Origin of the sequence: Chryseobacterium sp. StRB126 (assembly GCF_000829375.1) — a bacterium.
Taxonomy (GTDB): domain Bacteria; phylum Bacteroidota; class Bacteroidia; order Flavobacteriales; family Weeksellaceae; genus Chryseobacterium.
In genome coordinates this window covers 2,477,148-2,592,490 of record NZ_AP014624.1, presented here as the reverse complement: position 1 = coordinate 2,592,490, position 115,343 = coordinate 2,477,148, and the positions used below count along the sequence as shown (strand labels likewise).

Annotated in this window: 120 protein-coding genes and 2 tRNA genes (2 of these 122 cut by a window edge); 67 read left to right on the top strand and 55 right to left on the bottom strand. The window is 34.4% G+C overall.

Annotation, left to right across the window (positions count from 1 at the left end; genetic code table 11):
- The 4 genes from CHSO_RS11735 to CHSO_RS11720 all read left to right on the top strand — a co-directional run.
- Positions 1 to 621: the 3' end of a M16 family metallopeptidase gene (locus CHSO_RS11735; protein ID WP_045496113.1), read on the top strand. Its footprint begins 2,319 nt before the window's first position; only the last 621 of its 2,940 coding nucleotides appear in the window; its start codon lies beyond the left edge, outside the window; the stop codon is at positions 619 to 621.
- Positions 622 to 766: 145 nt separating this feature from the next.
- On the top strand, positions 767 to 1,399 hold the full coding sequence (locus CHSO_RS11730; protein WP_045496107.1) for a peroxiredoxin: 633 nt from the start codon (positions 767 to 769) through the stop codon (positions 1,397 to 1,399).
- A 121-nt stretch (positions 1,400 to 1,520) separates the two neighbouring features.
- Positions 1,521 to 1,829, top strand: coding sequence for a thioredoxin family protein (locus CHSO_RS11725; RefSeq protein WP_002980001.1), 309 nt, complete (start codon positions 1,521 to 1,523; stop codon positions 1,827 to 1,829).
- The gene (locus CHSO_RS11720; RefSeq protein WP_002980002.1) at positions 1,829 to 2,077 is read left to right on the top strand and encodes a DUF6952 family protein; all 249 of its coding nucleotides are present in this window, start codon (positions 1,829 to 1,831) and stop codon (positions 2,075 to 2,077) included. The genes CHSO_RS11725 and CHSO_RS11720 overlap by 1 nt, the downstream gene beginning before the upstream one ends.
- A 668-nt stretch (positions 2,078 to 2,745) precedes the next feature.
- Here the strand turns inward: CHSO_RS11720 and CHSO_RS11715 are convergent.
- The 3 genes from CHSO_RS11715 to CHSO_RS11705 are packed head-to-tail and all read right to left on the bottom strand — an operon-like array spanning position 2,746 to position 4,995.
- A complete protein-coding gene (locus tag CHSO_RS11715) occupies positions 2,746 to 3,435 on the bottom strand; it encodes a Bax inhibitor-1 family protein (RefSeq protein ID WP_045496103.1) in 690 nt (229 codons plus the stop codon).
- Between the two features lie 29 nt (positions 3,436 to 3,464).
- Positions 3,465 to 3,911 carry a hypothetical protein gene (locus tag CHSO_RS11710; protein ID WP_045496101.1) on the bottom strand — a complete coding sequence of 149 codons (447 nt, stop codon included), beginning with the start codon at positions 3,909 to 3,911 and terminating at the stop codon, positions 3,465 to 3,467.
- 49 nt (positions 3,912 to 3,960) lie between these two features.
- Complete coding sequence (locus CHSO_RS11705; RefSeq protein ID WP_045496099.1) at positions 3,961 to 4,995, bottom strand: acyl-CoA reductase; 1,035 nt, start codon at positions 4,993 to 4,995, stop codon at positions 3,961 to 3,963.
- Between the two features lie 59 nt (positions 4,996 to 5,054).
- Here CHSO_RS11705 and CHSO_RS11700 point away from each other — a divergent pair, with 59 nt between their 5' ends.
- From CHSO_RS11700 to CHSO_RS11670, 7 genes are all read left to right on the top strand, one after another.
- Complete coding sequence (locus CHSO_RS11700; protein ID WP_045496097.1) at positions 5,055 to 5,405, top strand: 4Fe-4S binding protein; 351 nt, start codon at positions 5,055 to 5,057, stop codon at positions 5,403 to 5,405.
- A gap of 110 nt (positions 5,406 to 5,515) precedes the next feature.
- A complete protein-coding gene (serC, locus tag CHSO_RS11695) occupies positions 5,516 to 6,580 on the top strand; it encodes a 3-phosphoserine/phosphohydroxythreonine transaminase (protein ID WP_045496095.1) in 1,065 nt (354 codons plus the stop codon).
- A gap of 124 nt (positions 6,581 to 6,704) precedes the next feature.
- Positions 6,705 to 7,670 carry a D-2-hydroxyacid dehydrogenase gene (locus CHSO_RS11690; RefSeq protein WP_045496088.1) on the top strand — a complete coding sequence of 322 codons (966 nt, stop codon included), beginning with the start codon at positions 6,705 to 6,707 and terminating at the stop codon, positions 7,668 to 7,670.
- 2 nt (positions 7,671 to 7,672) lie between these two features.
- A complete protein-coding gene (locus CHSO_RS11685) occupies positions 7,673 to 8,917 on the top strand; it encodes a DUF1015 domain-containing protein (protein ID WP_045496086.1) in 1,245 nt (414 codons plus the stop codon).
- A 55-nt stretch (positions 8,918 to 8,972) separates the two neighbouring features.
- Entirely contained in the window at positions 8,973 to 10,379 is a 1,407-nt protein-coding gene (locus CHSO_RS11680) for a M28 family peptidase (protein WP_052480576.1), read from the top strand.
- 1 nt (position 10,380) lies between these two features.
- Positions 10,381 to 11,742 (top strand): M28 family peptidase, encoded by a 1,362-nt coding sequence (locus CHSO_RS11675; protein ID WP_084220968.1) that lies wholly within the window; start codon positions 10,381 to 10,383, stop codon positions 11,740 to 11,742.
- Between the two features lie 2 nt (positions 11,743 to 11,744).
- Positions 11,745 to 13,103 (top strand): M20/M25/M40 family metallo-hydrolase, encoded by a 1,359-nt coding sequence (locus CHSO_RS11670; protein WP_045496084.1) that lies wholly within the window; start codon positions 11,745 to 11,747, stop codon positions 13,101 to 13,103.
- A gap of 85 nt (positions 13,104 to 13,188) precedes the next feature.
- On the opposite strand, the gene CHSO_RS11665 is transcribed toward CHSO_RS11670, so the two are convergent.
- Positions 13,189 to 13,701, bottom strand: coding sequence for a hypothetical protein (locus CHSO_RS11665; protein WP_045496082.1), 513 nt, complete (start codon positions 13,699 to 13,701; stop codon positions 13,189 to 13,191).
- Between the two features lie 1,081 nt (positions 13,702 to 14,782).
- Between CHSO_RS11665 and CHSO_RS11650 the strand changes: the two genes are divergently transcribed.
- Positions 14,783 to 15,028, top strand: coding sequence for a hypothetical protein (locus CHSO_RS11650; RefSeq protein WP_144428910.1), 246 nt, complete (start codon positions 14,783 to 14,785; stop codon positions 15,026 to 15,028).
- Positions 15,029 to 15,112: 84 nt separating this feature from the next.
- Here the strand turns inward: CHSO_RS11650 and CHSO_RS11645 are convergent, their stop codons facing one another.
- The 4 genes from CHSO_RS11645 to CHSO_RS11630 form a co-directional block, all read right to left on the bottom strand.
- On the bottom strand, positions 15,113 to 15,334 hold the full coding sequence (locus CHSO_RS11645) for a hypothetical protein (RefSeq protein ID WP_045496073.1): 222 nt from the start codon (positions 15,332 to 15,334) through the stop codon (positions 15,113 to 15,115).
- 141 nt (positions 15,335 to 15,475) lie between these two features.
- Positions 15,476 to 16,513, bottom strand: a complete 1,038-nt coding sequence (locus tag CHSO_RS11640) for a peptidylprolyl isomerase (RefSeq protein ID WP_232509207.1) — start codon at positions 16,511 to 16,513, stop codon at positions 15,476 to 15,478.
- A gap of 81 nt (positions 16,514 to 16,594) precedes the next feature.
- Positions 16,595 to 17,107, bottom strand: a complete 513-nt coding sequence (locus tag CHSO_RS11635; RefSeq protein ID WP_045496069.1) for an FKBP-type peptidyl-prolyl cis-trans isomerase — start codon at positions 17,105 to 17,107, stop codon at positions 16,595 to 16,597.
- Positions 17,108 to 17,302: 195 nt separating this feature from the next.
- Positions 17,303 to 18,373: a branched-chain amino acid aminotransferase gene (locus tag CHSO_RS11630; protein ID WP_045496067.1), complete on the bottom strand. Its 1,071-nt coding sequence runs from the start codon at positions 18,371 to 18,373 to the stop codon at positions 17,303 to 17,305.
- Between the two features lie 85 nt (positions 18,374 to 18,458).
- Here CHSO_RS11630 and mnmD point away from each other — a divergent pair, with 85 nt between their 5' ends.
- Entirely contained in the window at positions 18,459 to 19,133 is a 675-nt protein-coding gene (gene mnmD / locus CHSO_RS11625; protein WP_045496065.1) for a tRNA (5-methylaminomethyl-2-thiouridine)(34)-methyltransferase MnmD, read from the top strand.
- Positions 19,134 to 19,233: 100 nt separating this feature from the next.
- On the top strand, positions 19,234 to 19,650 hold the full coding sequence (locus tag CHSO_RS11620; protein ID WP_045496063.1) for an NUDIX domain-containing protein: 417 nt from the start codon (positions 19,234 to 19,236) through the stop codon (positions 19,648 to 19,650).
- A 24-nt stretch (positions 19,651 to 19,674) separates the two neighbouring features.
- On the opposite strand, the gene CHSO_RS11615 is transcribed toward CHSO_RS11620, so the two are convergent.
- On the bottom strand, positions 19,675 to 20,379 hold the full coding sequence (locus CHSO_RS11615; RefSeq protein ID WP_045496056.1) for a DUF4294 domain-containing protein: 705 nt from the start codon (positions 20,377 to 20,379) through the stop codon (positions 19,675 to 19,677).
- Positions 20,380 to 20,430: 51 nt separating this feature from the next.
- Here CHSO_RS11615 and CHSO_RS11610 point away from each other — a divergent pair, with 51 nt between their 5' ends.
- Positions 20,431 to 21,504, top strand: coding sequence for a M28 family peptidase (locus CHSO_RS11610; protein ID WP_045496055.1), 1,074 nt, complete (start codon positions 20,431 to 20,433; stop codon positions 21,502 to 21,504).
- A gap of 106 nt (positions 21,505 to 21,610) precedes the next feature.
- Positions 21,611 to 22,261: a ribulose-phosphate 3-epimerase gene (rpe, locus tag CHSO_RS11605; protein WP_045496054.1), complete on the top strand. Its 651-nt coding sequence runs from the start codon at positions 21,611 to 21,613 to the stop codon at positions 22,259 to 22,261.
- Positions 22,262 to 22,479: 218 nt separating this feature from the next.
- Here the strand turns inward: rpe and CHSO_RS11600 are convergent, their stop codons facing one another.
- From CHSO_RS11600 to CHSO_RS11590, 3 genes are read right to left on the bottom strand one after another with little or no spacing between them, the layout of a single operon-like run.
- On the bottom strand, positions 22,480 to 22,971 hold the full coding sequence (locus CHSO_RS11600; RefSeq protein WP_045496051.1) for a DUF1772 domain-containing protein: 492 nt from the start codon (positions 22,969 to 22,971) through the stop codon (positions 22,480 to 22,482).
- Positions 22,972 to 23,005: 34 nt separating this feature from the next.
- Positions 23,006 to 24,103 carry a DUF692 family multinuclear iron-containing protein gene (locus CHSO_RS11595; RefSeq protein ID WP_045496050.1) on the bottom strand — a complete coding sequence of 366 codons (1,098 nt, stop codon included), beginning with the start codon at positions 24,101 to 24,103 and terminating at the stop codon, positions 23,006 to 23,008.
- A gap of 3 nt (positions 24,104 to 24,106) precedes the next feature.
- Positions 24,107 to 24,331: a hypothetical protein gene (locus CHSO_RS11590; RefSeq protein WP_045496049.1), complete on the bottom strand. Its 225-nt coding sequence runs from the start codon at positions 24,329 to 24,331 to the stop codon at positions 24,107 to 24,109.
- A gap of 153 nt (positions 24,332 to 24,484) precedes the next feature.
- Between CHSO_RS11590 and CHSO_RS11585 the strand changes: the two genes are divergently transcribed.
- Positions 24,485 to 26,332 (top strand): alpha-L-fucosidase, encoded by a 1,848-nt coding sequence (locus CHSO_RS11585; protein WP_045496047.1) that lies wholly within the window; start codon positions 24,485 to 24,487, stop codon positions 26,330 to 26,332.
- A gap of 82 nt (positions 26,333 to 26,414) precedes the next feature.
- On the opposite strand, the gene CHSO_RS11580 is transcribed toward CHSO_RS11585, so the two are convergent.
- The 8 genes from CHSO_RS11580 to CHSO_RS11545 all read right to left on the bottom strand — a co-directional run bounded on the left by CHSO_RS11580 (position 26,415) and on the right by CHSO_RS11545 (position 34,435).
- Positions 26,415 to 26,831 carry a nucleoside-diphosphate kinase gene (locus CHSO_RS11580; RefSeq protein ID WP_034707297.1) on the bottom strand — a complete coding sequence of 139 codons (417 nt, stop codon included), beginning with the start codon at positions 26,829 to 26,831 and terminating at the stop codon, positions 26,415 to 26,417.
- A gap of 626 nt (positions 26,832 to 27,457) precedes the next feature.
- Positions 27,458 to 28,384, bottom strand: a complete 927-nt coding sequence (gene rsgA, locus CHSO_RS11575) for a ribosome small subunit-dependent GTPase A (protein WP_045496043.1) — start codon at positions 28,382 to 28,384, stop codon at positions 27,458 to 27,460.
- Between the two features lie 123 nt (positions 28,385 to 28,507).
- The gene (locus CHSO_RS11570) at positions 28,508 to 29,590 is read right to left on the bottom strand and encodes a chorismate mutase (RefSeq protein ID WP_045496041.1); all 1,083 of its coding nucleotides are present in this window, start codon (positions 29,588 to 29,590) and stop codon (positions 28,508 to 28,510) included.
- Positions 29,591 to 29,985: 395 nt separating this feature from the next.
- Positions 29,986 to 30,567, bottom strand: coding sequence for a hypothetical protein (locus tag CHSO_RS26280; RefSeq protein WP_232509190.1), 582 nt, complete (start codon positions 30,565 to 30,567; stop codon positions 29,986 to 29,988).
- A gap of 10 nt (positions 30,568 to 30,577) precedes the next feature.
- Complete coding sequence (dnaX, locus tag CHSO_RS11560) at positions 30,578 to 31,684, bottom strand: DNA polymerase III subunit gamma/tau (RefSeq protein WP_045496039.1); 1,107 nt, start codon at positions 31,682 to 31,684, stop codon at positions 30,578 to 30,580.
- Between the two features lie 98 nt (positions 31,685 to 31,782).
- Complete coding sequence (locus tag CHSO_RS11555) at positions 31,783 to 32,415, bottom strand: TetR/AcrR family transcriptional regulator (protein WP_045496037.1); 633 nt, start codon at positions 32,413 to 32,415, stop codon at positions 31,783 to 31,785.
- Positions 32,416 to 32,421: 6 nt separating this feature from the next.
- Positions 32,422 to 33,678, bottom strand: coding sequence for an aminotransferase class I/II-fold pyridoxal phosphate-dependent enzyme (locus CHSO_RS11550; protein WP_045496035.1), 1,257 nt, complete (start codon positions 33,676 to 33,678; stop codon positions 32,422 to 32,424).
- A gap of 403 nt (positions 33,679 to 34,081) precedes the next feature.
- Positions 34,082 to 34,435, bottom strand: a complete 354-nt coding sequence (locus CHSO_RS11545; RefSeq protein ID WP_045496033.1) for a helix-turn-helix domain-containing protein — start codon at positions 34,433 to 34,435, stop codon at positions 34,082 to 34,084.
- An 879-nt stretch (positions 34,436 to 35,314) separates the two neighbouring features.
- Between CHSO_RS11545 and CHSO_RS11540 the strand changes: the two genes are divergently transcribed.
- The 6 genes from CHSO_RS11540 (at position 35,315) to CHSO_RS11515 (ending at position 42,040) form a co-directional block, all read left to right on the top strand.
- Complete coding sequence (locus tag CHSO_RS11540) at positions 35,315 to 38,308, top strand: sensor histidine kinase (protein WP_045496032.1); 2,994 nt, start codon at positions 35,315 to 35,317, stop codon at positions 38,306 to 38,308.
- Positions 38,309 to 38,314: 6 nt separating this feature from the next.
- Positions 38,315 to 38,926, top strand: coding sequence for a response regulator transcription factor (locus tag CHSO_RS11535; RefSeq protein WP_045496030.1), 612 nt, complete (start codon positions 38,315 to 38,317; stop codon positions 38,924 to 38,926).
- 267 nt (positions 38,927 to 39,193) lie between these two features.
- The gene (locus CHSO_RS11530; protein ID WP_045496028.1) at positions 39,194 to 40,393 is read left to right on the top strand and encodes an MFS transporter; all 1,200 of its coding nucleotides are present in this window, start codon (positions 39,194 to 39,196) and stop codon (positions 40,391 to 40,393) included.
- A 196-nt stretch (positions 40,394 to 40,589) separates the two neighbouring features.
- Complete coding sequence (locus CHSO_RS11525; protein ID WP_045496026.1) at positions 40,590 to 41,003, top strand: hypothetical protein; 414 nt, start codon at positions 40,590 to 40,592, stop codon at positions 41,001 to 41,003.
- A gap of 247 nt (positions 41,004 to 41,250) precedes the next feature.
- Positions 41,251 to 41,598 (top strand): DoxX family protein, encoded by a 348-nt coding sequence (locus CHSO_RS11520; protein ID WP_045502355.1) that lies wholly within the window; start codon positions 41,251 to 41,253, stop codon positions 41,596 to 41,598.
- 7 nt (positions 41,599 to 41,605) lie between these two features.
- Complete coding sequence (locus CHSO_RS11515) at positions 41,606 to 42,040, top strand: hypothetical protein (RefSeq protein WP_052480575.1); 435 nt, start codon at positions 41,606 to 41,608, stop codon at positions 42,038 to 42,040.
- A 117-nt stretch (positions 42,041 to 42,157) separates the two neighbouring features.
- Here the strand turns inward: CHSO_RS11515 and CHSO_RS11510 are convergent, their stop codons facing one another.
- From CHSO_RS11510 to CHSO_RS11500, 3 genes are all read right to left on the bottom strand, one after another.
- Positions 42,158 to 42,565, bottom strand: a complete 408-nt coding sequence (locus CHSO_RS11510; RefSeq protein ID WP_045496024.1) for a hypothetical protein — start codon at positions 42,563 to 42,565, stop codon at positions 42,158 to 42,160.
- A gap of 769 nt (positions 42,566 to 43,334) precedes the next feature.
- Positions 43,335 to 44,783 (bottom strand): tetratricopeptide repeat protein, encoded by a 1,449-nt coding sequence (locus CHSO_RS11505; RefSeq protein ID WP_045496022.1) that lies wholly within the window; start codon positions 44,781 to 44,783, stop codon positions 43,335 to 43,337.
- 276 nt (positions 44,784 to 45,059) lie between these two features.
- Positions 45,060 to 45,503: a hypothetical protein gene (locus CHSO_RS11500; RefSeq protein WP_045496020.1), complete on the bottom strand. Its 444-nt coding sequence runs from the start codon at positions 45,501 to 45,503 to the stop codon at positions 45,060 to 45,062.
- 160 nt (positions 45,504 to 45,663) lie between these two features.
- On the opposite strand from CHSO_RS11500, the gene CHSO_RS11495 reads away from it, so the two are divergent.
- The 7 genes from CHSO_RS11495 to CHSO_RS11465 all read left to right on the top strand — a co-directional run bounded on the left by CHSO_RS11495 (position 45,664) and on the right by CHSO_RS11465 (position 51,940).
- Positions 45,664 to 46,263: a Crp/Fnr family transcriptional regulator gene (locus CHSO_RS11495; protein WP_045496018.1), complete on the top strand. Its 600-nt coding sequence runs from the start codon at positions 45,664 to 45,666 to the stop codon at positions 46,261 to 46,263.
- Between the two features lie 65 nt (positions 46,264 to 46,328).
- Complete coding sequence (locus CHSO_RS11490) at positions 46,329 to 46,949, top strand: hypothetical protein (protein ID WP_045496016.1); 621 nt, start codon at positions 46,329 to 46,331, stop codon at positions 46,947 to 46,949.
- Between the two features lie 257 nt (positions 46,950 to 47,206).
- A complete protein-coding gene (locus tag CHSO_RS11485) occupies positions 47,207 to 47,611 on the top strand; it encodes a DoxX family protein (RefSeq protein WP_316932472.1) in 405 nt (134 codons plus the stop codon).
- A gap of 338 nt (positions 47,612 to 47,949) precedes the next feature.
- On the top strand, positions 47,950 to 48,858 hold the full coding sequence (locus CHSO_RS11480) for a DUF6268 family outer membrane beta-barrel protein (protein WP_045496012.1): 909 nt from the start codon (positions 47,950 to 47,952) through the stop codon (positions 48,856 to 48,858).
- 35 nt (positions 48,859 to 48,893) lie between these two features.
- The gene (locus CHSO_RS11475) at positions 48,894 to 49,961 is read left to right on the top strand and encodes a sensor histidine kinase (RefSeq protein ID WP_045496010.1); all 1,068 of its coding nucleotides are present in this window, start codon (positions 48,894 to 48,896) and stop codon (positions 49,959 to 49,961) included.
- Positions 49,958 to 50,713, top strand: coding sequence for a LytR/AlgR family response regulator transcription factor (locus tag CHSO_RS11470; protein ID WP_045496008.1), 756 nt, complete (start codon positions 49,958 to 49,960; stop codon positions 50,711 to 50,713). Before CHSO_RS11475 ends, CHSO_RS11470 begins: the two co-directional genes overlap by 4 nt.
- A 318-nt stretch (positions 50,714 to 51,031) precedes the next feature.
- Entirely contained in the window at positions 51,032 to 51,940 is a 909-nt protein-coding gene (locus CHSO_RS11465) for a PhzF family isomerase (protein ID WP_198408397.1), read from the top strand.
- 3 nt (positions 51,941 to 51,943) lie between these two features.
- On the opposite strand, the gene CHSO_RS26275 is transcribed toward CHSO_RS11465, so the two are convergent.
- On the bottom strand, positions 51,944 to 52,189 hold the full coding sequence (locus tag CHSO_RS26275) for an AraC family transcriptional regulator (RefSeq protein ID WP_045496006.1): 246 nt from the start codon (positions 52,187 to 52,189) through the stop codon (positions 51,944 to 51,946).
- Positions 52,190 to 52,427: 238 nt separating this feature from the next.
- On the opposite strand from CHSO_RS26275, the gene CHSO_RS11455 reads away from it, so the two are divergent.
- On the top strand, positions 52,428 to 53,354 hold the full coding sequence (locus tag CHSO_RS11455; RefSeq protein ID WP_045496004.1) for a Dyp-type peroxidase: 927 nt from the start codon (positions 52,428 to 52,430) through the stop codon (positions 53,352 to 53,354).
- Between the two features lie 149 nt (positions 53,355 to 53,503).
- Here the strand turns inward: CHSO_RS11455 and CHSO_RS11450 are convergent, their stop codons facing one another.
- Positions 53,504 to 54,145: a DUF1062 domain-containing protein gene (locus CHSO_RS11450; protein WP_045496003.1), complete on the bottom strand. Its 642-nt coding sequence runs from the start codon at positions 54,143 to 54,145 to the stop codon at positions 53,504 to 53,506.
- 527 nt (positions 54,146 to 54,672) lie between these two features.
- Between CHSO_RS11450 and CHSO_RS11445 the strand changes: the two genes are divergently transcribed.
- Together CHSO_RS11445 and CHSO_RS11440 are read left to right on the top strand one after the other, a co-directional pair.
- Positions 54,673 to 55,368, top strand: a complete 696-nt coding sequence (locus tag CHSO_RS11445) for a hypothetical protein (protein ID WP_045496001.1) — start codon at positions 54,673 to 54,675, stop codon at positions 55,366 to 55,368.
- 132 nt (positions 55,369 to 55,500) lie between these two features.
- The gene (locus CHSO_RS11440) at positions 55,501 to 55,920 is read left to right on the top strand and encodes an EamA family transporter (protein ID WP_045495999.1); all 420 of its coding nucleotides are present in this window, start codon (positions 55,501 to 55,503) and stop codon (positions 55,918 to 55,920) included.
- Between the two features lie 140 nt (positions 55,921 to 56,060).
- On the opposite strand, the gene CHSO_RS11435 is transcribed toward CHSO_RS11440, so the two are convergent.
- The 6 genes from CHSO_RS11435 to CHSO_RS11410 form a co-directional block, all read right to left on the bottom strand.
- On the bottom strand, positions 56,061 to 57,005 hold the full coding sequence (locus CHSO_RS11435) for a helix-turn-helix transcriptional regulator (RefSeq protein ID WP_045495997.1): 945 nt from the start codon (positions 57,003 to 57,005) through the stop codon (positions 56,061 to 56,063).
- A 168-nt stretch (positions 57,006 to 57,173) separates the two neighbouring features.
- The gene (locus CHSO_RS11430; RefSeq protein WP_045495995.1) at positions 57,174 to 57,491 is read right to left on the bottom strand and encodes a hypothetical protein; all 318 of its coding nucleotides are present in this window, start codon (positions 57,489 to 57,491) and stop codon (positions 57,174 to 57,176) included.
- Positions 57,478 to 57,699 carry a hypothetical protein gene (locus CHSO_RS11425; protein WP_045495993.1) on the bottom strand — a complete coding sequence of 74 codons (222 nt, stop codon included), beginning with the start codon at positions 57,697 to 57,699 and terminating at the stop codon, positions 57,478 to 57,480. Before CHSO_RS11425 ends, CHSO_RS11430 begins: the two co-directional genes overlap by 14 nt.
- 81 nt (positions 57,700 to 57,780) lie before the next feature.
- Entirely contained in the window at positions 57,781 to 58,209 is a 429-nt protein-coding gene (locus CHSO_RS11420; RefSeq protein WP_045495991.1) for a hypothetical protein, read from the bottom strand.
- A 237-nt stretch (positions 58,210 to 58,446) separates the two neighbouring features.
- A complete protein-coding gene (locus tag CHSO_RS11415; protein ID WP_045495989.1) occupies positions 58,447 to 59,706 on the bottom strand; it encodes a hypothetical protein in 1,260 nt (419 codons plus the stop codon).
- 399 nt (positions 59,707 to 60,105) lie between these two features.
- Positions 60,106 to 61,176, bottom strand: a complete 1,071-nt coding sequence (locus tag CHSO_RS11410; RefSeq protein ID WP_045495987.1) for a WG repeat-containing protein — start codon at positions 61,174 to 61,176, stop codon at positions 60,106 to 60,108.
- Between the two features lie 131 nt (positions 61,177 to 61,307).
- On the opposite strand from CHSO_RS11410, the gene CHSO_RS11405 reads away from it, so the two are divergent.
- Complete coding sequence (locus CHSO_RS11405; RefSeq protein ID WP_045495983.1) at positions 61,308 to 62,504, top strand: winged helix-turn-helix domain-containing protein; 1,197 nt, start codon at positions 61,308 to 61,310, stop codon at positions 62,502 to 62,504.
- Positions 62,505 to 62,667: 163 nt separating this feature from the next.
- On the opposite strand, the gene CHSO_RS11400 is transcribed toward CHSO_RS11405, so the two are convergent.
- The 6 genes from CHSO_RS11400 to CHSO_RS25360 all read right to left on the bottom strand — a co-directional run bounded on the left by CHSO_RS11400 (position 62,668) and on the right by CHSO_RS25360 (position 69,146).
- Positions 62,668 to 63,000 (bottom strand): transposase, encoded by a 333-nt coding sequence (locus CHSO_RS11400; protein WP_045495981.1) that lies wholly within the window; start codon positions 62,998 to 63,000, stop codon positions 62,668 to 62,670.
- Between the two features lie 42 nt (positions 63,001 to 63,042).
- Entirely contained in the window at positions 63,043 to 63,510 is a 468-nt protein-coding gene (locus tag CHSO_RS11395) for a transposase (protein ID WP_045495979.1), read from the bottom strand.
- Between the two features lie 104 nt (positions 63,511 to 63,614).
- Positions 63,615 to 64,922 carry a hypothetical protein gene (locus CHSO_RS25025; RefSeq protein ID WP_052480574.1) on the bottom strand — a complete coding sequence of 436 codons (1,308 nt, stop codon included), beginning with the start codon at positions 64,920 to 64,922 and terminating at the stop codon, positions 63,615 to 63,617.
- An 85-nt stretch (positions 64,923 to 65,007) separates the two neighbouring features.
- Positions 65,008 to 66,483, bottom strand: coding sequence for a hypothetical protein (locus CHSO_RS11385; RefSeq protein WP_144428909.1), 1,476 nt, complete (start codon positions 66,481 to 66,483; stop codon positions 65,008 to 65,010).
- 148 nt (positions 66,484 to 66,631) lie between these two features.
- A complete protein-coding gene (locus CHSO_RS11380) occupies positions 66,632 to 67,000 on the bottom strand; it encodes a hypothetical protein (protein WP_045495977.1) in 369 nt (122 codons plus the stop codon).
- A 751-nt stretch (positions 67,001 to 67,751) separates the two neighbouring features.
- A complete protein-coding gene (locus CHSO_RS25360) occupies positions 67,752 to 69,146 on the bottom strand; it encodes a tetratricopeptide repeat protein (protein ID WP_171817642.1) in 1,395 nt (464 codons plus the stop codon).
- Positions 69,147 to 69,803: 657 nt separating this feature from the next.
- Between CHSO_RS25360 and CHSO_RS11370 the strand changes: the two genes are divergently transcribed.
- A complete protein-coding gene (locus CHSO_RS11370) occupies positions 69,804 to 70,790 on the top strand; it encodes an MsnO8 family LLM class oxidoreductase (RefSeq protein WP_171817641.1) in 987 nt (328 codons plus the stop codon).
- Between the two features lie 52 nt (positions 70,791 to 70,842).
- Here CHSO_RS11370 and CHSO_RS11365 read toward each other — a convergent pair whose 3' ends face one another.
- Both CHSO_RS11365 and CHSO_RS11360 read right to left on the bottom strand, forming a co-directional pair.
- Positions 70,843 to 71,094, bottom strand: coding sequence for a hypothetical protein (locus CHSO_RS11365; RefSeq protein ID WP_045495975.1), 252 nt, complete (start codon positions 71,092 to 71,094; stop codon positions 70,843 to 70,845).
- Between the two features lie 84 nt (positions 71,095 to 71,178).
- Positions 71,179 to 71,721 (bottom strand): hypothetical protein, encoded by a 543-nt coding sequence (locus CHSO_RS11360; protein ID WP_045495974.1) that lies wholly within the window; start codon positions 71,719 to 71,721, stop codon positions 71,179 to 71,181.
- 274 nt (positions 71,722 to 71,995) lie between these two features.
- Between CHSO_RS11360 and CHSO_RS11355 the strand changes: the two genes are divergently transcribed.
- A complete protein-coding gene (locus CHSO_RS11355) occupies positions 71,996 to 72,940 on the top strand; it encodes an MBL fold metallo-hydrolase (RefSeq protein ID WP_045495972.1) in 945 nt (314 codons plus the stop codon).
- 66 nt (positions 72,941 to 73,006) lie between these two features.
- On the opposite strand, the gene arr is transcribed toward CHSO_RS11355, so the two are convergent.
- Positions 73,007 to 73,417, bottom strand: coding sequence for an NAD(+)--rifampin ADP-ribosyltransferase (gene arr / locus CHSO_RS26620; RefSeq protein WP_410493406.1), 411 nt, complete (start codon positions 73,415 to 73,417; stop codon positions 73,007 to 73,009).
- Positions 73,418 to 73,867: 450 nt separating this feature from the next.
- On the opposite strand from arr, the gene CHSO_RS26615 reads away from it, so the two are divergent.
- Positions 73,868 to 74,071: a suppressor of fused domain protein gene (locus CHSO_RS26615; RefSeq protein ID WP_084221076.1), complete on the top strand. Its 204-nt coding sequence runs from the start codon at positions 73,868 to 73,870 to the stop codon at positions 74,069 to 74,071.
- Between the two features lie 53 nt (positions 74,072 to 74,124).
- Here the strand turns inward: CHSO_RS26615 and CHSO_RS25015 are convergent, their stop codons facing one another.
- Positions 74,125 to 74,448, bottom strand: coding sequence for a hypothetical protein (locus CHSO_RS25015; protein WP_052480572.1), 324 nt, complete (start codon positions 74,446 to 74,448; stop codon positions 74,125 to 74,127).
- Between the two features lie 175 nt (positions 74,449 to 74,623).
- Here CHSO_RS25015 and CHSO_RS11340 point away from each other — a divergent pair, with 175 nt between their 5' ends.
- Positions 74,624 to 75,499, top strand: a complete 876-nt coding sequence (locus tag CHSO_RS11340; RefSeq protein WP_045495970.1) for a helix-turn-helix domain-containing protein — start codon at positions 74,624 to 74,626, stop codon at positions 75,497 to 75,499.
- Between the two features lie 95 nt (positions 75,500 to 75,594).
- Positions 75,595 to 76,815 carry a TCR/Tet family MFS transporter gene (locus tag CHSO_RS11335; RefSeq protein ID WP_045495968.1) on the top strand — a complete coding sequence of 407 codons (1,221 nt, stop codon included), beginning with the start codon at positions 75,595 to 75,597 and terminating at the stop codon, positions 76,813 to 76,815.
- 242 nt (positions 76,816 to 77,057) lie between these two features.
- Here CHSO_RS11335 and CHSO_RS26270 read toward each other — a convergent pair whose 3' ends face one another.
- A complete protein-coding gene (locus CHSO_RS26270; RefSeq protein ID WP_232509189.1) occupies positions 77,058 to 77,219 on the bottom strand; it encodes an alpha/beta hydrolase fold domain-containing protein in 162 nt (53 codons plus the stop codon).
- Positions 77,220 to 77,691: 472 nt separating this feature from the next.
- Here CHSO_RS26270 and CHSO_RS11330 point away from each other — a divergent pair.
- From CHSO_RS11330 to CHSO_RS11320, 4 genes are all read left to right on the top strand, one after another.
- Positions 77,692 to 77,776 (top strand) — tRNA-Ser (locus CHSO_RS11330).
- Positions 77,777 to 78,029: 253 nt separating this feature from the next.
- A complete protein-coding gene (locus tag CHSO_RS26525) occupies positions 78,030 to 78,704 on the top strand; it encodes a phage integrase SAM-like domain and Arm DNA-binding domain-containing protein (protein ID WP_316932469.1) in 675 nt (224 codons plus the stop codon).
- Between the two features lie 49 nt (positions 78,705 to 78,753).
- Positions 78,754 to 79,251 carry a site-specific integrase gene (locus tag CHSO_RS26520; protein WP_316932468.1) on the top strand — a complete coding sequence of 166 codons (498 nt, stop codon included), beginning with the start codon at positions 78,754 to 78,756 and terminating at the stop codon, positions 79,249 to 79,251.
- 495 nt (positions 79,252 to 79,746) lie between these two features.
- Positions 79,747 to 80,268, top strand: a complete 522-nt coding sequence (locus CHSO_RS11320) for an AAA family ATPase (RefSeq protein ID WP_045495967.1) — start codon at positions 79,747 to 79,749, stop codon at positions 80,266 to 80,268.
- Positions 80,269 to 80,896: 628 nt separating this feature from the next.
- Here CHSO_RS11320 and CHSO_RS11315 read toward each other — a convergent pair.
- From CHSO_RS11315 to CHSO_RS26515, 4 genes are all read right to left on the bottom strand, one after another.
- Positions 80,897 to 81,229: a hypothetical protein gene (locus tag CHSO_RS11315; protein WP_232509188.1), complete on the bottom strand. Its 333-nt coding sequence runs from the start codon at positions 81,227 to 81,229 to the stop codon at positions 80,897 to 80,899.
- A 30-nt stretch (positions 81,230 to 81,259) separates the two neighbouring features.
- Complete coding sequence (locus tag CHSO_RS11310) at positions 81,260 to 81,520, bottom strand: helix-turn-helix domain-containing protein (protein WP_045495965.1); 261 nt, start codon at positions 81,518 to 81,520, stop codon at positions 81,260 to 81,262.
- Positions 81,521 to 81,716: 196 nt separating this feature from the next.
- Entirely contained in the window at positions 81,717 to 82,988 is a 1,272-nt protein-coding gene (locus CHSO_RS11305; protein ID WP_316932467.1) for a helicase C-terminal domain-containing protein, read from the bottom strand.
- Entirely contained in the window at positions 82,909 to 83,226 is a 318-nt protein-coding gene (locus tag CHSO_RS26515) for a DUF1905 domain-containing protein (RefSeq protein WP_144428907.1), read from the bottom strand. The genes CHSO_RS11305 and CHSO_RS26515 overlap by 80 nt, the downstream gene beginning before the upstream one ends.
- Before the next feature lie 154 nt (positions 83,227 to 83,380).
- Here CHSO_RS26515 and CHSO_RS11295 point away from each other — a divergent pair, with 154 nt between their 5' ends.
- The 18 genes from CHSO_RS11295 to CHSO_RS25950 all read left to right on the top strand — a co-directional run bounded on the left by CHSO_RS11295 (position 83,381) and on the right by CHSO_RS25950 (position 101,907).
- Entirely contained in the window at positions 83,381 to 83,971 is a 591-nt protein-coding gene (locus CHSO_RS11295; protein ID WP_045495961.1) for a TetR/AcrR family transcriptional regulator, read from the top strand.
- Between the two features lie 80 nt (positions 83,972 to 84,051).
- Positions 84,052 to 85,149, top strand: a complete 1,098-nt coding sequence (locus tag CHSO_RS11290; RefSeq protein WP_045495960.1) for an alkene reductase — start codon at positions 84,052 to 84,054, stop codon at positions 85,147 to 85,149.
- A gap of 28 nt (positions 85,150 to 85,177) precedes the next feature.
- Positions 85,178 to 85,906 (top strand): SDR family oxidoreductase, encoded by a 729-nt coding sequence (locus CHSO_RS11285; RefSeq protein ID WP_045495959.1) that lies wholly within the window; start codon positions 85,178 to 85,180, stop codon positions 85,904 to 85,906.
- A 16-nt stretch (positions 85,907 to 85,922) separates the two neighbouring features.
- Complete coding sequence (locus CHSO_RS11280) at positions 85,923 to 86,690, top strand: SDR family oxidoreductase (RefSeq protein ID WP_045495958.1); 768 nt, start codon at positions 85,923 to 85,925, stop codon at positions 86,688 to 86,690.
- A gap of 4 nt (positions 86,691 to 86,694) precedes the next feature.
- Positions 86,695 to 87,693, top strand: a complete 999-nt coding sequence (locus CHSO_RS11275) for an NADP-dependent oxidoreductase (RefSeq protein ID WP_045495954.1) — start codon at positions 86,695 to 86,697, stop codon at positions 87,691 to 87,693.
- A 648-nt stretch (positions 87,694 to 88,341) separates the two neighbouring features.
- Positions 88,342 to 89,643, top strand: a complete 1,302-nt coding sequence (locus CHSO_RS11270) for a hypothetical protein (RefSeq protein ID WP_232509187.1) — start codon at positions 88,342 to 88,344, stop codon at positions 89,641 to 89,643.
- 253 nt (positions 89,644 to 89,896) lie between these two features.
- Positions 89,897 to 89,981 (top strand) — tRNA-Ser (locus tag CHSO_RS11265).
- Positions 89,982 to 91,080: 1,099 nt separating this feature from the next.
- Complete coding sequence (locus tag CHSO_RS11260; protein WP_144428906.1) at positions 91,081 to 92,592, top strand: tetratricopeptide repeat protein; 1,512 nt, start codon at positions 91,081 to 91,083, stop codon at positions 92,590 to 92,592.
- 1,006 nt (positions 92,593 to 93,598) lie between these two features.
- A complete protein-coding gene (locus CHSO_RS11255) occupies positions 93,599 to 94,324 on the top strand; it encodes a hypothetical protein (RefSeq protein WP_045495950.1) in 726 nt (241 codons plus the stop codon).
- Positions 94,325 to 94,335: 11 nt separating this feature from the next.
- Positions 94,336 to 95,100 (top strand): hypothetical protein, encoded by a 765-nt coding sequence (locus CHSO_RS11250; RefSeq protein ID WP_144428905.1) that lies wholly within the window; start codon positions 94,336 to 94,338, stop codon positions 95,098 to 95,100.
- A gap of 5 nt (positions 95,101 to 95,105) precedes the next feature.
- Complete coding sequence (locus CHSO_RS11245) at positions 95,106 to 95,918, top strand: hypothetical protein (RefSeq protein WP_045495946.1); 813 nt, start codon at positions 95,106 to 95,108, stop codon at positions 95,916 to 95,918.
- Between the two features lie 633 nt (positions 95,919 to 96,551).
- A complete protein-coding gene (locus CHSO_RS11240) occupies positions 96,552 to 97,523 on the top strand; it encodes a hypothetical protein (protein ID WP_045495944.1) in 972 nt (323 codons plus the stop codon).
- 222 nt (positions 97,524 to 97,745) lie between these two features.
- On the top strand, positions 97,746 to 98,105 hold the full coding sequence (locus CHSO_RS11235) for a hypothetical protein (protein ID WP_316932466.1): 360 nt from the start codon (positions 97,746 to 97,748) through the stop codon (positions 98,103 to 98,105).
- A 16-nt stretch (positions 98,106 to 98,121) separates the two neighbouring features.
- Positions 98,122 to 98,496: a transposase gene (locus CHSO_RS11230; protein WP_045495942.1), complete on the top strand. Its 375-nt coding sequence runs from the start codon at positions 98,122 to 98,124 to the stop codon at positions 98,494 to 98,496.
- A 481-nt stretch (positions 98,497 to 98,977) separates the two neighbouring features.
- On the top strand, positions 98,978 to 99,829 hold the full coding sequence (locus CHSO_RS11225; RefSeq protein ID WP_144428904.1) for a hypothetical protein: 852 nt from the start codon (positions 98,978 to 98,980) through the stop codon (positions 99,827 to 99,829).
- A gap of 7 nt (positions 99,830 to 99,836) precedes the next feature.
- A complete protein-coding gene (locus tag CHSO_RS11220; RefSeq protein WP_045495938.1) occupies positions 99,837 to 100,643 on the top strand; it encodes a hypothetical protein in 807 nt (268 codons plus the stop codon).
- A complete protein-coding gene (locus CHSO_RS11215) occupies positions 100,643 to 101,434 on the top strand; it encodes a hypothetical protein (protein WP_171817640.1) in 792 nt (263 codons plus the stop codon). The genes CHSO_RS11220 and CHSO_RS11215 overlap by 1 nt, the downstream gene beginning before the upstream one ends.
- Positions 101,435 to 101,748: 314 nt before the next feature.
- Positions 101,749 to 101,907, top strand: coding sequence for a hypothetical protein (locus tag CHSO_RS25950; protein ID WP_171817639.1), 159 nt, complete (start codon positions 101,749 to 101,751; stop codon positions 101,905 to 101,907).
- A gap of 788 nt (positions 101,908 to 102,695) precedes the next feature.
- Here the strand turns inward: CHSO_RS25950 and CHSO_RS11210 are convergent.
- Together CHSO_RS11210 and CHSO_RS11205 are read right to left on the bottom strand one after the other, a co-directional pair.
- Positions 102,696 to 103,007: a hypothetical protein gene (locus CHSO_RS11210; RefSeq protein WP_045495929.1), complete on the bottom strand. Its 312-nt coding sequence runs from the start codon at positions 103,005 to 103,007 to the stop codon at positions 102,696 to 102,698.
- Between the two features lie 141 nt (positions 103,008 to 103,148).
- Entirely contained in the window at positions 103,149 to 103,925 is a 777-nt protein-coding gene (locus CHSO_RS11205) for a hypothetical protein (RefSeq protein WP_045495927.1), read from the bottom strand.
- Positions 103,926 to 104,295: 370 nt separating this feature from the next.
- On the opposite strand from CHSO_RS11205, the gene CHSO_RS11200 reads away from it, so the two are divergent.
- Entirely contained in the window at positions 104,296 to 104,754 is a 459-nt protein-coding gene (locus tag CHSO_RS11200) for a hypothetical protein (RefSeq protein ID WP_045495923.1), read from the top strand.
- Between the two features lie 88 nt (positions 104,755 to 104,842).
- Here CHSO_RS11200 and CHSO_RS11195 read toward each other — a convergent pair whose 3' ends face one another.
- The 6 genes from CHSO_RS11195 to CHSO_RS11170 form a co-directional block, all read right to left on the bottom strand.
- The gene (locus CHSO_RS11195) at positions 104,843 to 105,142 is read right to left on the bottom strand and encodes a hypothetical protein (protein ID WP_045495918.1); all 300 of its coding nucleotides are present in this window, start codon (positions 105,140 to 105,142) and stop codon (positions 104,843 to 104,845) included.
- 9 nt (positions 105,143 to 105,151) lie between these two features.
- Complete coding sequence (locus CHSO_RS11190; protein WP_045495917.1) at positions 105,152 to 105,646, bottom strand: hypothetical protein; 495 nt, start codon at positions 105,644 to 105,646, stop codon at positions 105,152 to 105,154.
- A gap of 126 nt (positions 105,647 to 105,772) precedes the next feature.
- Positions 105,773 to 106,123: an immunity 51 family protein gene (locus CHSO_RS11185; protein WP_045495915.1), complete on the bottom strand. Its 351-nt coding sequence runs from the start codon at positions 106,121 to 106,123 to the stop codon at positions 105,773 to 105,775.
- Positions 106,124 to 106,644: 521 nt separating this feature from the next.
- A complete protein-coding gene (locus CHSO_RS11180) occupies positions 106,645 to 108,408 on the bottom strand; it encodes a S41 family peptidase (RefSeq protein ID WP_045495912.1) in 1,764 nt (587 codons plus the stop codon).
- Positions 108,409 to 108,484: 76 nt separating this feature from the next.
- A complete protein-coding gene (locus tag CHSO_RS11175; RefSeq protein ID WP_045502311.1) occupies positions 108,485 to 108,988 on the bottom strand; it encodes a DinB family protein in 504 nt (167 codons plus the stop codon).
- 247 nt (positions 108,989 to 109,235) lie between these two features.
- A complete protein-coding gene (locus tag CHSO_RS11170) occupies positions 109,236 to 109,970 on the bottom strand; it encodes a hypothetical protein (protein WP_045495905.1) in 735 nt (244 codons plus the stop codon).
- A 524-nt stretch (positions 109,971 to 110,494) separates the two neighbouring features.
- On the opposite strand from CHSO_RS11170, the gene CHSO_RS11165 reads away from it, so the two are divergent.
- Positions 110,495 to 111,859 (top strand): tetratricopeptide repeat protein, encoded by a 1,365-nt coding sequence (locus CHSO_RS11165; RefSeq protein ID WP_144428903.1) that lies wholly within the window; start codon positions 110,495 to 110,497, stop codon positions 111,857 to 111,859.
- 237 nt (positions 111,860 to 112,096) lie between these two features.
- Here the strand turns inward: CHSO_RS11165 and CHSO_RS11160 are convergent, their stop codons facing one another.
- Entirely contained in the window at positions 112,097 to 112,504 is a 408-nt protein-coding gene (locus CHSO_RS11160) for a hypothetical protein (protein ID WP_052480570.1), read from the bottom strand.
- Between the two features lie 214 nt (positions 112,505 to 112,718).
- Between CHSO_RS11160 and CHSO_RS11155 the strand changes: the two genes are divergently transcribed.
- The 4 genes from CHSO_RS11155 to CHSO_RS11140 form a co-directional block, all read left to right on the top strand.
- Positions 112,719 to 113,054: a nuclear transport factor 2 family protein gene (locus CHSO_RS11155; protein WP_045495904.1), complete on the top strand. Its 336-nt coding sequence runs from the start codon at positions 112,719 to 112,721 to the stop codon at positions 113,052 to 113,054.
- Positions 113,055 to 113,225: 171 nt separating this feature from the next.
- Complete coding sequence (locus tag CHSO_RS11150) at positions 113,226 to 113,966, top strand: GNAT family N-acetyltransferase (protein ID WP_045495903.1); 741 nt, start codon at positions 113,226 to 113,228, stop codon at positions 113,964 to 113,966.
- A 31-nt stretch (positions 113,967 to 113,997) separates the two neighbouring features.
- Positions 113,998 to 114,564 (top strand): Crp/Fnr family transcriptional regulator, encoded by a 567-nt coding sequence (locus CHSO_RS11145; RefSeq protein WP_045495902.1) that lies wholly within the window; start codon positions 113,998 to 114,000, stop codon positions 114,562 to 114,564.
- A 201-nt stretch (positions 114,565 to 114,765) separates the two neighbouring features.
- On the top strand, positions 114,766 to 115,343 hold the 5' portion of the coding sequence (locus tag CHSO_RS11140; protein ID WP_045495901.1) for a DUF418 domain-containing protein. Its footprint extends 502 nt past the window's final position; only the first 578 of its 1,080 coding nucleotides appear in the window; it begins with the start codon at positions 114,766 to 114,768; the stop codon falls past the right edge of the window.

Sequence of the window (115,343 nt, the reverse complement as noted above, 5' to 3'; positions counted from 1 at the left end):
GTCTTATTTGCGCATTATGATATGGTACAGGCTGAAATATTCTGGGCAAGAAACTCAGAACAGTACAGTTCCACTATTACTCCTACCGTAAGTTTATTTAACAATTACTTCGGAGGTGGAATGGGATCTATTGTTTTCCAGACGATCAGAGAATCCAAAGCATTAGCGTATTCTACTTATTCTTATTTTGCTCTTCCAAGCAAGAAAGAAGATAAAAACAGCATTATGGCCTATGTAGGAACTCAGGCGGATAAGTTCAATGAAGCTTCTTCTGCAATGAATGAACTTCTGACTACCCTGCCAAAGTCTGAGCAATTATTTGAAACCGCCAAAAGCGGATTGAAAAAAACAATCGCTTCTGAAAGAATTTCTCAGGATGGTATTATTTTCTCTTACCTGAAAGCCCAAAGACTTGGAAATAATTCAGATATCAGAAAGAATGTCTATGAACAGGCACCAAAACTGTCTTTTACAGACATCAACACTTTCCATGATAAAGAGATGAAAAACAAAAATTACACCTATTGTATTGTGGCATCTCAAGAGAAAGTAAATGACGCCGATATGCAAAAATTAGGAGAGATTAAAAAACTTAATCTGACCGAAATATTTGGATATTAAGATAAGCAAAAGCTCTGGTTTAAGGGCTTTTTATTTCACAACACATCAAAAACAATTATAGATTTTATTTATCGAAAATCATTTGTTCGATAGATAAAACTTCTCTATATTTGCAACAGAAATTTAAATATAAAAACAGAAAATTATGTCTTTAGTAGGAAAAAAATTCCCGAATTTAACAATCGACGCAATGTCTGAAATGGGTGATGATTTAAGAATCAACATCCTTGAAGAAGCTACTAACAACCAACAAAAAGTTCTTTTGTTCTGGTACCCTAAAGATTTCACTTTCGTATGTCCTACTGAGCTTCACGCTTTCCAGGAGGCTTTAGGTGAATTCGAAAAAAGAAACACTAAAGTAATTGGTGCATCTTGTGATACAAACGAAGTACACTTCGCTTGGTTAAACACACCAAAAGATAACGGAGGTATCGAAGGAGTAACTTACCCGATTTTAGCTGATACTCACAGACAATTAGCAAACACTTTAGGAATTGTAGATCAGGATTTCGAATACAATGAAGAAGGAGAAGAAATCTTCACAGGTTCTAACGTAACTTACAGAGCAACTTACCTTATCGACGAAACTGGAAAAATCTTCCACGAAGCGGTAAACGATATGCCTCTAGGTAGAAACGTAAAAGAATTCTTAAGATTAATTGACGCTTACACTCACGTTCAAAAACACGGTGAAGTATGTCCTGCAAACTGGGAAGAAGGTAAAGATGCAATGAAAGCAGACAGAACTTCTACAGCAGAATACTTAGCTAAGAACTAATATAATGTGTTAATTTGAAAATGAGATAATTTGAAAATTAATCTCCGGATGATCTAAAATTATCTCATTTTCTTTTTATCATTAGCACATTTTCAAATTAATAAATTTTCAAATTATTATCATGTACACAGAATTAACCGAAGATACATTACAAAATATAGTAAACGACAACGAAAAAGTAGTTGTTCAGTATGGCGCAACATGGTGCGGAAACTGCAGAATCATGAAGCCAAAATTCAAAAAATTAGCAGCTGAGAACGACTCTATTCCTTTCTTATATGTAGATGCGGAAAAACTTCCTGAAAGCAGAAAATTAGCCAAAGTAGACAACTTACCTACATTCGCTATCTTTAAAAATGGTGAATTGGTAAACCAGGTTCAATCTAACCAGGCTGAAAGTTTAATTAACCTTTTTAACGAATTAGCATAATGAAATTACCAGTAATCAGACAATTCTATCAGAATCAAACCCCTGAGAACCTAGAAAAAACATTAGAAGTTCTTGAAAGCTTCTGCGAATTCAGAGGAACAAGTGAAGAGGATTTAAATGTTGCAGGAGAGCTTATTACCAACATTTGCGGAGCTTTGGAAGTTCACGCTAACGTACAAAACGGAATGAGCGAAAAAGATGCTCTAAACTCTTTTGCCCAAAAAGTTTTAGGATCTATTGATAAGTAGTTTTTATCATTTAATATTCTACAAAAACACGAAAGAAAAGAACTGAGGTTTTCCTCAACACTATACTTCCCTATTCTTTAGCTTATTCTCTACTTTTTAACTGAAACAAAACTTCAGGGACTACCAAGTCTTATTGAAGCGATACTCAGCATTGAATGGTTAAAGAATATCCAATAAAATCCCGGTGAAATATCATCAGGATTTTTTGGGCTCAAAGTTTACATTAAACACTAATTACACTAATATTTTCGCACAAGTACCAACTGTAACAATAGTGTTATCTGTGATTAAAGCACTTTTTACAATCTCATTATCATTCCACTTCATTACTTTCAGAAATCGAAGATTCGACGTAACCAATTAAATTCTACAATAAATTGATATATACAGATCCTTTTAAATGCTAATTTCACCAACGTTCTTTTGCTCTAATAGTACGAAGGCTTTGATATTGAGTTTTAACCTATCCTTGTCAAGGTTTGTAATCTTGACAAGGATAATAGAATTGTACGTTTAACGTAATCAAAACAAAAATTAAGGATATTTTTTTTAATCTGCTCAATCCGCATAATCTGCGAGAGAAATAAAAGCAATCCACATCTCAGAAATAAAAAATCCTGATGAAAAAATCAACAGGACTATTATTTAAAGCTCAATAGATATTCAAATTAACTTCTTCTGCTCATCAGAATATTCAGAATATACCAGAATAAAAGCATAATAGAAGCAAAAAGCTGTAATGCCGCTCCTACATACTGATTGGTAGCATAAGAATCTTTCAGCTTGCTTGTCTGATACAAAATGGTTGCAGAAGCAAGAATTACCATCCCTACAGAGAACCATAGCCCAAGGTTAAAGCCAAAGGCCATTCCGCCAATGATTAATCCAATAGAAATAAATCCTCCGATAATGATGATATTTCTTAAAAAAGAAAAATCTCTCTTGGAAGTAAAAGCCACTGCAGAAATCCCTGCAAACATCGCAACCGTTAAAGTAGCCGCCTGGAAGATGATGTTAGCACCACCTGCAACATTAGTCGCTATATAAAGCAATGGTAGAAAAATAACCGCTTCCAATACAATATAAAACCCTAAACCAAGGTACTGAGTAGATTGACTTTGTGAAAGCGACCATTTAGAAGCTAAAATAGAAGCAAGCCAGAAAACCCCGATAATTAATAACCAGGTAAATCTTCCTTGAAACATCATCGCAATAACTTCTTTAGGAACGACCATCTGTAGAATAGTCTCTACTCCAATAAAGGCAAGAATTGATAATGCAACATGCAAATACGTCTTCTTGTAAAAATTCGCTTTCTCCACGTCTGTAGAATGGGCGACTAAAACATCTGTCATCATAGTTAATATTTTTTTTGATTATTCAAAATTTATTTATCCTTTTTAGCAGGCAACACCCCAAGAAGCTTTCCATCATCATCAAATACAGCACTTATCACTTCTTTTGAAGATGCGTCTCCGGCATATTTGTATTTAATATTGGAATGACTGATACCATCCATTGTTACATAATAGCCTACTTTTAAAATATCCAGCTTTTTATTGACGTCAATACCGTCCTTTACTTTATTAAGAACATCTTCTGTAACAATTTCTTTTACTTTATCAGCAAGAACTTCATTGGCCGCATTATAATCCGAAGACTTCAAAGCGGTGATAAACTTCTGAAAATTGTCATCGTAAAGATTAACCTTATCTTTACTTATGGTAGCCGGCTGTTCTTTCTTTTGATTATTTTCAACCTTCAGCCCTGTGACTTTCTGAGCAAACATCAACTGTGCACCTACAATAGCCAGACCTAAAAATATTTTCTTCATAATTATTTGTTTTATTATTTGGTGAAATAGGTCATGGAAGATACGAAAATCAGACCAGTTCCAAAAATTTCATTGTATCTACATTATCTGCATAGGTATCAAGGCCTGGATTTTGTGCCTCACCAAAGAAAATTGAGTTTAATCCCAACTCTTCTTTAGCTACTATACACTGAATATTTTCTTCATTTTCAGCAATAAAGTTTTTAACATCATCCAATGATTCATATCGGCTAAAATTAATTACAGAAAGGGGACTGAACAGTTTATCATCTTCTTTCAGCATTACAAAATTATTATCCCAGAATTTGTCCTGGTTCAAAAGATAAACCGCTCTGTTATAATCATAATTATTAGCATATTTATTATGATTGATGATATCCTGGAATCCTAAGAAGCTTTCAAACAACCTGTCGATCACAAAATCCTGAGGAATGAAAATTCTCGTTACATTTCTGCATCCCAAACCGAAGTATTGGAAAATATCATTGGCCAACAATTGAAGCTCTGCCTCAGTTTCATCACCTTTTAAAACAGCAACAGAAGTTCTGTTTTTACGGATAATGCTTAAATGATTTTTAAAATAATACTCAAGATACCTTGCCGTATTATTACTTCCGGTAGCTATAACCGCATCAAAATTTGTTAATTTTTCTACAAATTCAAATTGAACCTGATCATTAGAAAACTCTTTCCATTTTTTTAATAAGAACGGAATCAGATATCTATCTTTAGAAGACAACTTCAATAAAGGAATGTGATTGCTTAGCACAACGGAAATTACGTCATGAAAGCCTACCAAAGGAATATTTCCTGCTAAAATCAATCCTACTCTCTTTGAAATTTTAGAGGTTGAATAATTTTGAAGCCAGTTTTTAATATTTTCCTCAGTAAGAAGATCTGCCCATTGTCGTAAAGCAAATTTCTGATTATCAATGGTAAACCATGGATTTTCTATTTCAGACTTCTTTAACAATAATTCAATATTTACATCATCTTCATTGTGATCCTCTGTTTTCTTCGCTAAAAACGCTTTTATATAATCACTTAATTTAATAAGTCCTAAAACTTGATTTTCGGTATTCATAATTACTTTAAAATTGGGGAATATTTTGTAATTTTGTGCAAATTTAAAAAAAATTAGCGATGGCTATTAAAATAACTGATGAATGCATTAATTGTGGGGCTTGTGAACCGGAATGTCCAAACAATGCAATATATGAAGGAGCTGTAGATTGGAAGGCTTCTGATGGAACCTCCCTTCAAGGGACTATTACAATGCCTTCAGGACTTACTGTGGATGCTGATGCAGCCCAGGAGCCTGTAAGTGATGATGTTTATTTCATTGTAACTGATAAATGTACAGAATGTAAAGGATTTCATGAAGAACCTCAATGTGCTGCAGTATGTCCGGTAGACTGCTGCGTACCAGACGAGGATCATGTAGAATCTGAAGAGACTCTGCTTAACAAAAAAGCATTCCTACACGGCGAATAAAAAAATTCCGTCTCATCATGTGTGAGGCGGCTTTTTTTAACCAAAAACCCAACAAACCAAAAAATTAAGCTAAAGGATTTCAATCCTTTACGCAACCAAAAAATAAAAATATGAACAAAAAGCACAACTTCAGCGCAGGGCCATGTATCTTACCACAAGAGGTATTTGAAAAATCAGCACAGGCAATCTTAGACTTTAACGGTATCGGATTATCTCTTCTTGAAATTTCGCACAGAAGTAAAGATTTCGTTGCAGTAATGGACGAAGCACGTGCAATTGTAAAGAGACTGATGAACCTTGGTGATGATTATGAGGTTCTTTATTTAGGAAGCGGAGCAAGCATGCAATTTGCCATGGTACCTTATAACCTTATGAAAGTAGGCGGAAAAGCAGCTTATCTGGATACAGGAACTTGGGCAGCAGGAGCCATTAAAGAAGCTAAAAAATTAGGAACGGTAGATGTAGTGGGTTCTTCAAAAGAAGAAAACTATTCTTTTATTCCTAAAAATTACACAGTAGGTTCGGAATATGATTATTTCCACTGTACTTCTAACAATACTATTTATGGAACTCAGATGAAATCATTCCCCGAAGTGGATACCCTGATGGTATGTGATATGAGTTCTGATATTTTCTCAAGACAACTGGATTTTTCGAAATTCGATTTAATCTATGCCGGAGCTCAGAAAAATATGGGACCTGCGGGCGTTACTCTAGTGGTCATCAAAAAAGAAATCCTTGGAAAAACAGGAAGAGAAAACATGCTGTCTATGCTTGATTATTCTCAGCATATTTCCAAAGAGTCTATGTACAATACCCCACCGGTATTCCCAATCTATGCATCTCTATTAACGCTACAACACCTTGAAAACAATGGAGGAATTGCTGCTGCAGAACAAAGAAACGAAGCTAAAGCCAAGCTTTTATATGATGAAATCGACAGCAACCCATTATTTGAAACGTTCTGTGTGAAAGAAGACCGCTCATTAATGAATGTTTCTTTCAAATTGACAGACGAAAGCAAAAAAGAAGAATTTGATAATGCATGGAAAGCAGCAGGCATCAGTGGGCTAAACGGGCATAGAAGTCTTGGCGGTTACAGAGCCAGCCTATACAATGCCTTACCTATTGAAAGTGTACAGGTATTGGTGGATGTAATGAAATCTATCAAATAATTTAAGCATTAAAAAATTCAAAGATTGAAAGATTTAAAAGCAGTTAATTTAAATTTATTAATTTGCGCCCCAGTTTTAAAATTTTGAAATATTTAAATCTTTCAATCTTTAAATCCAATAACACATGAAAGTTTTAGCAAACGATGGAATCTCAAAAGCAGGAGAACGGGCTTTAAAAGACGCCGGAATTGAAATTCTGGACAATAGAGTGGCTCAGGATCACGTTATTAATTTTATCAACGATAATAAGGTAGACGTTCTCCTTGTAAGAAGTGCAACAAAAGTAAGGCAAGACCTGATTGATGCATGTCCGGGGCTTAAAATCATAGGCCGTGGCGGCATTGGAATGGACAATATTGATGTTGAATATGCAAAAAGTAAGGGGATTAAAATAATCAATACTCCAACAGCATCTTCAAAATCCGTTGCAGAATTGGTTTTCGGACACTTCATTGCATTAGCCAGATTCCTTCATGAATCAAACAGACTGATGCCTTTGGAGGGGGAAACCCATTTCAATGCCATGAAAAAGTCATTCAGCAATGCTTATGAACTTTCAGGAAAAACGTTAGGAGTAATTGGCTTTGGAAGCATTGGCCAGGAAGTCGTGAAAATAGGAATCGCTTTAGGAATGAAGATTCAGGTTCTCACAAGAAGTCCAAAAACAGAAGTTCTTACGCTGAATTTTTTTGATGGGCAGTCGGTGAACTTTGAAATCACTTCCACCAATGATATGGACGCATTCCTTAAAGAATCAGACTTCATCAGCATCAATACTCCGAAAACGAATGAGTATATTATAGACAGTCCACAATTTGAAAAAATGAAAGATGGCGTCTATATTGTAAATACTGCAAGAGGTGGTGTAATGAACGAAGTGACGCTGATTGATTTTATTGATTCAGGAAAAGTAGCAGGAGCAGCATTGGACGTTTTTGAAAGCGAACCCAATCCGGAACTTCCATTACTAATGAATCCGGCTCTATCACTTTCTCCTCATGTAGGCGGAAATACGGTTGATGCGCAAGAGAAAATCGGTATCGAACTTGCAGAACAAATTATTAAGCTACAAAAAGAAACTATAAGATAAATATGCCTGTTTTTAAACCTTTCCGTGGAATAAGACCTCACCGAGATTTTGAGGCTACCTTCCCTACCCATCCACTGGATAATTTTACCCAGGAAGAAATTGCAGAAAAAGCGCAAGTTGAAAATACTTACATCAACATGATAAAACCTTATGTGGTAAGTAAATCTAAGGATGTAGATCGAAATCTGAGAAAGATCCGCTCCACATTTGAAGAACTTCTGGACGAAAAGAAACTCGTTCAGGATAATTCTGCCTATTATCTTTACGAACAAATATATCCTAACAAGCAAATTTTCAGAGGACTTTTAGGGCTTGCCAGTATTGAAGATTTCTGGAACGGAAAAATCAAAAGGCACGAAAGTACCATTCCTCAGAAAAAAGAAAAGCTGGCTCATTACCTTGAAAAAGTAAACCTTCAGGCTGAACCGGTACTGCTTACCTATCCTGCCAACTCAAAAATTGAGTTGCTGATGAACCATGAGGAAAAGAATGTTCCCATCTTCAATCACGTAGATACTATCGGAATCAGACATAAAATATGGAGAATAGACAACCGTTTGAAACTTCAGCAGTTTAAGGAAGTGATTGATCAGATCGATTCATTCTATATTGCAGACGGACACCATAGAATTGGCTCTACCGCATTAAACGCAAAGAAACATAAGGATAAAAACAAAAGACATAATGGTACAGAACAGTACAACTTTGTGTACAGCTTTATCGTTTCCAACCAATCCATAAAGATTCACGATTACAACAGAATTTTACATGATCTGAATGGTCTTTCCAATGAACAATTCTTAAAAGAGCTTGAAAATTATTTCTTAATTCACGAAAAAGGTGAAACACCATACTTCCCTTCTCAGAAATTCCACATTTCAATGTATCTGGATGGTAAGTTCTATTCCCTTCACGTAAAACACGATCTTCGTTCCAAAGAAATGTCTTTAGATAATCTGGATCACCATTTATTAGACAAATACATTTTCAAAGGTATTTTAAAAATAGAAGATCCGGACAGCTCTAATCTGATCTCTTATGTAAAAGGAACCTCCAATATTAACGGAATTAATATTTTGAAAGAAAAGGTAGACAGTGGAGAAGGAAAAGCAGGATTCGGAATTTATCCTGTAAGTTTTAATGATATGATCAAAATTTCAGACTTAAGACTGAGCATGCCTCCAAAATGTACATTCATTGAGCCAAAATTGATTACAGCACTATTAATGTACGATATGAAACCTTAATAAATTCCTATTTTTTTCCTATTTTTATCATCGGAAAAAGAAAGGTAAATAAAAAATGAAAAAAATATTCATTATACTTCCACTCTTTTTGAGTGGATTTTTATTTTCTCAAAAAAAAGTCCAGAAAAAACCTGCCGGTAGAACAGCCATTCCTGTAAAATTAAATTATCACGATGAATTCAAAAAGATCTCCGATGAGATCATGATCAATGGCAGGGCTTATGAAAATCTTGGAGAACTCACAAAAGGTATTGGGCCTCGTTTCAGCGCCACTCCCGGTTATGCTAAAGCAGTAGAATGGGCAGAAAAAAAGTTCAAGGAAATCGGCATTAATATGATCTGGAGACAGGAAGCCAAAGCTCCCGTTTGGATCAGAGGAAGAGAGTCTTTACAGATAAAGACAGAAAATGGAGACTGGAAAAACATCAGAATGCTTTCATTCGGAAACTCTGAAGGAACAGACGGAAAAGACCTGACAGGTGAAATTTTTTTAATTAATTCCACGTCAGAGCTGAATGCAATGTCCATAGGGCAACTAAAAGACAAAATAGTTTTCGTGAATGTTCCTATGGATCCAAAAATCATTAACACCAGTGATTCCTATTTACAGACTGCAAAATCTAAATTAATTTCCGCATCCGTCATTGCAAAAACAGGTGCAAAAGCATTAATCATAAGATCATTAACAACCGCTAATGATGATACTCCGCACGCCAAAATGATCTACTACGAACCGGATGATAAAGTAAAAATCCCGGCCTTATCAATAGGCGTAAGATCAGCAGATGAATTGGAAAAAATGCTGAAAAAGCAAAAAATAGCGGCTAAAATCAACATGACTGCCGAATCAAAAGCCAGCACTACAAACCCCAATATCATTGCTGAAATTCAGGGTAAAAAAGATTCTAAAGTAATTGTTTTAGGCGCTCAGCTTGATTCCTGGGATGTTGGGGAGGGAGCTATTGATGACGGAACCGGAGTTGCCCAGTGTATCGAAGTTTTAAGAACATTAAAAGCGCTTGGCTATGAAAATAATCACACCATCCGCGTAGTTTTGTACGCCAACAGTGAAAACGGAGGACAAGGCCGTGAAATGTATGCAGCTTATGTGAAAAAGAGAGAAGAAAAACACATATTCGCTTTAGGAACAGATGCAGGTGGTTATTCACCGCGAGGATTTTCTCTGGATATGTCACCTCAAAGAAGAAGATTGGTTTCCCCATGGAAAGAATATTTTCTTCCTTATGGTATTTATGATTTCGATCAGACAGACGCTATTCAGGATATCTCCCCTTTAAAAAAGCTGGATATTCCTTTAGCAGAACTTGTGGTAGATACCCAAAGATATTTCGACTACCACCATTCTGAACAGGACACTTTTGATAAAGTGAATAAAAGAGAACTTCTCCTTGGAGCGGTTGCCATAACACAAATGATTTTTATGGTTGATAAAAACTGGTAATATGAAAAAGACAATCACAATCTCATTATTAACTTTAGGAATCGTCTTCATATCAGGACAGACTAAAGAAGACTCTATACAATTCAACAAAATTTCCACAGAAATCCTAAATAACGGAAAAGGATATGATGAACTGCGGGAGCTCACTAAAAATATCGGTCACCGCTTAAGTGGCTCCGAAGCCTATGAAAAATCCGTACAATGGGCAGCACAAAAACTTCGTGATGCCGGAGCAGATAAAGTATGGCTTCAGGAAGTGATGATTCCGGTATGGGTAAGAGGAAAAGAATCCTTACATGTCAAAACATCCAACGGAAACTGGAAAAATATTAAAATGCTTTCTTTAGGTAATTCCGAAGGAACAAAAGGGAAAGATGTCTCAGGAGAGATCATCATGGTTAAATCCCTGGAAGAATATGATAAACTTCCTGCTGAAAAGGTAAAAGATAAGATTGTTTTCTTTAATTATCCTTTTAACCAGGGAAATGTACAGACTTTTATTTCCTATAGAGACGCTGGAGCCTACAGACGTACGGCAGCTTTTTTAACAGCTAAAAAAGGCGGTAAATTTGCTATTATCCGATCTCTTTCCTCAGCATGTGACGACGTTCCTCATACAGGAAATATGCGTTATGAAGAGAATATTGCTAAAATCCCGGCGGCAACAATTGGAAATACAACCGCAGATGAACTGGAAGCTTTATTAAAGAAACAGAAAGTTACTGCCAAACTTAATTCCAACTGTGGAATGAAAGGGGAAAAGCTCTCCCACTCCGTCATTGGAGAAATTACAGGCAAGAAAGACCAAAATGTAATTGTAGTAGGCGGACATCTCGACTCTTGGGATGTAGGTGAAGGCGCTCATGATGACGGTTCCGGAATTGTTCAGAGTATTGAAGTGTTAAGGACATTCAAAAAACTAGGACTCCAAAACAACCATACCATCAGAGCAGTCTGTTTTGCTAATGAAGAAAACGGAACTAAAGGCGGAAAACAATACGGGAAAACAGTAAAGGAGAACAATGAAAAACATCTTTTTGCCATAGAATCCGATGCCGGAGGCTTTTCTCCCCGCGGAATCTCTCTGGAAATGGATGATAACAAAAGAAACCAGATCAAAAGCTGGGTCAACTTATTTCTGCCTTATGGTGTTTATAACTTTGAAGGAAAATATTCAGGCTCGGATATTGCCCCATTGCATGAGATGGGCGTTCCAACAGCAGAACTTGTTCCAGAACCACAGCGCTATTTTGACATTCACCACACTGCAGAAGATACTTTTGAAAAAGTCAACCGAAGAGAGTTACTTCTAGGCTCCACGGTGATGACACAACTTATTTATATGATTGATAAAAATTGGTAACCATGAAAAAGATATTAGGAACCTCATTATTACTTTTTGGGATGGCTGTTTTTGGCCAAACTAAAGAAGATTCAATACAATTCAGCAAGATCTCTCTTGAAGTTTTAAATAACGGAAAAGGATACAGTGATCTGCGTGAACTTACTAAAAATATCGGCCATCGTTTAAGCGGCTCCGAAGCTTATGAAAAATCAGTACAATGGGCGGCACAGAAACTCCGTGATGCCGGAGCAGACAAAGTATGGCTTCAGGATGTGATGATCCCGGTTTGGGTAAGAGGAAAAGAATCTTTACACATCAAAACCTCCAACGGAAACTGGAAAAGCCTTAAAATGCTTTCTCTTGGAAATTCTGAAGGAACAGGTGGGAAAGATGTTTCAGGAGAAATCATCATGGTAAAATCTATGGATGAATACAATAAACTTTCTCCGGAACAGGTGAAGGATAAAATTTTATTCTTCAATTACGCTTTCAAGCAATCATTCATAGAAACTTTTAAAGGATATGGTGATGCATCCAAGTACAGAACAACAGCAGCCTCCTTAACTGCCAAAAAAGGCGGAAAATTTGCGATCATCCGTTCTCTTTCTTCAGCCTTTGATGATGTCCCTCATACAGGAGCTATGCGTTATGAAGAAAATGTTTCTAAAATCCCTGCTGTAGCCATAGGAAGCACCACTGCCGATGAGTTGGAAGCTTTATTAAAAAATCAGAAAATCTCGGCAAAACTTAATTCTAATTGCGGAATGAAAGGAGAAAAGCTCTCCCACTCCGTGATTGGTGAGATTACAGGCAAGAAAGACCAGAGCGTAATTGTAGTAGGCGGACACCTTGATTCTTGGGATGTAGGCGAAGGAGCTCATGATGATGGTGCCGGAATTGTTCAGAGCATTGAAGTTTTGAGAACATTCAAAAAATTAGGAATACAGAATAACCATACCATCAGAGTGGTGTGCTTCGCCAATGAAGAAAATGGTGTAAAAGGCGGTATCCAATATGGTAAGACAGTAAAAGAAACCAATGAAAAGCATCTCTTTGCTATAGAATCAGATGCCGGAGGTTTTGCGCCTAGAGGTATTGCTTTGGATATGGATGATGCTAAAAGGAAACAGATTCAAAGCTGGTCAAAATTATTCCTTCCTTACGGAGTGTATAACTTTGAAGAAAAATTCTCAGGAACAGATCTTTACCCACTTCATGACATGGGAGTCCCAGCTGCCGAGCTGATGCCGGATTCTCAACGCTACTTTGATATTCACCACACAGAAGAAGACACGTTTGAAAAAGTTAACCGAAGAGAGCTTTTATTAGGCTCTGTGGCCATGGCTCATATTATTTATATGATTGATAAAAACTGGTAGTAAAATACCAAATTTGATATAGAAACAACCCATTAAGTCTTATAAGATTTGATGGGTTTTTCTTTTTAACACAAATATTCGGACATTAGATATTTAATCTAAAAGTATGTATCCTGTGCTTAATTTGAGCAAGAAAATAATTCCCAAAATATCTTATGCCACCTGATTCCCAATTGACATCAAACTTATTACTCTCTTTAGTATAATAAGGTTTTGAAATTTTAGAATGATACATAGGTTCATTATCTTTAACCATCTTTAAATAATCAGGCTCTAAATTTGATTTCCTATAATATTGAATTTCTATTATCGTTTCTTTTTTATCTGCTTTGAAAATATACAAATTAACATCATACAAATCCTGATACTCACGGTCTAAAATCTCAATGGCCGAATCCAAAGAAAGTGTAATTTTAGATTTATTTACTTTATTCCGAACCTTCCTTTGTTCAAAAAAATTGGATCTCTCGGACTCATTGAAGTCAGACACTATAAAAACAAAATTAGAGGATATCTTATTCCAATAACTTATTATTGCCAATCGTTGAAGGTTAACAATACAAATCTTAATATTCTCTTTTAAATTTTCTTTATTCACTTTTCTAAAATTAGAACTTTTTACAATAAGAATTTTATAATATTTACAGTTGTTCAGATTCTTACAGAATGGCAAACTACATGCTAAAGTTTAGTGGAGCCATACAACTTCACCTTTGTCATTCCGCAGAATCTAAATAATGCTATTGAAGATGCTGTTGAGATTCTTTCAGAATGACAGAGACTCTGTTTATTTTTACCTCGCAGATTGAGCTGATTTGGCAGATTATATTTTTTTTAAAAAAATCTGCGTAATCTGTGAGATCTGCGGGAGGTTTTCTATGTGGAGATTCTTCCAGAATAACAAATTTTCGTATTCCTTCATTCAAAAATTCAATAGAAACAGGCTTTAGCCCGTTCATACTAAACATTAAATTCCATTGGCTTTAGCCTAAAGTATTCAATTTGTGCCATTTTTTTGTAATGCACCAGAACAACTGCAGAAAATCTGCAAAATTTGAATAATCTGCGAGAGGTTATTTCTAAAAAATATATAAAAATCTCCCTCCATCTTGTAAAAATCTATTATTTTTTTCAATTTTAAGAATTTTACAATGTAAATTAATTTTTCTTTGTTTAAGGAAATAAGCAACACAAACCACTGGGAAACAACAAAATAAAACAACTTAATTTCATCTGTTAATTGTAGAATTATCACTTTGGCATGAAATTAGCATGTCATTTTATGAGAAAAAATTAAAAAAACACTAAGGATGAGAAAAAAGGTTTTCTGTGGATTTTCAGTTTTCCACTGATTCAAAGTTCATATCTCGTATATGAATCCTTTTTTTTCTACGATGCCGTAAAAGATACGGGAACGTGATTGATTAACCCTCCGGTTGATTTTTCACAGCAGATTTATGCCCCGTATCTAACTGGTATCATCAATAAACCCGTGAGTCATTTATTGATTCAAAAATGATTATTTATCCCGGACTTTAGAGCCCGGTATCATAATATTGAATAAACGGCAAAGTTATCATGAACCTTAGCCCAGTAAAGAAGTATGCTTTCTTTATACCATGATAATTATACCTGTTTTATTCTCAGTTAATTAATGTATAACCCTTAAAATGTTAGTAATGATGAGAGCCTTTTTTGAAATGATTTTTAAGAGAAATGAAGATGCTGCAAAAATGCATATCTGGAGCCTGTTATTGGTCCTGAGTTTTGCTGCTTTTTCTGTACTGGTATATAGTTCAAAACCAAGCTTTAATAGCTTAATCGTATATCTTACCGCCTTTGCCGCTTATCTCGGCTTTAGTCTTGTATTCATCAGTTCCCTTGCAGGAACAGGGATGAAGAAAGGATCCGGTAGAAACATATAACTTTTATTTCACTCTTTTACTGAAAAACCGCCCTTTTTATTGAAGGGCGGTTTTTTTATATAGCGTGTTCTATAATTTCACAAGTTATTCTTTAAAGATATCTTTCATCATTTTCTCAAGGAATTGGGTAGTCTCCTCCTCTACCATTTTTTCAGATTTTGCTACTAGCTCTGCATGGAAAGGTTGACAACAGGCTTTAATTCCAAATCCGTCATCCGTTTTTACAAACTCCGGATGTAAGTTATGCTCTTTACAAACTTCGGCCTCTATTTCCTGTTTTATTAAATCGTAATTAAGATCAAACATATTTTCTAATTTTATTTCATTGGTAAGAGATAAAGATAGGAATAATTTATTTTCTTACAACATCCGTATTTTTACGGGACTTTCTACAGGAAACAAAAAAGCCACCCCTTTCAGGATGGCTTTCATATCTTAAAGATTCAATTATTTTACTTTTACAAGCTCAACATCGAAAACTAACCATGAGTTTGGTGGAATAACTCCTCCTGCCCCTCTTTCTCCGTAACCCATTGCTGGCGGGATTAATAAAGTAGCCGTTTCTCCTTCTTTCAATAATAGAATTCCTTCATCCCATCCTTTGATTACTCTTCCCATTCCGATTGGAATATCAATTGGCTCGTTTCTCTTGAATGAAGAATCGAATTCAGTTCCGTCTACTAATTTTCCTGCATAGTGTACAGAAACGTTATCACCTGCTTTTGGAGCTTTACCGTCAGCAGTTTTAGTGATTTTGTAGTAAAGACCTGATTCAGTTTTTTGCATTCCCGCTTTTAAGCTTTCAACCAATTTTTCCTGGTTTGCTTTGAACTCTTCTTCTTTTTTCTTCTTTTCAGCTTCTTCTTTAGCGATGAAAGCTTTATTGTTTTCGGCAATTTTAGCTTTTCCTTCGTTGAAAGTTTTAGCTGCATCGTAGTTTTTGTACTCGTCACCTTTACCGAAAATTGAAACTTTTTCTAAAACGATATCTGTCTTAGGCTTATCCTGAGCTCCTTTTTCAACATTAGCAATAGCATCAATAACATCGTTACCTTTTACAACTTTTCCAAAGATTGTGTGTCTTCCGTCTAACCAAGGTGTAGCTACTTCAGTAATGAAGAACTGAGAACCGTTTGTGTTTGGTCCGGAGTTCGCCATAGAAAGAATACCTTTTCCAGTGTGTTTAAGGTCGTTTCTTTCATCTTCGAATTTATATCCAGGATCTCCCATTCCTGTCCCCTGAGGATCACCTCCTTGGATCATGAAATCTTTGATTACTCTGTGGAAAATAGTTCCGTCATAGTAAGGAACTCCCTTAGCCTTAGCTTTGTTATCGATTTTCCCTTCTGCAAGACCGATAAAGTTGGCTACAGTTACTGGTGCTTTTTTGTCCTCAAACTTTACAATTAAGTTACCTTTTGTAGTTTGAAGATTGGCATAAAGTCCGTCATTAAGACCTTCGTAAGTTTCTTTGTCTACGTTCATTTTTTTATAAATTGGGGTACAACTCATCAGCGAAACACTTGCCGCTGCCAGAATTATATTCTTGTTAAACAATTTCATGTATTATAAAGCTTTTAATTTTATGATTAATGGTATATCGTTGTCTATTTTCTTTTCATCTCCAAAAGTTCCATAAGCCAAAGAAGACGGCACCAAAAGCGTCACTTCCTCTCCATCATGTATAAAACGCAAAGCATTTTCCACCGCTTTCAATTCATCAAAATGTCCAAACTTGGCATCTCTTCTTTCAAAAGGCTGATCATAGATTTTAGTCTGGTCAAAATCATACAATTCATAGGAATAAGAAATCAGTGTATTATCTGCTCTTCTTTCTCTACGATCAAAACCATCTGCCGTAACCCAATAATTAAGCTGCGTAGGATAAAACTTTATGTTTTGTCCATTCATCCAATCCTGAATCTGACCTCTCTCGATGGTATTCAGATTTTTCATTCTGTTTTTAGAAACATCCAAATCTTTCTGGCTTAAAACCCCACCTACAGGCGGGTGTGCCGTCTGGGCATTTCTGTTACAACTCAACAGACTTATAGCTGATATGAAGAATATTTTTTTCATAAACTTTTGCGAAAATACACATTTCGTGAATCAATTACAAAACTTGATGGAGAAATGTATCAATGTATTAATTCGGTAATATAAAAATAATGTCTAAAATAATATTTAAACCCTTACAGCAATTCAATATTCTAGTGGTTTACAATAAAAAAACCGGGAAAAACTCCCGGCTTATTATAATGTATTTAAATACTATTAAGCTGTTTCAAGTACATGATCTACAACCACTCTCCATCCGAATGGATCTTCAGAAAGGTTGGTTTGAAGATCTACTAAATCTTTCTTAAGGATTGCAGCATAGCTTTCTTCGTCTGATAATCTTGGAAGTGTTAATTTCTCTCCTTGATATCCTAAAGCCTGGAACTGAGTCGTTACTACTGCAGTACCTACTCCCCATACTTCTTTAAGTTCTCCATTTTTCAAAGCTTCAATGACTGTTTTTACAGCAATTGGTTCAACTTTTACTTCAATTCCTCTTTTCTTAGCCAACTGAAGGAAGCTGTCTCTTGTCACTCCGTCAAGGATTTTTTCAGATGTTGGTGGTGTATAGATTGTATCATTAATTCTTACAAATACGTTCATAGTACCACTTTCTTCAAAATACTCATGAGTTGCATCATCAGTCCAGATGATTTGCTCATACCCTTCTTCAATAGCTAATTGAGTTGGGTAGAAAGAAGCTGCATAATTACCAGCTGCTTTAGCTGAACCTACTCCTCCGTTTGCTGCTCTTGAATAATGGTCTGAGATTTTTACAGATACAGGCTCTGAATAATAGCTCTTTGCTGGTGTTGCTACAATAGCAAACATATATTTTTCAGAAACTCTTGCTTTTAAAGCTTCTTCTGTTGCGAAAATCAATGGTCTGATATATAAAGACATTCCTTCTCCTTGAGGGATCCAGTCTCTGTCGATATCTACTAATGCTTTTAATCCGTCTAAAAACATTTCTTTAGTTACCTCCGGCATTGCAAGACGCTTTGCAGACTTGTTGATACGTTCAAAATTCTTTTCAGGCCTGAAAAGGAAAACCTGCCCATCTTTGTCTTTATAGGCTTTCATACCTTCAAAACAAGCTTGTCCATAGTTTACTCCCATCATAGCAGGTGTAAATGGTATTGGACCGTAAGGAACTAATTTCACATCCCCCCATTTTCCGTTTTCGTACTCACATATAATCATATGATCTATGAAGGTTCCACCAAATGAAAAATTGTTAGGGTCAAATGTAGAAATTCTGGAGTTTTCAGTTTTTTGAATTATCATTTTTTAAAATTTTTACGATGTTCTACAAATTTAACATAATTTTCTAAATATAAAAATTTTAGAGTAAATTTGACAAAAAAATAGCTTGAAAAGAGAGATTAAGACCACAAACGACGGAAGCAAAACATTGTTTATCAGTAACTTAAACGAAAACTACCATTCTCATCACGGGGCTCTTCAGGAAGCAGAACACGTGTTTATCAAAAATGGACTAAATCTAATTAATAATTGCGAAATTAATATTTTAGAACTAGGTTTTGGAACAGGTTTGAATGTTTTAGTAACAATTAATGAATATTTAAAAACTGACAAAAATCATGTCATCAATTATTTTTCGCTGGAAAAATATCCCATAAATGAATCAGAAGTTAAGGATTTAGCCTACTTTGAACATTTTGATAACCCTGAATTCAAAAATATTTATCAGAAAATTCATCTGGCAGAGTGGGAAAAATCAGTTGAAATCATTAGTGGATTCAACCTTAAAAAGATAGAATGTGACTTTTTTGACTTGAAGAACATTAATCTGCCTGAAATCAACCTTGTCTATTTCGATTGTTTCGGAGCAAGAGTACAGCCGGATCTCTGGGAAAAACCACTATTTGAATTGGTAGCTGACAAAATGGCCATTAACGGATTATTAACAACCTACTCCTCCAAAGGGAGCGTAAGAAGAATTCTTCAGGAGCTCAACTTTCAGGTAGAGAAAAAACAAGGACCTCCTGGTAAAAGAGAAATGATTAATGCTGTTAAGCTATAACAGAGTAAAAACAACCAAACATTTTTTTTCGGCCTTGTATCCCCATACGCCTCACAAAAATTTATTACCTTAGCTATACAAAATATTATACATTATATATATGATAGACAAGATCAACATTAGAGTGTATGGCTGTGCAGTAAAAGATAAGAAAGTACTCACGTTATTTGAGGAATATGCCGGCGAACCTTTAATGAAATTTCCAGGTGGTGGATTGGAGTATGGTGAAGGAACATTGGAATGCCTGCATCGTGAATTTGATGAAGAGCTGAATGTAAAAGTAGATATCATAGAGCACTTCTACACACAGGAAAACTTTCTGGTTTCCCGTTTCAAAGAAAATGAACAACTTCTTACTATATATTATATCGTAAATATTGTTGATGAGAAAGAGTTCCTTATTTTGGATCCATGTATTGAAAAAACAGAATGGATAGATATTAACAGACTGGATAATCCTTTTCCACTTCCTATAGACAAAATCGTATTCGATAAATTAAAAGAAAAATTCCTGTAAGCTCACTTACAGGAATTTATTTTATTATTTCTTTACTTTAAAATCGCTAGCTCCCGGATAAGGTTTCAAATACCCTGAATTCCAGTTAGACTGTAGTAGAGATTCCACAAATTCATCTGTCCTGTTTTTATGGGGATCATATCGTTCTTTCAAATCAATATCAGCCATCTTCCCTTTCAGATTCCACCAGAAGGCGCTAAATCCACCTCTTAGCTCTTTAATGATCTCATATACATTTTTACCGGTTGCTCTGTTCATCAGTTTTGCAAAAACCTGCCCTTCAGTAGTGGTAAGATCTCTCAATTGCTTTTCATATTGATCGGCAAGCATATTCTGCCTTTCTCTTACAAACTTTCTTTTGGCTTTATTATCCAGATCATTCATATCTAGCTGGATGTCTCTGTACTGTTGCAACGCAGTTACAAATAACGGATACACCCTGTATAACTTCTTATTTAAGAAATAATAGTAATTTTTATCCAACTGGTTATTAAACCTCGGTTTATTCACTAAAACCAATTCATCCATTACTACTACAGGCTCTCCGTTAACTTCATAGATCTTAACTTTCTGCTGTTCGTCGTAATAATACTTATTACCAAATTCATCTACCTTCAAAGATTCAGCAGGGTATTGATTCAATGGTTTGGCTACCACAGTATCTTTCTGTCCAAAAACGCTGACTCCAAAAAAGAACATAAAAAGACAGATAATCTTACTAAAATTCATTATTTTTACACTTATAAGAACAAAAATTAAACGCAAAAATCATTCCTTTTTATGAAATTTGAAAAGAAATCTTTAAAATTTTTAGAGAAATATTTAAACACTTCATCTCCAACTGGATACGAACACAAAGGACAAGAGGTTTGGATGGACTATATCAGACCCTATGTAGACAAGATTGAAGTGGATCATTACGGAACATGCTACGGCATCATCAATCCTGAAGCAGAATTTAAAGTAGTGATTGAAGCGCATGCAGATGAAATCTCGTGGTATGTAAACTATATTACGGATGATGGATTGATTTATGTAATCAGAAACGGAGGGTCAGACCAGACTATTGCTCCATCGAAAATAGTACATATTCACGGAGAAAACGGAATTATAAAAGGGGTATTCGGATGGCCGGCAATCCATACAAGATCCAATCAAAATGAGCCTACTCCAAAAATCGAAAATATCTTCATCGACTGTGGAGCTACTACCAAACAAGAAGTAGAAGACATGGGAATCTTTGTTGGATGTATGATTACTTATCCTGATGAGTTCTTCGAAATGAATGACAGATACTTTGTCTGCAGAGCTCTTGACAACAGAATCGGAGGTTTTATGATTGCTGAAGTAGCAAGACTTTTAAAGGAAAATAAAAAATCCATTCCGTTTGGTCTTTACATCACCAATTCAGTACAGGAAGAAGTTGGTTTATACGGAGCAGATATGATTGCCGATACCATCAAACCCAATATTGCCATTGTAACTGATGTAACCCATGATACCACTACTCCAATGATCGAAAAGAAAAAAGAAGGAGACCAAAAATGTGGTGCCGGGCCAGTAGTATTCTTTGCTCCAAGTGTTCACCATACCATCCGAGAATTGATTATCGACACTGCAAAAACAAAGAAAATTCCTTATCAGAGAGCAGCAGCAAGCAGAGCTACAGGAACAGATACTGATGCTTTCGCTCACTCTAACGGTGGTGTACCAAGTGCTTTAATTTCCTTACCTTTGCGCTATATGCATACAACAGTAGAAATGGTATCTAAAGAAGACGTAGCCAATGTCATTAAATTGATCTACGAAACTGTTCTGAAGATTAAACCGGAAATGAAACTGAAGTATCATTAAAGACACTAGATAACAGATATCAGACACTAGACTATAACAACAGTACTCTAAATCTGATATCTGATGTCTAATATCTGAAATCTAAGTAAAAGTATAAAAAGTAAAAATGAAAACGAAGCTTATTGCTCCATCCCTTTTATCTGCAGACTTTGGGAATCTGCAAAGAGATATTGAAATGCTGAACAGATCTCAGGCAGATTGGTTCCACATTGATGTAATGGACGGGAGATTTGTCCCTAACATTTCATTTGGTTTTCCGGTAATGAAAACCGTTCAGCAGCATGCTAAAAAATTCGTGGATGTTCACTTAATGATTGTGGAGCCTGAAAAATATGTTGATGAATTCATCAACCATGGCGCTGACCTTATTTCTGTACACTATGAAGCATGTACTCACCTTCACAGAACCATTCACCATATTCAGAGTAAAGGAGCAAAAGCAGGTGTTGTTTTGAATCCGTCTACTCCTGTTTTAATGCTTGAAGACATTATTGCAGATGTGGATCTTGTATTATTAATGAGTGTAAATCCAGGATTTGGAGGACAGAAATTCATTGAAAACACGTATAAAAAGATTGCTGAAACAAAAGACCTTATCTTAAGCAACAACTCTACTGCTCTTATTGAGATAGACGGGGGAGTAAACCTTGATAATGCTTCTAAACTTTTCGAAGCAGGAGCAGATGTTTTGGTTGCCGGAAACGCAGTATTCTCTGCGGAAAGCCCGGAAAGAACCATTGAACTTTTAAAAATCTAAAAAGATATCAGTTTAAATACACAAAAGGCAGCTCTATTCGAGCTGCCTTTTTCAATTTGAATTTGAGTCGCCTTGGTTATTAATTTTTTTTCAAAATTCTGTAATGTTTAAATTCCTTCTTACTAACAATACAAAGATCTGTATAAAATTAATTACAGTCAATCCGTAGAAATACGGAATTTTAATCTGAGTATTTCCACCTATAGTAAAAAATTTATCTATAAGTCCTTATGCCAGATACAGGCACAAACCGCTAGTGTTATACTGATTACCGAAAAAGCAGTTCTTATATTGTTCAGAAAATTCCATCTGTTTTCAAAACTATCACGCATTTGTTTAATAGCTTCAACTGTAGAGCCTGAAATATCAAATCCATCAAGCTGGTCATTCATTGGAACATTTCCAACCACTGTAACCCCGAAAACACCTATCAGATAAGCTAATGTAGCCAATAAAAGAAAAATAAAGACCGGTTGTTCTCCCCGTAAGAAGAAAGTAGATACAGGAAGAAGTATAGCCGTTCCCATAAAGCTCATAAAAAAGACAGGGTTCAGAATTTCACGGTTAATATTCTGCATAGCCTTCAGATATTCAGCATCAGACAATTTTCCAAGCCCTAGAACTACAGAACACGAATAGGCATAAAAAAGTCCGGCTATAAGCGCTGTAAGTACAGCTGTGATGATTAATAATACAGTTGTCATTTTCATATAATTGGGTTTGTGGTTACTAGAGGGATGCCATTTAGTAGGGATTCCATTTTTTAATGATATTCTGAGCGGTAAGAATCATCTCCGGATCCCAGTTTTTTGTTTTAAAATAATGGAATTCATGACTTTTGATTGATGCAGGTCCGGCATTCTCAAACAACAATTTCGTCAACAATGTTTGTTCTTCATGAAGAATCATATCTTCCAAAGGATTTTCTGAAAATCGGATTTCTTTTTTAGTCCAGAGATCTTTATTTTGAGTTCCAGCACCTGATGAATCAATTATTTTTTTGATTTGTGTAAAATCATCCAGAAAACTCTCCTTTTTTTCTACTGCATCAAGTGTATTACCGAGCCTTTCAATAATAATATATTCCAGGTTCTTACATTGAGATAACACCGAAGGCAATACAGACAGAATATCTTCAGGAACTGCATCATCGTGCGTGTCTCTCCGTATCAGTTTCTTACCATATACACTTTCCTGCCAGCTGCCACCTGACAGATGAATTTCCTTCACCTTATCCAAGGGATATAATTTGATGATCTCCTGCATTTCAACTCCGAAATTACAGGACTGACAGTAGATATTGTGAAGATCAAGAATCAGGAATCCATTGGTATCTTCTGTTAGTTTATTAAGAAATATTCCCTGTTCCATTACATCATCCAATGAGAATGAGAAGGCAAGATTTTCTATTCCGACAGGAACCTGTACAGCATCCTGTAATCTGTAAAGTCTGTCTTTTCCGATCTCTAGTGTTTTAGAGTGCAGGGAAACCGGTAATGGTACACCCTGATGAAAATTTTCGGTATTCATAAAACCGAAATGCTCCGTAATATGATTATAGTTTCTTTTACGAAATTCTTCTTTTAATTTTTTTAGCCAAATCTCCTGTCTTTCAGTCCAGCGGGCATCAAATAAAGAATAATAAACCCCATGACCAATCAAACGATTATTTTCAGAGTAAAAGTGAAGCAGCTCACTCAACCAATCCGGTTCTTCTGTATTGTAGAAGGTATCAAATGACCATTCAAGCACTTCAACCGAATTGCTTTGCAATAAAGGCAAAACCGCAGAAACAAATTCCGCTTCTGCCATCATGGATAATCCTAACAGTGGCTTTCCCATACTCTAACCCATCCCACAAGCCGGACAAGAGAAACGACTAAGCACAACAGTGTCTTTCTTAGCAACAGCTTTGGGTGTAGTTGGTTTAGGTTTTTCTGGACTTTCTGAAGCCGGAGCTACTTTTTTAACTTTCTTCACAGGCTTTTTTGTTTTGGCAGCAGGTTTTGTCGTCTGAGCAGAAACTCCTACCGCTAATAAACTAGCCATTAATAATGCTGGAATTTTCATAATACTTTTTAGAAGAATTTTACAATAAACGTTCCATTTATAAAAATACAACAATTAGAAACGTCTTAATAACAATTATTGAGTAAATACTAGAAACTATTTTATAGTATACTATTTTCTTTATTTATATTTAATGGTAAAATAAATCTATACATGAAGAACAGTCTGATTAAAGCCTTTTTCCTTGGATTGATATTATCTGCCCATAGTATCGATGCACAGGCTCAAACAGTTGACAACAGTAAAAAAATGGAGTGGTTTAAAAATGCAAAACTGGGTATTTTTATTCATTGGGGAATCTACTCTGTTAACGGAATCTCCGAATCCTGGTCATTCTTCAATAATTATATTAATCACGAAAATTATATGAAACAGCTGAATGGTTTTTCAGCTACAAAATACCAGCCGGAGCAATGGGTGAATCTCATTAAAGAATCCGGAGCAAAATACGCTGTCATTACTACAAAACATCATGACGGAGTTTCACTATGGAACTCAAAGGCAGAAAAAGCAATAAGCATTCCTCAAAACTCCCTTGCAAAAAAAGATATTTTAAGTCCTTTTGTTTCTGCACTTCAAAAATCAGGATTAAAAACAGGACTTTATTTCTCATTGCCGGATTGGAGTCATCCGTATTATGACATCAATACCCGGACGAAAAAACGTTACGAAATAAAAAATGAACCGATACGTTGGCAGAATTTTATCAGCTATTATCAAAGTCAGCTTAATGAACTCTCCTCACAATATTCCCCGGATCTTCTTTGGTTCGATGGAGACTGGGAACACACTTCTGAGGAATGGAAATCTTCTCAAACCTTAGATTTACTCAAAAAATACAATCCTAATATCATCATCAACTCAAGACTCAACAATCATGGAGATTATGATACTCCAGAACAGGGTATTCCGATAATTCCGCCACAAAATCCATATTGGGAACTTTGCTATACCATGAATGATTCCTGGGGGTATCAGCCCTATGACAAAAGTTATAAGACCCCCAATATGATTGTAAGAACTTTGGTAGATGTGATTAGCATGGGTGGAAATCTTTTACTTGATATCGGCCCAAAATCAGACGGCACCATTCCGGAAGAACAGATTGAGATTCTTAAAAACCTTGGACGTTGGACATCCAAAAACCAACATGCCATTTATGAAACAACCCGCGGAATTCCTTTTGATAATTACAAAGGGAAATCATCTTTGTCACCCTCTAAAAAATCTTTATTTCTTTACCTAGATGAAGCCAAAAACTTTACAAAGATCTATGGATTGGTAACAAAACCTCTTTCAGCAAAAATCGTTGGAGATCCATCCGCTGTTGTTACCATAGATCATAATGCTGAAAAAACACTTACTTTGAGTTTCTCTAATGTAAAATTTGATAAAGATGTTACCGTAGCAGAAATTACTTTTGAGAATCCGCCTATATTTCTTAAAGATCTTAAGAAGAAGGGACATCCTCTTACCGAAATGCTGGAAATTAAAAACACTCAGGAAGCAGTGTATGATATAGCGAATGCTCTGAATTATGGCAATAATTTAGGGACATATAATGGACTGACCAATGATGGCCTTGACATGAAAATTAAGAAAACTCCTAAAACAAATATGGAAACCCTGCAATGGATAAGCAAACATGCAGAAGCTTTATTTGAGACAGGGAAAGGATTACCAGAAGGACATTTCTCAGGAATGAGCGCTTTATCAAAAGACAAACAGACTCTTTATCTTTTTGTGGAAGGAACCCCTACCGGTCCTATTGCTCTAAAAGGAATAAAAAATAACATAGCCAGGATAAGAGTCGTAGGCGATGGCAGTATGCTTACTCATACTATTTACAATAAGCTGTACTGGAGTGACCGACCGGGAATTATTTACATTGATATCCCAAAAGAAAGACTGGACAAACAGATAACTGTCATAGCAGTTTTGTTGAATAAACCTATTGAGCTGTACAAAGAAAATATGGGAGCCATTGAAAACAATCTTTAATACATCCCGAAATAAGAATTCGCATAAAAAACAAAATCCGGAGAAAATTCTCTCCGGATTTTTTATTTTGTAAGAAATTTTCTTAGAAAATCTCTCTTCCTGAAAAATGGAACTGAGCTTCGATTAATGCATTCTCGTCAGAATCTGAACCGTGAACAGCATTTTCTCCAATGCTTCTAGCAAACATTTTTCTGATTGTACCTTCTGCTGCATCTGCAGGATTAGTAGAACCAATTAATGTTCTGAAATCTTCAACTGCATTGTCTTTTTCTAAAACTGCAGCTACGATAGGACCAGAACTCATGAACTCTACTAATTCACCATAAAATGGTCTTTCAGCGTGTACTTCATAGAATTTTTTTGCATCAGCAACTGTAAGCTGAGTTAATTTTAAAGCTTTGATTTTAAAACCTCCTTCAGCAATCTTACCCAATATTGCACCGATATGTCCGTCAGCAACTGCATCAGGCTTAATCATAGTGAATGTAATGTTAGACATAAATGTATATTTTTTTAATGGTGCAAAATTACAAAAAATATCTTTGATTTTTATTTTAATTTTTTTTTAACATAAAAATAACTTTTATTAAGAAATGATGAACCAAACTTTGGCACAGTAATTGTTAATTCTATTACGATTCTCATGTTTAATTTGAGTTTTCATGGTTATTAGTTTTTACCCAGCTTCGGCTGGGTTTTTTATTGACAATAAGTTCATGTTTTCTTTATCAATTTGATAAAATCAAAAACTATATAAAAGTATATTAATATAGTATTGCTTCTATTTCAATCAATGAAATAATTGACATTTTCTTAATATCTTCTTATTTTCATAAATTCTGATATAAAAAAGTGGAGTTATATAATAAATTCACCGTGACAAAAAGTGGAGTTATTCTAAAATTCCATTATTTTTCATCTCAAAAAATGATGGAAGTAAATTTCTGAAATTATTTTTTTCAATTTTTTTCAAAAAATTTTCCACCTGGGATCAAAATGAGATAGGAAGAATTATTTACTAACAGAAAAGTCTAACAGGTTTATTTTCTATCAAATTATATCTATAAAAAAACACCTCCATATTTATGATATGAAGGTATTTTTTATCGATAAAAATTTTTACAATTATTTTTGAGCAGCTTCTTCCGCTTCATCCATCAGCTTTATGTAAGTCGCGTAACGGGAATGCTGAATTTCTCCTGTTTCAAGAGCATCTATCACAGCACATTTTGGTTCATTGATGTGAAGACAATTGTGGAACTTACATTCTTCTCTCTTTTTGAATATTTCCGGGAAATAATGCTGTACCTCTTCCTTTTCAATATCAATCATCGCAAATTCACGAACACCGGGAGTATCAATAACATTTCCGCCAAAATGCCAGAAATACATCTGTGCAAAGGTTGTGGTATGCTTCCCTTTTAAATGGGTATCTGAAATTTCAGAAGTTTTTAAGTTCAATCCAGGTTGCAATGCATTCACCAATGTAGATTTCCCACATCCTGAATGCCCGAAAAATACGGAAGTTTTATCTTTCAGCATTTCCTGAAGCTGATCTAGATTCAGTTTTGAATACGATGAAATTTCCAAAGTATCATATCCTATTTCCTGATAAATGAACTCGACATCTTTAACAATTTCAATTTCCTCCTCATGGAGAACGTCAATCTTATTGAAAAGAATTAAGGGTGTAATATTGTAAGCTTCACAGCATGCCAGAAATCTATCCAGAAAACCTAATGAGGTTTCCGGGTGTTTCAAAGTAAAAATAAAGCATGCAAGATCAATATTGGAGGCAATAATATGGGCTTCTTTTGAAAGGTTAACAGATTTTCTGATCAGGTAATTCCTGCGTGATTCAATTTTCGTAATCCAAGCAATATCATCCTGTTCAAGCTGAAACTCTACAAAATCTCCTACAGCAAGCGGATTGGTAAGTCTTGTTTTAATCAATTTGAATTTTCCCCTGATCCTGGCTTCGAAAATTTTATTTGTTTCCAATTCCAAAACCTGGTACCAACTGCCTGTAGATTTAATGATTTTTCCTTTCATAGATAATATGGTGCAAATATAAGGAATTAGGGCTTAGGGTTTAGAATATAGGTGAAAACAAATGTTTCAATACCCTGAATTCTTTTTCCCAAAGCCCTACTCCTATTATCTTATGTCTGATATTTAGTTCTTATCAATCATGATATTGTTCTGTACCTCAATAGATTCTTCGTGAATCGCTTTGAATACCTTCTCGATAAAGTCCTGAGACATTCCTGTCTCTTTTGCTTTTTGAGTCGCGTATTCTGTTATTACTTTCCAACGTTCCGGCTGGAAGATCGCAATATCGTTTTCCTTTTTCAGTTTCCCGATTTTTTCTGAGATTTTCATCCTTTGAGAAAGAAGCTCAATTAACTGGAAATCAAGATCAGAGATCAGGGTTCTGTGTCTACCCATTTCTCCTTCGAAACCAGCAAGATTTGTACTTCTTACTTTTAAGTTTCCGATCAATTCTGCCAATACTTCAGGTGTAATCTGCTGTGAAGCATCACTCCATGCTTCATCAGGGTTAGAATGAGTTTCGATAATGGCTCCTTGGTAACCAACATTAAGCGCTTCCTGAGTAATATCTGCCAATCCTGTTCTGTTTCCACAGATGTGAGATGGGTCAATTAACATTGGAATATCAGGGAACTGGCTTTTGAAATCAAGAGCAATCTGCCAGTTAGGATTATTCCTGTATTTTGTTTTTTGGTATGTTGAAAATCCTCTGTGAATTACACCAAGGTTTTTAATATCCTGGCCTAAAAGTCTTTCTAAAGCACCAATCCATAAAGCAAGATCCGGATTTACGGGGTTTTTAACAAATACAGGCTTATCTGTTCCTCTTAAAGCCATTGCAATTTCCTGTACTGTGAATGGGTTTACTGTAGATCGTGCTCCAATCCAAAGAACATCTACATCAGCTTCTAATGCTGCAAATACGTGATGTGCATTAGCTACTTCAGTTGCTGTTTTGAAACCGTATTCTTCCTTTACTTTTTTTAGCCAATTCAAACCAATCACTCCTACTCCTTCAAACCCATTAGGTTTAGTACGAGGCTTCCAGATTCCTGCACGGAATACCGATACCTGAGCATTTGATTCTTTGATTCTTCTGGCAGTTTCAAGCATCTGAGCCTCGCTTTCAGCGCTACATGGTCCTGCAATCATTAACGGCTGTGTAAGCCCACTAATCCACTCGTTTTTTAAATCTTTTAAATTCATATTCTAAATTTTATTGTTTTTATATTTTTTGTTAAGTTCACAGCAATAGCCCTTTGATTATAAAATTTAATTTATAATTCTTTTCAAAAAATGCCGTTCAAAATTGTTTAAAGGAATCAGGAAAATGAAAGGGCTCTACTTCTCCTGTATTTTTTGGAAAGAAATTTTGTTAACAGTACCAATAAAATCGGTAATACGTTCTAAAATTTCTATAATAAGAAGCAGAAAAGCCAAAATAACCGCTAAAATAATTAGCGGGTGCAAAGAAAGACAGATATGTATTAGATAATTTTTCCATTTTGTTCTGGAAATGTCTTTGTTTTAGCGTTTCTTACTATAATTTGTTTTTGTCGAAAAGTTATTTCTCGCAGAAAACTTTGACAAATATATAAAAATTATGTCAAATCAAACTTCATTAAATCATCAAGATCTTTCAAAATCGGATTTTTTTCTATGAATTTTTCGTAAATTTTTCTTTTGGTTACTACTTCAATCTTCAGATTTTCAATGTCTCGCACGTATTCTACTTCAATAGAATAATTTTGAACTTTTCTTCTGAAATGATTAAAAAATTCTCCACTTATTTTATCAAATTCCACTTTTGCCGAGTCGGAAGGGAACAAAACTTTAATCTTACTCTCCTCTGTTTTCTCCAGCTTAAAGGTTTTCACTGCATTAAAAACAAAATTATTTTTTATCTGCAGCTGTTTAAGCATAATTTTCCATTCTGCCTGAAGGTCTGTATCTGTAAAATGGTTTTTGGGCAGATTATCGGCTCTCACCACAACATCTTCTGCTACCTCAGTTTTTTCTTCTTTATTTAGAAAAGAATTGATACTGAAACCTGAAGAAACTCCTGGTCTTGATAAGGGTTTTGAGGTTTTGCTAATGACAGCAGCCTTAACGCTTTCAGTCTGAATATTTTGTTCCGTTTTAACGGGCTCTTTTTTCTCCTGAACTTTTTCAGGGATTTTCACTTCCTGCTTCTCACTGAGAAACGGAGCCAGTATCAGGAATTTTTTTTTTTGTAACGTCTGAATTAGCAGTCAGCGAAGCCAATTGCATTAATGCAATCTCAACAGTAAGTCTTGGGTTCTTGGAATTTTTGTAATTAATATCTGCATGATTACAGATTTCAATCCCGTCAATAAGTAGCTGTGCACTCCATTTCTTGCCTTGCTCTACAAACTTAGATTTTGTTTTCTCTCCTACTTCAATCAAATCTATGGTTGAAGCGTTTTGAGCCATCATTAAATCTCTGAAATGATTACCAAGTCCGGCAACAAATATATGAGGATCAAAACCTTTTTTAACAATATCATTAAAAGCAGAAAGAACTTCAGGAATTTTGTTTTCCTTGGCAAGATCCACAATATTCAGATATTGATCGTAATCCAGAATATTTAGTACTTCAGCAGCTTTTGCCAACGTAATATTTCTCTGAGAGAATGTAGAAAGCCTGTCGAAGATAGAAAGAGCGTCTCTTAAAGCACCATCAGCTTTCTGAGCAATCAGGTACAAGGCGTCATCCTCGTACTGGATGTTTTCTTTTTGAGCTATATTTCTAAGGTGTCCCTGAATGTCATCAATAGTGATTCTTTTAAAATCATAAATCTGGCAACGGGATAGAATGGTTGGAATAATTTTATGCTTTTCCGTAGTAGCCAAAATGAAAATGGCATGAGCCGGTGGCTCTTCCAAAGTCTTAAGAAAAGCATTGAAGGCTGCAGAAGACAGCATATGAACCTCGTCTATGATATATACTTTGTATTTACCAACCTGAGGAGCAAAGCGTACCTGATCTATCAGTTCTCTGATATCATCTACAGAGTTATTGGATGCTGCATCCAACTCATAGATATTATAAGCAAAGCCATCTTCTGAAACAGAGCCATCTTTCTCGTTGATTTTTCTTGCTAAAATCCTGGCACAAGTAGTTTTACCTACACCACGAGGACCGCAGAAAAGCAACGCCTGAGCAAGTTGACTCTCTTCAATTGCATGTTCTAAAGTATCCGTAATATGGGATTGTCCTACCACTGTGTCAAACTCTTGAGGACGATACTTTCTTGCAGATACTATAAAATTTTCCATTGGTCAAAAATAAGAAATATAGTTTTAATTTGAAAATTAAAAGTTTTCAAATTATCCACAAAAACTTATTTTTGGTCCAATCAGAAAACTTTCAATTATCATTTTTTTGTATTGTAGTAATGATCTATAATCTCAACGATTACTTTTTTAACTTCATCCCTTCCTTCATCAGTTCTCATATCAATACCACAGAATTCTGTCCCGTTGTATGCAGGGAATAGGTTCAGATAGTAAACTCCTGCTGCTATTAAAGCTAACATTGCTCTAACGTTTGTAGCATTTTCTCCAAAATAAGGATCTGTTACATTTTCAAATAGATTAGCAGCTACATCTTCTCTTTGTTTGAGGATATTTTTAAGGATTGGTTTACTTTCAGAAAGTTCCCAAAGAATAATTTTCTGGAGCTCTTTGTTTTTTTTCAGATTATCAAACTGTGTAAGAATACCCTGAGTTAAAGCTTCTTTGCCTTTACCGATATGAATTTCTTCTTCAATATTCGGGCTGAATTTACTCCAATAATCCTGAGACTTGATGTATTCGTCAATAAGTTTATCAGTACTTCCAAAGTACTCATAGATAAGCTTTTTATCAAAACCTGCTACTGCAGCAATCTTACTTACTTTCAGACCGGAATAGCCTTTTACTCTCAAAATTTTACCTACTGCTGCCAGCAGTTTTTGTTTGGTTTTTTCTTTGTCCCTAATTGGGCCCTGCACTACTTTTCTAGGCATAATTTATTATTTTTTTGCAATATGCATTTTTTTATTAATATCATCAAAGACATTAAGTGTTTTGTCGAGATGTTCTTTCTGGTGTCTTGCCGTTACACTCATTCTGATACGAGCATCTTTTCTTGCCACAGCCGGATACATAATAGGATTTGTATATACTCCGTTTTCAAGCAATATCCTTCCTATATCCCACATTTTACTTTGATCTCCAATTTTCACAGGAATAATCGCCGAACAGGTAATTCCGGTATCTAAACCTAAATCATTCAGTCCTTTTTTAAAATAATTAATATTATCCCAGAGTTTCTGTTGCCAGAATGGTTCTTCATCAATCAAATCAATTGCTTTCAAAATTCCGAAGGAAGATGGTGGAGGCGTCACTGAGAAAATATGCTGACGAGACTGGAACTTAAGAAATGATGCAATTTTTTTATTTGCAATCACATATCCTCCCAGGTTACCGAAAGTCTTGCTGAATGTTCCTGTCATAAAATCTACTTTATCAAATAAGGCATCATCTTCTAGAGCTCCTCTACCGGTTTCTCCCAAAACCCCCACTCCATGTGCGTCATCTACCATCAGATAAGCATTATATTTTTTCACAAGATCACAAATTTCCTTAGCGCGTGAAGTGTCCCCTTCCTGAGAGTAAACTCCATCCACGATAACAAGCTTTGTACGGTACGTATTTTCACATACCTTCAAAATGTGTTCCAAAGCCTCCAAATTATTGTGAGGAAATGTCTTTTTATTTGTAAAAGCACATCCTTCATGCACACTGGCGTGTACTCCCATATCTAAAATCGCAATATCTTCCTTCTGCATCAGAATCTGTAAAGTAGCACTATTAGCCGTATAGCCGGAAGTAAAAAGCACTACTTCATCTTCATTCCTTCCAAAAAATTCTGCAATTTTTTTTTCTATTGCATTATGATAATCAAAATATCCTCCAATAAGAGGTGAGGCTCCTGTACCTGTACCATATTTTTCGATCCCATCAATAGCAGCCTGTTTTACTTTCGGGTGCTGCGTTAACCCTAAGTAATCGCTTGTCACAAAACTTACATACTGTTTATTCTGGTTAGCAATATCAATGTTTAATATTGCATCGGTTCCTGAAGTATTTTTCAGTCTGTAATTCATGTGACCTCTAGATTTCATCTCATCTAGAAATTCATAAAAATAATTTGCTCTTTGAGAAATATCAAAATCAGGGATATTCTCAAAATCTTTAAATGTTGCTGTTGCAAAGTCAATATTCATCCTAAGTTATTTAGTGGTGTTCTGTATAACAAATATATAACTATAAACAAGGTATCATAAGATCAATGTGATTAAAAAAATATTAAAGGCACATCAGTTTCATACCAATTTAATTATATATCAGCCGTTTTATCAATTTTTGATTTAATTAATTTTCTAGATTTAAATTTAATAAAAAAAAGAAAGCCATAAAGAAATATAAATAAAGAAATCACAAAAAGACATCCCATATAATACAACTATCTCATTTATAAAAGATTATTTTTTCAATGTTTTTTTAAAATTGAAAACATTCATTTCAGAAACCATACTGATAACTACACTTTTTATATTTAATCACAAAATAAAGAAATAAATTGTATAAAACCATACTATCTATCAGGTTTTTTGGAAGAAATTAAACTTATCCTCCTGAGGCCTTTCTGAAAACTCCGGGTGTTTCGCCTGTCATTTTTTTGAAGAATTTTGAAAAATTTGAGGGATCATACGTAAATATACGGGCAATTTCTGCGACAGAATATTCTGAATCTGTAAGCATTTGTTTAGCTTGCCTGATAATTGCATCATCATAAAAGTAACAGGGATGTTGTCCTGTTTCTTTTTTTATGGTATCGGTAAGGTGCTTGTGAGAGACAGCTAGCTTTCCAGCAATTTCATTTACCTCCATAAATTCAGACACATCTCCTGAAATCACTTGCTGGATATGATTTTCTAAAAAATTAAAATACTGATGGGTAATTTCTTCGCTTCTTTTCATCTTGTTTTTTTCTTATAATTAATTAAAATTATAAAAATAAAAATACAAATTAAAATCCGTATGGTGAACTTTTCGGGAAAGTATAAAAAAACAATAACTCTACTTTTTTTAATATTTTAAAAATTGATGAATCTCTAATGTTGCATTTGGATTTAATCAGATTCTGATTTCATGAGAAAAAAAACAAAAGATCTCCTGCAGAGACCTTTATTTTTTGAGCTAAATCGTTTGTGTTCTTAGAATCTTTATTAGAGTAAACAATCTCTATTCATCACGATGGGAACTGTTTGCAAAAGTAGGCATACTGCCATATCCGGTCAAAAAAAAACTATAGAATAAACATCATATTTTTGTAAAACTTTTACTACAAAAACCTAATAGCCAAAGACTATCCACAATAAATTACGCCAGATAGAAAAAAACATCAGTCAACAAACTTTATCTTATTGTGTTTCAATAACAACAGATAATAACTCATCCTCTTAGCCCTCGTTTCTATAATATTAAAAAATGTTCAGATTCTATAGAAAATGAATTTTAAAAAAACAAAAACAGGTTCATTATAACCGATTTCGTAAAATAAATTATCACCTGGCGTAGAAATACTACTACAAAAAAGCCGACTAATATCAGCATTAGCGTCGACAAATGCCGACAAAACTCATATTAAAACAAATCAAAACATGCTAATTTATCTGTATAATTTCATTATTTTTACACCATCAAACAAAACCATTTTAACACTTCAAAACACAGAGACAAAAAACTAATGACAAAAATTTATTTCCAATCGTTCTTATCTATTAAAAAAACTTCGACTTGTACAAAAACTATTATTAACCGTTTTTTGCTTTAGCAGGAAACACAGATCAGTTTTACATGAGAGTTTGGGCATTGTTTTTTACTTGCTTATATTTCAACATCTACGGACAACACTATACTTCTACCTGGTATAATATTGACAATGGACTTCCACAAAGCAGTGCAAAGGCCATTGTTAAGGACAAGTATGGCTTTATCTGGATCTCTACAGAAAATGGTCTTGTACGGTATGACGGAAGTTCCTTTATTACTTTCAACAATTTTAAAATAAATAATCTTCACTTTGGTGAATTTATTGGTGACCCATCTCAGGACAGCATTACAGTACTTAATGACTTCCAGGAAAGCAAGGTCATTATTAAAAACAGATTTCCCACGTTGACACAGCTTCACAGCAGTGACAAGATCACTTTTACAACGGGGAATGAATGGGTGCACCGGGTTGCAAATAATATCCTAGCCTGTAATTTTTACAATGACATCCAGTACTTTGTAAGGCTTAAAAATTCAACCTATAATTTTACCCAAAACAACCTCATCATTTATAAGGATCATAAAGGGAATGAAATAAAAATATCCATTCCTTTTTCTAATAAGGATCTTAACAACATGTTTGTATTCAATGAAGTTCTTTTTATTAATGACATCAGGAATAGAAAGACTTATTCTATTGATAACGGGAAAGTTTCCATTCATGATGAACCGAATCTTTTTAATGACCCTAATACGAGGATTTATTGGCAGCAGATTACCAATCAAACTTTTGTTATCAATCACAATGATATTTACATTGTAGTAGGCAATCCAAAGAAACCTTCTCTTAAATTTTTAGTAAAATACAACGAAATAGGAAGCCACTCCTATTGCTCTATGTTTTATGGATGGAAATTCAACAAGCTTTACCTTGGAACCCTGAATAATGGTTTAAATGTTCTGAAACTCTCCGACTTCTATGTAGCCAAGAAAAAAGAGGACTTCTCCAACAATGTTTACTATGCTTCCCTACCCTTCAGTAAGAATACAATCATTGCAGAAGACGGGACGGAATTCGGGAGAGACGGAATTGTGAAGAGGTATCCTTTTGGTGATAATAACAACTATCTTATGATGTATGATAAAGCTGGAAATATATTGATCCGGAAAAGAAGCTACATTATTAAGTTTTACAAAAATTCTGGTTATAAAAGGAAGGATTCTAGTTTTATAAAACAGGGATTTCAGGCTTTCTTACAGAGTGGAAGCCTTTATGGAACTTCATTTTCAGGTTCATCAAAAAGCCAGCTTCATATCTTTAGAGAAGATACATTCACAAAACCGGATTATACTTATGAGTTTAATAGTTTTGTCAATACTTTCTTTCAGTACAATAAAAATGAGATTCTGGTAGGTAATAGTGATGGTTTGTATTCTATAGTGTTGGGAAGCAAAACCATTACGCCCGTTCACAAAAATATTCATGTTAAAAGTATTATCAGAACAAAAGATAATCTGATTTGGGTGATGACCAACGAGAGTGGTTTCTATCTTCTCAGAGACAGAAAGCTCATTAAAATGCCGACTGACAGAAATAACAATCTTATGTCTGCTCATTATATTCTGGAGGATAGAAATGGATTTTACTGGATATCTTCTAATAACGGACTTTTCAAGGTTCCGAAAAAACAGCTGCTGCAGTATGCACAGGATGGGAATAAACCCGTTTATTATTACCGTTTCACTAAAAGAGATGGATTCCTGACTAATGAATTCAACGGTAGTTCACAGCCTAACGCTTACGCACTGGAAAATGGTGACTTTGTGTTTCCTTCGATGGATGGATTTGTATTTTTTAATCCGGACAGCGTCAAAACTTTCTATCCAGACAAAAATAAAATCTATATAGAAAGGGTAAGGATTGGAAATTCTGATCCTCAATACTTCCATCATGCTCTTGATCTTCAAAACGATTATAAAACCGCGGAAATTTTTATTGATGTACCTTATTTTTCCAATCCGGAAAATCTTTATTTAGAGGCTAAAATTTCTGGAAAGGAAAACTCTGAATGGGAACCCATCACCACCGGAAAGGAACTGAAATATACCATTAGTAACCTTGCTCCGGGGGATTATACGCTGAGTGTAAGAATGCTGGTTTCGCCGGAGGGAAAATTTGTGCAAAAGTCTATCCGTTTCAAAATTCAACCCCTTTTTTATCAGACATTATTGTTCCGCGTTACTGCTTCTATCATCATTTTGCTAGTCATCATTATGATTGTTCAGCTGATGACTAATTTTTTAAGAATAAAAAACAAAGTATTAAAGCAGATTGTTCACAATAAGAATTCGGAGTTAAAGGAGACGTCACTTAATCTTGAAGTAGTAAAAAGTGATTTGCGAAAGGAAACTGAATACCAGAAAAAATTGGTAGAGACCATCAGTCATGATATTACCACACCTATCAGATTTATCGCAATGCTTTCGCAGAAACTTCATGAATCTGATGATTTGGAACTTCAGAAAAAATATTTTGACAGTATTTATAAGTCTTCTGAACAACTTTATCAGTTTACTCTGAATTTAAAAGAATATACCGAACTTTACAAGGCTGAGAATATTTTTGAAGAAGAAGAATATCCGGTTAACAGGATTTTGGAAATCAAGAAAAGACTTTTCTGTGAAATTGCAAAAGAGAGAGGAACAACCATCATCAATATAGTGGGAAACAATGTATATTCTCATGTTAATGAAAGTATACTAACTGCTATTATCCATAATATCCTTGATAACGCGGTGAAAAACACTTTTGATGGAGAAATACACCTTAATGCAGTCGAAATTAATCAAAAAGTCACCATAACCATCTCTGATACGGGAACAGGAATGCCGGATGAACAGATTAACATGTACATGAATTTATTCAGAAATCCTAAACTGGAGACCCCAAGTTTTAAAGGAAAAGGCCTTGGCCTGCACATGGTTATTCATTTGGTGAAAAAAATAAATGCTGAAATCAGTTTCAGGCATAACCAACCACAGGGAACAATTGTGGAATTAATGCTCAAAAAAAACTAATTTACTATGAATGAAAGAATCTTAATTGCTGATGATCACTATGTAGTCAGAGCAGGCACCGCATTGGTCCTGGAAACCGGCTTTCCAGAACTGAAAATAGATTTTGCAGAAAACTACGGGCAGGTGAAGAATATGCTGGAATCCCATGATTACAGCCTTATTATTTTAGATATTGATATGCCCGGAACTCAATATAAAAAGATGATCTCTGAGCTTAAAGCTATACAGAGTGATATTAAAATCCTTGTGTTTTCAGGATATGACAAAGATGTAGCAATACAATATATCCGGGAAGGTGCTGAGGGCTATCTGAACAAGCAAAGCAGTGAGGAAGAAATTAAAAATGCAGTACGAACCGTTATTGAGAAAGGATACTTCTACCCTGCAGAGCTTATTGGGCTTATCATTCAAAATAAAAAAAGTAATCCTTCTGAAAAGCTGTCATCCAGGGAATATGAAATCTTTAAGCTATTAGCAGACGGAAACGGAAACCTTGAAATTGCCAACAGGCTCAACATTCAAATGTCAACGGTAAGTACCTACAAAAAAAGGATATTTCAGAAGCTTGATGTAGCCAATATTGCAGAGCTAATTAAGGTATATGAAATGATGCACTGATGTTGATAAGATGTCAGGAAATATGAAGCTGGAAGAAGGAAGTTATCAAGTCTTTAAGAACAAGAGAAAATATCATTGTATGAACTGAAGAGAGCTCATGATTAAATTTTCATGGATTTCAAATAATTCTCTCTTTCCAGCTGCCCTGCTCTATCATCAGCTTCTATCGCAGTAATTGAAATAATGATTTTTACATTAAAAAAATAATCAGGAAATTTACAGAATCATATTTTCTGTGAAACCGCTGCATTGTAACGGCAAAAAATCATGAATCCATTGGAAAAAGCAGATCAGGGAAGCCAACGTTTCCGATATATAAAACTTTGTATTTTTTTTTCCGGGCTGTCGGTATTCGCACAGCTTTATCTTTTTCAGCCAATGCTACCAATGGCCGCGGAACATTTTAATGTATCTGTTGGAGACACTTCTCTATTGGTTTCATCATCTACTATCGGAATGGCATTGGGGTTATTGTTCTTCGCTTTTAAAGCAGACAGTTATTCAAGGAAAGGATTGATGACTTTTTCATTGATTTCTTCTGCCTTATTAACCATTATTTCAACATGGATCCCAAGCCTTAGTATTTTGATTGCTATCGGTATTTTTAAAGGATTTGTGGTTTCCGGGGTTTCTGCGGTTGCTCTTGCCTATCTTACAGAAGAAGTAAGTGCTGCGGTTATAGGTACTGCCATCAGTATGTACCTTAGTGGAAATACCATTGGTGGAATGAGTGGAAGAATTCTGGCTACAATTCTGGCCGGAGAATTTGGCTGGCGTAATGCAGTTCTGGTAATCGGAATAGAAAGTCTTATTCTGGGGGCTATATTCTGGAAGCTTTTTCCTGAATCCAAATTTTTCAATCCACAGAAAACAGATTATCACCTTAAGGTAAAACAAATGAAGTTTTTCCTAACTCATCCCTATATGTTTCGGTTGTATCTTATAGCAGCCCTTGTGATGGGAGTTTTTGTGAGTGTTTACAATTATCTTACCTTCAGACTCGAGGCTCAGCCATTTTCATTAAGTCATTTTATCATCGCTTTTATATTCCTGATGTATATCTTCGGAGTTTTCGGGACTATGGCTGTTGGGAGACTTTCCAAAAGAATTACGGCAAATACTATTCTGAAAGGTTCTATCCTCAGTATGCTTATCGGCACTTTATTATTACTGTCTGAGAACATTTATATCCTCATTTTTGGCCTTGGATTATTTACTTTTTCGTTTTTTGCAGCCCACACCATGGCCAGTCAGATGACTGCATTGTATGCCAAACGAGGCAAATCTTCAGCAACATCTATTTACTGGCTCTTCTATTACTTTGGATCGAGTGTTCTGGGAAGTGGCACCGGATATCTTCTCCACTCCTATTCCTGGAACGTTTTCATTGCTTTTCTGGTTATTTCTGTAGTAACAGCACTTCTTCTTGCAACAGCCAATACTTCTCCCAACGGCAAAAAAAATTGATACCCTCCGCACACCTCATTCAATTTTGTAGGGAAAACAAAATGAAATCGCTATACTCTTTTATTTTAACATATTTTTAATTTCTTCTATTAAAATTTAACCTAATCTTCACAAAAACACCGTCTTACAGCATAATGCAAGGCATAATATTTGATGCATATAAAGGACCATATCATCCACTAAAATTCAAAATATTATGAACGTAGCAGATCTTAAAATCAAAAACTTAGTCGAGTACAAAAATCAGATTTATACGATCACTGAGATTTTTCAGAATGTAGAACAGGCTTATTTTGTTAAAATTGAAAATGACATTCACGGTATTTCGGTTCCGGCAGATTCTATCAGGCCTATTAAAATAACAGAAGAATGGCTTGAGAAATTAGGGTTTTCAAAAACGTACAGTTCAGACCAAAGTATCAGATATGAAAGGCCTGAAACATTTATAAAATATGACATCGACCTGAGTTCCAGAAAAATAATGGAAGGGTTGAAAATTTATGGTAATGCCATCAAATGTAGATATATCCACGAGTTTCAGAACATTTTCTCGTGCTTATTTGGGAAAGAACCGACATTGCATTTTGGCTACCTGAAGACAGAATCATAATTAAATAGTTCTTAATTATCAAAAACCACAGTTTAGCAATATAAACTGTGGTTTTCTTTTTATGAAGATAAGCAACTCATAACGAGCAATAAGTAATTTAGAATTAGGGAAAGTAAGATCATTATTGAAGAAAGCTTGCCCTTCGATATATTTTAAAAATCCGAAAATTTCACCATACATAAATCATTCATTTCGTGCATATTTGTATTCATCTAATACTTCAATTAATATAAAAAAAACACCTGACATGATTGTAAAAATTATTAATTTCATTCTTATCCTTACTGCTGTTTTTATGGGTTTTAAACAGGGAATTGCCATGTTTTCGGGAAAACCTGAAATGACTGCTCTATTTGGAAAATGGGGCTTTGATAAAACCGGACTTATGATTAACGGAGCGGTTACCATTCTTGCTTCCATCCTGATACTATTTCCCAAAACATTTGTCTGGGGAAACTTTTTGATGGCTGCAGGTATTTTGCTGATTATTTGTTTTCATCTTATGGATAAAGATTTTAAAGGAGTGTTGATAGAGCTCCCTTTCCTTTTTCTTAATCTGCTGATTATTTATCTGCAACATCCTCTTAAAAATTAACTTTGATATGAAATATTCCAATTTTGCAATAGTATTAGTTACAGGACTTTCATGTACAGCCTGTGGCCAGCAAACAGTCAAAGAAAAAGAAACCTCAACAATAACATCAAAAAAACAACAGACAATGGATTTATCAAAAATAACAGATCCTCAGGTAAAACAGGCTATAGAAGCTCTTCAGACAGGAGATCAAAGCTGGTACACCTTCTTCACTGAAAATCCGACCATGACAGATGATGGTAATAAAGTGGATTTTAAATCATTTTTTGCCAATGCCCTCGGCAAAGAGATGTTCCTCAGTATAGACCGTGTTGAAAATGACAGTAAGGAGATTCATGGAAATTTTAAAGCGGGACAATGGGGAACGTTTCCTGTGTTCTTCAGATTTCATAAGAATACTGAAGGAAAGTTTGACCGATTGGATATTGGGCAGGATAAATAAAAGAGACTGTTTGACTAGTGACTAGTCTTAAATATAAAAGGCGGCCTCGCTTTGAGGCCGCCTTTAAGCACGTATCTAAAAATCAATTGTGCTTTAATACTAATGAAGATTGCTTTTTTAGCTTTTAAAAACTACTTTGTTAGCGAGTTTTAAAGTATAAGCATTTTTGTTTTTTGTCAGTAAATACTGTCCTTTTTTATAAGCCACTGCTTTTTTAGAAGCAATTTTATCAAGCACTAAGCTTCCATCGGATGAAGGCAGGAATAATTCTGCTTTTTTTCCATCTTCGCTAAGAATTACTGCAGCATTAGAAGTATAAGATTTTTTATTATCCACTTCTTTCAGTTGTATCTTTTCTTCAAAAAGTCTTACACAGTCATTCTTTATCACAGAGAATGTATATCCTGCGGATCCTTTACAACCGTGTTTGTCAGAATCAGCACCTTTGGGAGTAAGTTGTGCCGAAACTCCTGAAGCGAACATTACAACTGCCATTGCGGTAATAAATTGTTTTACATTTTTCATATATGTTTAATTTAATTGAATGAATTTACTTATTTTTTCTCACATTTATTTTAGTTGTGAATTAAATCTTCTTTATAATAATTTACCCACATTTTTTCATCTCAATTTCCCCATAATAAAGAGGGGCTCATCTTTGTGTTTTTAGAATCTTTACTATTTTTTTAGGTTTTAATTTTTTGCCCCTCTTTTGGTTTTGCAAATTTTAAAAACTTATTAAAAATAATCACAATTTCATCATACTACATTCATACCACATTTGCTCTTAATACCATAAATAAAGGCTTTTATCGATAAATATCTATAAAAAACAATACCTTAAAACAGACCCACAAAAATGAAGAAATTTAAAAAGTTTTATTTTTGACATCAGTTTAAAGTTATAAAAATGGAAGGCTGAAGCTGGAAGTTATTGTGGTCTTATGATCACCGAATGTAATCAGAAAACAGCTTTTAAAAAGGGAAACATGGATATAACAGAAGTTAAGATAATACCCACGGGAAAAAGAGATTACTGGACTTATTTCTGAGTAATCTCTTTAACACTAAGATTTTTAAAACCCTATTCAATCACTATAAAAGAAAATATAGGGTAATTTGTAATTACTAAGTAATAAAAAACAGGAAAAAAGCACAAATATTGGCAAATATTCAACTACCACATATATACGACATTACTTACAGCCACCTGTGGTTTAGCAATTTTAAAATTACATCAATGGCTATTGTCTTTTCGTTTTCAGGAAAAATGCTTCTTGTTTCGGCTTTGGTTTTATAAAGAATCAAAGAAAATAAACAGTTCCTGTTCAGTAGGGACATTAAGTTTTTTTCGCAATCTGTGTTTTTTCTGCTGTACAGATTTGTGTTGAATAAAGGTATATTCGGCAATTTCTTTTGAAGTGAAATTAAGTTTTATCATGGCACAAAATGCCAGTTCTGAAGCTCCAAGTCTTGGATTGATCTCCAGAAGCCTCGGACAAAACTCAGGATAGATTTCCTGAAATCTTGTCAAAAATGTAGAATCATTTCCTTTTGCCAGTCCTACCAATTCATCAAAAGAGTCATTAATTCTACTTTTCAGAGAAAGGGCTTCACTTTTGAATTCGTTTTTCTTTTGTCTTAATGCTCTGTTATGTCTATAAAGTAAGATAAAAATAACCAGTGATAAAATAACAATAAAGCCGATATAAAAGTAAATTTTCTTCCGAGCTCCATTAGATTCTTCGTCTTTATCACTCAACATATGGTCTATAGAAATATTGATCGCTTCATTCTGAATATTTTCCAGCGCTGTTTTTTCTTCTGTATATTTTTTCATGGCCTCTTCTTCCTTCTTAGGCTCATTCAGCATCTTATACGTTTTGGCTATAGATTCATAGACTCCGGGTATATTATATAATCTGTTGGTCTTACTGTAGTAATCCAATGCCTGATTATAATATTCCAATGCCGTTTTATAATCCTCCTGCTCAAAATAGTAGTCTCCATAAGTAAGATCCACAAATGCACTCTGAACATTCACCTTACCTGTATTGAAAATTTTTTCTGAAGCTTTCTGAAGATAGATCAGGGCGGAATCTTTTCTTTTGGTGTAATTCAGATGATGTTTGGCCAAAAGTGTATTCAACAGAACTCCCTGCCCGTCAATCCTTTTTCCTTTCTGTAAATAAATGTACGCTGAATCTGCCTTATTCACTTTATACAGAAAATCAGCCCTGTTAGCATAAAGTCTGTACAGGTAAAATTTTCTTTTTTCCTGATCTGGAATATTTTTAAGATAATATAACCCTTTTGTATTCAGATCCAAGGCACTTTTATAAAGCCCTATTACTCCATTCAGCTGAGCACGTTCCTGATAAAGCCTTGCTTTTAAAACAGGACTATTAACCTCCTTAAGTTCTTTTTCAGCAAGGAAAAGATAAGATAGTCCTCTTTTATAATTTCCGATGGTTGATGAAATATTGGAAATATTGATATAGCAAAGGATAATCCCTTCCTTGTAGTTTTTTTCTTCTGCCAGATTCAGATAATCTTTATTAAGGCGGACAAGACTTTCGTAATCACCCTGAATACGAAGCGATTCTGTTTTCTTCAACAGAATATCGTCAAACTTTTGATGCGAAAATGCTCCCTGGCTATAAGCTGATCCGGCAAAGCAAAGCAAGAATAAAAGGAGAAGATTATATGAATAAAATATTCTGTTTAATTGAGGAGGGAACATGTTTTTAATTAATTAAAGATAATAATTGTGAAATTTTAAATCATTTATACATTCAGCATAAATATTTGATTGCTAATAAATTCTGTTCATTCTAGGTTTTGCTATTGCATTACAAATAGTATTCCAAATTTATTGAAGAGTTTCACTTTGATGTGAAAAAAAAATTACAAATAGTCTTTTAAAACAGAGAGAAAATATCTTAGCTATTCAGCCTAAAAAAGAAGCTGTCCACCATCAACATAACTCACTGATATTCTTTAAAATATAATATTTCTTTTATCCTTTTAATTCTACAAACCATTCTTCATATACATCCTGCGCTGTTTTTGTCTTATGCCCAGTAAAAGTTTTATCATAGCAGAAATCACTATTAAATTTATCGGTTTTAGGATGATATGATAGCTTCAACATGACCGGAACTTCTCGCCCTTCATTTTCAAATAGCTCTTCTATACTTTTTAAAACCTGATTGCCTTTACTGAGCATCCCAAAAGCTTTTTCATGGCTGATATCATACTGCATATCAGACACTTCATTCACTTTATGAGATTTCACCAAATATCCATTGATTTCATAAAATACTTTATAAAAATAACCGGATTCTATTAATCCAATAATATAAACGGCATCTACTTCTTCTGAATTATTATTGACAAATTCAAAACCTGTTTCAACCAGTTCTGCAAGATATTTTTGAAATTCGTTATCAAAATGGCTCATATTTCGATGATTTTCAATTACATCAGTTAAGATAGCAAAATTTCAGCATTCAATCTTCAGTCTCAGTACTTATTATTCTTGACAATTGCTATAATATTTATGTAAATTTGGACATTATCTTCCTGCCAGTACACAAAGCAGACGATTTCACCACTTCATTATGGATACAGATCTTATTATTTCGCAGCTGATAGACCATTTTCAGGAAATCGTCCCTTTAAAAGAGGAGGAAATTGATTTTGTAACTCAAAAACTGGAATTTATTCAGCTTAAAAAGAAAGATTATCTGCTTCGCGAAGGACAAATTTCAAGACATATGCGCTTCATTGCCCGGGGAAGTCTGTATGCTTATCATATTGATGAAAAAGGTAAAGAAAATATCACTCAGCTTGGCATTGAAAACTGGTGGATCAATGATCTTTACAATTATCTGAGTGAGCTGCCTTCAAGAATGTTTATTCAGGCTAATGAAGATGCTATGATCATTCAGATCAGTAAAACCAACCTTGAACTGTTATACAAAGAAATCCCTGCCATCTCCGAATTCTGGCGTCTGAAAATGCAATCTGCATACGTTACTTTACAGGAAAGAACGTTTGAACTTTCAAGAGTGGATGCTTACACCAAATACAAAAACTTCGTAACAGCTTACCGCAATATCGAACAGCGTTTTCCTCAATACATGATTGCTTCCTATCTGGGAATAACAGTAGAATACTTAAGTTATTTAAGAAAAAAACACCTGTATGGCGTTTCTTAAGATATCTTAAGTTTATTCCGTTCGTGCCTGAATAATTTTGCTCTCAGAAATTTAATGAGTGCAATATGAAGGCAAAAATAATCGCCATAACAGCTCTTGCATCAGCCTCTCTAAGCCTGAATGCACAGAAAATAAACTACGCCCCGGATCTTGTGTTAGGACACCGCTCCTATAGCTATATGCACCATGTCAATTATTATTTTAATGATCGGCTGAAGCTCAACAATCTCACTTTATTTGATACAGAATATACCAAAGACAAGGAAAACATCTTCTTTATACGAAATACCCTTGCTTACAATCTTACCAAAAGATTCAGCATCAATGCTGCATTAGGAATGAAAAACCCGGGAGCATTTTTCAGTGCTTATGTACAATACCGGATTGCGAAACCTGCTTACTCCTTTTCCTACTCTATCGGAACAACTTACCAAAAAGGATTTTCTCTTGAACAATCTGTATCATTTGAATATACCCCTTATCTGCAGGAGAACCTGCAGGGGTATTTCAGTGTTTTAGTCATTGGGAATATAGATGGTAGCGGATATCCTAGAGGGTTACAGTTTATACGTCTGGGAGTAAAACAGGATAAAATAATGTATGGAGCGGCTTCCAACTTCGATCAGTTCAACAACGCAAAAAAGACCCTTGAAAACATTGGGGCATTTGTAAAATATAATTTTTAAATAATAATATAACCTGAGTTCTGGATAAGACATTTCTATTTTTAGTAAGGAAGTAAGAAAGCCTGGAGCTGGGAGAGGGAAGTGAGTTGAGATCAAAAAAAGCACTTACAACCCTGTAATGTATTATTCCTTTAAAGACAGTTTCATCAAATTTTACGGCAACGTCAGAAATTGTAGTTCCGATAGTAACTTCCAGCCTCTCTCTTCCAGCTTCCAGCCTATCATCCTTAATTTTATGATCTCAAACTCAGGTTAATATAATAAAAAAGAACATTGATTTAGGACTATTAATCAGCAGAATCGCCATTGGATTTCACATGTCAGTTTATGGAGTTAACAAATTGATCCACGGAGTTGGATTTATAGAAGATATAATGATTATGCATGGTTTACCTTCCTTCTTTGCTTATGGAGTGTTTGCAGGAGAAATTATTGCTCCTATTATGTTGATGCTGGGATTCAGAACACGTTTGGCAGGTTTGATCTTTGCCGCCAACTGCTTTACCGCAATGGTTCTTGCCCAAACGGCTAATATTTTTAAACCTAATGATTTTGGAGGCTGGGCTTTGGAATTATTGGTGATCTATATGTTGGTGGGAATAAGTTTCTTTTTTGCAGGGAGTGGGAAATATTCGGTTTCTACAGCTAATAAATGGGACTAAGTATTATGTTTGAAAACGCTAAGGCACTAAGCTTTTCTTTTTAACCCGTTTTTAAGGCTCAAAGATTTTATCTGCGATACAATTGAATACCGCTTATTTTTACCACGGATGCACGAATGATTTTATTAGCGTGTATTCGTGGCATTTTCAGCCTTATTTTGAGTCTTTAATTTCGTAAAAAACAAGTTAAAATTAGATTTTCATTTTCACAAGTTAAAATTCATCCTAGAAATACTACACTTCATCTACCCAACTCTACAATACATCTTTTAATACCCTGAAAAACAAATGATTAAATAAATATTAAACTTTCTTTGTGGTGTCAAAAAAAGAAAAAAATGAGAAAAAAATGGATGATCATTGCTGCACTCACACAGGCAGCTTATGCTTTTGCACAAATAGAATTGAGATCAGAATACCTGCCTCAGCAGAAGTATATCAATGACAACGGAGATAAAACTGAGGGTAAAAGTTCTTCACTCACCACTACTTTTACCGCAATGGTTCCTGTAAGTGTAAAACCATCAAACTACCAACAGCCTTCCCTATGGGCAGCAACCCTTAATGCTTCCTATACTTCATTCAGTAATGATGGAATCACAACTGAAGCCCTGCCCAAAGAAATTGGTTCTGCAGATCTTGGTGTTATGTATATGACCCCATTAAACGAAAAGCTTATGTTTATTGGTGGAGCTTCTGCCGGTGTCTACTCTACTCATACCAATCTGAAAAAATTGGAGATGGATCATGTGGTGGTAAATGTTTATTCTTCTTTCATATGGCAGCTTCGTCCCAAAATAAAACTTGGAGTTGCTCTTGTTGGAAATAATGCCTTTGACAAGCCTATGCTTATTCCTTTCCCGTACTTCCAGTATCATAGTGAAAAAGCTCGTGGAATGGAATATCATGCGGAATTGAGTTATACACCCAAATTTTCTGTAGGGTACAGATTTAATGAGGCATTTGCTCTGCGTATTGTGAACCGTCCCAAGTTTTTCTTTTCTCTTGCTAAGATTGACGGACAAAAGAAATATTTCGATCATCATTACGTAAGCTTAGGCATGGAACCAGAATATAGCATCAATAATTGGACAATAAGTGGTATGTTTGGGGCTAATTTTGGACGTACGGACCGCTATCGTGACAGAGAGCCTTCCAATTTTCTTAAATGGGGAAATGCAACTTTTGATCCTTCATTCTATATTTCTGCAGGGATAAAATATAACTTTGCAAAAAAGCATAAATAAGAAATACCCAACTTACTCTATAAACTGAACTTAATATGGATCTTTCTGAAATTTTCCCGAATCAGGAAATGAAAACCAAAAGATATGTGCTCCCGCTCTATTATTTTTTGGTAACCACTCTCTACACCATATACCAAATCATTTTCTTCAATACGATTTTGAAAAGCAGCATTCTTTCAAAAAGCAGCTTATGGGACAATTTTTTGCTTCAGTTTGCCATCTTCTATCCTATTGTTCTGGTTATGACTTTTCTGGATTATCTTTTGATTAAGTTTATTAATGAGATTACCCCTCTGCACAGCAGTTTATACAGACATGCTTCGGCTCTGTTTGTAAGTAATATTTTGTTATGTATTCTTCTGTATGTTATCTTTAACTTTACAGTTACAGAGGTAATGGATGTGGGAATCCGGCAGTCACTTTCTTATAAAACAAGTCTTATTCTCAATATTACAGCCAATTTACCCATCCTTCTGGTTATTGATCTGCTATTTTACTTTCAGGCAGAACGTAAGGCAATTAAAGCTACCGAAAAAGCTAAACGGGATATGTTGATGTACCAGTATAATGCCTTGAGAGTACAGGTAAATCCACATTTTTTGTTCAATTCGCTTAATGTATTATCTTCTCTCATTTATGAAAATCAGGAACAGGCGAATAAATATACCAAAGCCTTATCACAGGTATACAGACAGGTCTTATCTGTAAGTAAAAAACCTCTGAATACATTACAAGAGGAAATGCATTTCTTCCGGCAATATCTGTTTCTGATGGAAATACGGTTTGAAAATGGCTTTAAAATAGAAATTGAACCTATTGAGCAATGGGAAGACCGCAAATTGGTAGCCTTCAGCTTTCAGCTTCTTCTGGAAAATGCTTTTAAACACAATGTAAGCTCTGCTGCAAATCCTTTATTAATCTATATTTCTGTGAATGAAAACGGTATATCTTTCAGAAATAGAATATTTTTGCGCAATGATATCACAAAAGGAGAAGGCATTGGTTTATCTTTTCTGAATACACAATACGACCGTTATCATAAAAAACTCAGAATAACAGAAGAAGAGAATGATTTTACGGTCAAAATACCTTTCGTAGAATGAAAAAATATTTAATTGTTGAAGATGAGCGTCTGGCTTTTTCTGAATTGAAACGAATGGTAGATCATCTTCGCCCGGATTATCAATTACTAGGAAGAACAGAAAGTGTACTGGAATCTGTTGAATATTTACAGGAATACAAGCCTGATTTTATTTTAATGGACATCAGTTTGTCGGATGGGAGTTGTTTTGAGATTTTTAACCATATAAAAGTAGAAGTTCCTATCATTTTTACAACCGCTTATGACGAATATGCCATACAGGCCTTTAAAGTAAACAGTATAGATTATCTGTTGAAACCTATTTATGAAGAGGATCTGGAACGTGCCCTCATCAAGCTTGAAGACCTTCATTTTCACAATGAACAAAAAGAAATAGGTATACGGATGGTAGAATCTTCCCTCATGAAAAAGGTTAAAAACAGATTTTTGGTTCACTCCCGTGATGGATATCTCTATGTTGAATCTAAAAACATCGCCTACTTCTACAGTGAAGAAAAAGTAGTAATGCTGCATACATTTGATAATAAAAGATATATTATTAATTATACGCTGGATCAGCTGGAGGAACAGCTTACAGAGGATGTCTTTTTCAGGGTTTCCCGAAACTGTATTGCCAATATCAAAGCCATTAAAGGAATAAAAAAGGTTGTCAACAGTAGATTAGCGATTGATTTTGAACCGGAGTGTCCCCATGAAATTGTTGTGAGCCGCGTGCGGGTTCAGAACTTTCTTGAATGGCTGAATGATGATTAAGTAAATGGCCAAAATACACCAGTGCATTCATGGCCATTAAAACTTATTCAGATACATCTGCGTCATCAACAATTTCTGAGTGATAATCTCTTCCCACAATCAATTTTATCGCAGATAAAATCCTTGTGCCATAAACGTGTTGAAAAAAGAAAACTTAGAGTCTTAGCGTTTTTAACAAAATTCTATATCTCTATGTGGTTAGAATTTTGTTAAACCACATAGAGATATAGTTTTTTAAGATTTTATTGGGGCATTAACGGCAAAAAGCAGACGAGGTCATTTCATTTATACCTATCTTTATCCTGAATTTAATAAGTTATGATGAAGGAAGTAATCGTGTATCAAATTGATTCTTTTACAAAAGAAAAATTCAAAGGAAATCCTGCAGGTGCTGTACTAAACGCTGAGAAGCTGACCTCTGATGAGATGCAGCTCATTGCAAGAGAACTCAACAATTCAGAAACAGCATTTGTTTTTAAACCCGATCAGAAGGACCATTTTGATTATCATATACGCTACTTCACTCCTACCACTGAAGTTCCTATCTGCGGACACGCCACCATTGGAGCGCTTTATGCCAGAGCTATAGAAGACCAGCTAAATTCCTGTACCCTTAAAATCAACACTCAGGTTGGTGTTTTACCTATCGACATTCTAAAAGTAAATAATGATTATCAAATTACGATGACTCAGGGAAGCTTTAGTCTGGAACCAGCTTTTGAACCATCAATAAAGCAAAGAATTGTGGATGCCTTAGGCTTAAAAAAGGAGGACCTGAATGAGAAATGCCCAATACAGATTGCTTCTACAGGCCATTCTAAAGTCATGATTGGTATTAACAGCAGAACATTACTGAATAATCTCGCTCCGGATTTTGGTACTTTAGCCCATCTCAGCAAAGAAATCAAATGTAATGGTTATTTTGTATTTACTTTCGATTCTGATGACCAGGATGTTTTGACCTACGGAAGAATGTTTGCTCCGGCTATCGGTATTCAGGAAGACCCTGTTACAGGCAATGCCAATGGCCCTTTGGGAGGTTATCTTATTCAGAATAGAATCGTAGAAGTTTCTGACGGAACTTTTGAATTTATCGGAAGACAAGGGGAAATCATCAATCGAATTGGACAAATGAAAGTTGAGGTCATTATAAAAAATTATATTCCTGAAATCATCAGAATTACAGGAGATGCTGTTACTGTATTCCGTACAGTGATGTTTGTATGATACTTATTCTGAATCCAATTTAGTCCCGTCCAGTTTTTTGCGATAGTTTTTCGGAGTAGATCCGGTTTTTACTTTGAATAAGTGAGAAAAGTTCTGAAATCCCAGTTCAAAAGCAATTATCACAATAACATTACAGATCAACGCTGTTAAACGGATTTCCTGATAAGGGAGACTATACATGGCTAATACCGCCAGATAAATGGAACTACCGCCAAATCCTACTGATGAATATTCAAATGCAATTATCAAAAAGAATAGAAAAATCTCCCAATATCCCCTATTAATTTGTTGAAGGTTTATTTCATTACAATAATACTCATTTTACCGCTTGATTAATGATAGAAGATGTAAAAGTCTCTATGGTAATTTGTGAAAAAAATGTCATAAATTGTTTATTTCAAAAATAAAGTAATGGGTTACCATTATCATTTATTAAATTTGATTGATTAGAAACAGTAAAAATGTCCGCAAACGAAACACAAAAAATATGAATTCTCAGAATGTTACCGATTATCCTAACAACAACACCTATTTTCTGGTCTGGAATTTCAAAGAGGATGCTGATCCTGCTAAAATTAAATCTGTATTCCAAAGAATCTGTGCTTTAGTCACCAATCTTAACAATTCGGTTCTTGATCGTTTTCCGAATTCTAAAGCAAGCTGCGTGATGGGAATTGGATATGAGGCATGGTTACATCTTGAATTACCAAGTCCGCTCCCTAAAGAATTTAAAAAATTTGAAGCTATAAAAGGCAGTAAGCATACCGCAGTGAGTACGAGAGGAGATATTCATTTTCACATTCGTTCTAATGAAAAGAGTCTGGCGTATGATATGGCTTCTACAATTTCTGATTTCATGACGGAAATTGCAGATTGTGTGGTTGAGGTTCAGGGATTCCGCTATTGGGACAGCAGATCTATCCTAGGTTTTGTGGATGGCACAGAAAATCCACATGGAAAAGACCGTGATTTTTTTGCCATTATCGGAGATGCAGATCCTCAATATGAAGGCGGAAGCTATCTTTTTGTTCAGAAATACATTCATCATATGAATGCATGGAAATCTCTTTCTGTAGAGGATCAGGAAAAAGTGATCGGAAGATCCAAAGAACAGGATATTGAAATGGATGATGATGTAAAACCTAAAAATTCCCATATTGCATTGGCCAATGTAGGGGATGATTTTAAGGTAGTGAGAGACAATATGCCTTTCGGAAATGTCTCAACCAATGAAATGGGAACTTATTTTATCTGCTATGCAAGTACGTTCAGTACCGTACAAAAAATGCTGACCAATATGTTCATTGGTGATCCTGTAGGAAATTACGACAGAATTCTGGATTTCAGTACTGCCCAGACAGGAACTTTATTTTTTGTTCCTTCAGCGGATATGCTGGATGATTTTTCTACATAAATTAATTCATACAGTAACTTTACCATTAAAATAGATGAGGCTGTCTTCAAAATGGAGTGAAGAATCTCAAACAATTGATCGTTAATGAGATTTTTCCTTCGTCAGAAGGACAAAGTCCAAATTGAGATAGCCTCATCTTTTATGAAGATTTATTCCTTTCCACTTACTTCAACCTGTTTCTCCGCATTGAATAATATATTCTTCAATAGATCTTTATAAATCTTCACAACGTCTCCATTCTGAACTTTATGCTTTTTCTGTAAAGGTCTTTCATGAACAAAGATCGCATCTGCATCAATCAATTGATTCATCTTGCTTGATGAAAGTTGTAGGCAGGTTCTGATAACCGTTGACAATCTGAGATTGAATTCAAAAGGACATTTGATTTTAAAATTCAGTATTTCACTGTCCGAAGCTATCATCTGTTCTAGCGGAATCTCATCAAACTGAATTTCATAGGCTACGCTGTCTAAATCAGCTTCGGCATTATTCTTCCTTCTTGTTTCGCGGGAAAATGCATATTCCCAAGCCAGATCTTTATCATTCTCCGAAAGCCTGTTGAAGGTTTCCTTACTGATAGATTCAGTTCTGATTCTTGAAAACAGGGTCATATTGTATCGGGTGTTGCATTTTTCACATCGGTAAATTAACCAGATATCAATATTCTTTTTTTGGGCATTCAGCCTGAATTTATCACTGCAATAAAACCTATCGCTGTCACAATGGTTGCATTTCTTTTTCAAAAGGGGCGTATTCTGTACTTTTACAGCCCATGTATACTCTATACTCATTATAATTGATGCTTAATAATATTCTTTAGTAATTTTTTCACCTATTATTCAAGCATTACACAAGTCTGCACAGAATATTGAATAGAAATATTCTCTCCTATTCTCTTCTGAACAATAAAATTGTCAAAAGTAGAAATAGAAGATACAGTTGCCTTAATGGCAATGCAATTAAATAATAGGGTTAAATGAAAACCTGTTCGGGTAGAGTTACCCAAACGAAAGAATAATTAGCCTATGGTTTGTGAAGGCTAATATTAAGCTATAACAGGTTTAAGAGTTGTTCTCAAAACGAATTGTTTACTTGGTTGGGATAAAATTAGTTAATTCTGGATAAAAAACAAGTTTTTTATCTCACTTTTTATTTCAAACGGCTCATAATTATAAAAATTTAGCAAATAATACTAATATAAACTCTTGGAAATTAAGCCGAATTATGAAATCCAGTATAAAAAGATAGTGAGAAAACACAGGATTAAATAAAAAACTGCAAATTTGCTTTAATTTCCTCAGAAACATGTATCATAGAAATGAATTATCTTGAAAAAATAAAACGGTTATATCAATTATCTAAGGCAGAACATTCCGGTTTTTCTGAAACAGAAATTATATCGGTGGAGCAGTCCCTGAACATTAAACTTCCAGCTGTACTTCATGAATATTATCTCGCTATAGGCAAAAATAAAACGGTTAATGATTCACACAACAGGCTTCTGAGTCCAAATAATTTTTATTTTACAGAGGATAGATATCTTGTTTTTTATGAAGAGAATCAAGGGGTTGTACAATGGGGAATCAAAGAAACGGATCTTCATCTTGACAATCCTTCCGTATGGGGAAATTACGACACGGTTCACGAATCAGACTGGCAACAGGAAACACAAACTCTGGAAAACTTCTTTCTATCTATGTCTATCTATTACGGAACCCTTGGCGGGCTTCTCTATCATGCTAATTCTTTTTCGCCGGTAGCTTCTGAAACAGTAAAATTCATACAACGTAATAGGTCTGAAGTTTCTGAAATTTCATGGGAAAGACAAAAGATTTATACAGATCATTATTTTGAAGTCATTAGTCTTTCATTTGATGAGGCGGGTGAGTGTACCGCAGTTTTTGTAGGTACATCTCTGGAGGAAAGGTTTGAAAAGATACTGGATCTTCCCGGTATTGATTGGTCATACACTTCTTACGAAGATATGGGTGAAGATTATGAAACAGAAGATTAATCAGTCTGATATTAAAACTTTAAAATTAATTTTAACCCTATAGATCCAGGAAAGTATTAATATTATTTGTACTTTAGAGTAAAGTGTTTCAGAGTGTTGCTATTTTAAATCAATCATTTAAAACCTTACAATATGTGGTGGGTATATGCGATTCTTTCGGCGTTTTTTGCTTCGTTGACTGCCATTTTTGCCAAAATTGGGATTACAGGAGTAAATTCGAACCTTGCTACCGCGATCAGAAGTGTAATTATTTTACTGGTAGCATGGGGAATTGTTTTAGCAAGAAGTGAATACAAAGGGATCCCTGCTCTTTCCCGTCATAATCTTATTTACCTTGTGGTTTCCGGTCTGGCGACAGGGCTTTCATGGATTTTTTATTTTAAAGCATTACAAGTGGGTAAAGTCACTCAGGTAGCTCCGGTGGATAAATTAAGTGTTGCTTTGACAATTGTTCTTTCTATTATATTCCTTGGGGAATCTCTTACTTTAAAAACAACAATAGGAGCCTTATTGATTATTATAGGAACCTTGGTATTGATTTTTGAACAGTAATCTTATCTGACAAAGGGACTTAAACCCAAGGGCTCGCAAAGAGAATAGTTGAAAACTTTTATTTTGTGTTCGCAAGGCCACTTCGTTTAGCAAAGAATGGCATTAAGACAGCTAAATTTTATTCATCAATTATTAATCTACTATACAGTATCAATCCATTTGTACAGATCAACATCAGCGGAAATTCCAAATGATTTTCTGAGTCTGCTTTTTCTGGTTTGAATGGTACGTACTGCAAGATGATTGTATTCAGCAATGTCTTTTGTTGTGAAACCTAGTTTAATCAAAGCACACAACTTAAATTCATCAGCACTCATATCAGGATTACATTCCATCAGATTATCATATAAACCGGGAAACATTTGTTTAACTTTAGGAATAAAGGCAATATCATCATTCATGGCCAGCTTTACGATACCTTCCAAATCTATCTGATATTTACTGTTGAGTTTTGCTCTCATATCAGCAATAATCTTCTCACTTCTCATGGCCTGCTGATATAATTTTACAATCTTGAACTGTTTTGTAAGGATACAATATCCAAGGATACTAACCCCTAAGAATACCTGTAAAAAGGTAATCAATCTTTGATTTTCTGAAAACAGCACATTATCTGCTCCTTCGATGGTAAATATCCTGAAATCATAATAATGACTGATGCTGAAAAGAATAAGGGCGGTGAGATACACAATCAGATTATACCAGACTGTTTTTTTAGAATTGAAAATAAACAGTGAGGCCAGCATAATGACAAAATAATATAATGACAACCCGTTTTCAAAACCTGTAGTGGATGAAAAAAAGAAGATCAGAAAAAGAAAAAGTTCTAAACTAAATAGCGTTACCAAATGATTATAGCGCACTTTTGTAAAAAAGAAAAGGAAGAGATAAAAAATCCCCAATGCCGATAAAACAAAAAAGTTGACCTTTAAACCAAACAACAGGTCTCTGCATCCGTTAAAGATCAGAACAACTCCAATAGAAAACGCAAATAAATTCATTCTTTGAGCTTCAATAAGCTCAAGCGGACCTGTATCAGGAGCAATATGCCTGTTCATTATCTGATCCCAGATTTTACGAAACATAATTTATAGATATTTAGCAAAAAACTTGAAATTCAATACAAAAATAAATAAAATGCTTTTATATTTTACCAAAAGAGTCGATTATCATTAAAAAACACATTTATAAAAAGCAGTTTGATAATTTCATTTTTTTTAAAAATCATTGACTATCTCTATAGAATTATCTATTTATATCAAAAAGATTTTTCTCCATTTTCCAATAGTATTTCTGCTGAGTTTAAATCGAAGCGCTAACTGGGTGTTGTTGAGATTATTCTCTTTCTGATAATCCAGGATTCTCATTATATCAGTTCTTTTATAAGAACGGTACTGGCTGTTCCTTTTTTCAGAGTTTCCAAAAATAATGGTATTAAGCTTCAGGATATCCAATGCTAAAAGCTCATTTTTAGACAATAAATGTTCACACAGATTGTATTTATGTGGACATTTACGGTTAATAATATCTGTGTAGATCTGTTTAAAATCAGGTTGTTTATATTCTTCCATATTTTGATTCAATAGATTGACGGATTACTGTTCCGGCAGCGTCAAAGTCTATATACAAAACCTTTTTTCTGCCATACCAATATCTCTTCAGAATGTAGCTCCATTGATTATCCGGGTAAAAGTTAAACCCATTCCCCAGCCTGACTACAACTTCCTTTTTGGATAAGCCGATCAATACTTTATCGTTATTCAATACTGTATTTTTCATATCGTAATTTTGAGCTTTTGAATGATGTAAGACCAATAATAGATTCGCCTTCGCGATTTTCTGAAAGTCTTTTACAACAGTTTACTGACTGTACTTACCAATCCACTTATGAAGGGTTGTTTTGGGGATTTTGTATCGTATAACAATTTCTGCCCTAGTCATTTCACCATTTTTTATCTGTTCAAGAACAAAATCAATAACCTCCCGGGTATAAATATTCTTACGAAACCGGGGTAATTCTGTTTTTTTCTCTTCAGATGAAGCATTCTTTATTCTAGGTGAAGGAGGAGCATAAAGAATAAGGTGTTGGGAATAGATTCTGAAAAAATCATATTCCAAAAGTTTGCTCCATTTCAATAAAATTTCGGCATCCAGGCTGCTGCAAATATACATTTCACCAACTTCTTTTTCTGTACAATGAAAAAAATTACAGATGCGGGACAATTCTATATTGTTTTCGGAAACGGCTTTCTCTATCAGGTTTCCTATATGAATATTTTTATAATTCATACTTCTTTTTTTTAAAATACTGTAAGAACCTCAGAAGAGATACAGTATTTATAATCAGCTTGTGTTTTGTTTCAAGAGGTAAATAAGATATATCAAAAGAGATTTCTGGTTTACCTTATTATCAATCGTAAAAAGCTTCTCTGTGAAAATACCTCTAACAACTGATTTTTTTAATTAAAGATCAGACAGGTAATTTTTAAAAGTTCCGGCGGGGCTCCGCCCCGCCGGAACTCAATATTAAGAAGACATTCTTTGTGCTGTAATATGAACACGTCTGATGTTATTGGCAGGAATTGTATCATTTAAATTATCTACATAGACAAAAACGGTTAATCGATACCAAACTCCATCAATAGCCAGATCTATGGTTTCTATTTCCTGAGAATCATCAGAGCTGCTTGTAGAATTTATTGGTGTAGAACTGCTGTTCATATTATCCCCCCAGTTAAGGTAAATCCCGTTATCTGTTTCTACATAACCTCCCGGAGCTACTAAGATATTGGCTCTACGGAAACGGTCTACACTGGATAATGCCGAATACCACATTTTAACATTACCGGAAGATACATTCACCAATCTGGGATTGTATGTCACTCCGCCTGACCCTGTATTGGAACTGGACAAAAAGCTAAGATCCAGCCTAACTTTTCCGCCTAAAATAGGTGGATTCGGAATCATAGTACTTAATAACCCTGTTGTAGTTGCCGGAACTTCATACGTGAAGAACTGGTACTCTCCCGGACTAAGCTTTTTACCTCCGCCCACTTCTGCATTACACGTTTGCCCGCCGACAGAAACAGGGAATACCGTTGTATTGGGACTTGAGACTGTAGGTGTTCCGGAAATTGTATAGATTAAAGTTCCTGATCCCTGTGCAAAATTCCCTTGTGTAATGGTTGCGATAAGTCCGTTTACTGGTCCTAGTGTCTGTGCAGCATATATTCCGCCGTTTCCTCCAGCATAAGGAATAGTCATTGTTCCCTGAAAAGGAGTTCCGGCAGTATATGTCAGCGGATCAAGATTAGCATCCGTACATCTCAAAGCTCCTATACTTCCCTGCTGTAATAACCGCCCGTCCAGCGGTCTCCATTGGGCACCATCCCAATATACATATCCGGCGTAGGTAAATGTAGATTGCGTTCCCAAATTATAAACCAAAAGCCCGATAGCAGGATTAGGAATTGTAGAAGAGTCGTTGTAAGCTGTTAAAGCCACTCTTGGTCCCAGAAAACCTTTCTGCTTTCCTGATGCCAACTGGCTGACATTGAGTTCTAACATTGCCGACAGATCAGGCGATGTAGTTCCCATCCCAACACTTCCGTCGGCTGTTACTACAAAATCATTGGCCTGTTGCCCTGCAGTAGGACTTCCTGTGGCATTATTGTCTTTTTTCCCATCAATATTAAAGATTCCCTGCGGATTAGGGGTATTGATGCCAACCTGTGAATAGTTGAGCGAATAAGCCATTACAAATAATGGAAGGAGATAATTTTTCATTCTGTGTTTATTGTATTTAAATTTCTTGTAAGATTTTAATGCAAGATTAGAGTTATTTCACACTCAGCCCAAGAAAATAAATACGCTACAGATACACTACAAGTTCATGACAACATACGTCACAGATACGTTGGGCATCAAAATAAATAATACAAAAAATTAAAAATCAATCACTTACTATAAATGAATTCAATTTTATAAAAAGTCAACAATATTTTAAATATTGAAAATAAAAATAAACCCTACATGAATTAATTTTCATGTAGGGTTTATTCCATATATTCTGAAAAAAGGGAATTTCACTTCTGACTTATGAAATGATTGTGAATGGGTGAAAAATATTTTTCACGTCTTTAGATATTGAAAAAATGAAGAGTATATTTAGAATAAGATGACAGGTTATGGCTTGGAAATAAACTTCCATCTCAAATGATTATTATACATTTCAAGAACAAGAGCTTTACCATCACTAAACCTATTGGCTACCGAAAACGCAGGCTTGAATATCCAATTCCCTTTTTTATCAATATAACCGGATAAGTGTCTTTGGGAACCGTTTTCTTCTTTTTCACCTATAGCTACAGCCAATCCTTCTGAAAAATCCCATGCTTCATAAAACTTAAAGTCAATAATCTGTTTTCCCGTATTATCAATATATCCAATTTGTGAATGATCATTTTCTACATAGGCTAATCCCTCATGAAAGTCTCCTGAATTGACATATTTTGGTTGTATAACTACGTTTCCATGCAGATTAAGAAATCCCCATTTGTCAGACTTTTCGTCATAAAAACCAATTAAACCTTCAGATACCCGGGAAAGTATTTTATATTTTGTTTCGATCACAAATTTACCGGTTATATCAATCACGCCCCATAATCCATCTTTTGTTTTTCGGGCAACTGCAAATCCTTCATGAAAAGTTTCTATTTCATCAAAATCCAATGCAATTGCTACTATTCCTTTTTTGTTGATAGCTCCATATTTTTGGCCATCAGAAACTACAGATAATCCTTTATAAAACGGAAATGTTACCCTATATCGTTTATCGATGGGTAAAACCTCCTTTCCCTGCAAATCAATGAAACCATAGAACCCTTTCCTCACAGCAAATGCCAATGAATCTCCAAATTCACCTACGTTCTGATAAAGGGTATCAATCACCAGTTTTCCTGATCCGTTAATAAATCCGGATTTTCCTGATCTGGTATACATTTCAGCTCTGTCAAAATTAAATTGTAATGGCAGTCTGGAAGTCCGCTTGAATTTGAAAGGCAACAAATTCCCTTTATTATCCATATATTGGTAATAATCATTGATACAAACCAGAGCCTTTCGCTCCTGAAAAGGATAGGCAGATTCAAAATTGAGAGATTCAAAAAGGGTTTTATAGTCCTTATTTTTTTGTGAAAAAAGTACCGTAGATATAAGTTGCAAACCTATTAAAAAAACTTTTACTTTTAGATTCATTCGTGTGTGTTTATCAGATTGGGAATAAAGCTAAAATACAAAAAACTTCAATTCCCTGAAAAGCTAAAAATCAGAACAGAATGATGACAGCTTTGTCTCTTATAATTCAATACATTTGTAATCCTATTGATATGAAAAATACACCTTCGTTACAAACATTACAGCTCATCACATTAGAGCGTCAGGGATTAACGCATACCTCTCCTTTCGGAACTGGAAAAGATGCAGTGCTTACCGCTTTGGAGCATCTTGGATATATACAGATTGATACCTTATCTGTAGTGGAAAGGGCACATCATCATACTTTATGGACAAGAATTCCTGATTTTCAGACCAATTATCTGGAAGAGCTGGTGGAGGAACGTAAAGTATTTGAATACTGGTTTCATGCTGCTTCCTATCTTCCAATGCAGGATTTCCGATATGTATTGCCTCAAATGCTTTATATAAAACAAAGCGACTCTCATTATTATAATGCAGATAAAAAGGATATGGACTATGTAGTAGATACTATCCGGACTGAAGGTCCTAAAATGGCAAGAGATTTTGAGAGTAAAAAGGATAAAACCGGAAGCTGGTGGAACTGGAAACCCGCAAAACTGGCTCTTGAAAGGCTTTTTATGCAGGGAGACCTGATGGTCAGCGGCCGTCGCGGTATGCAGAAAACTTATGATCTTGCAGAGAGGGTAATACCATCTTCTATCAATACAACAGCACCTACCCCACTTGAACTAGCTGAATATTTGGTAAAAACAACTCTCCGTGCTTATGGTTTTACAAGTTTAAAACAGATAACCCATCTTAGGAAAGATGATACATTGAAAAAAAATGTGAATTTGGGTTTACAATCTTTACTTGAGAAGGGTGAAATACAGAAGATTTCCGTTGAAGGGATTCCTTCCTTTTTTATTCAACGTGATTTACTTGAAAAGTCTGATGGTATAACGGGATCAGAGGTAAGGTTGTTGTCTCCCTTTGACAATTCCATTATTCATCGTGACCGTATTAAGCAGATTTTTGATTTTGATTTCCGCCTTGAGTGTTATGTTCCCAAGGAAAAAAGGCAATATGGATATTTCTGTCTACCTATCTTATTTGGAAACACATTTATAGGAAGAGTGGATTGTAAGGCCCATAGAAAGGATAAAAAATTTGAAATGATCCACCTGCATATTGAGAATACAGAAATCGCTCCGGAACTTTGGCTATCCTCTTTTGCCGAGGCTGTAAAGCGGTTTGCATCCTTTAATGGCTGTGAATCTCTACTTCTTACCAAAGTGAGTCCATCAAAATTTAAAAGGATAATTAATAAAGCTTTGTCTCATTAATTTACCAGCTATATCCATAAAAAAAGACTGCCTCAACACAGACTTAAAAGTCTTCGAATGCAGTTCAATAGTATAAAGTGTTTGACTTTAAAAGCCTTTACATTACTCCCAGAATAACAAGAGCCTACTTTTTGACCTTTGAAACAATCTCCTCTTTTCCACTTTATTTCACCAGCTTTTCCAGCTTTTTCCATTTAGTAATGGTATTTCTGCTCATTTTAAAGTGGCTGGCCAGTTGTGAGTTGTTCAGCCTGTTTTTTTTCTGATAATCCAGGACCCTCAAAATATCAGATTCATTGTAGGCGCGATGCTTTTGGGAAGATTTTTCTTTGTTATCATAAATCTGGGGGAAGATTCTACGGTTAAGTTCCAGAATGTCTGCTGTATCCAGATTTTCTTTTTTTAATAGTTCTTTACAGGCTTTTATCTTATCCGGATGCTGTTTTTGAAGCATATCCTGATAAATAATTTTATAATTGGGGCGGTTTATTTTCATGGTATTGTTTACATTTCACGGTGTAAAAAGGATTTCAGAATACTATTCTTCAGACCTTTTAAGTTCACTATTATATTTATTCAACCATTTATGAAAGGTTGATTTCGGGATATTATACCTTTTATGGATTTCTTGTCTGGACATATTCCCGGAATTATATTCGTTCAGCATAAAATCAATAATTTCTCTGGTGTAAAGGCTTTTTCTAAAATTAGGTAATACTGTATCTTCTTTGGGCTGCTCTTTTCCCTGATCAGAGTTACAGGGAGCAAATAGAATGATATGCTGCGAGTAAATACGAAAGAAGTCATATTCCAATAGTTTGCTCCATTTTAAAAGCATCTCAGAATCAATACTGCTGGAGATGTACATCTTTTCTATTTCTTCCGCGCTGCACTTAAGAAAGCCACATATCCGTAACAACCCTATCTTTTTCTCAACAACCCTAAGCTTTATCAGATTTCCCATATGAATATCTTTAAAATCTACCAATACATTGTGTTTTATCATCTTCAAATAAAATTTTAATTCATCAACGTTTATTCAATCAGTACTTCAGGGGACAATTTTTGCCCCCTTTGTACCTAAACACTGTAATCACATTATTCAATATCTTATTGCTTTTTCAGAAATTCTACCTCCGACTTCAGCTTTTCTGTAATGGTAAGCAGCAAAGTAATTTGAGACTTCTGTTCATCAATCTGCTTCTGCTGTTCTATGGTATACAAATACAATTCTTCAATCTTCTCCAACGATTGTACAGACAGGTCTGAAATATTAAAAGAATACCCATCTTTGGTTTTTTCAAGTTCTCTGATAGAAGTTACCCCTGGAAGATGCCTGTTTTCCCTAATAAATTTTTCAGTATCATATAATGACGTAAACTTATAAGTAGGTTTTATAGCTGAGTTTTTATTATAGTAGTCTTCAAAAACATAATCAGGATAAGTACCGCCTGTTGTCACGATACTTCCGTTTACTTTCAGTTTCTGAGTGCCTGTGAAAGTTTGCTGACTACTATATCCTACGCTTAACGTATTATTGATATTAAATCTTCCGTTTCCATCAATTTCTGCCCTCTGGCTGCCTGTTGTACCTCCTCCTGAACATGTATTAAAATCAATTCCTGAAGGATTACTTGTACTACCAGTTCCTATTACTAAAGATGTACTATTGCCAGAAGCACTGATTTGTGCTGCATTATTTTTATCTGTATATATCCAAAGCTGATAAGCTCCACCATTAGAAAGTCCTATTGAAGACCTCGTTCCAGTACCTGAGTCTTGCTGTATTCCTATTCCTGCACTATTTTCAAACTGAGTTCTTTGAACCCCTTGAAAACTAAGATTATTACCATTTTGAGTTAGAGTTCTTATTCCTGTAAGTGTTCCGTCAGCGTTATAAATATTCAGAGGATTTGCAGGATTCCATGTAGTCCCATTCCACGTCATTACCTGCCCATTAACAGTTCCGGTAGTAAGGCCCAGTGTATAAGGATTTGCTACAGTTCCTGATCCTGTCCTGGTTAAACCACCGTTAGTTGTTGCATTAAGTACTTCATTACCAATGACACCATCGGCTTCTGTAAAAGATCCATATGCTATTTTTTGCCATGCTGATCCGTCAAAATAGAAATACCCTACTGTGGTTACATTAGCTGTTTTTGTAGTTGTACCGGTAGATGCCAAAGCTTCAGTAACGTATACAATGGCTCCTGTTTGTGCCGCAGTATATAATGCGTCTTTGGCTTTCAGTTCAGAACCCTTTAGTCTTGGTGCAATCAGTCCGTCTGTTTTAGCAGTATTCGTTGAAGCCCCTACAATATCAAACGTTGCTTGTGGCGTTGCTGTATTCACTCCTACTTGTGATAATGCAAAGCCGGAAATCAATAGCGTTCCTAAAAGAATGATGTTTTTTTTCATGTGTTGTATATTTATTTATCCTTGTGTGTAGTGTTGAGAAATACAGATTTTTATAAATCCGTAGGATCATTTGTGTAATTAGAATCTAGTTAATTATAGTGCCAACAATATCAAATCGGTTATCTCCATAGGTCTTTTCACATCCTGGAAACGGACTTGGTGCACAGTCGTTAAAACCACCGAATTCAACTCTTATTCCATCATCATCTGCTGCGTATACATAGCCTTCCAATACAGCGGTATAGGTACCCGGCTCTAATACCACGCTTCTATTTCCTGTAAGATAAAAAGTGCCCCAGGTACCTCCCAGCTTACCATTGGTATAAGACATACTGGATCTCAGGATTACTGCCTTAGAAAAATAAGGAGTATCAGCTGTTGAACCTGAATATAGTCTTACATTCACCTGAATTAACTTGGCATATAGATCTTCCAAACCATATCCTGCATATTGTCCTGCATCTTTTGTAAAGTGAGAAGCACTTATCGAATGGGAGAATGCCACCATTGATTTTTTAGTGAGCGTAAAGGTTCTTTTGGTTAAATCTGCTTTGGAATCACTGTAATTATGAGCGCCCACACTGGTTATAGTTTCTCCAAGAGCATCATTATTATCTCCTCCTGCATACAAAGTGGTTACGGCTGGTATTCCCTCTACTGCACCCAATATCCCATTATTGTCTGCCACCACTGTTTTAGTGGCAACAAAAGGCTGGCTCTGGGTCTCATTTCTCGTACCATCAGCATTAGTAAATATGGCATCAGCAGCTCCATTAGCAGGGAGAGTACGGATTCTTACATTTCCGTTGACATCCAGTTTTTCAGTTGGATTATTTTGTGTGGCATTGAGGGTATTGAGTCCCAGATTCCCTGTATTATGCGCAAATCTGGCCCATTCACTATACGCGGTAGCGCCTGTATACTCTCCGAAAGAAATATGCCCTCTCGTTCCGGAAGTATACAATCTTGTTCCGGGAGAATTGGCATCTCCAATTTTTGGGAAATAAGTAGTTTGGGTCATTCCATACTTCTCCCCTGTTGCATCATCAAAAATATGTCCTATTCCATAATCGGAATCTGAACTAAACTGTATAAAGCCATCAACATTTAATTTGGCAAGAGGATCTACATCTCCAATTCCTACATATCCGGGACCATCAAAGAGTAAAAATTTATCCTTTTGAATAAAAGCATATCTGTCGCTGGTAAAAACATCATCGGTATTGTAGATATTATGTCCTAGCTTTTGCCAGATTAAACCATCAAAATGATAGTATCCAACCTTGGTTACATTTTTCGTTTTATCTGTAGTAGCAACATCTTCCAATGCTTCAGTTACATATACGATAGCTCCTTTCTGGTCATTTGTGTAATTAGAATCTTTAGCTTTAAGTTCCGAGCCCTTTAGCCTTGGGGCAATAAGTCCGTCAGTTTTCGTAGTATCTGTGGGGGAAGCTACAATATCCAATGTTGCCTTTGGATCGGGTGTACTGATGCCAATCTGTGCGAAAGCTGATACTCCTGTTAAAAGTGTTGCTGCTAAAATTAAATTTTTCTTCATTGCTGTTGGGTTATATATTTTTTTAATCTTAATAGTATACAGTTCAGTAACTGCACTACACTTTTGGTGCAATGAACTGTGGGTATTCAAAATGTTTTATTATGGATAAAAAAGAAATCTTGTCTAAACAGATATGACCGATATGAGTTTATATAAAAGATGACGGCCTGGGTAAAAACCTGGGAGGCTTTATCATAATAAATTCAAAAGTCTCATCATATCCCTTTAACACAGCCATTCTCAGATTAATGAGCTTTATATTATAATAAGCCCCAAACATTGTAAAAGCTTTAGGCTTTGTATCTGAATTTTGTTTAACAGCAGAATAAACAATATGAATCTGATCTTCAATCTCTTTGGAAAAAAATCCTGAAACTACAGTTTCATTAGTTATTAATAAATTTCCAATACATACCTGAGCATCTACAAAGCTGCCAATGGCAACACTACATAACAAAAACAATCTCCATATAAAATGGGAAAGTCCTTTTCTGAATGTTATTATTTGTGTTTTCATTGTGTTAGAAAATAGTTTTAGTGTTGGGGCAAAAAATGAATAGGTAAACAATCGCATTTTACGGTTTAAATATTCTTCCTTTTTTGTGAATTATCTGTGTTTTTCAATCCTCTTTATTCTTATCAATTAGAATGGGCAAATATTCATTATTTTAGTGTTCAATAGCAAGTTCCTCACCCCCTACAAAAGCTATACATAAAATTAGTATATTGATTTTCAGCTATTTATTTTAATAACTCTAAATTTAAGAAACAACATAATCATTTAAAGGCCGGGATGATTTGATACTCTTTTCAAAATAAAAAATAAGCTAAGCTTTTCATGAAGTTTATTATACCAATACTATAATTTTGAATGAACATTTCTGAACATTTCAATAAGGTTTTTTATTTTTATATTTTTACTGTTTATCATTATTCTGTATATAAGCCCATATTCTGCAAAAGCATTTTAGAAGTGAGAAATCCTGATTATTATTGAATCCCTCCCTTCATCGGAAATTCAAGGATGTATTCTTTCAACCGATGGATGTTCTTTCCACAAAATCAAAGACACTTATAGAATTTAAATTCAAGAAAAAAATAAAAATCCATTTTGCAGCAACTTAAATTCATTTATACAGTAATAATAAATCAACCATTTTTCAGCTTATTATTGCTATATTGCTCTGTATCTTTATCCCAAATAAAAAACCATCGGCTTGCCTGCCAATGGTTACTATTATTTAAGGAAAGATGAAAGAACCAGAATATTATCCTTCTCTTCTCATCCAATTGTTAAAGTCTATCTCTGAAGGGATATTGTATTTCTTACGGAGCCTGCTTCGCCTCATTTCAACAGCTCCCAGGGTCACGAATGTATAAGTAGCAATGTCTTTGGCAGAAAAATTCAGGTATGCCATTGCGCAGAAAGACAGTTCACTACTACGGATTTTGGGATCATATTTTTTTAATTTTTGTATAAAGTCCGGGTATAATTCTGAGAAAAGGGTTAAAAATCCAGGATTATTATTTTTTGCCAAAACAATAAGATCATTGAATTTATTTTCCTCTATTTTCTTTTCGAGTCCCACAGTCACCTGGCTCATTTCAGAAAGGGTCTTTTTATTTTTATAAATTAATCTTTTGTTTTTGAGATGCCATCTGTACCAAAATAAAGCAACAATGATTAATAAAATAGCTATAGATACAATAAGATACACATATTGTCTGCTTTTCATCTTGTTTTCATGGTCTTTCTGATCGAGAACCTGGCTTAAGGCCTGCTCTACCACTTCTTTGTTGGCTGTATCAAGAGAATCACTTAGCTTTTGATATTGATAAAGATACTCATTGGATTCTTTGAGGTCAAGTTTATTCTTCATAAAATAATCTCCAAGAACCCTGTACAAGTGTTTGGCTGCATCTTTATCTTCCAGATCAACTGCATTTTGAAGTGCCTTACGGTAATAATAGATAGCCTTTTCTTTATTTCCTTTCGCATCTTCAAGGTCTCCATAATTCTCCAAAACGTAGAATAAATAAGTCCCTTTATATTTTTCGAGCAGAGCCAATGATTTGTCCAGATATTCCTGAGCCTTTGCATAATCTTTCCGGATAGTGTACATCTGTCCCTTTTTTGCATAAGTTCCGCTAAGATCGAAAAAGACATTTTCCTCTTTCATCTTTTTTAAAACATCTTCTTGCCGCTGTACATATACCCAGGCAGAATCATGTTGGTTCATCTGAGTATGAATTTCTGCTAAGTTTTCATATGCCCAGTATGTTGACATTTGCCTTCTATAAGAATCTTTGATTTGTTGAGAAAATTTCAATTGCTGATAAAATTCCTTAAGGGCCAGTTTCCTCATCTTAAGCAGTCCATATGTTCTTCCTCTCAGCCTGCAGACCTCAACCTGTATATCTATAGAAGACGAAAAATAGGACTCGTGTTCTGCATTTTTTAAATACCCTAATGCTTCATTATATCCTCCTGTTTCAGCCAATACCTTGGCGATGTAGATATTTGCCAAAGTTTTTCCTTTCGAATAATCAATTTTATCTGATTTTTTTAAAGCTTCATTAGTACTCTTAAGAGCAGAAACTAATTGTACTTCAGAAAATTCTGTAAAAGACTTATCTAAAAGACTATCCACTTGCTTTTCCATACCAGTTTGAGCCTGAATAAAGAGGCCGCTCAATAAAAGAAAAAGAATATGGAAATTTTTCATCAAATCAATGAGATTAAGAAACAAAATACACCTATAAATAAGATGAACACAAAAATATCATTTATACAACAATGAAAAAAGTGAAATTTCATAGATTTTTGTCGATAAAAAATGGCTTCATACGGATATTTATAAAAAAGCTATATCTACCCTAAACTAAAGAAAATGGAGATTTCCCCCATTATAGATGCCATGATGAGTAAAGACATCCTAAAAGATTTTCCATAAAAATAAAATAATCCTTACAATATACGAATTGTAAGGCTCAACAAACTTATTGATGAGTTTTTCAGAGAGAAAAATCAGTTTCATTTTATGAAGAAAAGCGTCATATTTCAACAAGGTAACTTACTAAAATATGCAGAACCTAATTGCAGACTTCATCTCCTCAGCTTATTTTACAATGTTCCATTCTTGAAGCTAAACGGTTATTAAAATCTACTGGTTGGGAAACCTGAACAAATGAAGAAGACCGAAGGAAGAACTGTTTGTGGAGATCAACTAAATTAATAATAAAATTCATTATAAAAAGCAGGAAATCTTTTGAAGATCTCCCCTTTTTTGTCTTAAATTGATACACAATAAATCATGACAATGGAACTGAAATTAAGCATCCTCGATCAGACTCCCATTATTAAAGGCAGCAATGCTGCTTTGGCGCTACAAAATAGCCTCACATTAGCAAAAATGGCTGATGAATTGGGCTATCACAGTATTCTGTATTCAGAACATCATGGGGTGGAAGCTTATGGAAGCTCTAGTCCGGAAATTCTGGCGGCAACAGTTCTTGCTAACACAAAAAACATTAAGGTGGGCACCGGAGGAATTATGCTTCGTAATTATTCTGCATTTAAAATTGCAGAATGGGCTAAAATGCTCGCTACACTCTACCCCAACCGCTTTATACTCGGGCTAGGGAAAGCTCCCGGAGGACTGAAAGATGCTGTATTGGCACTGAATGGCCATAAACTTCCTGTCCTCAACAACATCAATGAAAAACTGGAAGAAATTATAGCCTATGTAAAAGAACAAGACTATAAGAATACAGACCTGTTTGCTCAGCCTTCCCATGTTTCAGTATTACCAGAGATCACTTGGCTGGGTTCTGGAGAAAATTCAGCAAAAGAAGCGGCTAAATACGGTATATCCTACTCCATGGCCGATTTCATTGCAGACGGATCCAATACTGAAATCCAGAAAATATATCAGGAAGAATTTAATCAATTCGGGTATAGAAACCGACCTTCTTTTCAGGCAGCCCTCTCAGTTTCTGTTGCGGAAACTCAGGATCAGGCACGTTATAATGCATTCGGAATGGTATATCAGTTCCTTGAATCCAGAAAAATTTTAGCTCCAAGTATGCTAAAACCCTCTGAAGAAGTAGAAGCCCTTTTTGATAACAATGAAGACAAAAAATTATTTAATGCTTTGCTAGATAAAGTTGTAACAGGAACTCCTGAAACTATACATTCAAAGCTTGAAGAAAAAGCATTACAATATGGAACTCAAGATCTTGTCCTATTATCCAATATGTTCAGAGAAGAAGACCGGATTTTCACATATAAAAGTCTGGTTGAATAATAAACCCGCCCTTGCGCGTAACAGTGACAGGTTTATTTTCTTATTTTAATCCTTATTTCAAATTTCTGGATTCCAATTCCCTTTCTAATGCCTGATTACGCCTGTTCCATTGCGTTCCCAGAAATATAGCAAAAATTAAGGGAAAAAGTGTAAAAAATCCAATACCATAGGTTACACCCCCATAAACAGCAATACCAATAGAAAACCCTATAAGAACAGCAGTGATTATTTTATCCGATTTGGCTTTACCTTTTTTTGCTAATAATTCCTGATCTGTTAATTCATTTAATTCTTTTTCTGCCATGATTATTGTTTTTTAGTTTTTTTGAAGTTCCGCTAACTTATAAAAGTTTTACTTTCTTAAATGAAAAATCTTTGCAGAATTCCATTAATTGGCTGCTGGATCAACAAGTTCAGTAGTAATTCCAATCGATTTTAAAAGATTTTTATTATCAAAAAGCAATGTTGTAAAGTGCTTTCCTCTCTTGAAAATAAGTTGTGTTCCTTCCGGAAATTCACTGCCAGCACCAAGCTTTTGAGCTTTTGCATCATATTTTTTGAATTGAAGTTTAGCGCTTTCTAATGTTGTCTTGTTCATGATAAGGCCATATGGCAGACCACTAACGATCACTGGTTTATGATCAGGTATATCAAAAAACATCTCATTAATAACATTATTTTTTCCAAGATCTGTATAAAGTTCCAATCCTGATTTCGTAAGCCATTTAGCATATTTTTCACCATTAGCATCTTCATAGAATACAGCTTTTGCATTCAATGCCTTCGAAATTTTATCCGTTGTCTGTGGAAAAGCAAATTCAGAGTTTTTATCCAGCAACGAATTCAGAGCAGCAGATTTTTGCGAAAACGCAGTACAGCTTAAAAATTGAAAAAGTACTGCAAGAACTAAGGTGAATGGTTGTATTTTCATATTAACTTTTTAATGGTTTTCGGGTTTAAAGATATTAAAATTACAAAGAATAGACAGTAAGCTTGAGGATGGAAGCCGGAAGTTATTATTTAACCAACAAAAGCTTACCCTCAAGATAAGTTATCATTTTTCATATTTTAAATAATTTTCTATTTTCAGCTCCAAGCTCTTCTTTAGATCAATAATGAACGGTTATTGATAGGCGAAACCGGGAAAAAATAATGTAAATTTGCCCTATTATACCGCAAAGGTTAGGTTTTTACTTTTTAATATAATGAAAAAAACAGCATTTTCTTTACTGGCGCTTTTGTTACATATGGCTTGCCAGGCACAAAATTTTGACGTTATTCCATTAGGAATTTATGGAGGAGAACAGGAAGATAACTTATCTGCTTATTTGGTAGGGGCAACCCAAGACAATACTTTTCTTTGCCTTGATGCAGGAACGGTAAACACAGGAATCCGAAAAGCCATTGAACAGAAAAGCCTTAATGGCCCGGAAGAAACGGTTCTGAAAGATCAGATCAAAGGATATTTTATTTCCCACGGTCATTTGGATCATTTATCCGGCCTTATCATCAACTCTCCAGCTGATTCTAAAAAAGATATTTTTGCCATCCCATCGGTAGTTCAAATTCTGCAGAACCATTATTTCATTACAGATACCTGGATCAATTTTGCAGATCAGGGTCAGAAACCTATCCTTGGAAAATATCATTATAATGAGCTTCAGGAGGGTGTAGAAATACCGACACAAAAAACGTCTTTTTTCTTAACGGGATATGAGCTGAGCCATGTAAATCCTTATAAAAGCAGCGCAGCCCTTGTAAGAAATGAAAACCATTACCTGCTTTACCTGGGCGATACCGGGGCAGACCGAATCGAGAAATCTGACCGTATGGAAAACCTTTGGAAAAATGTAGCTCCACTGGTACAGAAAAAGCAACTAAACACCATATTGATCGAAGTTTCTTTCCCAAACAGTCAACCTGAACATTTGCTTTTTGGCCATCTTACACCTAATCTATTGACAGAAGAACTGGAAAAACTGAAGGAAAAAACAGGACGTAAAGATCTGGAAGGTCTTAATATTGTGGTTACCCACAGAAAGCCTACAGGAAATAATCCTGAGATCATTAAACAAGAGTTATTAAAAAACAATCCTTTAAAGGTAAAATATATTTTCCCGGAACAGGGTAAAAGAATTAACTTGCCTTAATAATATAAAAGCGATGAGACATAGGTTTCATCGCTTTTTATTTTGATATACCCGAAAACTGTCCGGTTAATTGATTATTTCTCCTTTATTATTTTCCAGCTTTCCACGGAATTTTTGAAGCTCTTCAGGACCTGGCTTACTCCATGTTGCTTCCCCAATAATTTTCAATGGAGCTTCTGACCGATAAGAACGGGTGAGATTACCCGGAAATTTTTTATCCGTCAGATTCGGATCATTTTCAAAAATACCTGTGGGTTCTACAATATATACCCGTTCGGTTCCATCTCCTTTTGCTAAAGCCGCCGCAAGCCCTGCACCATTCACCAATGCCGTAAAGTAAATATGGTTCATTTTGAGTTCAGACTTATAATTGGAATCCCCTCCTGCTACTAACAGGTCATCTATTTTCAGATCTGCTTTTGTCCCATGATAAAAAGGTCCTTTATCAAATATTTTATCTTTTACAGACACCGCCAACTCATTATATTTTTTTGCTTTTTGTGGATCAGAAAGTTCTTCATAACATTCAGCAATCTTTAAATAAAGAGAATATAAAGCACTTTTAGCACTGTCATCATTTGTACTTAAAGCATGCTGCAAAGCTGTTTCAAGCCACTTTAACCGTTCGGAAGGTGTTGTTTGATGTCGGGCCATATAATAAGCAGCAAGAAATTTTTCAACATCGTCTGCTGCTTCATTCCAGCCTTGTTCAAATAGCTTTCCGGCTTCTTCAGATTTGTCTTGCTCTTCCATGGCCATTCCCTGGATGCAAAGCTTAACAATGTTATTAAATGGTGAAAATTCCATGGTATAATTATTTTGTTCTATGATGGATATAAGGGTTTCAATCTCACCAACAAATGTATACAAATATTCTCTCTGCGTTTAACACTATCGGATAAAATTATACATTCTGCGTTTTCATAAATAATCAAAAATATAAGTCTACTGAACTTATTTGCTACAATTAATTACGATGACAGGATCATTACCCTGCATACACTCTTCCCACTCTATCAAAACGAACTGGAATATAAAATAGAAAATGGATATGGGAAATTTTTTGACGTATTGATAGAGGGCAATATTCCGGATATTTTCAATAATAATCGTAAAAATTTATTCGGATAATCCAATTGAATGAAGAATCTGATGGTTTTATTTTTCTAAAAGAGTATTGTTTTTTATTTCTTTCTGATAATGATATCACCTTCTGACAGTTTAATATTCTCATCATTTATCTTAAGCTCAACCCATTGCATTGGATCATCCGATTCACAATCGTTCATGATTCTGTAATCGGAGTATCCGGTATGGGAATCCGGAAGCTCAAAAATCGCATCAATGGTCTTTTTACTGATCTGAAAACGATCAAACACCTCCAATAAATGAATAACGTTTGATAGCTCTTTCTTTAACAGTACATTAGATTCTTGATCTCCTTTCTTGCTGATTAAACCGTTCAGTCTATTAATTTCTTTAGTAATAAATTCTTTTGCACTCTTCATTATCTTATGAATGTTGTCAGCAAAAGTAATTATTTTAAAGCTTCCTCTCTTCGCAACTCCTAAAGAGAGTGTTTTTGTTTACAATTTAATGGAATTTACATACAATTTGTAATGCATCACTAAATATCAAACTTTATTTTATGGAATAAATGTGCAATTTTTACGAAATTTGAATATGGCTTTATTCTTAACTTCTGACAATGTCTATAAACTGTACAATATTGATCCTTCAAAAAAGATGGAAGGCATCGTTATTCTCCATCAACAAAACCATCCTGGAAAAGAATTTACTGAACACACCCGCGTATTTGATGGGTTATTGTTAGGATTTATGATACAGGGATCCATGAAAGCTCAGATCCACTTTATGGAATATGAACTCAATGCAGGAGATATTGCAGTCTTACAACCACAATTGATGATTGACACTCAATCTCTGAGTGAAGATGCTGAAATTGTAACCATTGGACTTTCCTTAGATTTTATTGCCGCCTTTCCGATCCTACGTGAATTTGTAATGAACCATCAGATCCGGTGGCAACCGGTTATCAGACTTCGATCTGAAGAAACAGATCTACAAAAAGAACTTGTAGCATTAATTCAAAACACCTACCACAAAAGTCCCAGTCCAAGGAAGGCCGAGATACTGAGGCATCTTGTGATTGCTATGATGTGCATGATTTCAGAAGCTTACTCAGATTTAGCAGATCACAATAACTTTATTAAAAGCCGTACCCATGATATTATCGATGGTTTTTATCTATTGATTTCAAAATATGCTACCCAGCAGCGAAATGTTACATTTTATGCGGAAAAACTTCATTTAACACCACAATATCTGTCCACTTTTCTAAAGCAGAAAACAGGAAAATCTGTACTGCAATGGATTGACCATGCCATGATTCTGCATGCTAAAACGTTACTTAAATCAACAAGTTTATCCATTAAACAGGTTGGCTATGAGCTGAATTTCGAAAATTCAAGTGTATTCTGCAGATTTTTCAAAAAGATCACCGGAGTTTCACCAAGAACTTTCCGGAACGGGTTATAAACGACAGACATTTCTACTCACAGATCTTATAAATTGTATACAAACACTACAAAATTGTAAAAGAAATCGGGCACTCCCTGTTTTACTTTTACACCATGAAAAATTCAACAAAAAAGGCAGCAATGGGATTCATATTTATAACCTTGCTCATAGACATTACAGGATGGGGAATTATTCTTCCGGTGGTTCCCAAACTGATTAAAGAACTTATTCATGGGGACATCAGTGAAGCCGCACAATATGGTGGCTGGTTAGGATTTGCCTATGCATTTACACAATTTATATTTTCTCCCTTGGTTGGAAACCTCAGCGATCGGTATGGAAGACGTCCAGTTATTCTAATTTCTCTTTTGGGATTTACTGCAGACTACATTTTTCTGGCTCTCGCTCCCTCCATCCGTTGGCTATTTGTAGGAAGAATTATTGCCGGGTTTACAGGAGCCAGCATATCCACAGCAAGTGCATATATCGCTGATATCTCAACTGACAAAAACAGAGCTAAAAATTTTGGTATGATAGGCGCTGCCTTCGGAATGGGATTCATTATCGGACCCATTATTGGTGGGCTACTGGGCCATTATGGAGCAAGAGTTCCTTTTTACACTGCTGCCGGCCTGTGTTTTTTAAATTTTCTTTACGGATACTTTATTCTTCCTGAAAGTCTTGATAAAAACAAACGCAGACCTTTTGACTGGAAACGGGCTAACCCGGTTGGGTCACTGCTCTTTTTAGGAAAACATCGTGAAATTTCCGGTTTAATCATCGCTTTGGTCCTTATTTATATTGGAATTCATGCCGTGCAGAGCAACTGGCATTTTTTTACAATGTATGAATTTGGCTGGGATGAACGGATGGTAGGAATCTCTCTTGGAGTGCTCGGTTTATTGCTAGGATTGGTTCAGGGTGTTTTGATACGATGGACAACTCCTCAACTGGGAGAATACAAAAGTATTTATTATGGTTTGATATGCTATTCGACAGGACTTCTCTTGTTTGCATTTGCCAGCCAGGGATGGATGATGTTTGCCTTTCTTATTATATACAGCCTGGGAGGAATCTGTGGCCCTTCACTTCAATCAGTTATCACTAAACATATTCCTTCTAATGAACAAGGTGAGCTTCAGGGAGCATTAACGAGTTTAGTAAGTGCAACCTCCATCATCGGTCCCCCAGTAATGACAAATTTATTTTATTATTTTACTCACGAAAAAGCTCCTTTCGAATTTTCAGGAGCCCCATTTTTGCTGGCTTCCATTTTAATGTTCGTTAGTGTAATTATTATATATTTTGTTTTTGAACGAAAAAACAGAATATAATATTGAATCTCAGTACAACCCTAAACATATGTATAGGATAAAGAGAGTATTCAGCAGTAAAAAGGTAATTCGGGCCAGCTAAAGCTGGCCCGAATTACCTCTACTCCGACAATCTATTGATTAAGTTGTTCTTTTATAACTTCAGCAGCCTGTAAAATAGCTATTTGTATAACCGGCACACCTGCTAAAGAATTCAACAGGCCGTAGTCATAAATTAGACCGCTGTATCTTGTAAGGGTAACTTATTCAGCTACTTCATTTAATTTTTTTGCATATGCTTCTCCTTTATCATGAAGCACATTATTTTCTGCCGTGTGAACCAAAGCCGGAAGTAATCCTTTTGAGTGTTCTATGGAAGCCTGCAAAGCGGGAAGCATATACTCCCCTATATCCCTAGGTATCAAACAGATCTTTATCCCCTAACTATTTCATTACGTTTTTTTGTAAGAAATCAGCCTTCGGAAAATTCATTATATGAAACGGTCTCAAAATCTGAGTCTGTCACAGTATGAATGATTCAAGCAGGCATTGTTAAAAATCAATTATATTTCCAATTTAAATATTGAATAGTTATTAAATAACCCGAGTTCGGGATCATAAAATTAAGGATAATAGGCTGGAAGCTGGAAGAGAGAGGTTGGAAGTTACTACCGGAGCTACAATTTCTGATGTTGCCGTAAAATTTGATGAAACAGTCTTTAAAGGAATAATATTCAAAACTTTAGAAACATTTCGTAAGTCTAAATAAAGTACATGAAAACCTCCTCTCTGCTGGCCAAGTCAAAAAATATTAAATTTTATTGAAAAATATTTTGCCATAAATTAAAAACTCCCTATATTTGCACCACTAAAAACAACGATATATTCGGAGTTTAAGGAGAGTTGGCAGAGTGGTCGATTGCGGCAGTCTTGAAAACTGTTGACTGTAACAGGTCCGGGGGTTCGAATCCCTCACTCTCCGCTGGTTGAGAAACTAAAATAAGCTAAAACGCTGTAAACATCAATGTTTACAGCGTTTTTTGTTTTACGTTAGTATCAAAGAAAATCAAAAAAGGCCATATTAAAAGTGACCTATTTAGTGACCTATCGTGAAAATATCAAAATAGGTCACTAAAATCTCTGGAAAACCTGACCAATAAGGAGTCTAACGATTGAACATCTTGCAAAAAGTGGTAACAAAAAGTAAATTATTAAATAATTAAAGTTATCACACAATGAACAAAACATTCAACCTGCTATTCTTTATAAAAAAGAATAAAATCAGAACAAATGGAACCGCTCCTATCTACTTACGAATCACGATAGACGGCAAGGCAGCAGAGATTGCGGCTAAAAGATATATCGACCCAAAGAAATGGGATAATAAATCACAGAAAGCCATAGGCAATAGTCAAGAAGCCAAAACATTGAACTCTTACCTTAAAAATTTGGAACAGCAAGTTTACGATTTTCATTATCTTATGCTCAAAGAAGAAGACTTCATAACTGCAGATAGTTTAAAATCTAAACTGCTTGGGACTGACATTTCCACAAGAATGCTAATCCCCATTTTCCAGGATCATAATGATAAAGTAGAAGCATTGGTGGGTCAGGATTTTGCTCCCGGTACATTGGAACGATACAAAACTTCCTTAAAACACACACAGGAATTCCTAATCTGGAAATATAAAACTTCTGATATTGACATTACAAAGATCGACCACGCTTTCATTATGGATTATGATTTTTGGCTTCGTAGTGTACGCAAATGTGCGAACAATACAGCAATAAAGTATATAAAGAATTTCAAAAAGATTATTAGGTTATGTATGGCGAATGGCTGGCTTGCTAAAGATCCCTTTTTAGGTTACAAAGCAAAGCTTAAGGTGGTGGAACGACCGGTATCTTAACAGAGAAGAAATTCAGGCGATTTATGATAAGGAATTTGCATCGGACAGATTGAATCAAGTACGTGACATTTTCCTTTTCAGTTGCTATACAGGATTAGCTTATATAGATGTTAAAAAATTATCGAAATCTAACATCACTCTCGGAATAGATGGCGACAAATGGATATTTACAAATCGTCAGAAAACCGATACTTCAACCAGAGTGCCATTACTACCTTTAGCGCAGGAGCTGATTTTAAAATATGAAGACCATCTGGAATGTGTAAATTTAAATGTATTGTTTCCTGTCCTCAGTAATCAAAAAATGAATTCCTATCTTAAAGAAATTGCGAATGTTTGTGGAATCAACAAGGAATTAACATTTCATATAGCAAGGCATACATTTGCCACCACTGTAACGTTATCAAATGGTGTCCCCATAGAAAGCGTAAGTAAAATGCTGGGGCATACAAATATAAAAACGACTCAACATTATGCAAAGATTCTTGATCAGAAAGTGAGTGATGATATGGCGATTTTGAGGAAGATATTTAAAAGTAAAGAGTAAAAAGCTCTGTAGATTAGTTATTAATAATTGAAAAAGTTTTACAGTACAGTGATAATTGATTCTTCTATAACTTAAAAGAATGAAATTTTGTTACCTATAGTTCTAAATGAAATTTAAAAGAATTGTTGAGCGATTAGTTGAGTTAAGTTACGCTTTGTTTTCTTTTTATTACGATCAAATATATTATTGAATATCATTCATATTATTGCTGTAATGTGTAAATTTGATATTAAATCGTCACGGTATTAGAGAAATTATTAGAATATGTTTAGAAGCTTGGGAATTTTTTTAGATTTTGAAATACAGTTATTCAATCAAAATATTGAAATCAAAACCATTGAAAATTTGTACAACACATTTCTCGAAAATAAAGTTCCAATCCATCCTAATGGACATTTAGCTGAAAAAAATTGGGATTTTTTTTTCTTTCCTTGACCCAGATAGTCATCTGATAACTTTTGGAAACATTGAATTAAAAATTCTAAAATATTAATTATGCGAATAGCTTTTACGGGTTCACATAGAGTGGGAAAAACAACTTTGGCAGAAGAGATTGCTGAAAGTTTATCTGATTATAAATTTATAAATGAGCCTTATTTACAACTTGAAGAAGAAGGATATCTATTTTCGGAAATACCAACATTGGATGATTACATTGAGCAATTCAATTTTTCTGTAGAACAACTACAAAATAGTGATGATAATGTGATTTTTGACAGGTGTCCATTAGACCTATTGGCATACACTTATGCGGTAGGAAAAAAGAAAAATATATCCTCTCTCTACGAAGAGATGACCACAGCAATTGCTGAAATTGACCTTTTAGTTTTTGTTCCCATAGAAAAAGTCGATTTAATATCCTGTCAGGAATCAGATTTGCCCAATCTAAGACACGAAGTAAATTATATTTTAGAAGACTGGATTGGAGATTTTAGCAATGAAATTCTAGAAGTTATGGGGACTTTAGAGGAAAGGAAAAAGCAAGTATTGGATAAGATAACTAATATTGAGAAATAGAATCTTGTCTATATTTTATACTTTATTTGTAAAGGTTTTTCTCTAAAAATTATTGAATTTTGCTAAGAATTTTTTGCAGTAATTAATTTTGTTAATATTAAGGATTTTTTTTCGGTTTCAGCATGTGCTAAAAAATTTTAGATGACAAAATTAATACGTATTGCGAGAGAGGGATTCGAACCATTGTCTTAATCCCTTTATTAATAAGCGTTTCGCTGCAGTATCTTGTAAGAGGCCCTAAATAGGACATTGGCAAAAAGCAGTAAAATCCTAATTTAAATTTTACTTAGTAAAACTAAGAATTTCCTTTCGAATTTGCAAATATTTGGACTAAAATTTAAACGGCTTTTTGAACTGCTCACAGTTAGAATTTGGATATTGATTCCTTTCAGATTTGGAAAATTCTTATCCAAATCAGTAATTAGCATTCTTTGAACCTTAATGAGTTAGCAATCCCTATTTATCATTATATTCAATAAAGCTAAATCTATCTATGATTCAAAACCAATTAAAATTTCGTATTTTTTAAGAACACCACTTAAGTTAATCTTGTTCTTTCGTTAATGAACCTTAACAAAATGCTCCTCGAACTTCAGAGTTAATGTTTTCAAGTCTGTTTTTCCATGAGCTAGTTTTTTCTTTTTGTATACTTAGACGCAGGTTTTAATTCTCCTGCAAAATCAAGCATAACAATTTGACTGCCTATAAATGGATTGTAGGAAGGCTGATAATCAATATAGCCCAAAGAATGAAGATTCTTAAGACATTTGTGATAAGTGGCTTTTGAATTTATTTTACTGATTCTCATTACTTCATCCCTAGAAATACTGATTGGATTTCTAAAACGGTTGAAATTCCAGAATTGGAACAAAGCTATGTACAGACTTATATGGCTAGGATTAAGAGTACTATCTTGAACTACCTTTTCATAAAAACCTGTAAGATGTTTTATGTAATTCATTTTATTATTTTTAGCTTTAGTTAGAAACAATTAACCCTTATTATTTAACATTTTTTCGATGTCTTTGTAGTTATAGTACAGTGTACCTCCAACGCGAGTATAAGATAAGTTACCATTGACGCGTAGATTTTGTAATGTTCCAGTAGAAATTTTCAGAAGTTCTTTAACCTCTGATGATCTTAGCCATAATTTCTGTTCTGAACTTTTGATATTAAAAAGATCTTTAATGTCTTCAAGCAATTCGATTTTGAACTCCTGAAGATCTTCACTAGTAACAAGGTTTACTCTCATAAGTTTTCTTTTATATTTTACTAAAATTTCTATTACAAAGTTGAAACATCAAGCTTTTGAAAACAATAGCATTAGAGGAAATCGGTCTAATTAAGAGTATTCTGGAATGATCTGGAAAATCAGACGATTAAAAAAGAAAGTATAAGGCTAAGTTGGAATTTATAAACTCATTAAAAAACGTTACAAAGTACTGCAACTATCTTTTTCTAGGTATAGAATTACTATTCCTTTCTTCATATTGTAGATTCCATGTACTATCATCATTAATTTGATCACTTTTAATAGAATCATCACTGGTTACTACCCTATCAGTGATTGTAAATAATCTCAAATTCTCTTCGCGTCTTTCTCCTACACTATCCACATTCTGATTAAGCTTTAAACTTTCATCCTTTTCTTTTTTATACTGAACAATTAAATCCTTCTTGATATCTGGAAGTTTATCCAGCTTTTTATCCAGTTCTGTAATTTTATTTTCAGTGGTTTTGGTTTGATATTCAATTTCAGTAACATCTATTCCTTTTTCAGCTAGTTTTTCAATTGTTTCTTGAACTTGAGCTTTATGCAGATCAATTGTACTTTGGTAAGATGGCAATTGAGTTGCCCAATATTCTGCATTTGCATCGCCATTTTTCGAATAGCCTTCAATTCTATTATATGAATGTTCAGCTTTGGTAACTAACTCTTGAACTTTCAAAACATCCTCATATTTTCTCAATACAAAGGCACTATCTGCCAGATGCTTATTTTTCTCACTTTCAATCCTTTTTTTCATTAATTCAATTTCAATGTTGGCTCTTGTTTCCGGATTGGTAATAATGGACGTTTTAAGTTCTTGTGTACTGATGTCAGAAATATCCAGAACATCGGCACCTTTTTTCATTGCTTCTAAATACCTTGCCTGTTTGGACTGCAGTTTTTGAAGCATAAAAACATCAATACTGTCATTGGTCAGCATAAAATTAATTCTCACATTTTCGTTTTTATTTCCTTGCCTCCACGCTCGTCCTTCCACTTGTCGGAGTGACGTAAAATTATATGGCAACGTGAGCATATAAACATCTGTTGTGTTTTCCTGAAGGTTCATTCCTTCCTGAATGGCTTCACTGCCAATGACTACTTTTATTTTTCCTTCAATAAAATCATTTTGAATAGAAATTCTTTGATTTTTATTGGTAGCTCCGGTAATAATTCCGATTTCTTCGGGTTTGTAACCGATTTCTATTATTAGATATTCTTTTAGTTTTGGAAATTGAGCAACCGCCAATTCAGAATAGATAATTTGTCCCGATTCCGGAATATCCTTTTTATTTTGCCGAATTAAATCCAATGTCAGTTTCAACTTTGATGAATTTTCTACAAATTCTTTTATAGTGGGTTCTTCGTCATCATAAAATGGCGACAGATAGGGAGAAATTGCAATTAATCGAGCATTGAGAATATGCGTTAAAATTGCTCCCTTCTCCACCTTTTTTGTTGATGGCAGTTCTTATCTCATTATTTATAGAAAGAATTTTGTCTCCTTCTTTAGTCAGCGCAAGATTTCTCGATTCTAATTTATAATCATCAATTGAACCTGACACTTTTATCTCACCCCACTTTCCCTCGATATGTTCTGAATTTGGAATACGCAAGTGATAAGTCCAGGCGCCTTTTCCTGGCTCATAGATGAGCTTGAGTTTCTCATTTTTTATAATATAATCCATAGATTTTTTAGTTTTTTATAGAATATTAAAGTCAATTGTTTTTAATTTCACCTTATCCGTGTTAAAAACAACGATTAAAAATATGATCATTCAAAGATAAAAAAATTACAACATAATATACTTTTTAGTATATTTGCATTATAATTCAATACCAATGTTGACCAAAGCAGAAAAAACAAAGCAATTTATTCTGGAAACCGCTGTACCTCTTTATAACAAGAAGGGTATCTCTGGCGTGAACATTGACAACGTTTTGGATGAAACAAAACTGACCAAAGGTTGTCTCTACGGCCACTTCGAAAATAAAGATGACCTTACCGAGCAAGTGATTGAATTGATGCTAAAGAAAGTGTCTGACAAAATGCATTTGGCAGTTTCAAATGCTAAAACAACTAAAGCGAAAATATCAGCCTTCTTGGATTTCTACAAAGACCCAATAAACACTTACATTTCAGGAGGTTGTCCAATTTTCAACACAGCCGTGGAAGTAGATGACAATTTCCCGGTCATCAAGCAAAAGGTTGCAACATTGTTCAGAGTCGGGCAAGAAGGACTTAGTTCTATCCTTAAAGAAGGCATTGCGAACGGCGAATATTCTACCAAACTCGACCCTGTTGTTTTTGCATTCAAACTTGTGGCATCTGTAGAAGGCGGTATTGTAATGTGCCGAACGATGGACACGATGAAACCGATGCAATCACTCATCAAAAATCTAAAAGCAGAATTAGAACAATACGCGATCTAATTTTTTTTAATTAAAAATAAACTAAAAAGTATATTTTAAAACATATTCTATTATACATCATATTTAAAAACAACAAAATTATGAGTCATACAACATCCTTATTTGAGCACTTTCAACTCAACGATTTAGAATTAGAAAACAGAATGGTAATGGCGCCATTAACCCGTAGCCGTTCCGACAACCCAGAACATACCGCCACAGAATTGAATGCAAAATATTACAGCCAACGTGCATCAGCAGGTCTTATTATTACGGAAGGAACTGTCATCAGTGAAGAAGCAGTTGGTGTTATCAACGTTCCGGGCATTTACAGCCAAGCACAAATTGAAGGTTGGAAACTCACCACCTCAGCCGTTCACGAGAAAGGAGGTAAAATCTTTGCTCAACTTTGGCATACGGGCGCCAACTCCCATCCCGATCATCACAATGGCAACGCTCCTTTAGCACCATCTGCGTACAACCCGAATGTGGAAGTCTTCACTCCTACCGGATTCAAAAAAAGTGAAAGTTCTAGAGCGATGAGCATTGATGACATCAAACAAACGGTGTCAGATTTCAAACAAGGTGCAATCAATGCTTTCGAAGCTGGTTTTGATGGTGTGGAATTACACGGTGCGAATGGCTATCTGCTACAGCAATTCTTCAGCAAAAACAGCAATCTGCGTGAGGATGAATATGGTGGCTCGATAGAAAATCGTGCAAGAATTCTTTTTGAGATTTTGGATGAACTGAAAAATGTGGTAAATCTAAGCCGTGTTGGAATCCGTCTGAATCCTTCTTTAAACGGTATTATGGGAATCTCAGTAGATGACGAAACCATTGAATTTTATAATTATGTAGTTACTAAATTGAATGAATACGGTTTAGCATACATCCACCTCATTGAGCCATTTACGGATGTTTCAAATAATCAAAACGCGATACAGGAAGTTGCAAAATATTTCCGCAAAATCTACAACGGCACCATCATCATCAACAGAGGATTCAACAAAGAAACAGCTACAAAAATACTCAATGACGGCGACGCCGACCTTGTATCTTTCGGTGTTCCTTTCCTGGCAAATCCTGACTTGGTAGAAAGATTTAAAATCGATGCTCCTCTCAACGCTCCAGACCAAAGCACATTTTACACGCCTGGCGAAAAAGGCTACACAGATTATCCATTTTTATCAGAATAATTTTTAACCAAATTTTTAAAATATCAAAATGAAAACAACAGGAAATACCATATTCATCAGTGGCGGAAGTGCCGGAATCGGATTGGCAATTGCCAAAAAACTAAGTGATGCAGGCAATCAAATCATCATTAATGGTAGAAATGAAGCGCGTCTCCAAAATGCCTTAAAAGAATTGGATAATGCCGTTGCTATCGCAGGTGATCTATCTTTGGAAGCAGACCGAATCCGAATTGCAGAGGAACTCAAAACCAATCATCCGAATCTGAATATCATCATCAACAATGCCGGTTCTGCTTTTATGAATGACCTCAGCAACAGCGAAAACAACGCTGCTGAAAAAGCATATCAGGAAATCAACACCAATTACATCAGCGTGATTCATTTCACTTCGTTGGTTTTGCCACAATTATTAGAACAAGAAGATTCGGCAATCATCAACATTTCTTCGATTGCTGTTTTCAGGTCAAACAAATTTTTGCCCACATACTCTGCCAGCAAAGCCGCGCTCCACAGTTACACCCAAGGATTGCGGGATACTTTTGCAGACAATGATAAATTGAATGTTTATGAAGTTTATCCGCCATTGGTCAATACAGAATTTTCAGCAGAAATTGGTGGTGCTAATGGAATTCCTGCTTCTGAAGTTGCAGATGAACTGTTTTTAGCTTTAGAAAAAGATCAGTTCGAAGTTCCGGTTGGCGATACGAAAAACATCCATAATTTGATAAATCCGATCACAGAGCAGATTCCTCATTAATTTTAAATTTTCTATTATGAAATTAAAAGGAAAAACCATTTTGATCACAGGTGGCGCATCAGGAATTGGGCTCGAAGCTGCGAAGCAATTTTTAGCAATTGGCGCAAAGGTGATCATTACAGGAAGAACCCAATCTAAGCTGGATGCCGTAAAAAAAGCATTTCCATCTATCGTCACGATACAAAGTGATGCCGGAAAAGAAGCTGATGCCCAAGCTCTTTTTGAAAAAGTGAAAGCATTAGGTGGCATTGATATTTTATATAATAATGCGGGCGTTCTTGTGCCGCCTGCAAATCTCGGTATTCCAAATGATAAACATCTTGAAGGTGCAGCATACGAAATGGAAGTTAATTATCTGGGTGTCATCAGGCTGAATAATCTTTTTTTGGATATGCTAAACTCCAGAAATGAATCTGCAATCATCAATACGACTTCGATATTAAGCATAACGCCTTCACTGATCGAGGCAACCTACTCCTCCTCAAAAACCGCATTGGCATTTTACACCATTTCGCTTCGGGAACATTTAAAGATCATTGGAAGCAAAGTGAAAATCTTTGAATTGATTCCACCACTTGTTGCAACAGAAATGACCGTAGAAAGAAAAGATAAAAAAATAACGCCTGAAAAAATGATCGAAGGTCTCATCAATGGTTTGTCAAAAGACCATTACACCATCCGAGTAGGTGACGCAAAAATTTTTAGCTTTATCAATAGATTCTTCCCGAAAATTGGCTTTAATATCAACAATCCAAAACAAAGTCATCAACTTTTAAAAAATTAATAAAATGAAAGCTTTCCTCATCAACAATTACACGAAAGATGGACTTCAGCTTGCAGATGTTCCTGCACCAAAAGTCGGTGACAATGACGTTTTGTTAGAAGTTCATTCCGCCAGCCTCAATCTTTTGGATTCAAAAATCAAAAAGGGCGAATTCAAATTGTTTTTACCCTATCAATTTCCATTAATTTTAGGACACGATGTTGCTGGAATCGTCACGAAAGTTGGCAAGAATGTCAAGAAATTCAAAATGGGTGATGAGATCTATTCACGGGTTCCGGATTTTCACATAGGGACTTTTGCAGAATATATTTCTATTAATGAGAAAGATGTTGCCCTTAAACCTAAAAACCTGACGATGGAAGAATCCGCTTCTATTCCTTTGGTAGCGCTGACTGCTTGGCAAGCATTGGTTGAAAAAGCAAATTTGAAAAAGGGACAAAAAGTCTTTATCCAGGCCGGTTCAGGTGGCGTGGGAACTTTAGCAATCCAATTGGCAAAACATTTAGGAGCAACTGTTGCAACAACTGCGAGTGAAAAAAGTTTCGAACTTTTGAAGAGTCTCGGAGCAGATGTTTTGATTGATTACAAAACGCAGGATTTCGAAACGATGCTTAAAGATTATGATGTTGTACTCAACAGTCAGGACAATAAGACATTACAAAAATCAATCAACATTCTTAAACCAAACGGTCAGGTGATTTCTATTTCAGGTCCGCCAACTCCCGATTTTGCTAAAGAAATGGAACTGCCTTGGTATTTAAAGATTGTGATGTCATTGTTAAGTTTCAGCATCAGAGGGAAAGCCAAAAAGCGAAATATCGACTACTCTTTTCTTTTTATGAAAGCCAACGGAAATCAATTGGAAAAAATCGCAAAACTTATCGAAGCTGACATCATCAAACCTGTAATTGACAAAATCTACCCTTTTGAACAAACCAATGAAGCGCTGGAATATGTTGAAAGTGGACATGCGAAAGGAAAGGTCGTTATAAAAGTTAAGTAACTCAGATTTATTTTCTTTAAAACAAAACATCTATTTAACTCACATGTTATTATTTTTTAAAGTAAATTTTCAATAAATTTTATTAATCATATATTATGAAAACTTTTACAAATAGAGATTTGATTAATTTGATTACAGCAAAGTACACTTAAGTATCACTTAATACCTTCAAAATATTATCTATATCGGTTATTAAATGGTTTGAATAGAATCCTGTTAAGTTCACTTGACAGGACTCTTTATTTCTTAATTCCACCTATAAATCTTAAATTCAATTTCCTTTATAAAAGGATTTATTTTAATTTCGATTTTTTCTTCGTTTTCTTATATAAATATTTCATCTGAGGAATTTCTCAAAAGAAAAAAGATATTAAATTTCAAATATGAATTTTAAAAAACATGTTCAAAATTTAGCAATCATTACTTGCAAATTCGAACGAAAATTCCTACTTTTACTAAGTAAAATTTAAATTAGGATTTTACCGCTTTTTTGCAGGTGACCTATTTAGGGCCTTTTAGAAGATGCTACAGCGCAACGCTTATCAATAAAGAGATGAAGGGAGGTTACAAAATCCCTCACTCTCCGCAAAAAAGGTACAAATCATTTGATTTGTACCTTTTTTCATTATAAAAACTGAATGACAGCCCATGAAAGCTAAACCAATGAAGCGTATACTTCCTGTATTAGCCGTTTTGACCTTTTTCAATTATTCAAACGCTCAAAAAATCATTAGCACTGATATTAATAATTTTTGGATGGCTTATGACAGTATCAAAAAAAATAAAAGTAATAAAAGCGAAATTCTTGAAACCCTCTTTCTTAATAAAAAAACTGATGGATTAAAAGCATTCATGGAAATTAAGAAATTTGGAAAAGAAGATTATTTAAATGCAATCGAGAAATATCCTAATTTTTGGAATACCATCAGACCCAGCACATTCATTGATGCAAAAAAAATTAAAACCATCAATACTGCTTTCAGAAAGCTTGGAAAACTTTACCCCAATAATTCCCAAGGAACTATTTACTACACTATTGGAGCGTTGAAATCAGGCGGAACAACCAATAAAGAAGATTTATTGCTAGGGGTAGAAAAAATAACAGGGAATCAGAACACTAGTGTTTCGGAATTTGAGAATGAAAATCTTCGGAAAATGTTCTTATTCACAAATCCTTCACAATTGGAGCAGGTAACGGTACATGAATTCATCCATACTTTTCAAAAAAACGGGGAAATCAATGTTTTATCAAAGGCTATTAAAGAAGGTTCCTGTGATTTCATTGCAGAACTGGCTTTAAACAAGAAATTTACAGCACATTATCTTGATTATGGGTTCAGAAATTATGAAAAAGTAAAGTCTGATTTTAAAAGCGAGATGCTGAGTAAGAAATTGGAGAACTGGTTTTATAATGGTAACGCTAAAAACCCTGATCTTGGATATTTCGTAGGGTATGTGATTTCCAAAAAATATTATGAAAAATCGACAGATAAGAAAGCTGCTATTAAGAACATCATTGAGTTGGACTTCAATAATGAAACTGATGTACTCCAGTTTTTAGCAACATCAGATTATTTTGAAGATCAAAAAAATGCCGGGCAAATACGCTCTGAATATAAAGAACATCAGCCCCAATTAACAAAGATCATTGAATTTGAAAATGGCAACCAGAATATAAGTACAGATATTAAAAAAATTCAAATTGTTTTCTCAAAGCCCATGAATGAAAAAGTGTCTATCAGCTTTTCAAAAAACGGAAAGGAACATTTTCCGTTAAAAAACATTGTAGGTTTAAACGATTCTAAAACAATTCTAACTATAGAAACAACTGACTTACATCCTGATACGGAATACGACTTTTATATAACAGATAGAGCTACAAAATCTGAAGATGGCTACCCTTTTGATACGGGAGAATATAAAATATCATTTAAAACCGAAAAGAAATAATCTTTCAACCATTTTTCAGACAGTAAAGATGTTTTAGATAGAAACTATCTTATCAATATAAAGTTTTATAATCAACAAAATGGTGTAAAACAGTACTGAAATTAAAGTCGAATCTTCCAATTCAGGGCATCAACAAAAATAATATTACTGATAATCCGACAAATAGATTTTAGTTTATTTTTTTATTTGTGGACTTATTATAATTTTTTCTATATTTGCACCACTGAAAAACAACGATACAATCGGAGTTTAAGGAGAGTTGGCAGAGTGGTCGATTGCGGCAGTCTTGAAAACTGTTGACTGTAACAGGTCCGGGGGTTCGAATCCCTCACTCTCCGCTGGTTGAGAAACTAAAATAAGCTAAAACGCTGTAAACATTAATGTTTACAGCGTTTTTTGTTTTAGCACTAGTATCAAAAAAATCAACATTTTAGTGACCTTTTGAGTAACCTCTCTGAAAAATGACAAAAAGAGGCCACAGAAATTCCGAGGACCTCAACCAACAGAGAGTTTAAACAATATACATCTTGTGAAAAGCGGTCAGAAAAACTAAATTTTAAAACCCTAAAAATTACTCCTTGTCAAACCGCAATACATTGCTCAATCAGAAATACTTCCTATAAATTATTATCTACAATAAGGAAATTCCAAATTCAATATAACATTCGTCAAAATTTAGATAAACATAATATATTTTTTTGCTGGGATTATCCTCCTTCCTTTAGAAGGATCTGTATATAATAAATGTATGGAATTAATCCATTAAAATTTGAGATTTCTTTAAAACCCACCCAAACATGATTAATTTTTTCACAATAATACATTGATAACTTAACAGTTATATATTTTTATTTTTTTTATTCAATTTTGTGTGATTTTTTCTAATATCGGTATTTATTTAAACTTTATTTAATTATTTTAACTATTTAACATTTATTTAATTATCATCTAGTGTTATTTTATAATATTTAATTATATTTGTCATTTATTGATTTTATTAAAATTTAATATTTTTATAATATATGTATCAAAAATTATTATATTCCATTAATAATGAATAATAATTATGAGAAAACTAATAAAAACTGTATTTTTTTCTGTTGGATCATCCAATACAAATTTCCAAGTGTCGGTAAGGAAATTTACTCACTTTGCCAGTCGTCTTTAAGAATAACAAGCGGTTCATCTCCTATAGAAGTGAGATTAAAACTCTTTTTAATTGCTCAATTAAAGGGGTTTAGTGTATGGATACCCTCTGAGTTACTGTAAAAAGAATTACTGAAACAGCAAGTACCTTACACAAATCTGAAACTAACCAACTGTAGTAAATAATAATTAATTTCTATGCAAAAGATAACTTTATTTTGTCTATCCTCTCTTAAAATTACAGATACGCAGGAAGGGATTGGTATAATTAAAAATATTTTATATTCTTTAATGAATATACGGGCAAAAAATATTAATGTTCAGAAAAATAATGCAGGTATATTATTCCCGGCAGTAAACAGGATATTCTTAATCTTTTTTTTGTCTTTGTCCAGTGTATTCTATACTCAGAAATGGTCTCCCGAAAAAATAGACCGTTTACAAGATAAAATAGGAAGCCAATACCTGCAAGAAGGCAGAATTCATGATGGGATTGAACAAACTAAAAAAGCAATACAATTATCAGAGGAAATAAATTATACAAAAGGCCGGGCAAGAGGATATATTCACATGGTAAATTTTCTTCATTCTTTGGGAAAGTACAGTGAAGAACAGGTATACCTGCAAAAGGCAGAATCTCTCTATTATACATTTGATGACGATCCTGCATTACTCTCAGCATTTTTTGCCGCTTACGGAAAAAATTATCATGAATTAGGGTTGATTGAAAAATCTAACGAAAGCTTTGATAAGGCACTAAAGGAAGCTTTAAAAATAAAAGATAAACAGCGAAAAAGAAAACGCCTGCATTATATTTATGGAAATAAGGCTATAAACTTCGGACTGATTGGATATAATGATTCTATGTACTATTATATACACAAAGCTTATAAAATTTTACCCCGAGTAGTAGAAGCAACTAACCTTACAAGCTATTTTCTTGAAAATAAGAAAAATCTAGACTCTGCAAAATTTTATCTTCGCGAGGCTGAAGGTTTACTAAAAAACTCTACGGAGCCATTCGACTATTTAGTCTTTAATTATATGTCTGGCCAGTACTATGAAAATATAAAAAACTATAATAAGGCTTTGGAGTTCTACGAAAAATCTCTCGCCTTATCAATTAAAATGAACAGACCTAAAAATATGATGAAGAATTATAAAGAAATCGCTGAAATATATAATCTTCAGAACAATGTTTATAAAGCTAATGAATATCTGCAAAAGTATACAAAAATTCGGGATAGCTTTGAGAAAGGTAATTTGATCGCTTTACAGACCTCTGGAAAAAAAATCATTGACGATGAAAAGAAACAGATCCAAGAATCGAATAAGAAATGGTATTACATTATTGCAGGATTATTTTTAGGGGTAACAATTCTAATAGTTCTACTAAGTATTGCATATTACAAGAAAGTGCAAAAAAAAGATCTATTGTTGAAAGAAAATACAACAGCTATTTTGCAAAAAGATTTACAGGTGAAAGTATTAGAGCAAAAAGTAAACGAAACTTTTGATGAAATAATACAATTGGCAAAAAAAAACCATCCTGAGTTCTGGGGACGCTTTCAAGAGGTTTATCCCGATTTTCGCAGTAGAATTCTCAGTATTAATCCTACTTTAAAAGTTTCCGAACTTGTATTAACTGCTTATATTTATTTAGGATTCAATACAAAAGATATTGCTAATTATACCTTTAAAGCTGTCCAGACTATAAAAAATAATAAATACAATTTAAGGAAAAGATTAAATATCCCTGCACAGGAAGATATAGTAGTTTGGATAAGAAATCAGACAGGATAAAGAAATTAGAATCTAGGAAGGGTTTCAAATATTTCTGAAAATAGAATATCGCTCTAGGGTTAAAAAATATGATCTGATTAATATGTTTTCCACACTAATTTTGGTAAGGTACTTTGTTGGTACCTTATTTTTTTTGATTTAATTGATGACATTTTTTGCTTTGTGCCTTCAAAAGTTTAAAACTCTAAATTTCTCCACGTAAAAAAATATTTATGAAAAATAATGGATATTTTGATCTTAAAAAACTCATGATTGAAAAGGTAGATAAAACTTTAGAAATACAATATAAAGATCATATCATTGTCTTTAAAAAGTATTAATTCAAGCTGTCTATTGGTATAAGTCCGAAACAAAAAAGTATAGAGAAAAAATAAGACTTATTATATCACTATTGGAGATGTTGCTGTAGCGGTTTCATTAATTTATTATTTTTATTTTCTCCAAATGACAGAAATATGGAAAAAAACAGATCCATTGATTGATAAAACAAGTACAAGACCTTTGATGAAATGATTCAACTGGCAAAGAATAACAGTCGCGAATTTGGTCCACATTTTCAGAAACAGTATCCTGATTTCCGGAAAAAATTTCGGACCTTAAGGTTAATCTTAAAGTTTCTGAACTTATCTTCTGTACATATATTTTTTAGGCTTTACAACTAAAGATATAGCTAAGTATACTTTTAAACGTATACAGACCATCAAAATAATAAAAGTAATTTAAAGAAAGGCTTAATATTCCTATTCAGCATAATACAATCTTATGGTTGCAAAAAAACTCAACGAATAGAACTTACATCTGATTATCAACATTTTGAAACATTGAGTACTTCGTTGGTACCTAAGTTTTTTGCTTACATAAAGTAATTTCATGTGATTTGTAACAAGTAATGCTGTAGTTATTCAGGTTTACTACTAATACAGATTAAGATGAAAAATTATAATGGTATCCCGGCTTTGGTGTAGGATATATCTAAAGGTAAAACACAATTCTAAAAACATATACAATGCAAAAAAAATTTATTATTTATGGAGCTATATTCGTTCCAATGTTCTCTCTAGCCCAAGTGGGGATAAGGACAACTTCTCCCAATGCAAGCCTTCATATGGAGCCAACAAGTATTTCGGCTCCTACGGGGATGGATGGAATTTTGATTCCCAGGGTAAAATCATTTCCTATTGCCCAGTCGAAAGGGCATACCGTTTTCTTATTTCAGCACGCTACACTTCCGGATGGTTTTTATTATTGGGATGGTATAAGCTGGGTTTCCTTTCTTAGCAATTATAACCGGCTGTATGATGATAGTATTTATGCAGTTAGCGGAGTTGGTTATTCTGCTTCGGGAAATACTGAGAATAATGTATTATTCAGTGCATTAAAGGCATATGATACGACAGGTTTCTCTGTTTCGGGTAATCAGATTACTGTAGGAAAAAGTGGAACCTATCTGCTCAGTTTTAATTCCGCATTAAAAAAAACGGTTGGTACAGTCAATGAGAATAGAGCAATTTATACTTACAGGATAAAAAAGAACGGAGTAACAGTTCTGACAACTTCCAACTCCATAACTAATGAAGGCACAACAGCAACTAGCGTGGCGCTTAGCGGAATTTTGAATTTGGCTCAGAATGATGTTATAATAGTTACAGTACAAAAAACTACTGAGACGGGAAGTACATCATACACGGGTTATGGAACCAACTGTATCACAATGACGTACCTGAACGATTAATCTTTAATGCTATGAAAAAGATAACTTTATTTTTCTTAATGCTTCCTTTAGGGTATTTGTTTGCTCAGAATGGGATAGGTATAAATACCAGTGCTCCGCAGGCTCTGCTGGATATACAGGCAAAAAATACTGGTACTCCGGAAAATTCTGCAGGTATATTATTCCCAACTGTAAGTCGCTTTTCATCTGTGGACCCTGTTCAGAGTCAGAATGGAATGTTGGTTTTTTTGGATAACGCAAATACGGCAGGTTTTGAGGGGTACTATTTCTGGGATGATGCAAAAAAACTATGGCAATATATATTCCAGACTAAGATTTTGGGAAAGAATCTATTTAAGACGATTGCTTCAGGAAATGGATTTCCTGTAATTACCAGTAGCGACACAAATACTAATGTTTGGTTTAAAACCCCCTTCACAGGCTTGAAAGCTCCGGATGCGAATTACATGTTACAGAATGGCGATGTAGTTGTAGGAAAAACTGGAAATTATTCAGTATTCTTTACCGGTGGTGTATACAAAAATACTGGTGATCTTGGAGCAACAATAACAGAAGTAGGAGTCTTTATAGATAATGGGGCGAACCCTGTCCTTATAGCCAAATCACCTTTACCGTCAGCAGATAATGCTAAAAGAAGTACCAATCATACGATTTCGAATATTATCACATTAACTAAAGGGCAGAGAATATCGGTACAGACACGGAGAACCAGTTCATGCAGCACAGAAGTTGGGCCGGAGTCTGTTTATACATTAACCTTATCTTATTTGGACTAATAATTATGAAAAATATATCAACTTTACTTATACTTGGTAATATCTTTTGTTTTGGATTTTTAAGTTCTCAGGTCGGCATCAATACCAGTGTCGCCAAAACTACATTAGAAATTAAAACAAAAGATAAAGATAATCCGCTCAGCAACGAAGGAGTAATCGTACCAAGGGTAACATCACTGAATGTAACAAGTGCCAAACAACATGGATTATTGGTTTTCCTCGACTTCGAAGATCCACTCACTGAGGCTATTGAAAAAGGGTTTTATTGGTGGAACAATACAAGTAATACATGGATTCCCATTTTTTCTATGAATAAGATGACTAGGGACAAAACCATTACGTATGTAAGCTGTAAAAATGTATTTGATGAGGGCCCCTTAACTTCTGTTTCAACCAATCTAAGAACTCTTGGTTTTGACAGTACTACACTTATTGCTAATGATGCGGGTAACTTTGCAGTCAATGCTGCTGGAGAACTGGTTGTCCAAAAAGCAGGTACTTATCATGTTCAGGGCGTAATTTCTCTTCACAGTATTACAAATGGTAATAATGCGGCCAGAGATGCCTATGAAGGAGTCATTATGGTAAATGGTGCAGAGCCTGTACCTAATCTACGTACTGCATACGGGTTTCCTAGCGGCCAAACTGTTTTTGACAGCAACACGGCGATTTCCGGGTTTGTGACCTTAAATGTAAATGACAGGATCCGGTTTTCCATTAACAGATATTATAGAGACCCTACTTTTACAGATTCTGCTACAATTACCCCCAATGGTACGCTTTCTAATCTTACGTTGCGGTATATGGGAAATTTTTAAAAAAATTATCTATGAAGTGTAAAAACTGGATAGTCTTATTTTTCAGCTAAGCCTTTGTGGATGCTCTATATTGTATAGAATGCCAATGTATCCTTGTTCAATTTCAAAAGGAAATGCAAATAAACTAAAATGGAAGTTTCAACTCATACTGGTGTTATAAGATTGGCCTTCCTGTGATTTAATGAAAAAAACATAAAAAAAATACACAATGAAAAAAATACAAATATTTGGAAACTGCATTAGTTTCTACTCTTTATTTTGGCCGAGTCTTACAGATACACAAAGCCACAACATAACACTGGATTCAATATAGCTAAAAATGGTTCTCTTACTTTTAATATTACCCCAAAAATTTCTTTAGAGGTTATTTCATAATGCGTATGCATCGGTAATAATGTTTTATGATGAAGATGGTTGTACTAGCAGACACCTGATGATGAAGTATGCTGAAAATGGAAAAACACTACTCTTCATTATAAATTTTATTTCTGCCTGCACCCTTAGCAGATTTTAATGTTGATTAAAATTCAGTAATTCCCCCCTTGATTCAATGAATTTGAAAGTAAGGTAAACCTGGTCAATCTATAAATCATATCGAAAACTCTAAATGTTAAACCTTGAAATAGTATTATTATGAAAAATTTATTATTAGCAACCTTATTGGGATTACCCAATATTATCTATTCGCAGGCAGGAAATGTCGGAGTAAATACAGCAATTCCAGGCAGTACTTTTACCGTGAATGGATCTATAGCGGGTCAATACAAAAGGACATCAGTTTCCACAACCTTGGGTATTGGTGATTTCTATATGGCTTTTAGTGGTTCCTCAGCAGGGACATTTACTTTACCTGCCGCAACAGTAGCTACACCCGCCAGTGGAAATATACTGGGAAGAGTTTATTACATCAAAAATGTTGGAACTGCATCGCTTACAATTACAGCAAGCGGAACTGAACTAATTGATAATCAATCCGGAGCAGGTGTTTCAAGTGTCATCCTAACACCTGGTGGATATACAATGCTTATCAGCAAAGGAACAACAACCGGAACTACCTGGGAGTTAGGAATTCTGATCAATAAAACAACCCCAACAATTGCTGCATTAGGGGCTTCTGATACAGTTACCTATTCTGGAACTACACTAACAAATTTCAATAACAGTATTCCTCAGATTATTCCATTTTCTGTAAGTGATGTTATTGTGAATCAGGGAGGTTCCGCAGTTTGGAATGATGCAGGAGATTACTGGCAAATACTTGAGTCAGGTGTTTATAAAATAGAGGGATATGCTTATTTTGGAAGTGGTGGAGCTGTTTCAGGAACTGGAGCTTTTACGGGAATCAATTTGAATATTACCAAGAATGGAACTGCTCTTTCAAATATTATTGGAGGAAACAGGGGTAATATTGATAATAACGGTGCAGCAGCTGGAAATACACCTATAAGTGTGGATTGCATTGTACACCTCAATGCTGGGGATAAAGTCTATCTTACAATGAACTGGGGGGCACTGAATAAGCCTACAGTAGATGCTCATATTTCTACCCCTGCTTCTTTGTCGGAAAGTAGAAACTTTTCTTTACAGCAATTATCTACACCATAATCACTTTGGAAATTGCTTTTTACGGCAGTTTCCAAATTTTAAAGATTAAACTATATACAGAATTTTATTAATCCGCTAAACATTATTCTTAATACTAAGATGAACATAGATTTTAAAAATATTTATATTGGATCACTGATTAAGCAAAGGGTTTTGGAAACTGGAATTGAAACAGAACGTATTTGCAAGTTTTTCAAATGTACTAGTGAACAAATAGATCAAATGTTTTTACAGGAACAGTTAGATACTCATACTTTATTAAAATGGTGCAAATTACTTGAATATGATTTTTTCAGAATCTATTCTCAACATTTAATATTATATGCTCCACCTGCAAGAGTTAATTACAGCACCTCTATAAAAGAAAATGGATCTCAGCTTCCACAGTTTAGAAAAAATATTTACACCAAAGAAGTAATCGATTTCATTTTGGAATCTATTGAATACAAGGAAAAAACAAAGGAACAGATCATAAGTGAATATAAGATTCCTAAAACAACTTTACATAACTGGATCAAAAAATATGCTGCAGGAAACAAGGCAGAAACTCTGGTTAACAAGTTAAGACTAAATATAAAATAACATTATTAGACACAATATGCAAAAGTCAACTCCAGATTATCACCAGATCTATAATGACATAATCAACAAAAAATACCCATCTAGAAAAGAGGAATGTAAGTTCTTGTTGAATAAAGAAAACCTATCAGTATTAGATGTAATTGAGCTTAACCGCAGAATTTTTGGTATATCAGATCAGAGGACAGAAGCATTTAATCAAAGTCATCGATCTTACAATAAATCTTCCATACTGATGATGTTAGATTATCAAAAGAAAAATAAATTAACTAATTCACAGCTTGCAAAACATTTTAAGTTAAGCAGGAATACTGTAACCAAATGGAAGAGGTTGTTTATTAGTATGACGGACAATGAAGGTGAAAATTGTGAAGTTGAAAACATTCTAAATTAATTGATATTCCCTTTGGGATTAATATTATGAAATAAAAGTAAAACAACTATGATTAAAGAAACTACCAATGGATATTAATAGAATACTCCTGAATAAATTTTTACTAACAGCCAAAATATACATTTTCAAAAATAAATAAAAAAAAACCGGTTTCTTATTTCTCTTTTCGATTCTTAAGAATTGAAGTATAAAACACAAAAAAATACACTTACGATGAAAACCATTACCTTACATTTCCATACATATGACTCTTAAATAGTTCTTATACTAGCTTTGATAGTTAAGAGTCTATTTGTCTACGGACATACAAAATCCATAATTTTTAGTAAATATCTTATTGAGATTTCAAAACATTAGCTGCTCTGTTGATCAGTTTGCAAATGTTTTGTTTTAAAATATTTACTATTTAAAAACCGCATTATAATTTTTAAAATTATAATACGCGAAAACACATTTGATAATAAATTTTAAACAATAAGTGATGAAAAAACTATTATTATTGGGAATATCCATTCCCTTTATGACGTTTGCTCAAATGGGTATAAATACGTCTAACCCTTATAATTCAGCTGCTCTGCAAGTAGAATCCAGTAATAAAGGCATATTGATTCCAAGAGTAAATATCACCAATACAACATCTCAGTCTCCCATTTCTGTTACTCCTAAAGATGGATTATTGGTCTATAACTCTGGAACTTCACAAGGAACTTCCCAAACGCTTTACTTCTGGGATTCTACCGCTAACTTTGGAAGCGGGGCATGGAATAAATCGCTCTATTTCAAAGAAACACCCAAGGTTGCTTATATTGGATTGTTAAACAATACCTCAAAGTTAAATAATTTTGTTGCGGGTGATCAAGAAGCGTTGGTAAGCGGTTCAACTAACAATTACTATATCATCAATTCCGGATATATGCCTCTGTTGGATTTTGTCTACAATACGACATTGAATGCATGGGAAATCGTTTTGGGACCTGGGAGTTATACTTTGGAAATAGTACATCAGTTAAATGCTCCTCCCGCTAACCCTTCAGGTAATGCTGTTGCAATTCAAGGGAGTTATTACAACATGGGATACTATAGTGATCTTAATCTTTACGAATACAATCCAGTTACAAATAGCTTTGGGAATTTTATATCAACCAAACGGGTTGAAGGAGCAGTTGTATCCAAAATCAATGAAAATCATAAAGTTCGCTTGCTTCATAGTTTTGACATTGTATCTACAGTAGCCGTTAAGCTTGATATTGGAAGAATGGCTGCAAGTAGTTTCAATGATTTGGTTACTATTTTGGCTAATGGAACAATTATTAAAATAACAAAATTAAAATAACACAAAGATGAAGAATATACTCATTACTTCCTTTCTATTTTTGATAGGAAATTTATATGCCCAGGTGGGAGTTGGCACAACAAATCCTCATCCCTCATCTGTATTGGAGGTATCTGGTAATACAGGCAAAGCTTTTCTTCCTGCAAGAGTAACTTTAGGAGGGCTGTTTGATAATACCAATCCCGTAAATAATCCCGCAGAAGGACTAATTGTTTACAATGTGGGAGGCTCCCAAATGGAAGGCTTTTATATATGGAACAAAGGACTTTGGAGCGCAGTAGCAGCTTCAGCTAATTCCGTCTCCAATACTGTTGTGACGAATAATACATCGAACATAATGCTTGCCGGATTAGCCAATGGGGTTTTTCAGACCATGACAGGGGGAAGCATGATTTTTAGCAGTATTACAGGAGTAAGCTACGATCCTTTAACGGGCAATATAAGCCTTCCTGCAGGAAAATATTCTGTTACTGTGGCTTTAAACATTGTTGTTCCGGATGAAGCTCCGTCTTCAGGGTTAGGCAGTACAATACGCACTCATGTGCATTATTATGAAGCAAAGTTAACTAATACTTCAGGAACGGTACAGTATGGATCCAGTGTTTTGGAAAATGCTACTTCTAACGCCAGTGCAGATAAAAAACACGGAGCTAATTTTTCATTTTCTGTTGAACTCATTTCTCCAACAACCATTACATTTAAACTGTCCCATCATACAGGAGGTACTTATGAAAATGCTTTAGGAGGTATTTCACCCAATAACGGAAGAATAACAGTTTCAAATTCACTAATTCATGTACAAAAATCATTATGATGAAAAAAATATTTATAATTATCAACATTGCATTGGTTTCTATTGTAAAAGCACAAGTGGGAATCAATACCACAACACCTAATCTTTCTTCAATGTTGGACATAGTATCCTCTGATAAAGGAGTTCTATTTCCTCAATACGAACTTCTTTCCTTAACAAGTAATACGTCTCCAGTAAATAACCCCGTAAAAGGCTCGATTATTTATAATAAAGGAACAGGGGGATCTAATTATCCTAAAGGATATTTTTACTGGACAGGCAATGTTTGGGAAAGAATGCTTATGAATAATGAAGTAGATCAGATCTTAAGAATTCAGGTTTTTGGTGGAACTTCAAGTCAGCCGATTATTATTCCCAATGGTACAGGGAATAATATTGTTTCTTTTAACAACACAGGAATTATAAATACAATACCTGGGGTTACATTTTCAGGGGGTCAGAATATTACCCTGCCTGCCGGAACATATAGGGTAGATGTAACTTTGGACTGTTATAATGACAGCACTTCTGTAGCAGCTTTTATTACCAATTACAGCTTTTTCGTAGTGAATGCCGGAATTGTTAATACAAGTAATGCCTTGTTAACAGATCTCAAAACGGGAACTCAGATTTCTGGTAATGGATACGCACCTGGAAAAATACAAGGATATAAATTTACATATATATTACAGCTTCCTGCGTCACAGTCCGTAAGATTGATGTTAAATCACGGTAATGGATTTTCGGAAGGTGGAAATACATATGCCAACCAATCAGGACTGGTTGTTACTTTTTATAAAATGTACGAGTGATTTCCATTTCAGCCCATAATGATTAAATAATCAAGGTTAATATTTTAACCGTTACAGATCCCAATGGTCGTTTTAATCTTAGTAACGGCACTTACACAGTTGCCCAATCAGGAATCTACTTGATTGCCGCCTATATTATGCCTAATTCTAATCCAGATCGGAATACAACGGGCTTTTTTTATCCAGTAAATCTTGAAATAAGAAAAAATACAGGTGGCAATCCTTCAGGCGGGACTATTATAATGGATAATGCAACAATACGATGGGCAACACCATAGCAGGCAGCACTGCGTTACTCTGTAGTTGTTCCCGGAATGGTTTCATTAACTGGCGGAGATACCCTCAATACAGTGGTTTACCTTACTGGAGAAAATGCTGCCGCAAGTGCAACTGGTGGAATTTCCTATCCGACAAATTTTAGCTATGCTAACTTTGCCGAGTTTAAAGCACTATTCAGTGTTAATGCATTGTAACTAAAGATAGCAATACCCTTAAAAGTTATATCTTTTTGAGGGTATTTTTTATTCCTTCTTTACTTTCAGCTTAATAACCAATCAATAGCAAATAGTATTATCCTTAAAATTGTTTTGTTGGATTCGCCATCTGTTTTCCTTTCAGGAATAAGTTTTGGGAAATGGGATTGTGGCTGTGTATCCAATTAAAGAAATAATCACAACTATTCTATTAACCAAAAATCTAAAATTAAAGATCTTGAAGATTTCGACTTAGCACATTATGATTTCAAAGCTTGACAATATAGGGCAATAGGGTTTTCAAATAGAGATAATATGCTGGTCTAAAATTATTAAGCCTTCCAAGGAATCAGTAGAGAGATATGTATCAATATCAGTGGGGTAATTATGTAATATCACAATAAAAAACTCTAATTGAAGATTATATTTTAAGAGTTGGGAAGAATTGGAACGCAATAGCAATTATAAGCAGCATCGTTTTCGGAGCTTCAAATGACGTATAAGATCAGAAAAGTATCTGAATTTTTAAATATTCAACTGCTGGGCCATTATATTTTAACCTTCACAGAATGCTTGTCCATCCATTGAATACCTGAATGTATTAAAATCCAATAGAAAATAAATAATGCCCAGCTTTAGGACATAATACTGGATTTTCAGCCTCTAATGAACCTTTTGAATATATTATCAAATGGATAAAAATAGAAAAAAATAAATTATTGTACTCCTGTAATATAGAAAGGATGTAAAAGCCTCCTTGCATTTCTTTCTTTTAAAAATTAATAGAGCTATTCTTCTGCTCTTTTTGATAGCGCTCTCAAGACCAACAAGCTTATTATAATCAGTAAAGGTCCGAAAAAAACATAGCCTGATGATGATCTTGGAGTATTCACAAGAAGTTCCTGATTTTCACCCGGATAATTATTGCCTCTCACTCCAGCATAATTACAACAATAACTTTCACTTCCAACACAACTTCCATTTAGATTATTGCTCTCGTCAATTGTATCAGATACATTTCTAACAGACCTGCCCTGCCCTTTGGTCCATTGTAAAATAAATATGAGAATAAGAACAAAAATGAAATATAGTCTGTACATAAAAGGTAGTCATGGTTATTCCCCTAAAATATAAATTTTTATCATATATAGCTGCATACAAAAAAGATAAAACTATATTCGTCATATAATCACCTCATTTTTTATCAAGCTGCTATACTAAAATGGTTTAAAAACAGTGATTTACTGTTTGACTTGAAAGTTTTTAAAATCAAAAGGGATTTTTTGCACAGATTCTTCGTTTTCAATGAACAATTCCAAAGGAATATTTCCTCTTTCTTCTGCAGTCATTGATTGTTTAATTTTATAAAACGTATAGATAATCCCGGTTTTAGGATCTTTTACTGTAACATTGTTGTAGCTGAAATCCAGTCCATCATCTATAGTGGGTACTACAGGTATTATATCGTGTTCTTTATCATTTGTTTTCGCCATCATAAGATCATACTCATTAAAGTCTATCTTCTTGTCCTGATTGGCCTTGTGATTGATAAAGTCTTTAAAAATCTTATTTGCTGATTCTACAGATACTAGACCAAAATAAAGACCTTGACTTTTAGCAAGACTCTTGTCAATAAGATTCACATCTTTCTTTAAATCTTTTACTTTTCCCAAAATAAAGTAAGAATTGTTTTCTCTGGAAGGCTGGAAATATTTGATAACTCCTTGAGCATTTACACTTTTTAATTTTTCTTTTGGTGCTTCATAACGCGCCAGAATGTTAGCTCTTCTATAGATGTTATAGACATTATGGTTATCTATCAAAAGGTTTCCTTTTTTATCCGTGACGGTAATGGTATCAAATTTTATTAAATGAAACTTACCATTAGGCTTATCCTCCATTTCAAAACTCAATTCTATAAAATCAAAAAAATAACCGGCTCGGCCAAAATGAATATTTTGCTGAGAATATAAACTCGTGGAAAGAATGATACTCGCTAAAAGAAGTAGTTTATTCATTTATTTTTTTAATTTTTGAATTATCTGGTCTTAAATTATTCTCAAAAAGTACGACTTTCCTGGTTTACAGCAAAATAAAGTGAATCAATGGTTCAGAAGGTATTTTCAAATCTATAAAACTATTAATTTGGAGGATAACATTCATTTTTCCTTATCAACTCATTCATTCCAACGGAATTATTTTTCCAAGCTTAAAACCCAATAGCCAAAATAAATTAACCTTGTGAAAATATAACAGTTGTGTGCAAGGAAAATATTAAATACATTTGAGAAACCACTGTATACCAAGAATAGTTAATTAACTATATTGCAGAATATCATGAACAGTCTGTATCAGGTATTTGAAGTATAACAGACAAATTTTAACGGTATGGATTTCAAAAAAATCAAATATTTTTTTCTCGCATTTTTAATAGCAGGGTTCATTTTTACAAACAATATGTTGCCTGTCTCCTACCAGGTCCGTTCCATCATTGGTCTGATTCTATTAGCCGTCTATGCCTTCGGAGCCTATACGCTGATTTATCGTCCTATTGCCTCGGAAAACAAACTTAAAAGACATTTATTCATAAGACTCGGGATTCTTAGCCTTTTCCTACTTATTGCCATTTTTTCACAATGGTTTCTTAAGGAACAGAATACCAATTGGGGAACAGGATATATGCTCTACTTAGTGATGATAGTATTGGGATATGCCACCCTCATATATACCATTGTTGAATCCATTGTGCTATATACCAAGAAAAAATATGAACAAACTGCTATTAATCTTGCTTTAGCGTTTGCTATCTATTGCTTTATAATTTTTAGCGGATTATTTGGTTTTTAATTCCTCATTAGACTTATTCTCTCTAAGTCCAATAGGCAGTTCGGTAAGGTTATTAGGATTAATTGTGCTTGTAAAGTTTCCACTTTTATCAGGTTCTTTGAAAGTCCCCCACCGCTTTACCACCTTCTATTACAAAAGGAGCTGTTTCATCTTTATAAATCATATCCTTAGATATGTCTTTAATGTCTTGGGATACTATAAAAAATCCAAGATTTCCTGCTCTGTTATCTCCAATATCAGAATCTGAATAGAACGGAATTTTTTTAATCATAAAAATGTCTTCCATATCTTTTTCTTCAATAAAGAAAACTCCACCATTCTTTTCAAGAATATCTCCCACATACCAGATAAAATCTTTTAAAGACATGACTACATTGATATAGGCCATCTTTAGGTATTAATTAAAATAATACGTTGCCGTAAGATCTCCGTTAAAGTCGGGTTGGATTTCCTGTTTCTTTGTATTGAGCTCAAAAAGTCTTTCGCCATTTTTATGGCCGGCACGTATTTTTAACGAAAACCATCCGTTTTCCAAATTCAGGCGGATACTGTTTTCATCATTAATTGCTGAAATATCTTTTAAATAGCCGATACCCACCACTCTCAGTTCGTTATTGGAGGTTTGGAATATCCAGCCATCAGACTGTGCAGCCACTTCTTCATTACCCAATACCCGATCTTCATTAGCAGAAATGCAGAAAGAATAATAATCTTCTTCTACCCCTATCACAGGAATGGCTATTCCCGATCTTGTTATTACATCTCCATGTTCATTTTCTACAAAATATTTCAGGATATTGTTTCCCGGCAGGTTATGATCCTGCAGATATTTTGCTAAAAGCTCCGGGCTGTATATGACAAAGCCTTTAAGTTCTGAAAATATTTTCTTCATATTATTTTTTATTAGATTGGTTTAAAATATTGCTGGCCGAATCCGGTTATCTTTCTTTTCTATTAAATGCTAAAACCCTCATTCCCCTAAAGGCAGACTTACTAACGTATAACTTATTGTTGAGAATCAATCCAATTCTGCTCTTGAAAACAAATCTGTTATCAGCGTTTCATCTTCACAGGCTTTTTTAAAATCTAGGATAAAATCCTGTAACTTATCTCCTTCCGAAGAATAAACACAAAACATTCCTCCTTCGGGGTCAAATCGTATACTTTCATTAAGATCCGGTCTTTTCTCTGCCAGAAAAACCTGAGCTAAAGAACCCCAGTCGTAGCCGCTTCCCTCAAAACCTTCATCTGCCCTGGCATCAAAGATTTCCTGTTTATAACTTCCTGCATCCAGGCATACCGAAAAGCTGTTAGCATGTTCTACCCAGAAAAAAGGTTTAATTGTTTCTTTAAAATTGTGAATGTCCATATTTTTTTGTTTTTTAGTTCAGTTCTTTTTCGGCACTAACAAATACCTCCTGAAGCAAAAAGCTTCAGAAAATAGTTTAAGATGAATTGATTAATGGATAATTGTAAATTCTAGTAAATACTGGGGATAAGATACTATATGAATAGGTTTTACTCTTCTCCCGCTTAGAATGTTAAGATCCTTTTTTAGTTACTGTCATATTCTATAAATTTTAGTCGTTAATAATACTTTGTAGGATGTGATGGTAAAACAAATATAAAGCGGTTATTTAGATTCAAAAAATTTTAAGGCCTTAATCTGAAAATTTGTAGTAGTTCTACGACTTTTGGGTGATATTTCCCCTATTTTAGATATACAAAAACCAGTAATCAACTATATTTCAAATCAATACAATCGACACTATTCATTTATAAAAAACTTAATTTTAACACTAACCTGGGAAATAATTAACTTTTTTACACTATCCAAATAAAAATGACTGCAAATTAATTCTCTGCAGCCCTTTTATTTTATGGATTATTTTATTTCTGAAGTTCCAGTGCTTTTTTCAGATAAACATCATTCTGATCTAAAAACTCCTGATGGGTTAGCCGTATTTCATAGTGTGGAATAACCCCTTGCCCTTTTTCCTGATCCGGAAGATTTTGAGCATCCTGAATCACATGAACAATTGAAAAACCTGTCTGAATTCCAGTATTAGGAAGCTCATATACTAACGGAAGATGACCGTTATGTTCGTAATATCCCCCAACCGTTTCCTTTCCAATAACAATAGCATTGGTATAGGATTTTATTAAAGAAGCCAAATGAGACGCAGCTGAAGCCACCCGTTGATCTACCAAAAGATAAAGCTGCCCTTTAAATGTTCTTTCATTAGGCAGAATTGAAGGGTTTTTATCATCTGTCCAATAATATTTTCCCTGAACCTCTTTAGGATAAAGTTGTTTCAGGTAAGCATTAATGCCTTGTTTATCCTTCACTCCATTGGAAAGGAAAAGAGGGGTAATCACCAGTTTTTCTTCCATAGGAACCTCATTAAACCAGGTATAAGCATAATGACTGTCACGGAAAGGTCTTTGCGTGAGATAAGTAAAAACTTTTTCATAAAGTGCTCCGGTTCCGCCCGAGTTTCCTCTCAGATCAATAATAAGGTTTGTTATTTTCTCGTGCTCCAGAGTATCCATCATCTGCTCAAGAAAAGTACTGAATTTTTCATACGCCGGATCTTCTTTACCTGTTGCAAAATCAAAGCCTCTTACTGATAAGCGATATACATTCTCATCTTCTTTGGTAAAGCTGTATTTCTCACTCATCAATTTTTTATCTAAGGTAAGCGAATGTCTTGATTCCTGAAGTTTTTTAAAAGCTTCTAATGATATCCCGGGCAAAGTTACCTCATGAATTTGTTCATTCCACTTATACTTGATGCTGTATTGTTTATGGGTACCGAATTCTATATAAAATTTATCCAACATTCCCTTATCAAAGCCTGTTGCTTCCTTATAGGGTATAGAATAACCATCAGAAAAATAGTATTGGGAAAAACGGTTAATCATCTCTCTCGCAGGAATGTTATTAATAGAAATAATTTCGGCAGCAAGTGGAATTTTATTATCTTTTGAATCCTGGAACAAACGGCCATCTATATTTTTAAGAGTGACGGGAAGATATTCAGGTTTTCGTGTCAAATAATAAGATGCGTGGTTAGGAAGGTCCGTATAATTATGACAACTGCCTTCAAAACCTGTAAGCCTAGCGATTACTTTATAGAAATCGAAAATATTTTTACTGTTGGCCGCTTCTTCCTCTGCCTTTTGATATAGACTGTCTATCTGCTTTCTGCTTCTGTAAACATACAATCCCGAATTCGCTCTTTCTCTGATAGAACGGAAAATCCGTAAGTCTTCAACAAACTGAGCTGAAGTAAATTGCCCATTCAGAATAGAAACCGTTTTGGATTCTGTGATGGAAATTTTAGAAGATTTTGTTTTTTCAATATAGGATTTTGCCCAAACCTTCAATTCATATTTTTTCCCTTTTTCAGGAGTATAAAAAAGCCGTTCTATGCTTTTTATCCCTCTGGAATCATCCTGTTCCTTTATCTTTTTCCCCTCTATAAATAAAGCTACTCCAACATTGGCATCACTTGACTGGACTGTTACCCATACCGGTTGTTGAGATTTTAGTGAATACTTCAATGTATCTCCCGGCTTTAACTCAATATCAGTTTGTCCGTATACCGAATTTACCAGTAATAATAAAGGGATAATAAAGGGTTTGGTCATTATTAATTTTTAAATGCCAATATACAAATTAACCTTCATCATTTTAATGACTGTAAATGATTGATTGTACTGAAACTTACAGTTTCACACTCAAATCCTGAACTTCTTCTGCTGAAAAACCAAAAATCTGTGGTGTTTTGACATCTAAAAGATTGAGATAAATATAAAGCTCTGCTCTATGGTGGATCTCATGCTCTACCATCGCTCTAAGCCATTTCCATAGGGAAATTGGATTATTGGCAGGGGTAAGACATTTACGGTTAAGATCTTCATCCGAAAGTCCCTGAATAATTTCCAGCGTTTGGCTATGCTTTTCATTAAAAAAAGCTACGGTATTCTCATATCCATCTGCCAGTTCTTTTCCACATCCCGGATAGGCACTTTCTCTTCCTGAAATGGTTTCACCGTACATATATCTTTCTATAGCCGCAATATGTCTTATCTGATCTCCAATGGTAAATTTTCCAGGCTTATAAGAGAAATCAATATATTCAGGAGGAACAATTTCAATAATTTTATGGGTTCTTGCTCTGATTTTTTCATAATAATCTATGAATGATACTATAGATGTGATTTCCATTTCAAAAAGGTTTTTATCTAGGATTTTCCATATTGTGAATATAAAAAAAATCCCCATATGATAGGGACTTTTACAGTTATAAACTTTTTTAGTTTATACACTTGAAGAGGGAAAGGTTTTAGTTTTTAATATTGTTTGTATTGGACATTGATATACCTAACTGGGCTTATATTAAACAAAATAAAAGGATTATTCTCATCCTCTTATTATTGAAAAATTTGTTCATCATAAGAAAAAGATTCAACTTTTAGTTCATATTGAATACCAGCACTGTCATTTTTGACAATAGAGATTCAGTATCATTATCATAACCAGCAAAGGATGAAGGAATAAAATTAACAATCTGAGCTTTATTGGCATCTGTTGTTTTAGTTGCCCACGCAGTATATTTAACGGTATAAGTTTTTGTGATATCTGAAGTCCCAGTAGAATTGTCGATAATAACCTGCTTTTGAAATGATACTGGAAACGGAGCATTTAGTAAGCGGTCATTGGATATTACTATATCTGAAAAATTAGCATACCCTGAAGTTATTTTAATATTATTTTCATCAAATAATCCAAATATGCCTTGCCCTGTTGCTCCTACACCAGCAGCTGTGCCCGACCGGACGGAACCATTAATGGTAAATAAAAGGATCTTCTTTTCCCCTTTTTTTATAGTATAATTAAAAGTCAGGCCAGGAACAGCTAATGTACTTCCTACATTTATAATAACAGGATTGGTACCCTGCAGATAAAAAATATTACTTAATACTCCTGACACAGACTGGGAAAAGAAACTTCGTGATACAGAGCTTATATTACCCTCATTATCCTTTACCAAAAAATCAATATTATCAGAATTTGTGCTGGAAACATTTCTGATACGCATGTCACCGTTTACATCTAATGTCTTTGTTGGATTAGGTGTATTGATCCCTACTTGTGATAATACTAGTTGTGATATTAAAAAAAACGGGAAAAAAATTTTTCTTTTCATATTTAAATATTTATTGTTTTATGGTGAGAAATTGAATATTCAGGTTGGTTAGTTTATGGTTTTAAGATGAAATATTCTTTGGTGTGAAAAACGTTGTAAAACAATTGAAAATACATAAAAGGTCAAAAAAAATTACCCCCCAACGACTACTCTATTTTTTAAAACAATAACAATCAACAACTTACATATTACACTGAAATTATATAAGTCCTGTAAAAAATGTGATAATAAATATATTAGCGGCCGTTTTGCTGACTAATAGAATTATATTTATTCAAATTGTTATTATTCTTAGTAAAATCCCACAACTAAACAAAAAAAACAAAACATTTTTCACTAAAAAATGATATATTTAATAAATTTTCTTTTATTCAAAAACTATCATAATGAAATTCCGGTCTTTTATTCTTTTATTAATTATCCCTATTTTTTATTTTCCTTCCTCTCAAAAAATCAATAATAATATTGATGTATTGATAAAGTTATCTGATGATTTTAGCTATAGAGAGCCATTAAAATCATACATGTATTCAAAAAGAGCCTGTCTTCTTGCAGATAAATCCGGAACTTCAAAACAAAAAGCTGATGCTTACTATTATATGGCTCGAAACATGATTTTTATGGGTAAATACAAAGAAAGCTACGCCTTTATAAAAAAAGGGAGAAATGAAGAAGCTGTAAGAAACAATTCCTTTTTAATGGCTCTTTTTACTGAACTTACCAGTATTTATTATTCCAGACTTTACATGATCCCGCAGGAAATGAAGGAAAATAAGGCTGCGTTAAAGCTGGTAGACCCTAACAAAAATGCTGAGTCAAAACTTTTTGTCTCAAGAATATATATGTGGATAGCCGATTGTTATACAGAAAATCAAAAATATGATTCTGCACATTTCTATATTAACAAATCTATACAATTGGCTGAAGAAATTCCTGAAAAACAGTATCTCTCATTTAACCGTATGTTTAGAAGAAAGGCTTACAGTTACTTTTATAAAGCTCAGATATACAACAGGGAGCACAAAGAAAAACAGGCTCTTCCATTCATAGAAAAATCTTACATTCAAGCTATTAAAGAAAATCACACCTATATATACCCTATTTTAGAAGCATATGGAGACTATTATTTTTTATCAAAACAATACAAAAATGCTATCAGCTATTATAAAAACGCCATTGAAAATAAAAAAAAGTATCTGTATTCCAGCTCAGATATAAACCTGAAGATTTCTCAGTGTTATAACAAAATAGGAGATATTTCCAATGAGAAAAAATATTTAAAGATATCGTCGGAACAAAGAAGATTTGATGAAAAAGTCACAAGACAAGATATTGTACGAATTGCGGAAGGTCTTTTAAATGAAGAAATAGAAAAAACCAACGCAGCTAGGAACAAAAATATCCTTATTTATACTTCAACCCTATTACTTTCCTTATTACTTTTGGCATACATTATTCATAAATTAAGAAAGAAAAAAAATAAAATCATTGAAAGCAAAAATGATTTGTTAGAAAAGACAAAATATGATCTGACAGTAAAAGAGAAAACCATTACCACATTACAGGAAAAAGTTAATGATTCAGTATCAGAACTCATTCTGATGGTTAAAAACAATTCGCCGGAATTTTGGAATAGATTTCAAATGATTTTTCCTGACTTCACCGGAAAAATGTTAAAAATAAATCCTAAGTTCAGAACTTCTGAACTTGTTCTATCAGCTTATCTCTATCTTGGCTTTACAACAAAAGAAATTTCGCAATACACTTTTAAATCTGTAAAAACCATAGAAAATAACAGATATAATTTCAGAAAAAAAATCAATATTTCTTCAGAAGAAGACCTTTCTCTCTGGATTAAAGAATATATAAAAAATGCGGAAATAAAATAATGTCAATGAAAATCAGTCTGTCTTGAAGCATATAAATACACTTTCATAATTTAACCCGAGTTTGGGATAATAAAATTAAGGATAATAGACTGGAAGCTGGAAGAGAGAGGCTGGAAGTTATTATTGGAGCTACAATTTCTGACGTTGCCGTTTCTTCAAAACCCTTGATTCCTGTAAGGTTAAACAGTTTGGTAATTTTTATATTGCCTCAGGTGGTTTCAAATATTTCGTCTCCTCCTACTGCATCCTCATTGGTGTTGGTATCTTTTCTTTTCTTTTCTTTTTTGTTGAAAAATTGATACTGGTTGTACTGTTCACCAGTGGACCATTATTGGAACTTTCATCGTATCCAATCAGTTCAAAGCCAGAATTCTGATACCTGAATATATACCGCCAATATCTATATCTTCCATGGGCATAGTGAACGATCAAATTTCCTTTTTCAGCCTCTACAAAAAGTTCAGGAGAAAAATAGACACCTCCATCCTCATTCTCAGATGAAAAACAGGTATCATTTTCTGCAGCCAATTGATAACCATTCTGGTTTTTAAAAAGGACTATGATACCACAACAGTTCATATCCAGCCTGCCCTGAGATTCATGGTTTACAATATTGGCTGCTTCTATTTTTTTGATGATGAGCATACAATCTTCCAGTCCATCTTTATTGAGATCACCATAAGATTTTTCAAAAATTTCATAGCCTTTTGGAACAAAATCAGCAATGTCTTCCTTAATTTTGCCAACCTCCCATTGTGATTATGAATGTTGATAAAAATTACAACTACATCCATTTTGTGACGATCGTCACAAAGAAGATTGATACTGATCCGCTAATTTTGCTTGTATAAAAAATATTATGAACACTACAACCCAAAATGTCGCGGAACAGTTTATCCAGTACCTAAATGAAGAAGATTTTGAAAAAGCAGAAAGCTGTCTTGATCCTGAATTTACATTCATAGGTGTACTAGGAACAAGAGAGAAGGCCTCAGTGTATATGAAAGACATGAGGCAGATGAAATTTAAATATCAGATCATAAAAACCTTTACAGCAGGTGAAGATGTTTGTTTCTGGTATATAATTGATATGGGAAACAAAACCATAGAAGCTTCGGGATGGTATCAGATTAGGGATGGAAAGATCCATTCTTTAAAAGTACTATTTGATCCAAGACCACTATTGAACAATTAGTAGTATCTTTAAGGTATCATATCAGAGTTTTTTCAAAAGTAAAGACATTTAATATTTATTTTCGGGGATGGATTGAAAAATAGAAATAACAAAGATCCATTTTAAAATTTTTGAGACAATCTCTTATGCAAATCGTCTATACATGTAAAAAACATCCATTCAACATCCATAATGTACACCAGCAAAATCACATCACCCATTGTTCAGGAATACTGGAAAGATCAGTTTCAGGGCGAAGTTCTCTGTAACAATCCTGCTTTCACTTTATTTCTGAATGAAGATCTGGAGGAAGGCAGCCAGATTATGACTCTGGAATTTCCATCCGGAAACACTTGGGCGATCATCAATTCAAAAGTTGCCCGTTATTTCAAAAATGCCAACCTTACTACACTTGATTTTGAAAAATTTATCAATACTTTAAAGGATAAAGAAATCTCTCTGTATGGAGCAGACTATATTTTTTATTTCCCTGAAGAAGAGAAATCTAAAATTTTAAATCTTAATTCACCGGAAAACATCCGTCCTTTAACGGAAGATGATACTGAGCATTTTTCTATGTTTGAATCTTTGTCTACGGAAGAAGATCTGGATGGTGCTTTTGTAGAACTGGAACATTGGAAGGTATATGGAATCTTCGAGAACAATCAACTGGTTGCCGCAACAAGTATGTATCCTTGGCAGGATACTAAATTATCTGATATAGGCGTCATTACATTAAATCAATTCAGAGGAAAAGGGTATGCTAAACAGGCTGTTCAGGTCATTTCAAAGGCTGCTTTAGAAGATGGCTATGAACCACAATATCGTTGCCAGCTGGATAATACAGCTTCTGTTGCACTGGCAAAGCAACTTCATTTGAGCTTATTTGCAAAATGGAACTTTATTTCACCGGAATCTATTGAAAAATTATAATGGGGAACCCTTTTAAAGATTAAAGTCTATTATGACAGAACATATTGAAAAAATTCAGGCTCTTATTTCCCGATTTGACAAAGAAACTCTTGAAGCTCTTGACAAAATAACCGTTACAAAACAGTTTAAAAAAGGAGAGATCCTGTTACAGCAAGATGAAATATGCAGAAAAAGCCATCTCATTGTTGATGGTGTTGCCCGAAAATTCACTTACGCGGATAAAAAGGAGATCACTACCGAGTTTTTCTTTAAAGATGATATTGCCATTTCCTTTAAGAGCTATATCAGTCAAAAACCCAGCAAAGAGGTTATTGAATGTCTCACTGATGTAACAGTAGAAACTGTAGATTACAAAGCTTTTGAAATCGCAAAGCAAAAGTTCCCTTTATTGATGGAATATGATATTCTTCTGACTGAACTATACATTATCTGGCTGGAGGACAGGCTTTTTAATTTTCATGCCCTGAATGCAACAGAACGATATGAAGATCTTCTGAAAAAATCTCCGGAATATTTTCATCACCTGAAACTTACTTATATTGCTTCTTATCTGGGAATTTCCCTGGAAACACTGAGCAGGATTCGGGCTAAAAAATGAATATGAGGGAAACGGGGCTGGAGTTACTATCAGGTTGGAAATCTCTGTATTTTTTTACATTCATAAAAACGGATACAGATCTCAAGACATCCAAAGTTCCTCTTTTTCATCTTTCCGCTTCCAACCTTCCCCATTTTTTTGACTTTTATCAAAGGAATATCCAATCTTAACCTTGATTTTTGCTGCCAGTTATCATGCAGTATGAAAAAAAGAATTATCGGATTTGATCTTGCCCGGGCGTATGCCATTTTCGGGATGTTTATTGTTAATTTTAATATGGTATTCGGGAATCATGATGATCCATCATTTCTTGGAAAATTTCTGGTACTTTTCAGCGGGCATTCCAGTACGGTATTTGTGATCCTTGCAGGAATGGGAGTTGCCCTCATGACCAATCGGATTCTGGAATATACCCAGGAGGATAGAAGAAGACTTCGCCATACCATCCTTAAAAGAGCGGCTTTCCTTTTTATATTCGGAATATTATTTTGTTTGTGGTGGCCTGCGGATATCCTCCATCTTTATGGCGGTTATATGAGTATTGGGGCATTGCTGGTATTCATGGATAAAAAGTATTATCTGATTGCCGCTGCGATTGTTATTCTGATATTTCATCTTTTGCTTCTGGTGATTCCGTTTGAAACCGGATGGAATCTGGTAACTCTTGAATATTTGGATTTCTGGAAGCTTTCCGGATTTATCAGAAATACCTTTTACAATGGCTGGAATCCTATATTTCCGTGGTTTGCCTATTTTGCAATCGGGCTCTATATGGGAAG

Excerpts from the sequence above, each read along its gene's own strand:
- CHSO_RS11730 (WP_045496107.1), top strand. The coding sequence starts at position 767 with ATGTCTTTAGTAGGAAAAAAATTCCCGAATTTAACAATCGACGCAATG.
- CHSO_RS11725 (WP_002980001.1), top strand. The coding sequence starts at position 1,521 with ATGTACACAGAATTAACCGAAGATACATTACAAAATATAGTAAACGAC.
- CHSO_RS11720 (WP_002980002.1), top strand. The coding sequence starts at position 1,829 with ATGAAATTACCAGTAATCAGACAATTCTATCAGAATCAAACCCCTGAG.
- CHSO_RS11715 (WP_045496103.1), bottom strand. The coding sequence starts at position 3,435 with ATGATGACAGATGTTTTAGTCGCCCATTCTACAGACGTGGAGAAAGCG.
- CHSO_RS11710 (WP_045496101.1), bottom strand. The coding sequence starts at position 3,911 with ATGAAGAAAATATTTTTAGGTCTGGCTATTGTAGGTGCACAGTTGATG.
- CHSO_RS11705 (WP_045496099.1), bottom strand. The coding sequence starts at position 4,995 with ATGAATACCGAAAATCAAGTTTTAGGACTTATTAAATTAAGTGATTAT.
- CHSO_RS11700 (WP_045496097.1), top strand. The coding sequence starts at position 5,055 with ATGGCTATTAAAATAACTGATGAATGCATTAATTGTGGGGCTTGTGAA.
- serC (WP_045496095.1), top strand. The coding sequence starts at position 5,516 with ATGAACAAAAAGCACAACTTCAGCGCAGGGCCATGTATCTTACCACAA.
- CHSO_RS11690 (WP_045496088.1), top strand. The coding sequence starts at position 6,705 with ATGAAAGTTTTAGCAAACGATGGAATCTCAAAAGCAGGAGAACGGGCT.
- CHSO_RS11685 (WP_045496086.1), top strand. The coding sequence starts at position 7,673 with ATGCCTGTTTTTAAACCTTTCCGTGGAATAAGACCTCACCGAGATTTT.
- CHSO_RS11680 (WP_052480576.1), top strand. The coding sequence starts at position 8,973 with ATGAAAAAAATATTCATTATACTTCCACTCTTTTTGAGTGGATTTTTA.
- CHSO_RS11675 (WP_084220968.1), top strand. The coding sequence starts at position 10,381 with ATGAAAAAGACAATCACAATCTCATTATTAACTTTAGGAATCGTCTTC.
- CHSO_RS11670 (WP_045496084.1), top strand. The coding sequence starts at position 11,745 with ATGAAAAAGATATTAGGAACCTCATTATTACTTTTTGGGATGGCTGTT.
- CHSO_RS11650 (WP_144428910.1), top strand. The coding sequence starts at position 14,783 with ATGATGAGAGCCTTTTTTGAAATGATTTTTAAGAGAAATGAAGATGCT.
- CHSO_RS11645 (WP_045496073.1), bottom strand. The coding sequence starts at position 15,334 with ATGTTTGATCTTAATTACGATTTAATAAAACAGGAAATAGAGGCCGAA.
- CHSO_RS11640 (WP_232509207.1), bottom strand. The coding sequence starts at position 16,513 with ATGAACGTAGACAAAGAAACTTACGAAGGTCTTAATGACGGACTTTAT.
- CHSO_RS11635 (WP_045496069.1), bottom strand. The coding sequence starts at position 17,107 with ATGAAAAAAATATTCTTCATATCAGCTATAAGTCTGTTGAGTTGTAAC.
- CHSO_RS11630 (WP_045496067.1), bottom strand. The coding sequence starts at position 18,373 with ATGATAATTCAAAAAACTGAAAACTCCAGAATTTCTACATTTGACCCT.
- CHSO_RS11620 (WP_045496063.1), top strand. The coding sequence starts at position 19,234 with ATGATAGACAAGATCAACATTAGAGTGTATGGCTGTGCAGTAAAAGAT.
- CHSO_RS11615 (WP_045496056.1), bottom strand. The coding sequence starts at position 20,379 with ATGAATTTTAGTAAGATTATCTGTCTTTTTATGTTCTTTTTTGGAGTC.
- CHSO_RS11610 (WP_045496055.1), top strand. The coding sequence starts at position 20,431 with ATGAAATTTGAAAAGAAATCTTTAAAATTTTTAGAGAAATATTTAAAC.
- rpe (WP_045496054.1), top strand. The coding sequence starts at position 21,611 with ATGAAAACGAAGCTTATTGCTCCATCCCTTTTATCTGCAGACTTTGGG.
- CHSO_RS11600 (WP_045496051.1), bottom strand. The coding sequence starts at position 22,971 with ATGAAAATGACAACTGTATTATTAATCATCACAGCTGTACTTACAGCG.
- CHSO_RS11595 (WP_045496050.1), bottom strand. The coding sequence starts at position 24,103 with ATGGGAAAGCCACTGTTAGGATTATCCATGATGGCAGAAGCGGAATTT.
- CHSO_RS11590 (WP_045496049.1), bottom strand. The coding sequence starts at position 24,331 with ATGAAAATTCCAGCATTATTAATGGCTAGTTTATTAGCGGTAGGAGTT.
- CHSO_RS11585 (WP_045496047.1), top strand. The coding sequence starts at position 24,485 with ATGAAGAACAGTCTGATTAAAGCCTTTTTCCTTGGATTGATATTATCT.
- CHSO_RS11580 (WP_034707297.1), bottom strand. The coding sequence starts at position 26,831 with ATGTCTAACATTACATTCACTATGATTAAGCCTGATGCAGTTGCTGAC.
- rsgA (WP_045496043.1), bottom strand. The coding sequence starts at position 28,384 with ATGAAAGGAAAAATCATTAAATCTACAGGCAGTTGGTACCAGGTTTTG.
- CHSO_RS11570 (WP_045496041.1), bottom strand. The coding sequence starts at position 29,590 with ATGAATTTAAAAGATTTAAAAAACGAGTGGATTAGTGGGCTTACACAG.
- dnaX (WP_045496039.1), bottom strand. The coding sequence starts at position 31,684 with ATGGAAAATTTTATAGTATCTGCAAGAAAGTATCGTCCTCAAGAGTTT.
- CHSO_RS11555 (WP_045496037.1), bottom strand. The coding sequence starts at position 32,415 with ATGCCTAGAAAAGTAGTGCAGGGCCCAATTAGGGACAAAGAAAAAACC.
- CHSO_RS11550 (WP_045496035.1), bottom strand. The coding sequence starts at position 33,678 with ATGAATATTGACTTTGCAACAGCAACATTTAAAGATTTTGAGAATATC.
- CHSO_RS11545 (WP_045496033.1), bottom strand. The coding sequence starts at position 34,435 with ATGAAAAGAAGCGAAGAAATTACCCATCAGTATTTTAATTTTTTAGAA.
- CHSO_RS11540 (WP_045496032.1), top strand. The coding sequence starts at position 35,315 with ATGAGAGTTTGGGCATTGTTTTTTACTTGCTTATATTTCAACATCTAC.
- CHSO_RS11535 (WP_045496030.1), top strand. The coding sequence starts at position 38,315 with ATGAATGAAAGAATCTTAATTGCTGATGATCACTATGTAGTCAGAGCA.
- CHSO_RS11530 (WP_045496028.1), top strand. The coding sequence starts at position 39,194 with ATGAATCCATTGGAAAAAGCAGATCAGGGAAGCCAACGTTTCCGATAT.
- CHSO_RS11525 (WP_045496026.1), top strand. The coding sequence starts at position 40,590 with ATGAACGTAGCAGATCTTAAAATCAAAAACTTAGTCGAGTACAAAAAT.
- CHSO_RS11520 (WP_045502355.1), top strand. The coding sequence starts at position 41,251 with ATGATTGTAAAAATTATTAATTTCATTCTTATCCTTACTGCTGTTTTT.
- CHSO_RS11515 (WP_052480575.1), top strand. The coding sequence starts at position 41,606 with ATGAAATATTCCAATTTTGCAATAGTATTAGTTACAGGACTTTCATGT.
- CHSO_RS11510 (WP_045496024.1), bottom strand. The coding sequence starts at position 42,565 with ATGAAAAATGTAAAACAATTTATTACCGCAATGGCAGTTGTAATGTTC.
- CHSO_RS11505 (WP_045496022.1), bottom strand. The coding sequence starts at position 44,783 with ATGTTCCCTCCTCAATTAAACAGAATATTTTATTCATATAATCTTCTC.
- CHSO_RS11500 (WP_045496020.1), bottom strand. The coding sequence starts at position 45,503 with ATGAGCCATTTTGATAACGAATTTCAAAAATATCTTGCAGAACTGGTT.
- CHSO_RS11495 (WP_045496018.1), top strand. The coding sequence starts at position 45,664 with ATGGATACAGATCTTATTATTTCGCAGCTGATAGACCATTTTCAGGAA.
- CHSO_RS11490 (WP_045496016.1), top strand. The coding sequence starts at position 46,329 with ATGAAGGCAAAAATAATCGCCATAACAGCTCTTGCATCAGCCTCTCTA.
- CHSO_RS11480 (WP_045496012.1), top strand. The coding sequence starts at position 47,950 with ATGAGAAAAAAATGGATGATCATTGCTGCACTCACACAGGCAGCTTAT.
- CHSO_RS11475 (WP_045496010.1), top strand. The coding sequence starts at position 48,894 with ATGGATCTTTCTGAAATTTTCCCGAATCAGGAAATGAAAACCAAAAGA.
- CHSO_RS11470 (WP_045496008.1), top strand. The coding sequence starts at position 49,958 with ATGAAAAAATATTTAATTGTTGAAGATGAGCGTCTGGCTTTTTCTGAA.
- CHSO_RS11465 (WP_198408397.1), top strand. The coding sequence starts at position 51,032 with ATGATGAAGGAAGTAATCGTGTATCAAATTGATTCTTTTACAAAAGAA.
- CHSO_RS11455 (WP_045496004.1), top strand. The coding sequence starts at position 52,428 with ATGAATTCTCAGAATGTTACCGATTATCCTAACAACAACACCTATTTT.
- CHSO_RS11450 (WP_045496003.1), bottom strand. The coding sequence starts at position 54,145 with ATGAGTATAGAGTATACATGGGCTGTAAAAGTACAGAATACGCCCCTT.
- CHSO_RS11445 (WP_045496001.1), top strand. The coding sequence starts at position 54,673 with ATGAATTATCTTGAAAAAATAAAACGGTTATATCAATTATCTAAGGCA.
- CHSO_RS11440 (WP_045495999.1), top strand. The coding sequence starts at position 55,501 with ATGTGGTGGGTATATGCGATTCTTTCGGCGTTTTTTGCTTCGTTGACT.
- CHSO_RS11435 (WP_045495997.1), bottom strand. The coding sequence starts at position 57,005 with ATGTTTCGTAAAATCTGGGATCAGATAATGAACAGGCATATTGCTCCT.
- CHSO_RS11430 (WP_045495995.1), bottom strand. The coding sequence starts at position 57,491 with ATGGAAGAATATAAACAACCTGATTTTAAACAGATCTACACAGATATT.
- CHSO_RS11425 (WP_045495993.1), bottom strand. The coding sequence starts at position 57,699 with ATGAAAAATACAGTATTGAATAACGATAAAGTATTGATCGGCTTATCC.
- CHSO_RS11420 (WP_045495991.1), bottom strand. The coding sequence starts at position 58,209 with ATGAATTATAAAAATATTCATATAGGAAACCTGATAGAGAAAGCCGTT.
- CHSO_RS11415 (WP_045495989.1), bottom strand. The coding sequence starts at position 59,706 with ATGAAAAATTATCTCCTTCCATTATTTGTAATGGCTTATTCGCTCAAC.
- CHSO_RS11410 (WP_045495987.1), bottom strand. The coding sequence starts at position 61,176 with ATGAATCTAAAAGTAAAAGTTTTTTTAATAGGTTTGCAACTTATATCT.
- CHSO_RS11405 (WP_045495983.1), top strand. The coding sequence starts at position 61,308 with ATGAAAAATACACCTTCGTTACAAACATTACAGCTCATCACATTAGAG.
- CHSO_RS11400 (WP_045495981.1), bottom strand. The coding sequence starts at position 63,000 with ATGAAAATAAACCGCCCCAATTATAAAATTATTTATCAGGATATGCTT.
- CHSO_RS11395 (WP_045495979.1), bottom strand. The coding sequence starts at position 63,510 with ATGATAAAACACAATGTATTGGTAGATTTTAAAGATATTCATATGGGA.
- CHSO_RS25025 (WP_052480574.1), bottom strand. The coding sequence starts at position 64,922 with ATGAAAAAAAACATCATTCTTTTAGGAACGCTATTGATTTCCGGCTTT.
- CHSO_RS11385 (WP_144428909.1), bottom strand. The coding sequence starts at position 66,483 with ATGAAGAAAAATTTAATTTTAGCAGCAACACTTTTAACAGGAGTATCA.
- CHSO_RS11380 (WP_045495977.1), bottom strand. The coding sequence starts at position 67,000 with ATGAAAACACAAATAATAACATTCAGAAAAGGACTTTCCCATTTTATA.
- CHSO_RS25360 (WP_171817642.1), bottom strand. The coding sequence starts at position 69,146 with ATGGAAAAGCAAGTGGATAGTCTTTTAGATAAGTCTTTTACAGAATTT.
- CHSO_RS11370 (WP_171817641.1), top strand. The coding sequence starts at position 69,804 with ATGGAACTGAAATTAAGCATCCTCGATCAGACTCCCATTATTAAAGGC.
- CHSO_RS11365 (WP_045495975.1), bottom strand. The coding sequence starts at position 71,094 with ATGGCAGAAAAAGAATTAAATGAATTAACAGATCAGGAATTATTAGCA.
- CHSO_RS11360 (WP_045495974.1), bottom strand. The coding sequence starts at position 71,721 with ATGAAAATACAACCATTCACCTTAGTTCTTGCAGTACTTTTTCAATTT.
- CHSO_RS11355 (WP_045495972.1), top strand. The coding sequence starts at position 71,996 with ATGAAAAAAACAGCATTTTCTTTACTGGCGCTTTTGTTACATATGGCT.
- CHSO_RS25015 (WP_052480572.1), bottom strand. The coding sequence starts at position 74,448 with ATGAAGAGTGCAAAAGAATTTATTACTAAAGAAATTAATAGACTGAAC.
- CHSO_RS11340 (WP_045495970.1), top strand. The coding sequence starts at position 74,624 with ATGGCTTTATTCTTAACTTCTGACAATGTCTATAAACTGTACAATATT.
- CHSO_RS11335 (WP_045495968.1), top strand. The coding sequence starts at position 75,595 with ATGAAAAATTCAACAAAAAAGGCAGCAATGGGATTCATATTTATAACC.
- CHSO_RS26525 (WP_316932469.1), top strand. The coding sequence starts at position 78,030 with ATGAACAAAACATTCAACCTGCTATTCTTTATAAAAAAGAATAAAATC.
- CHSO_RS11320 (WP_045495967.1), top strand. The coding sequence starts at position 79,747 with ATGCGAATAGCTTTTACGGGTTCACATAGAGTGGGAAAAACAACTTTG.
- CHSO_RS11315 (WP_232509188.1), bottom strand. The coding sequence starts at position 81,229 with ATGAATTACATAAAACATCTTACAGGTTTTTATGAAAAGGTAGTTCAA.
- CHSO_RS11310 (WP_045495965.1), bottom strand. The coding sequence starts at position 81,520 with ATGAGAGTAAACCTTGTTACTAGTGAAGATCTTCAGGAGTTCAAAATC.
- CHSO_RS26515 (WP_144428907.1), bottom strand. The coding sequence starts at position 83,226 with ATGGATTATATTATAAAAAATGAGAAACTCAAGCTCATCTATGAGCCA.
- CHSO_RS11295 (WP_045495961.1), top strand. The coding sequence starts at position 83,381 with ATGTTGACCAAAGCAGAAAAAACAAAGCAATTTATTCTGGAAACCGCT.
- CHSO_RS11290 (WP_045495960.1), top strand. The coding sequence starts at position 84,052 with ATGAGTCATACAACATCCTTATTTGAGCACTTTCAACTCAACGATTTA.
- CHSO_RS11285 (WP_045495959.1), top strand. The coding sequence starts at position 85,178 with ATGAAAACAACAGGAAATACCATATTCATCAGTGGCGGAAGTGCCGGA.
- CHSO_RS11280 (WP_045495958.1), top strand. The coding sequence starts at position 85,923 with ATGAAATTAAAAGGAAAAACCATTTTGATCACAGGTGGCGCATCAGGA.
- CHSO_RS11275 (WP_045495954.1), top strand. The coding sequence starts at position 86,695 with ATGAAAGCTTTCCTCATCAACAATTACACGAAAGATGGACTTCAGCTT.
- CHSO_RS11270 (WP_232509187.1), top strand. The coding sequence starts at position 88,342 with ATGAAAGCTAAACCAATGAAGCGTATACTTCCTGTATTAGCCGTTTTG.
- CHSO_RS11260 (WP_144428906.1), top strand. The coding sequence starts at position 91,081 with ATGAATATACGGGCAAAAAATATTAATGTTCAGAAAAATAATGCAGGT.
- CHSO_RS11255 (WP_045495950.1), top strand. The coding sequence starts at position 93,599 with ATGCAAAAAAAATTTATTATTTATGGAGCTATATTCGTTCCAATGTTC.
- CHSO_RS11250 (WP_144428905.1), top strand. The coding sequence starts at position 94,336 with ATGAAAAAGATAACTTTATTTTTCTTAATGCTTCCTTTAGGGTATTTG.
- CHSO_RS11245 (WP_045495946.1), top strand. The coding sequence starts at position 95,106 with ATGAAAAATATATCAACTTTACTTATACTTGGTAATATCTTTTGTTTT.
- CHSO_RS11240 (WP_045495944.1), top strand. The coding sequence starts at position 96,552 with ATGAAAAATTTATTATTAGCAACCTTATTGGGATTACCCAATATTATC.
- CHSO_RS11235 (WP_316932466.1), top strand. The coding sequence starts at position 97,746 with ATGTTTTTACAGGAACAGTTAGATACTCATACTTTATTAAAATGGTGC.
- CHSO_RS11230 (WP_045495942.1), top strand. The coding sequence starts at position 98,122 with ATGCAAAAGTCAACTCCAGATTATCACCAGATCTATAATGACATAATC.
- CHSO_RS11225 (WP_144428904.1), top strand. The coding sequence starts at position 98,978 with ATGAAAAAACTATTATTATTGGGAATATCCATTCCCTTTATGACGTTT.
- CHSO_RS11220 (WP_045495938.1), top strand. The coding sequence starts at position 99,837 with ATGAAGAATATACTCATTACTTCCTTTCTATTTTTGATAGGAAATTTA.
- CHSO_RS11215 (WP_171817640.1), top strand. The coding sequence starts at position 100,643 with ATGAAAAAAATATTTATAATTATCAACATTGCATTGGTTTCTATTGTA.
- CHSO_RS25950 (WP_171817639.1), top strand. The coding sequence starts at position 101,749 with ATGGTTTCATTAACTGGCGGAGATACCCTCAATACAGTGGTTTACCTT.
- CHSO_RS11210 (WP_045495929.1), bottom strand. The coding sequence starts at position 103,007 with ATGTACAGACTATATTTCATTTTTGTTCTTATTCTCATATTTATTTTA.
- CHSO_RS11205 (WP_045495927.1), bottom strand. The coding sequence starts at position 103,925 with ATGAATAAACTACTTCTTTTAGCGAGTATCATTCTTTCCACGAGTTTA.
- CHSO_RS11200 (WP_045495923.1), top strand. The coding sequence starts at position 104,296 with ATGGATTTCAAAAAAATCAAATATTTTTTTCTCGCATTTTTAATAGCA.
- CHSO_RS11195 (WP_045495918.1), bottom strand. The coding sequence starts at position 105,142 with ATGGCCTATATCAATGTAGTCATGTCTTTAAAAGATTTTATCTGGTAT.
- CHSO_RS11190 (WP_045495917.1), bottom strand. The coding sequence starts at position 105,646 with ATGAAGAAAATATTTTCAGAACTTAAAGGCTTTGTCATATACAGCCCG.
- CHSO_RS11185 (WP_045495915.1), bottom strand. The coding sequence starts at position 106,123 with ATGGACATTCACAATTTTAAAGAAACAATTAAACCTTTTTTCTGGGTA.
- CHSO_RS11180 (WP_045495912.1), bottom strand. The coding sequence starts at position 108,408 with ATGACCAAACCCTTTATTATCCCTTTATTATTACTGGTAAATTCGGTA.
- CHSO_RS11175 (WP_045502311.1), bottom strand. The coding sequence starts at position 108,988 with ATGGAAATCACATCTATAGTATCATTCATAGATTATTATGAAAAAATC.
- CHSO_RS11170 (WP_045495905.1), bottom strand. The coding sequence starts at position 109,970 with ATGAAAAGAAAAATTTTTTTCCCGTTTTTTTTAATATCACAACTAGTA.
- CHSO_RS11165 (WP_144428903.1), top strand. The coding sequence starts at position 110,495 with ATGTATTCAAAAAGAGCCTGTCTTCTTGCAGATAAATCCGGAACTTCA.
- CHSO_RS11160 (WP_052480570.1), bottom strand. The coding sequence starts at position 112,504 with ATGCTCATCATCAAAAAAATAGAAGCAGCCAATATTGTAAACCATGAA.
- CHSO_RS11155 (WP_045495904.1), top strand. The coding sequence starts at position 112,719 with ATGAACACTACAACCCAAAATGTCGCGGAACAGTTTATCCAGTACCTA.
- CHSO_RS11150 (WP_045495903.1), top strand. The coding sequence starts at position 113,226 with ATGTACACCAGCAAAATCACATCACCCATTGTTCAGGAATACTGGAAA.
- CHSO_RS11145 (WP_045495902.1), top strand. The coding sequence starts at position 113,998 with ATGACAGAACATATTGAAAAAATTCAGGCTCTTATTTCCCGATTTGAC.